The organism is Psychrobacter glacincola (assembly GCF_904846075.1).
GTDB classification, from domain to species: Bacteria; Pseudomonadota; Gammaproteobacteria; order Pseudomonadales; family Moraxellaceae; genus Psychrobacter; species Psychrobacter glacincola_C.
This window is the reverse complement of the sequence record NZ_CAJGZH010000001.1, coordinates 519,044-634,386: the sequence shown is the minus strand read 5'-3', so window position 1 is coordinate 634,386 and position 115,343 is coordinate 519,044. Positions and strand designations below refer to the sequence as shown.

Sequence of the window (115,343 nt, the reverse complement as noted above, 5' to 3'; positions counted from 1 at the left end):
ACGGGTTAATTGCTCAGCTTGTGCTCGAGTTTCCTCTAAGCTAACTGTTAATGCATCATAGTTACGCTGGTCTTTTGTAATCGCTTTTTTCTGCGCTTCTATTTTGTTCTCAAACTCATCGAGCAAGTCTTCTAACGCTTGCAAACGGCTGCGCTGCTGCAAACGCTGGGTTAAAAATTGACTGTTGCTGTTATTGCTACCATTTTGTCCATCTTGCGCACCAGCAAATTTACTTAGATTCATCGTACCCTGACGACTGATAAGCCAGCCGTCAGTCGTTAGTAAAATAGCTGACGATGGCAATACTTTTAAAATCTCAGCAAGCGCTTCTAACGTTTGCCTATTATCTGTCTCAGGCTGTGCAATATATAAATAGCATTGCCGCCAAAGCGCTAAGTTTGGTGCGCTAATCAGCTGTGATAAAGGCAGTATTTTATCAATCAAACTCTCAGGCAATTCGCTAACCAGTGGCTTTGTATTTACCTCATTTTTCTTAGCGGATAGCCACAAGCTATGACCCGTTTCTATTTTGATTGATGACTTGTCCACTGTATTGGTTTGCGCATTTTGATAAATAAATAAATCTTTTAACTCATGCTCAAGCACCTGCCATAAGCTATGCGGTTTCTCAGAGTCAGCGCTCACGTTATTAACATTTGGTTGATAAGTTTGGTTAGAAACCAGCACATGGCTATCTAGCCACAATGCCAATACGCTATCAAGTAGCTCTGCATGCTGCTGCCCTTTCGCGCTTAACTCAATCTGGTCACGCAAGATGGTAATGGTCAATTGGCTATAGTCGCTAGCTATTTCATTTTCTAAATCACTTTTAACATCAGCAGTTTTTGCATGAACAAGCGGTTGAGATTTTGGTGTCGGCTTAGGATGCAATATCTGATGCAAAGTATCGTACTCGCCTGCCAAAACCGCGTGACGTTTTTCATCCTCGCTTAACTCGCGCTGCTGCGTGTGCAATTGCTGTTGTAAATCCTGCGCTTGCGGTTGTAGCTCAGACAAGCGCTCATTCACACTGTCTTGCTGACGCTCAATTTGCTGCAATTGTTTGTTTAGCTCGGCAACTTGCGCCGCTAACGTCTGCTGCAAATTATTCGTATCAGAATTATCTTGCAAACCAGCACTTGTAACTGGTGATAGCGACTGCTGTAATTGCTGCCATAGGTTTTGCCAGTTTTGCTGACGGCGCTGCCATTTGTCATGGTTCTGCTGATGGCGTTTTTGTGCTTGGCTATTAATGGCTTGCTGTTGTTCAAGCATGCGTGCATTATCTTGCAAGCGTAATAGCTGGTTTTGCGCGTCATGCCATGCGCGTTGTAACGGTTGCTCATTGCGTTTATGCGTGTCACGTCTACCCGTCAACTCAGTGAGCTGTGGGCGTAACACCTCTAATATATTCTGCTGCTCGGTTTGCTCGGCTTTTAATCGATCAATCTCACCCACTGCTTGCGCACGCTGCTGATCTAAATTGGCAAGTTGCTGCTCAATTGCGGTCAATTGTGATTTGGCATCGCTCAGCGCGTGCTCCGCTTGTTGATAGCCTAGCTGCTGCTGATAATGAGCGCTTTGAGCATCGTCTTTGAGCCATTGCTCTTGATTGATATGCGCGGCAAGTTTATCTTGCTTGGCTTTTAGGGTGTCATAGTTGGCTTGTAAAGTTGATACTTCAGTGGCGCTGCGCTCATGCGCTATTTTTTGCTGCTGCTGAGTATGCTTGGCTTGATAGAGCTGCTGAATGGCAAGCTGCTGTTTGATATCCGCAAGCGTTAGCGCCAACTCTTCATAACGCTCAGCACTGGCGGCTTGTTTAAACAGACGCTTTTGTTGGCTGACCAGCTCACTTTGCATATCATGCAGACGTGCCAAATTATCTCTAGTTTTCTCTAACTTCTTTTGCGTTTCTTCACGGCGTGCTTGATAGCGCGACACCCCTGCTGCCTCTTCGATAAACTCACGCAGCTGCATCGGGCTAGACTCAACGATACGCCCAATCATACCTTGCTCAATCACCGCATAACTACGCGCGCCAAGTCCCGTACCCAAGAATACATCGACCACATCACGGCGACGACAGCGCGTACCATTGATAAAGTAGTCTGAGCGACCTTCCTTATTTACCTGACGACGAACGGACAGTTCTTGATACAGATTAAACTCATGGCGAATACCGTTTTGTTCATCTTGCGTATGCTCAAAGGTTAGCTCGACACTGGCAACACTTTTGGCAGATTTATCTTGCGTACCAGCAAAGATAACATCACTCATCGCGCCGCCACGCAGCTGCTTGGCAGAGGTTTCACCTAGCACCCAACGTATGGCATCAATCACATTGGATTTGCCACAGCCGTTCGGCCCGACAATGGCGGTGATGCCATGACGAAAGGTAAAAGTCGTTGGATTGGCAAAGGATTTGAAGCCTGCCAGCTTTAGGGATTTTAGGCGCATGAATAATCAGTAAACTTAGCAAAAACAGGCGGCTATTCTACCTTAAATTGTGGTGAGTTTTTAGGGTTTGTGAAGGGTGCTATAATAGGGCTGAAAATAATAATCATTCGTCTAAGTATCAAAAAATAAGAGTATAAAAATGCCTAACTATAATCCGCAAGAACTACAGCAAAAATATGAGCAATGGTGCAAACTACATCGCCAGCAACTCGAAGCGCAGCAGCAGTTTTTGCAAGCTGAAGCCTTGCAAAATGAGTTGAAAGATTACTATCTTAACCCGCAATGGATGGCAGATCGTGAAGCGGATCTGCCAATTGAACATTCAGGTGATGAATACTCTATCTTTAGTGAAGATGCGCTGTGGAGTATGCTCAGCGACCATGATGAGCTAGCAAGAAAATGGATGCGTTTGGGGCTGGATGCGATTGATAAGAAATAGGATTTCTTTAAAATTAATAAAAGATAGTAAATAAATAAAGATACTTCTAAGGAGTGGCTATTTGTGTATATTCATTAGCATATTGTTTGATAACCTTTAATAGTTTGTCAGCCTCTCTATCAAGTGCCTGTTTAATGATCTCACATTGCTCAAAACTACCAGCATATAGTTCAGTGTATAAGTCGATAAGTTGCTTAGAGAACTTTTCATAGTCCTCCTCTAATAATGGGAAGTGCAACATAATCAATGTTTCTACTTCTGTCATCAACATCATAAACGTCTCTATGGGAACGATTAAACTTTCACCTCTAGAGCGAAAGTAGATACCCTCGTGAACCATATAGGTTAATTTATATAATTTGATAATCAACTGCTCATATTTCTCTCGTTTAAATACTTGTATTTCTTTTTTATATTCTAGTCCTAACTTTAGAAGATCACGCTTGTGGTTTTGCCAATTTAATATAGAACTCGTTGCAAATGAAATTGCTCCCCCTAAAGCAACACTTAGAAGACTCACTAATACTACATCCATTCATCACCTTCCTAAAAACACTGCCTAAGTTAGAGTATAAATTTCTAGAGAATCCCAATCCCACTTAACAACAGCTGCCCACCAGCAAATAATAACAACACCCCAAAGGCACGCTTAAGCGTTAGCGCAGGCAACTGGTGCGCAAGCTTCGCACCGACTTTTGCCATCGCAAAGCTAGCGACAGAAATACATAGAAAACCCGTGATATGCACAAAGCCTATCGTGCCCTCAGGCAGATTGACCACATCTTGCCCGAACCATGCAAACCCTGCCGCACCAGCCAATGCAATCGGCAAGCCACAAGCGGCAGACGTGCCGACCGACTGCTTCATCGGTAACCCTGCCCAGTTTAAAAAGGGTACGGTTAAACTGCCACCGCCAATACCAAAAATAGACGACGCCATGCCAATCCCTGTACCTGCGCCGAACTGTAGACCAGCTGACGGTAGCGGTTTGCCCAGCTGCTCTTTATTGGACAAAAACAGCATTTTTAAAGCGACCAATAACGCGCCGACACCGATGATGGCTTGCAATACTTTACCGTCAATCATATCGGCAATACCAGCACCGACCAGACTACCGATGACCAAGCCGAGTGCCATTTTGCGCCATACTTCCCAGCGCACGCCGCCGCGCTTATTGTGCGCAGTCATTGAGCTGATCGAGGTCACAACGATGGTCGCCAGTGACGTACCAATCGCCAAATGGGTCACCACTTCTGGTGAAAAATCATAAGCGGTAAAAATCCATACCAATGCTGGTACGATAATCATGCCGCCGCCAACGCCAAATAAACCAGCACTGACACCCGCAAATGCGCCTGCAATCACAAACCATACATATAACATCATCGAATCAGCCTTTTATCACACTTATTTTTATAAAAATTCTTTAGTTTTATAATCACTTGCCTATCGCATTTGCTAAATCATAATCCGACCTTTATGCTGTTTATTTGATACTGTCTAATCGTGACAATCTCATGACAATCGCCCAGTATAACAAAGATTATCCACGCTATATTAACCACATCGACGAAACTTATGCCGCTATTTTCCAATTTTTCTGACGACTCATTAGAGCTTCATCATTTACCACAGCTGAACCATCGCCACCTTGTCAGCAGTGCCTCTACCAATAGCGAGCTGATAACAGATGTACAACATGGCACGTTAAATGCTGCGCAGATGCATCTACTGACCGCTGAAACCCAAAGTGCAGGTCGTGGGCAGCACGGGCGCTCGTGGCAATCACCGCGCGGCAATGTCTATCTGTCGTTATATCATCCTATTCATCTGCCGATTAGCGGTTTACTGTCGCTGATTATCGGCGTTGAACTGGCAAAAATGCCCGTTATTCAAATATTAAATGAGCAATTGCGCGCGCAAGAATTGACGCCCATCGGCGTGAAGTGGGCAAACGATTTGGGCTTTTATCAACCGCCATCTGACTCAGTGTCAAATGAGCCTAAACTGACAGCACAGACCCTACCTTTTAATAAACTTGCGGGAATTTTAATAGAACCCGTGTCGCAAACGGGCAAATTGGTCGGCGTGGTGATGGGCGTAGGACTTAATGTACAGGCAACGCCCAATCTCACTGCAAAGACCTGCGAAGGCATGAGTTATGAGGCGATTAGCCTACAGGATATTTGTAAAATGCTAGAACCAGATACAGATATGGTGAGTCTGCCAAGCCTAAAAATACTTTACCAACAAATGAGTAAAGCCCTGCTAGCCGCGATGACACGCTTTGAGCACTTAGGATTAGAGAAGCCCACTGGTCAAAGCTATAATTTGGACAGCTTTTTAAAACAGTTTGAGTCGATGGATGCACTGGCAGGATTACGCTTGCACGTTACTCAAGAGCATAACGGTAAAACAGATAGTATCACAGGTTATGCTTGTGGTCTTGATACACATGGATGTTTGCAATTGCGTCAAGATAGCGGTAAGATTTCTGCGCTTTTTACCGGACGCATCGACGTTATTGATAAAGCTTAAATCAAAGACCCAATGGGCACGATATAAAGGGATTTTTATGCTCTGGTTAGATCTTGGCAACACCCGCCTAAAATACTGGCTCACCGATGATATCGGACAAATAGTCGCGCATGATGCCAAGCAACATTTGCAAGCGCCTGCCGAACTACTGATGGGTTTGACCGATCGCTTCGAGCGTTATGCGCCTGATTTCATTGGTATCTCATCGGTGCTGGGCGACGATTTAAATGTTAAAGTGTCAGAGACGTTAGGTCGTCTGAATATTCCGTTTGAGTTTGTCCATGTCGATGCAGCGCATGCTTTGATGAAGAGTGCTTATAATGACGAACAGCTCGGCTGTGATCGTTGGCTACAGATGCTGGGCGCCGTAGATAAGAAAAAACGTCAATGCGTGATTGGCTGTGGCACAGCAGTGACCATTGACTTGATTGATCATGCTGAGCATTTGGGCGGTTATATTTTCCCCAGTATTTATCTGCAACGTGAATCACTATTTTCAGGCACTAAGCAAATCACCATATCCAATGGCACCTTTGATAGTGTGGGTCAAGGCATGACCACACAAGATGCGGTACATCGCGGCATACTATTATCAATCGTCGGTGCCATCAATGAGATTAGCCATCGCCATCCCAACTTTGAAGTTATCATGACGGGTGGTGATGCATCTATTATCTCGCAGCACGTCAACCGTCCAGTACGCTTGCGTGATGATTTATTGTTGAACGGTCTGGCACGATATTTTGATCATACCAAACAGTCGTAATACTCAATAGATACTTTTACATTGAAAATAAAAAAAGCAGTACGTGTAAGGCGTACTGCTTTTTAGTATTGTTTAAGCTTTAGTAATACTCAAATATTATTGGAACGGTTACTTTGCCTACTACTGTCTTACTATCTTTTCTAAATGGTTTCAAAAGACTGCGGCGTAACTCTCTCATAAACTCACTATCAATTTTATCGGAGCCACTACTCTTCAATACGGTAATATTTGCAACTTTACCTTCCTGATTTACAATTAATAAAAATTTCATTTCCGCACGTTTGAGTTTGCAAGGTTCTTCCGGATCACAATTACCCTCTAAGTTGCGAATGTGACGACTATCGAACCTTGGTTGATGTACCCACTTCGCATCAGAAGTTGAAAACTGAATGACGGGTTGCGATGGTGACATTTCTGCTAACTCAGCATTTGCTGAGTGTACCGCAAATACACTCAGTAGAAATAGCGCTTTTGTCAGCACAGAAATAATAGTTAATCGCAGATTTATCTTGAAGCGTGTTTTAGGTGTGGTAATAGTCAGCAGCATAGACGGTATCTTATAAATATGGCGAATAAAAAAGGCTAAGAAGCAACTCTATTAATCGATTATTGTCAATCAAAAAATAAAATATACCTTAGCACAATTGTTCGTTATTAACCAGCCGTTGTCCTAAGCTAGTCTGGTTATGCCAAATTTAGAAAGTCGCTGATGATAGTATTATATTTTTATACTATTTAGTCTCATTAAATAGCTCACGACCAACCAGCATACGGCGGATTTCACTGGTACCTGCGCCAATCTCATACAACTTGGCATCGCGCCAGTAGCGACCAAGTGGATACTCATTGGTGTAGCCATTACCACCAAATATTTGAATGCCCTCGCCTGCCATCCAGGTGGCTTTTTCGGCACACCATAAAATCACACTAGCGCAGTCTTTACGTACTTCTCGGCTATGACCGGCACCGCGCTGATCTAGCATGTCCAAATTCTTGCCGACGGTATATAAGAAACTACGACCTGCTTGCAGTATCGTATACATATCCGCCACTTTACCTTGGATAAGCTGAAACTCGCCAATCGCTTGACCAAACTGCTTACGGTCATGGATATAAGGCACGACATTGTCCATCACTGCTTGCATGATACCGATAGGACCTGCGGCCAATACGGCACGCTCGTAATCTAGGCCACTCATAAGTACCTTAACGCCTTCATTGAGACCGCCCAAGATATTTTCGCTCGGTACGGTCACATTGTTAAAGGTCATCTCACCAGTATGGCTACCACGCATGCCGAGCTTATCCAGCTTTTGCGCTGTGCCGAAACCTTCCATACCTTTTTCAACGATAAAAGCGGTCATGCCTTTGCCGCCGAGCTCAGGATTGGTCTTGGCGTAGACTACCATCACATCTGCATCAGGACCATTGGTGATCCACATTTTGCTACCATTCAACACATAGCTACCGTCTTTCTCTTCAGCTTTTAGCTTCATACTAACGACGTCTGAGCCAGCGCCTGTCTCACTCATAGCCAATGCACCGATGAACTCACCGCTGACCAGTTTTGGTAAATATTTTTGTTTTTGTGCCTCAGAGCCATTACGTTTGATTTGGTTGATACATAGGTTCGAATGCGCACCATAGCTTAGCGCGACCGATGCCGAAGCACGGCTGATTTCTTCCATCGCGACCATGTGTGCGACGTAGCCCATGTTAGAGCCGCCGTATTCTTCAGGAACGGTAATGCCATGCAGACCGATATCACCCATCTTTTGCCATAGATCCATTGGGAATTCATCGCTGCTATCAATCTCGGCAGCACGTGGGGCGATTTCATTGGTTGCAAACTGCTGTACCATATCGCGTAATGCATCAATATCTTCGCCAAGCTGAAAATTCAATCCAGGTAAACTCATAACTATTCCTTGTGTTTTGATTTTTTTAAATTTCGGATTTTAATCTGTTTTTGAAAGCCGCTATATTTCTAATGCCATTTTTGAGGTCATAGTCAATTCACTATACTAATTAAGACTGACGTTTATTAATGGCGTTTATTGATTAAGGCACGTGCCACGTTTGAGCCATTTGGACGCTTTAAAAACGCACTGATACGCTCGCCTGCCACGACCAATTTATCCAAATCGATACCTGTGCTGATACCCATACCGTGTAGCATATACACCACATCTTCGGTTGCCACGTTACCTGTTGCGCCTTTGGCATAAGGACAGCCGCCCAGTCCAGCCACCGAGGTATCAAATTCGCTGACACCTATTTGTAATGCGGCTAGCGTATTGCTCAATGCTTGACCATAAGTATCGTGAAAATGACCCGATAGCATAGAGATATCAGCATATTCTAAAGCGGCTTGTAAGGCGCGCTGTACCTTGAGCGGTGTACCAACACCAATGGTATCGGCAATGCCAATCTGCTCAGCACCAATCTCAACCAATCGTTTGGTGACGTACGCTACTTGGCTTGGGTCAATGTCGCCTTCATAAGGACAGCCAACCGTACAAGAGATAACGCCTCGTACTTTGATGCCTTGCGCTTTTGCAGCCGCAGCTACTGGCGCAAAACGCTCGATACTCTCATCAATACTACAATTGATATTTTTTTGACTAAAGGTTTCACTTGCTGAACCAAAAATAACGATTTCATCAGGACGATGAATGATGGCGTTTTCAAAGCCGCGCATATTAGGTACCAGTACCGAGTAGCAAATATCTGTCTGCCGTGTCGGCGCTAGCGCATCAAGTAGCGCGCTATTATCGCCCATTTGTGGCACCCACTTTGGCGAGACAAAACTGGTTGCTTCTAGCTTTTTGACACCGGCTGCAATCAAATCATTGATAAGCGCTTGCTTAACCTCAGTCGGTACCGTCGTTGACTCATTTTGTAGTCCATCACGCGGACTGACATCAACGATTCTGACGTGACTTGGATATGAATGGTTTAGATACGAATGGCTCATGCTTGTCGTCCTTTTTATTACTTACCTATTATTAAGCTATGTCAGCTATTCGCTCTCAGTATTTTCGCCAGCATCTATGCGTAATAACTCGTCACCATCAGCGACCAAATCACCTGCTGCAAATAGCAATTCTGCCACCACGCCATCCGTCGGCGCAGTAATAGTGTGCTCAATTTTCATAGCTTCGATGACCGCTAACGGCTCGCCTTTTTTCACAGTATCACCAACCGCCACTTTAAAGGCAACCACCTGCCCTGGCATCGGTGATTTTAAACTGCCAACCGCTGCGGACTCTTCGCCCACGTGCGCCATAATATCAACAAGCGTAATCTCGTCACGACCACTGTCTGTGAACACATAAACGGTCTCATTATGCATCCAGCTTTGCGCGCTAGTACGTGCACCATCTAACCATAGCGTATGATTGTGCTCGTCGCTACTGGCATAGCTCACTTGACCTTCATAAACCGTTTCGGTCTGAGCAGCGACATTGATATTGCTAATATCCTGCGTATTAGCGACTTCTTTTTCAATAACGAGCGTAAAGCTACTGAGGTTATCGCTGCCTTTTTTACTATCAGAACAATTTGAATTGTGCCAGTTATTCATGCGGGCAGTATAAGCATTCTCATCATAAACCAAGCTAAATGAGCGAGTGTAATCGTTATAAGCACGGAAGCCAGTAGGTTTGCTAAATGGATCAATATCTGACTCTTGCGTCGCCATCTCGCTCGCAAGCTGACGAGTAATGGCAGTCACAACCAGCGTCGATAATGCCAAAGGCTGCTGATTAAAAATTGCATCACGCTCGTGCTCAATCAATGCCGTATCAAGATTGGCTTTGCTAAAAGATTCTGTATTTAAGATATAACGTAAAAATGCCGCGTTATTCGGCAAACCCACGATACGGGTTTGTGCCAGAGCCCGATCAAGCTTGGCTAATGCCTGCTCTCGCGTTGGTGCATGGACGATGAGCTTGGCAATCATAGAGTCATAGAACGGACTAATCACATCGCCTTCGCGCACGCCATCATCGATACGCACACCAGTACCATCTTTATCAATCATAAAGGTGCTGTGTTCAGGTTTTTGATACGTAAACAACGTACCGGTCGCGGGCAAGAAGCTATTGTCAGGATTTTCAGCACAGATGCGCGCTTCAATTGCATGACCGTTGATAGTCAGATCAGCTTGGGTTTTTGGCAATGGCTGACCTGCCGCGACTAAGAGCTGCCACTCGACCAAATCGACACCCGTGATCGCTTCACTGACTGGATGCTCAACTTGCAGGCGTGTATTCATCTCCATGAAATAAAAATTCATAGAATCTTCGCGCTGCTCAATGATGAATTCAACCGTGCCTGCGCCGACATAATCGACTGCACGAGCCGCTTCGATGGCAGCGGTGCCCATCGCCTCACGCATCGCAATATCAACACCCGGTGCAGGCGCTTCTTCTAATACTTTTTGGTGGCGGCGCTGTACGGAACAATCACGCTCAAACAAATGCACATAGTTGCCATGCGTATCGCCAAATACTTGGATTTCGATATGGCGCGGTTTTAAGGCGTATTTTTCAACCAACACTTTATCATCACCAAAGCTGGTAATGGCTTCACGGCGACATGAGTCTAATAAATCTACAAAATCGCTGCTTTTTTCAACGATACGCATGCCTTTACCGCCGCCACCTGCACTGGCTTTGATCAAGACAGGATAGCCAATACTATCGGCTTGCTGCTGCAAAAATTCTGCGTCTTGATTGTCACCATGATATCCCGGTATCAGTGGTACGCCCGCTATTTCCATCAAGCGCTTGGATTCAGATTTGCCGCCCATGGCGCGGATAGCATCAGCCGATGGACCGATAAATACCAGTCCTGCATCCTGACAAGCTTGCGCAAAGTCAGCATTTTCACTTAAAAATCCATAACCCGGATGAATCGCTTGGGCGCCAGTCTCAAGCGCTATCGCGATAATCGCATCACCTTTTAGATAGCTGTCTTTTGGTGCCGAACCGCCCAGATAGATGGCTTCATCACAGACAGCCACATGCTTGGCCTCACGATCCGCATCAGAGTAAACAGCGACGGTGCTGACACCCAGACGCTTGGCAGTCGCGGCTACTCGGCAGGCAATTTCACCACGGTTGGCAATTAGAATTTTAGAAAACATAACTATCCCTGTGTGTTATCGTTTTTATTTGAGATCTTGTCTATTGACTCATTTGTCTCTCGTGCATTATCAATCTGCCGTCAACCAATCCGGCTTACGTTTTTGCAGAAAGGCTTGCACGCCCTCTTTACCTTGCTCTGATGAGCGAATATCAGCGATGCCTTTTACCGTATCGGCAATCAGCTTATCAGTGATGGGAGCATCAGCGACATCGTGTAATAGCTGCTTGCAGGTTTTGACTGCATCAGGGCTGTTTTTGACGACTTTGCTACAAAATATAGCGACCTCATCAGCTAGCCATTCTTCGCTAACACGTTCATGGATAAAGCCAAGCTGCCGTGCCTTTTTAGCATCAAATACTTCAGCACTTAAGAAGTAACGCTGTGACGCTCTAGCACCCAGTGCTCTGATGACATAAGGGCTAATCGTTGCAGGCGCTAAGCCTAAACGCACTTCGCTGAGGCAGAAGTTTGCAATTTTAACAGCGATGGCCACATCACAGACAGCCACTAATCCCATGCCGCCTGCATAAACATCACCTTGAATAGCCGCAACTGTTGGCTTAGGACATTCATAAATAGTTTTGAGCATCTGTGCTAATTTGTCCGCGTCTGCTAGGTTTTCCTCGTAGCTATAATCCGCCATGGCACGCATCCAGTTCAAATCGGCACCTGCACAGAATGCCTTGCCAGCAGCTGCTAATACAATGACACGTACGTCATCATCAGCGCCAAGCGTATTAAATGCATCGGTTAGCTCAGCAATCATTTCATCGTTAAAGGCATTACGTATCTCAGGACGATTTATCGTCACCGTCGCCACGTGCTGTTCCACTTTAACCAATAAGCTTTTATAATTTTTATCACTGTCTTTTTGCATAACTTTCTCTATATTTTTATGTAAATATTTAAACAAACGCTCGGTCAATCCATAATAATGTTAATACAAGGAAACCGAATGTAGATGTACAAATCGTACTTCAAATGAGGTTGACGCAGTAGTAGCTTATTATGGGAAGGTCTGAAAATGCTTACATCCTAAAAACACCAAAAGTCGTCTCTTCGATCGGAGCGTTATACGCGGCGCTCAACCCTAATGCCAATACATGACGTGTATCAGCAGGGTCAATTACGCCATCGTCCCATAGACGTGCGGTGGCATAATATGGGTGACCTTGCTTTTCATACATATCGAGAATCGGCGCTTTAAATGCCGCTTCATCCTCATCACTCCATGCCTCGCCTTTACGATCAAAATTGTCACGCTTGACCGTTGCCAATACTGATGCTGCTTGCTCGCCACCCATCACAGAGATACGCGCATTTGGCCACATCCATAAAAAGCGCGGGCTATAAGCGCGGCCACACATGCCATAGTTACCAGCGCCAAATGAGCCGCCAACGATGACTGTGAATTTTGGCACTTTTGCATTGGCGACTGCCATCACCATCTTGGCACCATGACGCGCAATGCCTTCATTTTCATATTTGCGACCGACCATAAAGCCAGTGATATTCTGGAGGAATACTAGTGGGATTTTGCGTTTACAACATAGCTCAATAAAGTGCGTGCCTTTCTGTGCTGACTCACTAAACAAGATACCATTGTTGGCGATAATACCGACTGGCATCCCTTCGATATGAGCGAATCCACAAACTAGCGTCGTGCCAAAGCGTGATTTAAATTCATCAAAAGCACTGTCATCGACGATACGAGCAATGATTTCTTTGATATCAAATGGCTTACGCTTATCCGTTGGAATGACGCCATATAGCTCTTTGGCATCATAGCGCGGCGGAAGCGGCTTGATTTGATTTGGGATTTGCTTAGCAGGACGATTTAGATGGCTAACGATGTTGCGCGCAATTGACAACGCATGCGTATCGCTTTGTGCTAAGTGGTCGACGACCCCCGACAGACGAGTATGCACATCGCCGCCGCCCAAATCTTCGGCTGTGACCTCTTCACCTGTCGCCGCTTTTACCAGTGGTGGACCACCCAAAAAGATGGTGCCTTGGTCTTTTACGATAATAGACTCATCACTCATCGCTGGCACATAAGCCCCTCCAGCCGTACAGCTGCCCATGACCACGGCAATCTGTGGAATACCTGCGGCACTCATATTTGCTTGATTAAAGAATATGCGACCAAAGTGCTCTTTATCGGGGAACACGTCATCTTGATTGGGTAAATTAGCACCGCCTGAATCCACCAAATAGACACAAGGCAAATTGTTTTCTTGCGCGATTTCTTGCGCACGCAGATGTTTTTTGACCGTCATTGGATAATAAGTGCCGCCCTTTACCGTGGCATCATTACAGACGATCATACACTCAATACCATTGATACGACCGATACCCGCAATCACGCCAGCTGCTGGAATCTCTTCGCCATACATATCGTACGCTGCCATCGGTGCCACTTCTAAAAATGGCGTACCCACATCCAGCAAACGCTCGACACGCTCGCGAGGCAAGAGTTTGCCACGGGCTAAATGCTTGGCACGCGCACGCTCTGAACCGCCTTGTACGACTTTACGCAAGTGACCATATAAGTCATCGACCACCGCTTGCATGGCGGCACTGTTCTGCTGGAATTCAGCGGCGTTTGGACTCAGTTTACTGGTTATGATAGCGCTCATGATATCCCTTTTTCTTTAATACGTAGATGCAAGTGGCTTTTTTTATTCTCTGCTTTATTTTAGCGTTTACTCATATATCTTATTCATACAATAACAGATAAGAGTGGTCAAATTTCTATAGACTCAGCTCTTCTATCATCTGCTCAATAATTTTATATTTCTGAATTTTTCCAGTGATGGTCATTGGATATTCAGTCACGAAACGATAATAAGTCGGTACTTTATAATGGGCAATATGCTCGCTACAGAACTCGCGAACGTCTTCTTCCGTCAAGCTGTCTGCTTCTTTAGGAATAATCCACGCCGCGAGTACTTCACCATACTTTTTATCAGGAATACCGACGATTTGCACATCTCGAATCTTCGGATGACGATAGAGATAGTTTTCGATTTCGACCGGATAAATATTCTCACCGCCACGAATCACCATGTCTTTACTACGACCAACGATTTTGACATAACCGTCTTCATCCATCGTAGCCAAATCACCCGTATGCATCCAACCGTCTTGGATGGCTGCGCGGGTTTTGAAGCGACTGCCCCAATAGCCTTTCATCACTGAATAACCACGTGTGAGTAGTTCGCCTGTCTCGCCCAAGGCTACAGTCTCACCCGTTTCAGTATTGATGACTTTGACTTCAAGCGCAGGCTGTACTAAACCAACGGTCGATACTTGCTTATCAAGCGGCGTATGTTCATTGGTCTGACAAGATACGGGACTGGTCTCTGTCATGCCATATGCAATGGTGACTTCACTCATATGCATCTCGTCGATGACGCGGCGCATGACTTCGATCGGACAACTAGAGCCTGCCATGATGCCCGTACGCAAAGTCGATAAATCAAAGTTTTTAAACTCCGGATGGTCAAGCTCAGCGATAAACATCGTTGGCACACCATGTAGACCCGTACACTTCTCTTCTTCAACGGCTTGTAATACGGTCAAAGGCTCAAAACCATCGTTCGGATAAACGATACAACCGCCATGCGTCAGAATCGCCAAGTTACCAAGCACCATACCAAAGCAATGGTAGAGTGGCACCGGAATACACAGTTTATCCTCTTCTGTGAGATTCATAGCCTCACCGATGAAGTAACCGTTGTTAAGAATATTACGATGGCTTAATGTTGCACCTTTTGGCGTACCAGTCGTGCCACTGGTGAACTGAACATTGATGGCATCGGCGTTCTTGAGCTGGGCTTGGCGCTCTGCCACCCGTGGATCGTTGGCATCGCCTTCCGCCATCCATGCAGAGAATTTCTGCATAAAGCCAAATGTTTCTTTACTGTCAGGCTCATCAATCCAAATAATGCGCTCAATCGTTGGAATCTCGACCAAATCAAGCTGGGTATAGTCTTTATGATAAATCTCAGGACACAGTTCGCGGATTAAACTGGCGTAATCGCTGGTTTTGAAATGACGCATAAGCACAAGCGCTGAGCAGCCCAATTTATTCAAGGCATATTGCAGCTCAAAGGTACGATAGGCAGGATTGATATTGACAAGGATAATACCGGCTTTTGCCGTTGCTAATTGCATGAGCAGCCATTCAGCATTATTGTGTGACCAGATACCGATGCGATCGCCGATTTCCAGCCCCATCTCAATCATGGCACTCGCTAACTGATTGACTTGCTGTTGTAGCTCGCGATATGTCCAGCGGATATTTTGATGGCAAGAAACCAAAGCTTCGCGCTCTGGATACTTGGATACGATAGCATCAAAAAAGTCACCAATGGTCGCTTCAATGAGCGGCACATCAGGGCCTTTATCATAGCTTTGGGTAAGCGGTGCATTTGCTGAGCGTGCGCCCATATTAATACTAGGAATGCTATTTAGAATAGTATCAAAATTAATGTGAGTCGCATCAAAATCAGAAGTTTGCGTCATAACGAGTCCTTTCGTTTTACTTTTTATGGTGCTTATTAGTCGCCTATCACCGATTCATTCTTCCTTGAACAGGTCTTAACTAGCGTTAGCTACTATACCGTCTTAAATCGAAGGCTGTCAATAATAGTAATACAATATGTATCATTTAAAATGATAGTATAAGATAAGATAAATTCATCAGTCATGATTAAGTGACGAATTTTCTGAATGACTTAAATCAAAAAAGCCAGCCTTATCATATATAGAAAAAAGCTAGCTTTTCCAGTGATTAATAGTCTCAAATCACTCCAGACCCAATTCTTTTATCATTTGCTCAACGATTTTGAATTTCTGAATTTTACCAGTGATGGTCATTGGATATTCATCAACGAAACGAAAGTAGGTCGGCACTTTATAATGAGCAATATGGTCACAACAAAACTGCCTTACCTCTTCTTCGCTTAAGCTATTTGGCTCTTTTGTAATAATCCACGCCGCGAGTACCTCACCATACTTTTTATCAGGAACACCAACAATTTGTACATCGCGAATCTTCGGATGACGATAGAGATAGTTTTCGACTTCTACTGGATAGATGTTTTCGCCGCCGCGAATGACCATGTCCTTGCTACGTCCCACCACAGTGATGTAGCCATCTTCGTCCATTACCGCCAAATCACCCGTATGCATCCAGCCATCAGTAATCGCCGCGCGTGTTTTAAAGCGGCTGCCCCAATAGCCTTTCATCACCGCGTAGCCATAAGTGAGTAATTCGCCCGTCTCTCCAATCGGGACGACATCACCCGTTTCAGTGTCGACGATTTTGACCTCAAGCGCGGGCAGCACCATCCCTACGGTGGAGACTCTTTTTTCGAGTGGCGTTTGCGAGCTGGTTTGACAAGAAGCTGGACTGGTCTCGGTCATGCCATAAGCAATCGTCACCTCGCTCATGTGCATTTTATCCATGACGCGGCGCATAACCTCAATTGGACAGCTAGAGCCGCCCATGATACCAGTACGCAAGCTAGACAAATCAAAGCTGTCGAATTCTGGATGATCGAGCTCTGCGATGAACATCGTCGGTACCCCAAGCAGAGCGGTACATTTTTCTGCTTCGACCGTTTGCAATACGGTAAGCGGATCAAAGCCGTCATTAGGATAAACGGCGCAACCGCCATGGGTCAAAATGGCTAGATTACCACCCACCATGCCAAAGCAATGATACAGCGGTAAGGGAATACACAGTCTATCCTCGCAGGTCAGCTTCATGCCTTCGCCAAGAAAATAGCCATTATTGAGGATGTTACGATGGCTTAATGTGGCACCTTTTGGGGTGCCTGTCGTCCCACTGGTAAACTGCACACTGATAGAGTCTGTATTTTGCAGCTGGGCTTGGCGCTCTGCTACACGTGAATCGTTGGCATCACCTTCTGCCATCCATGTAGAGAACTTTTGCATAAAATCAAAGTCTTCATCAGAGTTTGGCTCATCAATCCAAATAATGCGCTCAATCGTCGGAATCTCAACCAAATCAAGCTGCGTATAGTTTTTATGATAAATCTCAGGACATAGCTCGCGAATCATTTGCGTATAGTCGCTGCTTTTGAAATGACGCATCAATACCAATGCCGAACAGCCCAGTTTATTCAGTGCATATTGCAGCTCAAAGGTACGGTAAGCAGGATTAATATTGACGAGGATAACGCCGACTTTCGCGGTTGCCAATTGCATCAACAGCCATTCAGCATTATTTTGTGACCAGATACCGATGCGATCACCGATTTCTAGCCCCATTTCAATCATGGCACTCGCTAACTGATTAACTTTCTCTTGTAGTTCGCGATACGTCCAGCGAATATTTTGATGGCGAGAAACCAAAGCTTCACGATCAGGATATTTATTGACAATGGCATCAAAAAAATCACCGATTGTCGCTTCAATGAGCGGCACATCAATACCTTTATCATGGCTTTTGGTGAGTGGCGCATTTGCTGAACGCACGCCTACATTAACTTTAGGGATATTGTTGAGAATACTGTTATTAGGCGTGCTTTCATTAATAATGCTGTCAAAATCGGTAATCTGAGTCATCACGAGTCCTTTCGTTTTGCTGTTTAATGTTTGTTATCAGAGCGGTAATAGACTACAAAGGTAAATGTCATATTCTTCCTTGAATATTCTCTGTCACCATAGACTATAATTAAATCAAGCCCTAACCTATATAGCCTCTTAAATGAAAGCCTGTCAATAATATTGATACAGGACGTATCGATTATTATTGCTGCGCCATCTTATTAAGTTGATTATTTATATAAAAGATGCGATAGACATAAAAAAGCCAGTGCTGCATAAAGATGGCAGCACTGGCTATGGTTTGTAATGCTTTTATAATTATGCTTTAGGTGCTACAGGCGATTTAATCGTTACTGTTGCGCTGACTTCATCACTATCATTTAGCAAGTCCATGACCAGCTCTTCATCACTTTCTGTCTTGACCTGCCAATTACCAGTCGCTTTTGGCACGCCTGTCACCATGACGGAGATTGCTTTGTTTTTTAGGCGAATCATGGGTGGCTTATGATCGTAGCCATTATGATCTAGACCCAACACATCATCGGCAATGGTAGCAGCCTGAGCGCGTAATGGGGCGACATAGCGACACGGCACGCCATCGATAGACATACAGTCACCAATCGCATAAATATTGGCTGTACTGGTACGCAAGGTTGGTGCATCTACCACGATACCAGTGCGACGGTCAAACTCGACACCAGCTGCAGTTGGTAGCTTATCATCGACGGTCAGACCTGTACTGGCAATCACATGATCGACCATAAGTGGTTCGATTGGCTCAGCAGTACTGCTTTCTGTCGCTGATGCTAGCGCCTCATAACTGACCTGCAGTTTTCCATCACTGATACGAGTAATAGCAGATACCTGGTACCCTCCTAAAAAGTTAATCCCTTGCGACTTAACTGCTTGGGCAATACGAGCCGTTGCTTTTGGCGGTAGCATTTGTGATAGTGGCGCATCGTTTAAATCAATGAGTGTCACTTGATGACCTGCTTTTAATAAGTCCTCTGCAATCTCCGTCCCAACCATACCAGCACCGACGATAGCAACGTGCTGACTGCCAGTTGCTAGCTTTTCTTGCAACTGTCCAAAGCGCTCAATATGATTGACATGCCAGACTAGTTCCTCTGGCAAGCTTTTTGGGAAGATAGGATGCGCACCCATCGCTAGTACCAGCTTATCATAGCCGATCGTAGCGTAATTGGTATAGACGGGATCTGAGCGCAGCGCAGAGATAAGCTGCAACTGCTGAGTACTAGCGTCAACATCCGTCACTTGCGTATTGGCAAGTAGCTTAATATTTGCAGCTTCTGCGGCATCAACGCCAGTGGCTCTGACCAAATCTGCTGCACTTTTCTTTTGGCTAATAGCCATGGTCAGCATTGGCTTGTGATAACGATCGCCACTGTCGGCAGTAATTAAGGTAATTGGAATGTCTTTGTCTTTCGCACGAATGGCATCAATGACATGCCAGCCTGCCAAACCTGCACCAATAATGACGATACCGTTGTTTGATACTTCTGAGTTTTCAGCGCTCATATTAGCTCCCATATAGATAAGCAATTATTTTAGTTGTTAGCATATTGACCGCTATTGTATCAGTAAACAGCCATGCACTCATCTACTCACTTATAGACCAATCATATCAACATCACTGTTAAATACATCAAGCTATCACGCACAAAAAAGCGCCTATTGATAAATAGACGCTTGATATCACCCTAGAGCTACATGAGAAAAAATATATAAATGGTTAGTGATTCAAAATCTTCGATAAGAAAAGTTGCGCGCGGTCACTTTTTGCCCCTTCAAAAAACTCATCTTTACTACAATTCTCGACAATATGACCTTCGTCCATAAAGATAATACGGTTGGCTACTTGACTAGCAAAGCCCATTTCATGGGTCACACACATCATGGTCATGCCATCACGAGTCAACTCAACCATAACATCAAGTACTTCTTGAATCATCTCAGGGTCAAGCGCAGAGGTCGGCTCATCAAAGAGCATCGCTACAGGATCCATTGCTAGCGCTCGTGCAATCGCAACACGCTGCTGCTGACCACCCGATAGCTCCGCGGGATATTTCGCGGCCTGCACCGTTAGTCCGACGCGATCTAAATATGCCATGGCTTTTTGTTTGGCCTCGCTCTCTTTACGACCCAATACTTTAATTTGAGCGACCGTCAAATTATCAATGATAGTCAAATGCGGAAATAGCTCAAAATGCTGAAAGACCATGCCGACACGGCTGCGTAATTTCGGCAGATTGGTTTTTGCCGCACCAACTGAGATACCATTTACCATGATCCCACCTTCTTGAAAAGGCTCCAGTCCATTGACCGTTTTAATCAAGGTTGACTTACCACTACCTGATGGCCCGCACACGACGACGACATCACCTTTATGTACATGCGCCGTACAATCACTCAATACTTGAAAATCCCCATACCATTTGCTGACATCGGACATTTGAATGACCATCTCGTCACTAGCATGACCATTATTGGTGACCAGTCCGCCAAAGGCATTTAAGTATGTATCAGCTTTGCTCATCACTGGCTCCTAACCACATTGTTTTTAATAATCGTCATTTAAGAAAAGTTAAATCAACTACTCAACCAAAGCCTCAACACTCAAAAAGCACAAGCCAAGATAAATATCTATCAAAATCGCAAACGCTTTTGCAATTGTTGGACGCCCACGGAGGCACTGACACTGATGATGAAATATACCGCACCAGCACCCAAAATGTAAGGCGTCAGCAAACCCATCAGCTCACCGCGTACATAGGCGGCGCGGAAAAAATCTGTCAAACCAATAGCGAAAACCAACGTTGTATCTTGGAATAAAATAATACACTGCTGCAAGATTAGCGGCAGCATTTTGCGAAAGGCTTGTGGCAAAATAACCAGACGCATGGTCTGCCCATAAGTCATGCCTAACGCTTTAGCCGCATTAACCTGACCACTACCGATAGATTGAATACCAGCACGCACCACCTCTGAAAAGTAAGCGGCTTCAAACATCATAAAGGCAACCACACAAGAGGCAAAAGCAGCATCAAGTTGTAAGTACTTACCCGCTATCCAAAAATAAATCATCGGTACGGCAAAGTAAAACCACAGTAGCACTAGTAGTAGCGGTACAGAACGAAAATAATTGACGTATAGCTTTGCTGGAATCTCCAGCGCTTTGATACCAGACAAGCGCATCAACGCCAATACCGTTCCTAAGCTAATACCACCAATAATCGCCAAAAACAGCACTTTTAAGGTGGTAATCATGCCGCCCATCAAACCAGGATAGGCTGTTGCCAATTCGGTCATCATGTTCATTTCTGACCTCCTGCAATGAGCCCAGGTACACGCAGTTTGCGCTCAATTAACCCCATAATAGCAATCAACGATAAGTTAAATACTAAATAAATAATCGTCGCGTAGGTATAAATCTCGATGCTGTTTTGGGTGTATTCGCTGATGGTTTTGGTTTGACTGATCAGCTCCATTACCCCGACGAGCGAGGCGACGGAGGCGTTTTTGAAGCAGTTGGTCAGCTCAGAGCTGAGCGGGGGCAAAATAATACGAAAGGCCTGCGGTAGCAGTACTTCTTTGTAAACTTGTGGAATACTAAAGCCTAGTGCATAAGCAGCATTGATCTGACCTTCGGGCAACGACTCAATACCTGTACGTACCTGTTCAACGATACGAGCGGCGGTAAATAAGCCAAGACCAATACTCGCTGAGAGCATGGCTGACGTGTTAGGAGATAAATCCTTATACCACCACTCTTGTATCGTGGGCGTGAGCCAGCCAGGTGCAATATAAAACCAAAAGAACAACTGGACAAGCAGTGGAATATTACGAAAAAATGTCACATAAGCGGTGCCAATGGCACGAGCGGTCTTATTAGGCAAAGTACGCATGATGCCAAAGATAGTACCTACGACCATAGCAATGGCCCATGCGATACTACCAATCAATAGTAGCCAGCCAAGACCAGTAATCATCCAATGGATATAAAGCTCATTACCGATGCCAGTCTGCTCAAAGAGCACACCCCAGTTCCAGCTATAATTCATGGTTGTCTCTCCGAGCAGCGACTGAAAATCCTACGTGTTCAGATTGACATCAACATCAGTCTGAACACGTAAGCAAGCTATGTTGCAGGACAATAATTACTGTGCCGTCGCAACTTTCGGCTGAGCGCTGTCATGCGGACTGGCAATCAAGGCTTTTAAGTTGTCAGACATCTCAAAGTTTAGATTGACGTTCTTTGGTGGGATTGGGTTTAAGAACCACTTGTCATAAATGCTGTTGATTTCCCCTGATTTAAAGACATTCGCTAACGCTTCATCGACCACTGCTTTGAACTCAGGATCATCCTTACGCATCATGCAACCATAAATCTCAAACGATTGCGGCGTGCCGACGATGACCCATTCATCAGGATTTTTTGCTTTGGCTTTTTCGCCAGCAAGTAGTACATCATCCATCATAAAGGCATCCGCGCGACCATTTTCTAGCATAAGGAAGCCTTCGCCGTGGTCTTTTGCTGAGATGATATTCATGTCCATTTTGTTGTCATCATTATACTGACGAATATAACGCTCTGAAGTTGTGCCTGCGGTGGTGACTAAGGTCTTACCTTTTAGGTCTTCAAAATCTTGAATACCTGAGTCTTTTTTGGTCAATAGACGCGTACCGATTTCAAAGAAACCGTTAGAGAATGCCACTTGTTTTTGACGCTCTTCGTTGTTGGTGGTCGAACCACATTCAAAGTCGACCGTGCCGTTTTGTACCAAGGGAATACGGGTTTGTGAGGTGATAAGGTTATAACGGACGTTAAGGTCTGGCATGTTTAGCTTTTGCTTAACCGCTTCGACGACTTTCATCTCTAAATCGTGCGCATAACCAATCGGCTGATTTGGGTCGTCAGCGATATAAGAAAATGGAATAGAAGAATCACGGTGACCGACCACGATAGTACCCGAGTCTTTGATTTTTTGTAGCGTACCGTTGGTAGTGGTTTCTGTCGCTGTTGCATCATCTGCTGGCGCATCAGTGCTGGTTTGGCTACTGTTATTACACCCTGCAAGACCTAGTGCCATAAAAGCAGCGAGAGTTAAAGGTTTAGAGAAAGACCTAGAAGATAGATAGCTCATGAGATACATCCTTTTATCACATTATCACAAGATTGAATGAGTGCTTGGACGACATAGGTCTTATTCATTGACCTTATTGCCACGCATCCATGCGGTTGTTGTTGCTGTTGTTTATCACAATGCAACTTAATGTTACTGTACAACAAATTAGCGGGTGTGGGTAAAAAATTTTTAATGAGGCTTATTTTTTAAGGATATCGGGTTTAGTATCACCATAACTATCCAATAAACGCCTTTAATCTGTTAAACAATATCTAACGGCCAATTGATAAATCACGATGAATCCCCATAAAGCTAACAACTTCTTAATACTATAAATGACCTATGACACAAGATACTCAAGTCCCTAATACGGACAGCCAGAATGCTGGCAACCATAGTGACAATGACGTACGTCAACGTTTCTTTATTGAAGATTCGCCAGTGCGCGGTGATGTGGTGCGCCTATCACGCAGCTATGCCAGTACGATAGCCCAAAAGCCTTATCCTGAAGCGATCAAGCGCTTATTGGGTGAGATGCTGACAGCAGCGAGTTTGCTTATCGGCACGGTCAAAATCAATGGTCATCTGTCCATTCAGTTGCAATCATCAGACAGCGATAGCTTGCTAAACTGGGCAATGGCAGAATGCAATCAAGACGGTATCATCCGTGCCCTTGCTAGCTGGAAGGGTGAGACTGATGAGCAAGTACAGGCTTGGGAAAATATGACTCATGCCAAAGAGGCATTTGCTGAATTGGGTGCGATGGGTCAAGGCGTGTTGTTTATTAACATTCAGCCTGAAGGCGGCGAAGCCTATCAAGGCATCGTCGAGCGCAGCCATGACAATTTGGCAGACTGCTTAGCGCACTACCAAAAGCAATCGGCGCAGATTCCAACCTTGATTAATTTGGCGTCTGATGGTCTGCAAGCGGGTGGAATGTTGGTACAGATGCTTCCTCGTACTGCTGAAGAAACCTATGAAGTCGAGCAAAACCAAGATGCGGGTATCGACGATGACTTGTGGACACGTCTGAGCGTTTTGACACGGACAGTGAAAGCTGAAGAGTTGACCACGCTTGATGCCAACGAAATCCTTTATCGCTTGTATCATGAAGAAAATGTCGTCGCGCCCGACCCTGTTGCCTTATCATTTGGTTGTACCTGCTCACGTGAGAAATGTGAGATGGCCATTGAGCAAATCGGTGAAGCAGAAGCCTTAGACATCATTGATGAGCAAGGCGGTAATTTTGAGATGGATTGCGGCTTTTGTGGCGAGATGTATAAATTTAATAAAGACGATGTGACCACGATATTTTCTGAGTAATTAGGATTTAGTGCAGCTCGCTTAGTAATAAAAAAACCCTCAAGTGTGATGCTTGGGGGTTTTTAATGTCAGGGCTTGAAATTTATGACTGACGATATAACTGGTTTCGAGCACGCTTAATTGGCCACTTCATCCACTTCTGGATAAGAATAGATACGACTATCAAGCCCATACTTTGCATCATGGGCATCGCCTAGCCTATTATCCAACAACCAAGCAATAACTTGCTCATGTACTCTATCGCTGTAGATTAAATTCATGTGATTGACGCCATAAAAAATCGCCTTATGTCCCTCTGGTACTGCTAGCGTATGCTCTTCGGTATATTCGCCGAGCGCTGACTCTACTGAGACCAATCCGTCCCCAAGCAAACTTGTGGTCTTAGATTCATAATGAGTTTCAATCAAAGCTGCCGCCACTAAATAGGTATTCACATGCAGGGGCAAACGCGTGGGATGACGAAACTCTGCTGGCAGCACACTGCGCCCTTCGGTAGACTTCCAATCAGCATCGCGAATACTGCCGTAACGTAAATCTATAATACCAGCGCTACGCAAGTCGCCCAATTTAGCCAATGATCCTGCAAAAGGCAGCTTAGCGATTTTATCTTGAACAAAATGTCCAATCTGCTCCAAGCTTGCGCCATGATGCGGTGAGCCTAAGGTGACAAGATTGCCCACGCGTTTGACCCAGCTAAAGCCTTGCTCTTTACCGTAAAACAACGCACTACGGCTTAATAATCCCCCCATACTATGACCGATTAAATCTATCTGAGTGACGTCAGGATTATTCTCAACCAAATCTTGCAAGACTTTTGCAAAGCTACGTCCGTTGCTAGAAATACGCCGACCCGTATTATAGTTTAAATACAGCACCGTCGCTTTTGGCAAGTGATTGACCAACACTTCACCCAAATTGCCTTCTCCAGATACCTGCCAGCTCAAATGACTCATACAAAGCCCATGGCATAAGATAATAACGCGCCCTGACAGCGCACCACTTTGTACACGATTGTATTCATCGTATAGCACCATCGATACTGCCAATGGATTGTGATGAGTGATAAGGTGATCGCCCATGACGCCATTTAGAATATTGACCAAGCGCCGTAAGTTTTTGGGTAAAGGTTGAATGTTTTTGGGTTTAGAAACAGTGTTATAAAGACGCAGCCCTGAGGCAAGATTATTGCCCACCAATTGCATCGTATAACGCACCGTGCCATAAATCCGCCCCGTGATACCGTGCTGCCAGTGCTCAATATTGCCTTTATTAAACCGCCCTAAAGGACGTAGCAGGATCTCACGATGGATAGCCTCTACAATATCAGTGACTTCCACCACGCCCATCGTTGCCAACTGAGCCAAGCCTTCAAAAAAATCAACCAACGTAATAGGCTGATGCGGTTTGCTATAGCTGTTGTCCACCGTCTCGGCGCTCAGCTCATCGACATAAATATATTCGAGTTTCGCCAACTCTTCATAGACATCGCCCTGAAAACCTTCACCAGTATCCGACTCAATAGCAGTTGGACGCCGAGTGGTGGCAAATAAATCATGAATGGTTTCTAAAGGTTTTGGACTGGGCATAGTGTTAACATATCAAGCAGTTGAAAGGATTTTCCATACTATCCTGTAATTGTCATAAACAGAAGAAAATGATTTAATTATCAAGTATCTTTATTGTCAAAGAAAGGCGCTATCCTTTAATATCAATACTTGCATATTAATAACTATCCTCCAAAACACAAAATCCCAAGCCATGACTTGGGTTTTTTTTGTTGAGAAAAACACATCATTACTCATGCAAATGTCTAACTAGACAAACGACTCTGCCAGTATGACATCGCCATCTTCACGCGTAATCATCACGGTCGCTGAGCGCGGCGTACTGCCTCCAGCAACAGCGCCCCAAGTATTACCCGGATGCTGAATATTGATAAATAAGGTTTTAAAGTCAGGAGCCATGGTAATACCTGTGACTTCACAGCCTTCAGGACCGACAAAAAAACGTTTGATATTGTCATTACTAGCAGGCATCCCAACTCGTGTTTGTTGTCCCGCTGAGGTCGTTATGGCTGTCCCATCACTGACTTTACCCGGCAGCGCCGCCAGTAACATACAGCTGCTGGTATCGGTATAAGCGCCGTCATCGGTCTGAATCCATAATACGCCACGCGGATCGAAGTACAAACCATCGGGAGAAGACAAATCATTGCTATCATTTAACTGTGACAAATTTTCTGCGGTCAGATCATAAGGCGTGGCAAACAGATAAATATCCCACTCAAAACTCATGGCCGCATGATCGCCACCTGCTTCTGCCCAGCGAATGATATGACCGTTGTCATTACCTGCCGCTTTTTCACCTGCTTGATAGCTACGCGGATTAGAGGCTGACACAGGTTGATCTTCGCGTACGCCGCGATATTTATTATTGGTCAATGTGACGTATACCTCACCCGTCATAGGGCTAACCGATACCCACTCTGGTCGATCCATTTTGGTTGCACCGACCACATCTGCTGCGGCACGAGCAAAAACCAACACCTCATCTTGTCCATTAAAAGGCAATACCGTATTGGAAGCATCCAGTCCGTTTTGACTATGGACGAGTGCTTTCCATTCACCGCTGCCATCTTCATTAAAGATAGCAACATAGAGCGTACCGTCATTCAAATACTTATCGCCCGCTTTTAAGCCACCGCCGATATCACTATTTGACCATGTGGCTTTGGAGACAAACTTATAAATATATTCGCCGCGAGCATCATCGCCCATATAAAAGACCACCGGTTTGCCTTGTTCAACCGGAGCATAAGCACAGTTTTCATGGGCAAAACGTCCCAGTGCCGTACGTTTTTGCGGCATAGAGTTTTGGTCAAAAGGGTCAATTTCGGTGATATAGCCAAAGGTATTAAAGCCATTACGATAATCGTCAGCCGCACTGGTACCGACGGCGGTCATATCCCAGCGCGAAAACTCATCGGCTATCTTGGCATCTTTGGCTTCAGGTGTGTGCCACAGATACTCCCAGCCTGGGAAATCCTCTGTTGCACCGTAGCGTTCGCGACCATAGTTTTGCCCATCACTTAATTGGCTAGCATCTTGCCCACGGGCGAATACCCCTAAAAAGTTCTCTTCGGTGGTCAGGTAGGTACCCCAAGGTGACAAGCCTGCACCGCAATTATTATTGATGCCGCGCGTCTGAAAGCCTGTCGGATCAAACTTAGTCTTGACCAAATCAGAACCAGCAACTGGCCCTGTCAACTGCGCCGTACTACTACTCGTGAGACGGCGATTATATTTCGAATCAGTCACCATCTCATAGCCCATGCCATCAGCGCGGCGTTTCATCTCGACCACTGCTACCCCATGGCAATTGACTTCTCGGCGCACGTCACTCGCGAGTCGACTATTTTTAAAGATGGGCGCGGCTTTGTTATCTTGGATCACATGATAGCCAAACGGACTCAGCTCATTACTGTTTACATATTCATGATTCATCACCAGTAGACCATTCTCTGCCGCTTTGGCATCATAAGCGCCGCCCTTTTTACCAAAGAACCACATGCCATCATGGTTATCACCCATGCGCCACTCGAATGACTCTGCCGACTGCTCTCGGTTGTCTTTCCAATCGTCGATACCAGATATCAGCGGCGTACCCAGTGGTAATATCATCTCGGCTTTATAGCCTGCTGCCACGCTCATCGTTTCGGCAGTTGAATGCGCCACTGCCGTAAACTTCAAAGTCTCAGGACGTTTGAGATCCCCCTGTGCAGGGATAGCCGCGTTATTATCAGTATTTTTGATAGGACTGCTGTCATCATCATCGCTACAGCCAACCAAAGGTAGCGCCCCAAAAAAAGCCGCCGCCGTCAATCCTGTGCCACCTTTTAGGATACTACGACGATTTAAACGACGACTAATAACGGTTTGAAAATCGATATTGTCAGTCGGATTAGAGTCTTCAACGACTTCATGGGCAAGTGGTTGTTTATTATTCAATAATGTCATTATCAGTCACCTTGCTATTAGGCTGGATTGGCGGAGAGTTGGGCGCGGCTTTAAAATTATCACCACAAAAATACGAATTACGCCTAAGTCTACCGAGAGTTTATGACAGAACGTTGAAACATAGATGACAGTCTCATGACAGCACTTTGTAAGCACCTTATAAAACGAAAAAATCCCAAGCGTTAACTTGGGATTTTATGATGGCGTCGCTGCATTTGACGACTGATAAAATAGTGCTGCTATAAAAATTTATTGAACCTGCGCCTGCCATTCATGGGCACCGAGCTTCAATTTTAACGCATCGCCTGCTTGTAATATGCCAACGCCGCTTGGCGTTCCAGTCATAATTACATCACCTGCTTGTAAGCTAAAGGCATGGCTAATCTCTGCCAGTAATTCATAAACTGGAAATAGCATCAATGCACTGTCACCATCTTGCTTCAACTCGTCATTGATATAAAGCTGATATTCGACATGACTAAAATCACCAAACGCTTGCGGATCAATCCAATCAGCAAGTACACAGGCACCATCGAAACACTTAGCACGCTCCCATGGATGACCTTTTTCTTTGAGCTTACTTTGCAAGTCACGTAAGGTCAAATCCAGCCCCAAGGTCACGCCACCTATCGCTTGCTGTGCTTGTTCAAGCGTGGCTGCCGATAAGTCTGCTGCTAATTGCACACACAGCTCAGCTTCATAATGGGTCTCACCATATATCGCTGGATTGGGACGGACGATATCATGACGCACACTGACCACTGACGATGCTGGTTTCATAAATAAGATGGGTGATTTTGGTATCTCATTGCCAAGCTCGCGGGCGTGTTCCGCATAGTTACGGCCGACACAGACCACCTTGCCGATGGATGCACGTACGCTATCGTTAACCGTTGCAATGCTCGCGTCATCATTGACACTGGCAGCAATCGCATTGATTAAAGACATATGGGGTGATTGGCTCATACTAGGCACTCACAGCAGATTATTGATAGTTTGGTCATACATACTGCACTATCTGTCGCTATTTTTCTAGGGCTTATCTTCATTTTAAAAATAGTCATAAAAATGAGATAAATGGCAGTTAAACAAAAGAATAGCGGGTTAATATTAAGATATTAACCCGCTATTTCATTGATTTTTTAGCATTATTTTGAGCCAAACCATTAAGGTATGGTGTTGGTCATTACATCAGGCGGTACATAGCTTGTGTGGCGGTTCATTCTTTTTTCAAACAACCTAAAGCTAAACAGAATCACCCATGATAATAGAAGGTAAATAATACCAGCAGCAAAGAACAGCTCCATCAAGGTATAAGTTCGCGCACTAATGGTTCGAGCGACACCCGTGATATCCATCAAAGCGATGGTTGACGCAAGCGCACTGCCTTTTAGCATAAAGATCACTTCATTGCTATAAGCTGGAATGACAATACCAAAGGCACGGGGTAAGGTAATACGCGTAAGCTTCTGCCATTTCGACATACCGATAGCGTCAGCTGCTTCGAGCTCACCAACAGGAATGGTCTGAATCGCACCGCGAATGATTTCTGCCAAATAAGCACTGGTATTCATGGTAAAGGCAATGATGGCACACCAATACGCTTGACTGAGCACAGGTTCCCATAAGAACGAATTGCGTATAGCCTCAAACTGTCCTAGACCATAATAAATCAAAAATATCTGTACCAGTAGCGGCGTGCCACGGAAGAAAAAGATATAAGAAAAGGGTAGTATCTGTACCAGCCAGCTTTTTGACAAGCGCAACTGGGCTAAAACCAAACCAAAAAACAGACCGATAATACCTGAGATAACCACCAGCTGTATGGTCAATACTGCCCCGTTTAATAAATCAGGAATACTATCAAAAATAACCTGCCAATTCCAATCCATAGTATCTCTCCTCTATCCTATGGTCGATTGACGGTGGGTTGACTGACGGCTCAGCTTTTTAGCGTAGCGTGCCGCTGGATTGGCGCGCCATTCGAGCCACATCATAAAACCAGTAATCAACATGGTTAAACCCAGATAAATAATCGCCGCTGCCATATAAAAAGTAAATGGCTGCTGCGTTGATTGGGCGGCACGTGATGCCTGATACATAATGTCTTTGAGACCCACGACCGATACCAATGCGGTATCTTTGAGCAACACCAAAAACAAATTGCCCAATCCTGGCAACGCAATCTGCCAAACTTGTGGCAAGGTAATGCGATAAAACGTCTGAAAAGGACGCATACCAATCGCTTGTGCCGCCTCCTTCTGCCCTATCGGAATCTCTTGGATCGACATGCGAAAAATTTCAGTCGCATAAGCGCCAAACGCGATAGACAACGCCATCACGCCACCCCAAAAGGCACTAATCTCAACATATTCGTTATAGCCGAATTTCTTGAGAATCGTCATCAGCAGCATAGAGCCACCGTAATAGATAAACAGTACCAATAGCAACTCTGGAATACCGCGCATTGTCGCTGTATATACAGTCGCAATTTTACGCAGCAGCCAGACGTTGGACAGCTTAGCTGTGGCACCGAGCAGCCCTAAAGCCATGCCGATGACTAAACTGGTCATGGCAAGCTTGATGGTGACGGTAGCGCCGCTCAGTAGTAGCGCGCCAAATCCTTGTAAATCAAACACAATTATCCACTCAGTCTCTTTATATTAGCAATTTGCAAAATATGAGTTAAAAGAATCAGCATCAATCGCTGAGCGCTGCTGATAAGCGTATTTTATACCAAATAGACCTTGGTGCTTTGCGTCATAGATCGACGTCAAATCAATACGATTATTGCGGCGGAAATTGACACAGTAGAAATGAGCGCTGATTTTATCATATTCGCTGCCAGCTATGTTAATACTCACACGTAAAAGCAGTGCTTAAATAGACGCTTATCTTCTTAAAAACACATTAGATTAGTCATATTTTTACAAACCGAACAGTCAATATCACAATACCGAACTATTTTTTATAAAAAACAAAAAAAGGATATCGCTATTGAAGCAATACCCTTCCTATGAAATGGAATTCAAATTAACCTATTAAAAATCAGCATTCTCACGGTTACGATGCAACAGTGCTAAATGTATTTTAAGACTTATTCAGCAGGTTTTTCTGTCGGCTCAGTAGTGACCGTCGAGCTTGACGCTGGAATCGCAAAATATTTTTGATTGATTTTATCGTAAGTGCCATCCGCTTTAATATTAACCAATGACTTATTAATTTTTGCTTGCAATGCATCGCCTGGACGCACCGCGATGGCAAAATTATCATTTATGTCAATCTCTTGACCTTTGAGCGCATACTGACTGCCGGAGGTGGAGCCAAGCCATTCTAGCGCTGGCAGCTTATCAGACACCATCGCATCAACACGATTCGAACCCAAATCCAAAAACGCATTACTTAGCGTGTCATAAAGCTTCATGTCAGCATTTGGATAAACCTTTTCTAACCACTGCGAAGAAATGGTCGAGCGCTGAGCGGCAATAGAATGCGCATTGATATCATCGCTATTGCTAGGATCGAAGCTGCTGTCTTTTTTGGCCAAAAACACTAAGGTATTGCTAAAGTACGGCTCTGTAAAGCTGACTTGTTGCTCACGCTCAGGCGTCACCGACATAGCGGCCACAATCGCATCATACTTACCCGCTTTTAGACCCGGGATAATACCGTCCCAATCTTGCGCCGTGATTTCACACGTTACCTTCATATCGGCACAGATAGCGTTGGCAATATCAACATCAAAACCACCAAGGGTGCCATCCGCATTGGTATAGTTAAAGGGGGCATAAGCGCCTTCGGTACCAATACGCAACACATCACCCGTCGCTGCGGTCTCAGCGGCGTCTGGGCTGACATCATCATTCGCATCATTTTGACCATTGCTACATCCTGCTAAGGTTAAAAGCGCCGCCATCGCAAGCAAGGGCGCTGAAAAACGTCGCGCCTTGATGCCATTGATAACAGACGCGTTCGCGATTGCACAGTGTTGGTCAAAATGGTTGTTCATGATCATCCTTGGGGTTTGTGAGTAAAATAACACTCATCTCTATGAGCGAATATCGCCATACGTGACAGCCATATCAGCCGAGCACAGAGATGAGCTATGATATTAGTTAGTCGCCGCTTCAGCTGATTCTTCTTTCACTTCAACAGCATCATCACCTTCAACCACCATCACTTCTTTTACGTCGGTGGTTGCCACGGCTTTTTGCGCAGCAGCAGTAGAGCTGGTGCCAAAATAGCTGCCTGTGATTTGGTCATAAGTACCGTTTTCTTTTAATTCAGCCAACGCTTTATTGAACTTAGCGACCAATGGATCGCCTTTACGCAGCGCGATACCCATGGCATCTTCGTCGGTGCTGATTTCTTGTCCTTTCACTTCATAGTCTTTACCAGCATCCGTTTTTAGCCAATCGATGCCAGTGACTTTATCGGACATCATTGCCCGTACGCGACCTGAAGTCAGATCCAGATACGCATTGTCTTGGGTATCATAAAGCTTGATATCAGCATCTGCATGTTCATCCTGCAAGTACTGTGAAGCGACGGTTGAGCGCTGTGAGGCAATAGGCTGACCTTTTAATGCATCAACGCGAATGTCATCACCTTTTTTACCGATCAAGATAATGCCGGTGTGAAAGTACGGGTCAGTGAATTCAACCACTTCTTTACGCTCAGGCGTGATCGACATACCTGCGATAATTGCATCGAATTTTTGGGCATTTAGACCAGGAATGAGACCATCCCAATCTTGTGAGATGACTTCACATTTTGCTTTCATTTGTGCACACAGAGCGTCGACCAGCTCAATCTCATAACCAATTAACTTGCCATCAGCATCGGTATAACTGAACGGCTTATAGCTTGATTCGGTGGCAATTTTTATGTTCATAGGTGCATCGGCTGTGGTGTCAGCTGCCGCCCCATCTTCTGGCGTGGCGCTATTATTACAACCAGCCAGCATAAGCATCGCGGCACTTAATGGCGCAAGCCAAAGCGCCTTAGTTTTTAATGATGATGTCATTGATATTGTCATGTTTGCTATTCCTTCATTTTTCAATCAGAAGATTATTGACCAAAGTTCGCTTGCTCAAGACGTGCCAGCTCACCGTTACTACGGATTTCGCTGAGTGCTTTATTAAAGTCGTCTCTGAGTGCGTCACCTTTACGAACAGCAATGGCAATATTATCGTCATTGTCAATTTCGTCACCAACGATACCAAAGCCTTCAGGGTTGTCTGCCAACCATGATTTGGCAGAGACTTTTTCCGCCAATACCGCATCGCTACGACCAGACTTTAGATCCAGATAAGCATTGTCATAATTGTCATACAACTGCACAGTATTGCCGTCTTTGCCTTCATAGTTATCTTGTAAATAAGCGCCAGGCGTGGTTGAACGTTGACCACCAAGTGTCAAGTTTTTGATCGCCATAGGATCAAAACTGCCTTTGGTATCGGTCAGCCAAACCATCGTATTGGCAAAGTAAGGCTCGGTAAAGTCGACTTTTTCTTGACGCTCAGGTGTAATAGACATACCCGCAATCACTGCATCATATTTTTGTGCTAAAAGACCCGGAATAATACCATCCCAATCTTGAGCGACGATTTCACATTTGGCTTGCATCTGTTTACACAAGGCATTGGCAACGTCAATATCGTAGCCTGCCAAGCTGCCATCAGCATTGGTGTAGTTAAAAGGAGGGTAAGCACCTTCGGTCGCGATACGAATGGTCTTGCCAGCCGTTTCTGCTGCAGTGGCGTCAGTGTTGCTATCAGTAGTTTCATTAGCCGGTTGACTACAGGCGCTCAGCATCAATGCGGCGGTAACGGTCATCGATGACCACAATAGGCGAGAATTCGACATCATACATTCCTTAAATTCTGATGGGTTTTTAATGTAGGGTTCTGATATTTTGTTCTCTGACGTCCCTGCCAGACAAGCAATATAGATAGCAGAATACACAAGCAGCCGTCATTATCGACCACCTGTAAACCTTCTGATAATACCTGAGTAAAATATCAAAAACAAACGTTTTACATACCGACTGTTATTAACGAGTAATAAACGGTCAACGCTGCTTACTAAGCAGTAATTTTATGCTTAAAATAAAATGACGATAGGGTGGTAAGAATATTACCACCCCATTTTTGCATATAAAACGGATACTAAATACGAGGCTAGTTCTGACGATGCGATGCCATAAAGTCTTTGACACGCTCAGAGGTAGGATTATCAAAAACTTGCTCAGGCGTGCCAATCTCTTCAATCACACCTTGATGCAAGAACACCACTTTGCTTGATACTTCTCTCGCAAAACGCATCTCATGGGTGACGATAAGCATAGTACGTCCCTCTTCTGCCAACTCACGCATGACAGCGAGCACTTCATTGACCAGCTCAGGATCTAAGGCTGAGGTTGGCTCATCGAATAGCAGCACTTGTGGCTGCATGGCAAGCGCACGGGCAATTGCCACACGCTGACGCTGACCACCAGATAAATTCGCTGGATAAGCGTCTTTTTTATCAAGCAAACCGACTTTATCGAGCAGTTTTTCAGCATCGCTAATGGCTTGATCTTTTTTAATCTTTAAAACCTGCGTTGGTCCTTCGATGATGTTTTGCAAAATCGTTTTGTGCGGCCACAAGTTAAAGTTTTGGAAGACAAAACCCACGCGCGCGCGCAAGTTTTCCAATTGCTTGATATCGACCGCTTGCAGCTCACCTGACTTGGCAGGCTTGAGCATCAGCTCATCATTACCGATAATAATACGACCTTGATTGGGCTTTTCGAGCAAATTAATGCAGCGCAGTAAGGTAGATTTACCTGAGCCTGATGAGCCCAAAATAGAGATGACATCACCGTCATATGCGGTAAGGGACACTCCTTTTAGCACTGCCAATGAGCCATAGCTTTTATGGACGTCTTGTAAATCTAAGGCGATAGGCCGAGTCGGATCTTTTGCAATATCAAGCATGGTTCAGCAGACTTCCAATAAATATGAGTGAAAACACGAATAAAAATAAATAAAAAATAGCGGCATAGGCAGCATAAATAGTATCAGCATCGATCATAGCATTATTGTGATAAGGCAATGATTCGTGACACAAATAGAAAAAATGCCTCATTGTCTCTTATTACACAGCAAAAAGGCAAATCCTGTATTGAACCAGATGCTCAATCAACGCTGAATCAATGCTCAATCAGTGGCAAATAAATACTAATAAGCCACTAAATAGCTAACACAAAAAAGCCCAGACTGTATTTACAGCGCTGAGCCTTATTTTATCACTTTCGTGTACTGGGCGTAGTTTTATCTGATTATCTAGTTTTATTCGCTTATATCATCCACTAATGATAATCAGTTAATCAAAGTAGCGATTTAATACGTCGAGACATGTTCTTCGCTCTCAGTGCCGTCCAGCACTTCGGCGTCATCTGCTGTTGCCACCGCCACATCATCATTACTACCCACTGCCATGCCATCATCAGCACTAGCAACTGCAATATCATCACCTTCGCCTGCTGTCGCAACACCAGTAGCTTCATCCTCTACCGCTGTTTGTGCATCAACGGCTGGAGCAGTTTCCATAGGTGCTTCCTCTTTCTTACCGCAAGCGCCCAATGTCAATGCCGCGGCAACCAAACCAACTGCCAGCAAGCTTTTACGCATGGTGTTGTCGATAGTGTCATTTCTAATAGCCATTTTTATTCTCCATCATTATTTCATTTGTTAAGTTGTATTTGACGAGCAACCATTCGTACATGAATGTCTGCCCTTTAATTGCTTTATGATGCACCGTTAAGCTCTACTATACGTATGATTAATGCTAGCTACCTTAGTAGTTACAACGCAGTTCTGTTAAAACCACGTAACCGAAAGCTTGCGTTTCTGCTTTCTCTAAAACGGTGCTTGTATCATGAAATGGCAAGGATTCAGTAATGGTAAAGTCAGTAAAATGACGCGACAACAATGCTCATAAACGCTATGTAAAGCAGGCACTGTTCACAAAATCATCTTTACTATCGCCTCAATCTCCTCTATGTTAAATAGCATAATACCTGACAGGTATCAAAATCATCTTTTTGCCACATTTTCGCCTTTTTGGGCGCTTTCATTTGCTTAAAACATTTATAACATAAGGAAAATAATTTATGAGTCAATCGAATACCACAGACGTTACTGCCTATATGCAAGCTGTCGGCAAACAAGCACGAGCGGCTTCTCGTGTGCTGGCTGCGGCAAACACTGGTGATAAAAACTCAGCATTAATGGCGATTCATGATGTGTTAAAAGAGGCCAAATCAGATATTTTGGCTGCCAATAAAATCGATATGGATAATGGACAAAGCAACGATTTAGAGGCAGCCTTACTGGATCGCTTAGCGCTAAATGATGCCCGCTTTGACGGTATGCTCCAAGGGTTAAAAGACGTCGCCTCATTACCAGACCCTATCGGCGAAGTCACTGACATGACCTATCAGCCATCAGGGATTCATTTGGGTAAAATGCGGGTGCCACTCGGCGTGGTCGGTATGATTTATGAGTCGCGCCCTAACGTGACCTTAGAAGCGGCTTCATTGGCGCTAAAATCAGGCAACGCTATTATCTTGCGCGGCGGCTCTGAAGCGTTTGAATCCAACCAAGCGATTGCCAAGTGTATCTTGGAAGGACTACAAAAAGTCGGGCTGTCTGAGCACAGTGTGCAAGTATTACAAACGACAGATCGTGCTGCTGTCGGCGAGCTGATCACCATGACAGATTATGTCGATGTCATTGTCCCACGCGGTGGCAAAGGATTGATTGAACGTATCAGCCGTGATGCTCGTGTTCCTGTCATCAAGCATTTAGATGGCAACTGCCATACCTTTATCGATAGCGATGCAGATGCCGAAATCGCCATCAAGGTCAGCGTCAATGCAAAAACCCATCGCTACGGTACGTGTAATACCATGGAGACGCTATTGATCGACGAATCAGTTGCGGGTGAGCTATTACCTAAGATTGCCGAAGCCATCATCGCCGCTGATGATGCGATGCAACTGCGCCTTGATGATAAGTCGCAAGCCATCTTAAATGACAATGCTAAGCTTGCTGGACATCTGTCTGCGGCCACTGCTGAGGATTGGGATACCGAATATTTAGCGCCTATCTTAGCGGTAAAAGTTTTGTCAGGTATTGACGAAGCCATTGAACATATCAACACTCATGGCAGCCATCATACCGACGTCATCATTACCGACAACTATACCAAGTCGCAACGTTTCATCCGTGAAGTTGACTCATCGAGCGTCATGATTAACGCCTCTAGTCGTTTTGCCGATGGTTTTGAGTATGGATTGGGTGCCGAGATTGGCATCTCGACCGATAAAATCCACGCTCGTGGTCCAGTAGGACTTGAAGGTCTCACCTCACAAAAATGGATCGTTTATGGTCATGGTGAGACTCGCGCCTAACGTCTTGTCGCTTAGCCTATCATCCACTCTCTCATTTAACGTATAATCCACAAAAAAACGCCAGCTCAATTGCTGGCGTTTTTTAGTAGTGTCAAATATGTTATATATGCGGCATCAAAACCATGTGTATGGTAGAAATCATGCGGCACGATAACAAAACAGGCGATAGGAAAGTGGGCTTATGCAGAGTGGTAAAATCAAGCACTGGAATTCAGATAAAGGCTATGGCTTTATCGATGTAGACAACCAAAGTGAAGACGTGTTTTTTCATGTGAGTAAAGTGCGATTATCACAGCCGATAACCGTTGGTCAAAGCGTCTATTTCAATAGTGAGCGTAATGATAAAAACCAACTACGAGCCACTGAAGTCACTTCCAACGAATTGAGTATTTTAGCCACTCCAGACTCAAATATAACCAATCACTATTCAAATACTGGCAGCCGAAACAACCCTACTGATAATAACAAAAACCCGCGACACACTACCCGTGACAATCGTCATAGTCAGCGTGGCAACCAAAACAAGAGAAGCTTAGGCTCTACCCTATTTAGTTTGATTGCTCTTATTGCCGTCGCTGTTTACTTTTTTGGTGATTTGTCGTCTGGGTTTTTGACCGATAGTATTGACCCAACGACGGTATCACAAACCTCATCAGAGGCACAGCCAGCAAAGACAAGCGGCGTCACGGGCGATGCTCAGATAGACAATACCATTGTCCTTATTCAACGAGGCGGGCCTTTTCCTTATCCTCATAAAGATGGCACGACATTTTATAATCGTGAGGGCAGATTGCCCACGCAGTCGCAAGGCTACTACCGCGAATATACCGTGCCGACCCCTGGCGTGTCACATCGCGGTGCACGGCGTATCGTCACAGGTGGTCATCCGCCGACCGTATATTACTTAACCGTTGATCACTATGATAGCTTTCGCAGACTGGACGTAAAATAATATGAGTAAAGCCATCCACTATATTAATCTGGGTTTTGACCAAGATATTAACCAAAAAACTACAGCACTAAATGCTAGCATGCCCGCTCAGACTGTTAACATACCTATAAACGAGATACTCAATAAAACCACATTATTAACAAACTTAGCCAATGCCTGTAATTTTCCCAGCTATTTTTCACATAACTGGGATAGCGCATGGGACTGTTTAACGGACAGCGAAGTGACTCACCTGATGCTGGATCTAACAGCGGTGGAAAAAATAAACACCGAAGATTTTAATGTTTTCAAAAGCATCATTGAAGATGCCTACAGAGATTTTGGCAAGCCGCAATTATGGGTTATTATGCCGTCCGTGGATGATGCCTAGTCGCCAATCACCACACAAACCTGAATTCGAGATAAAACCATATTTATCCCGAATTCAGGTTAATTTATTTTTATAGAAAGGATTAATATATGGAAATTACCCTAAACGGCTATTACACGCTGATACTAGCCACTCTAGTGCTGCTGCTTGGGCGCTTTTTGGTCAAGAAAATTAAATTCTTAGAAGATTTTAACATTCCAGAGCCTGTTGCTGGTGGTTTGGTCGCAGCAATAGTGGTCTATATTCTAAATATCATTTGGGGATATAGTTTTAACTTTCATCAAGGATTACAGACGGCGACCATGCTGATGTTTTTTGCCTCTATTGGTTTGAGCGCTGATTTTAGTAGACTCAAAGCTGGTGGTACGCCATTGTTGATTTTTACCATCGTTGTGTCCGTTTTTATCGTCTTGCAAGATGTCGTTGGTGTGGCCATGGCAAGCGCGTTGGGACTTGATCCACTACTTGGATTAGTGACAGGTTCTATCGCCCTGACTGGTGGTCACGGTACGGCAGGCGCTTGGGGTATCACCTTGGAGCAAGATTACGGTGTGGTCGGTGCAACGACACTTGGTATCGCCGTTGCCACCTATGGCTTAGTCGCTGGTGGTATCATTGGTGGTCCTGTTGCCCGTCGCCTGATTCAAAAGCTGGGGTTGAAACCAACGCCCGCCAATCCCAATCCTAGTGACATCGAAAAAGTCGCTGGTGCGCAGTCGCTTTATAGCACCAAACATGATGAAGATTCAGCGAGTAGCAATAAAGAAATTTTCGAAAGACCTGATAGCATGCGCTTTATCACCGCCTCTTCTACTATTGAGACATTGGCATTGTTTGCCGCAGCGTTGGCCTTCGCGGATGTCATGACGCTTGTTGCCCAAGGCACGTGGTTTGAGCTACCTACCTTCGTTTGGGCGTTGGCAGGTGGTGTGATTATTCGTAATGTCTTAACCACTATCTTTAATTTTGATATGTTTGATCGCTCTATCGACGTATTTGGTAACGCTTCTTTGAGTCTGTTCTTAGCCATGGCGCTGCTGTCATTGAAGCTATGGCAGCTGACTGATTTGGCAGGTCCTGTGTTGATTATCTTATTGGTACAGACGGTCATTATGGTCGTTTATGTCTATTTCATAACCTTTAAGGTGATGGGTAAAGACTATGATGCAGCGGTCTTGTCAGCTGGACATTGTGGTTTCGGTATGGGTGCGACGCCAACGGCGATTGCCAATATGCAGGCGGTCACGGATCGCTATCTGCCTTCGCCTAAGGCGTTTTTGATTGTGCCAATGGTTGGTGCATTCTTTGTCGATATCGTCAACGCGACGATCTTGCAGATATTTACTAAACTGCCGTTTATGTAATTTGATAAGCAATAAAGTCGAATTAACCTGAATAAGGCTGGGCTACGCTATCGTAACCCAGCCTTTTTTATTGGTTATTCAACCTTCCTATAAAGATATGATTGAACTAAGCTAGATCATTACCTAGTATTGAGAGAATGATATGAGTAAAGACAAACTTATCAAGTTATCGAAGGAAGAGGAAGAAGCGCTGTTAGATAATTTGAGAGATTATATGAGCGAAGAGTTTGATTTGGATATCGGTAATTTGCCTGCCAAGTTCTTATTCGATTTTATGGTGGACTTGATCGGCTCTAAAATATATAACCAAGCCATCGATGATGCTGAACCTTGGTTATATGAGAGATTTATGGGCATATTAGAAGACAGTCATGCGCTGAAGAAGGATTAGTTTGTGTTGCGTCAAAACATTGTCATTTTACAAAAAATGAAAGCTAGATTAAAACATAAGCTCAACCCAAATCTCAAAAACTACTACCAATTTTAATCACAAAAAAACCGCCTAGCCATTCAGCTGAGCGGTTTTTCACATCAAACTAAGACGCTCAAGTTTTAAAGTACTTCAAGTAACAAATACTTAACGCAAATTTTTATATATTAAAGCGTAAACCTAACCACATTGAGCTTGTTCTCTTCTGCAAACTCAAATAACTTATGAACATGATTTAAATTCTCAAGAAACGTATTCAAACCTTCTTGGCTCTCTGCTTCGTGGTAACCGATGTCGTGTACCAATTTTTTTAAGTCTGTCGCGGCAAACGCTTTGACAATCTTAGGCACGACGGCCACATCATATAATAGCCCGTCATGCTGCTCATGCAGAGGCGTGTTGTCTGCCAAAAATAACAGATCGCACAAGGCGTAATGTCCCTCTCCCAACAGCTCAATCAATTCTTCCGTATAGTGTTCAAAAGATGCTTGTTTCACATCCAAGTATTGGTTGTCACGATTTTCTCTTAGCTCATCAAGTGTAATACTACCATTTAGCATACTTGCTAAATTTTCCTCACGAACACTACAAAAACAAAATGACATAGATGTAGAAATAGGCATCGTACTCCCCTTATTTCTTATTAAAAATAAAAACCACCTAGCAGAAGCTAAATGGTTCTTTCTTCAGTTCAATGAGATTGTATAAAAGATAGGTCGCAGGTTAAGTAATCAATAGCGAGTATTATTATGTAAGTAAGATAAGTAAAACCCACAGTCTTGACTGGTTTGCTCATCTGTCATTTTAGCGCTTTTCTTTATACTGAATTTTCACCTGCTACAGATTATTAATCGCGTTTCACTGAATTATCTAGCTAGTTTATCTAGCATGGTCGAGAGCCATGCATTGTTATCTGCAATAGACGTGTCCCCTAGTGCTAGGATCTCATCAGCCGCTTGCACAGAGTCAGGATGATCAATCATCGCTTCTTGTATATACGTCTGTCCATGCGACACCATATCTACCATACTCTTGTTAGTCACTTCAAAATGACATTGCCAACCAAGCACCCACGTACCTAATTCTTTATGCTTTGATGTTTGATAAACAAAACCTTGATTGGCCCAAGTATGTGACGTTGCAATTGGCATCGCGCCTTTGGGACACTCAAAACCATCGCCATGCAAATGAAATACAGTGAATTCATTCTTTGGCAAATCTGCTAGCAGCGGATGCGCAAGCCCCTGTTCGGTCAATTGAATGGGCAGCCAGCCAACCTCTTTTATGCCTGATGGCGCAACTTTCGCCCCCAAGCTATCTGCAATCAGTTGTGCACCCAAGCAAACACCAATCACGGTTTTTCCGTCATTAATACTTTGCTGAATGAAAGATTTTTCATCAGCTAGCCACTGAAAGTCACTTTCATCATGAATGCTCATTGGTCCACCCATAACGACTAACCAATCAAAACTGTCTTGCGCGGGTAATGGTTCATTTTTATAAAAACGTGTGACCATAATACTATGGTCTCGATTATCTGCCCACTGCTTGATATGGCTGAGCTCTTCAAAATCAACATGGTAAAGAGCATGAATTCGTAGCATCATCAAATTATCCTTTTATTAAAAAAATAAAAAACCGCCTAGCAAAAGCTAAGCGGTTTTTGTTATACAGCTCTCAAAAAGAGTCAGTTAAGACTTACTGATTTTTTTCGTAAACTGGTAACTCTTTGCAGATCGCTTTTACTTTACCGCGTACTTCAGTAGCGACGGCTTCATCACCGCGGCTATCTAGTACATCACAAATCCAACCTGCCAAATCACCCGCTTGCGCTTCGTTGAAGCCGCGAGTAGTGATTGCTGGCGTACCGATACGGATACCAGACGTAACGAACGGAGATTTTGGATCATTTGGTACGGCGTTTTTATTCACAGTAATATGCGCATCGCCAAGCCATTTGTCCGCTTCTTTACCCGTCATTTCTTGCTTAACGAGGCTGATCAGCATGAGATGGTTTTCAGTACCGCCAGAGATGATTTCATAGCCGCGGTCTTGAACCACTTTTGCCATCGCTTTAGCGTTTTTGACCACTTGCTGCTGATAAGTAGAAAAGTTATCTTCTAACGCTTCTTTAAAGCAAACCGCTTTTGCCGCGATGACATGCATCAACGGACCGCCTTGGTTACCTGGGAATACGGCAGAATTCAGCTTTTTAGCAAGTACTTCATCACGTGCCAAAATCATACCTGAACGTGGGCCACGTAAGGTTTTGTGCGTAGTCGTTGTAACCACATCAGCGAACGGTACTGGGTTTGGATAAACACCACCAGCAACTAGACCAGCAACGTGCGCCATATCTACTAGCAAATAAGCACCAACTTCATCAGCGATTTCACGGAAACGTGCCCAATCGACTACCTGTGAATACGCTGAAAAACCAGCAATAATCATTTTAGGCTTATGCTCTTTTGCCAAACTTTCAACTTGGTCATAATCGATAAGACCAGTGCCTTCGACCAAGCCGTACTGTACGGCATTGTAGTTCAGACCTGAAAAGTTAATGTGTGCGCCGTGAGTCAAGTGACCACCTGCGTCTAAGCTCATGCCTAGTACGGTGTCATTTGCTTCAAGTAACGCTAAAAATACGGCAGAGTTTGCTTGGCTACCAGAATGTGGCTGGACGTTGACGTACTCAGCACCGAACAACTCTTTTGCACGATCAATCGCCAATTGCTCTACAACGTCTACATGCTCACAACCACCATAGTAACGCTTGCCAGGATAGCCTTCAGCGTATTTGTTGGTTAGATCTGTGCCTTGCGCTTCCATCACTGCTTGCGAGCAGTAGTTTTCAGACGCAATCAATTCGATATGGTTTTCTTGACGAACGCTTTCTGCAGCCATCGCTTCAGCAAGTACTGGATCAAAATCTTTGATAGAAATATCTTTAAACATAGTGATGTCCTAGGTAGTGACTGTCATTGAAAAATGTCGTTGAAAAGAAGCTTATAGGCTGCCCACAATAAAACGATTACTGTGTCAACGTCGCTCAAAGTACCAGCGGTACTTTTACGCTCAGTTTTATGGTATGACCATTATTGTGAATTGAGTCTATTAGCAAAGATAAGTAGGAGTAAGCAGAGGCAATAGGCCTGTCATTAACTTGTCCAATTCGGCAATAAACTCGATACGCGCTGGCATCAAAATCATCGCTAAACATTAAGTGTAACATGAAAATTTGTGCGGTGAGCGCAAAAAAACCTCACTGTAAGCTGAGTGAATTAAATGGTGATATAACGCAGATAAATAGCCAATAAAATAAATGGTTTACCGCTATCATCCTGCTCCTAGCCTGTTGTTGGTCAACAGATTAGTAGCGACATTTATCTATTGACTGGCTACTTAATGGATATTTAACTGTCAGTAGCGACAAATGCTGGCAAGAAAGTTTCGCTGATCAGCAGCTGGCGACCATACCAATCATAACGTGTTTGCCGTTGCCAACCTTCAGCAGTCTGCTGGATAAAACGCTGATTGGGTAAGGTTCGACTGCGTTTAAATAACACATAACCGATGGGTGTACCTTTGAGTTGCTGTAGACGGCGGGCGTGACCTTTGAGACTGGGTAACGGAAAGATACTTTGCGCGGCCACCCACGGGCGTGCGTCATTGCCATATAGTTGCGCTTCACGCACCCATGCTAGCATGGGACGATTCAGCATGGCACCTGTGACATTCAATTGTTTTTTTTGTGCCAATGACAGCAATCGGTAACCCTCAAAGCTACGCTCCACGCGCAAGGGCTGCCCTGCTTTCACTTCCAACACCGCCGTGAGAGAGCCTGCGACATTGAGCCACGAGAGTAGCTCACTAGGAGGAGAAAAATGGGTAAGACAAATAAAAGGAGTACTGGACATAGTTAACGGCTAATAGTGACATAATAATAAAAAAGAAAGCGAGCGTCAGGCGTATTAAGCAAAGCCTATTGATTGGTATCAAAGGCTGGCATATTATCCGCATTAAAGGGCAATGCCTCAAACGCTTGCTGACGATACTGCGCCATATGCTCACGGTCTTGGACGCAAAAATTGGCGATAGCTGGCACAAAACGTGGGTCATAAATACGGTGGATAGAGTGTGTCGTCGTTGGAATAAAACCACGAACCAGCTTATGCTCCCCTTGCGTACCCGGATCAAAATACTTAAGCCCTTGCTCGACGGCAAACTCAATACCTTGATAATAACACAGCTCAAAGTGTAAGCTGTCGTACTCACCCAGTGCTCCCCAATAGCGACCATAAAGAGTGGCATTTTCGCTATGGCGATCATCGTATAAAAACAAGCTACTGGCGATAATTTCTCCAGAGGCATCTAACGCTTGTGCGAGCATTAAGTGCTCAGACATAGTCGCTGCCAGTGCCATAAAAAAATCTATCGTCAAATAAGGCTGTTGTCCACGTACTGCATAGGTCATCACATAACAATGATAAAAGGCTTTCCAGTCCTCATCGGTAATCGCATCACCGCATTTACGCTGGCAGCTGATGCCTTGCTCGGCAACCTTACGACGCTCAGCACGGATGGTTTTGCGTTTTTTGGCTTTTAGCGTCGCTAAGAATGCTTCAAAATCAGCAAACGGTTGGCCGTCTTGTAGCAAGTCTTTATTTTGCCATAAGAATTGACAGCCTTGACGTTCCAGTATAGGCATGTCAATTGCGGTTGATTCTAAACCATTATCCTGAGCGGTGAGCAAATGCGCTATATCAATATCAGTAGGCATGGATGCCGTCGCAATTGTAGCCAATTCAGGCGTGATGAATAATCCATGCCAACTCGAAGCACCTACTTGCTGAGCAATATCATCGACGCCTGCGATAGCTGTCTTTATGATATCGGTGGTTAACGTCTCACCTTTTGCCAACCAAAGCCGCTGACCCGTAATCGGTGTATAGGGCACGCTGGTAACCAGCCTTGGATAATAATCCACACCATAACGCGCATAGGCTTCTGCCCATGAATGGTCAAACACAAACTCGCCGCGATGATGACCTTTGAAGAATACTGGCAACACCGCCACAGGATGCGCAGCTTCATTAATCGCAGAATGGTTTTCACTATGGTTTTCGCTATGATCAGCGTGGTCTATCGAGCTGTCGCTTTGACTATCTGCGACACGATGTACTAACACAAATAGCGGCAACCAGCCTGCCTGCTCACCAATCGCACCAGTGTCAGCTAACGCTTGCCAAAAAGCAAATGACATAAAAGGGGTATCGGGGGTTTGCCAGTCTGCTTGACTCTGCCAGCTGGTGTCATTGAGTAATGCATATTGTAAACTCATAATACTCACTATTTATTTTTATATGGGCGTAGTTTTTTATACCTTGTTTCGTATATGACTGGCCTAGCAAAATTCTACTCAAACTCTGTCACAATTATGCTCTCATAATTTTCAGATATTACGAATAAAATAGATAACAATGCGCTCTCGATAATAAAAGCTATCCCAGTAAAGTCATCTCTAAAAACATAGATGATTTGGTTTGTCAGCTCATTGCTGCAATGAGAGTAAGAATCACTTAGTCACGACTCATATCTATGATATGACTGGCAGTTTTTTGAATAATGATTGTATTATTCATCGTTTTATGACGAATATTAGCAGGCAGTGTTTGTATAGAAAGGATGAAATTTTTATCGATGACTGGTAGAATAAGGCTCTTAACAGCTTAATGTAATTAAGACATATTAGAAACAACCGAAAACACTACACTTAGTTCATTATGCGATATTGACATCGTATCAGATTTATAATCAGTTAACTATGATGTAGCGTCCGCACTCTATTTTTAAGTCATTCATATGAGCAGGTCGTTCAGACAAGACAGTCAAACTGCCGCTTAACGAAGAAAAATTCTAAGCAGACTCGATGGTTTTCAAGAAACTGGCTACAAAAAACTCGCGACACATTATTTAGTATCGTTGCATGATTCATTATTACGTCAGAACTGCATGGAATTATTAACTTATATTTGAGCCTTATTATTAATTACAACTAAAAGGAATGCCCAACTAATGTCTAAAATTATTTATACAAAAACTGACGAAGCACCAGCGCTAGCAACCTTATCATTTTTGCCAATTGTAAAAGCCTTTACTCAAACAGCAGGCATCGAAGTTGAAACCAGCGATATCTCTGTTGCTGCCCGTGTGTTGGCTGAGTTCCCAGAGTACTTAACGGAAGAGCAGCGCGTCCCTGATAATCTAGCTGAGCTGGGTCGTCTGACTCAAGATCCAGATACCAATATTATTAAACTGCCTAATATCAGTGCTTCTGTTGGACAGCTAAAAGCTTGTATCAAAGAATTACAAAGCAAAGGCTACGCTATCCCTGATTTTCCAGATGATCCTAAGACAGAAGAAGAAGAAGAGATCCGTAAGCGTTACGGCAAAAGCTTGGGCAGTTCTGTCAACCCAGTATTGCGTGAAGGCAACTCAGATCGCCGTGCGCCAAAAGCGGTTAAAAACTATGCACGCAAGCATCCACACTCTATGGGTGAATGGAAGCAATGGTCACAGACCCACGTATCGCACATGCACAGTGGCGATTTCTATGCTGGTGAGCAATCTATCACTTTGGATAAAGCACGTACTGTACGTATGGAACGCGTGGCTGAAGATGGCACTATTCATGTCTTCAAAACAGGCATTGCCTTGCTGGACAAAGAAGTCATCGACTTAATGTTTATGAGCAAAAAATCATTGCTTGAGTTTTATGAGCGTGAAATGGAAGATTGCCGCGAAGCTGGTATCTTGTTTTCACTGCACGTAAAAGCCACGATGATGAAAGTATCGCATCCTATCGTGTTTGGTCATGCGGTCAAAACTTACTATAAAGATGCCTTTAATAAGCATGGCGCTTTCTTTGACGAGTTAGGTATCAACGTCAATAACGGCATGGCAAGTTTGTACGAAAAAATCGCTGAGCTACCTGCCAGTAAGCGTGAAGAAATCGAACGCGATTTACATGCTTGCCAAGTGCATCGTCCACGCCTAGCGATGGTTGACTCATCAAAAGGTATCACCAACTTCCATTCACCAAGTGATGTGATTGTTGATGCGTCTATGCCAGCGATGATTCGCTCAGGCGGTAAAATGTGGGGTGCTGATGGCAAAATGTATGACTGTAAAGCCGTCATGCCTGAGTCTACTTTTGCGCGTATCTATCAAGAAATGATTAACTTCTGTAAATGGCATGGCAATTTTGATCCAACGACGATGGGTACGGTTCCTAACGTTGGTTTGATGGCACAAAAAGCCGAAGAGTATGGCTCGCATGACAAGACTTTTGAGGCGAGTGGTTCAGGATTGGCTCGTATTGTCGATGAAGATACTGATGAGGTATTGCTTGAGCAGCAGGTTGAAAACGGTGACATCTGGCGCATGTGTCAGGTTAAAGATGAGCCTATCCAAGATTGGGTGAAACTTGCGGTACGCCGTGCCCGTGAATCAGATACACCAGTTATCTTTTGGCTAGACCCTTACCGTCCACACGAAAACGAGCTGATCAAAAAAGTTCAAACTTACTTAAAAGATCATGATACTACAGGCCTGCATATTGAAATCATGTCACAGGTTCGTGCGATGCGTTATACGCTAGAGCGCGTTGCCCGTGGTCTGGATACTATCTCTGCGACCGGTAATATTTTACGTGATTACTTGACTGACTTGTTCCCAATTTTAGAATTAGGAACCAGTGCGAAAATGCTGTCAGTCGTACCATTAATGAAAGGCGGCGGTTTGTTTGAAACGGGCGCTGGTGGTTCTGCACCTAAGCACGTTCAACAGCTACTAGAAGAGAACCATTTACGTTGGGATTCATTGGGTGAGTTCTTAGCCTTGACCGTCTCTCTAGAGCATTTGGCCAGTCACGATAACAATGCTAAAGCGCAAATCTTGGCGGATACGCTAGATACGGCGACAGAAAAACTGCTGCTGAACAACAAAGGCCCATCACGTAAAACGGGTGAGATTGATAACCGCGGCAGTCATTTTTATCTAGCGATGTACTGGGCGCAAGAGCTGGCAGCACAGGACAAAGATGCTGATCTAAAAGCACAGTTCGCACCGCTGGCGCAAAAGCTTGAGAGCAGTGAAGACGCTATCATCAAACAGTTCAATGAAGCGCAAGGCAAGCCTGTAGACCTGAAAGGCTACTACTTGGCCGACGAAGCATTGGCTGAACAAGCGATGCGTCCAAGCACGCTATTCAATGCAGCAATCGCCTCATTGTAATTGAGTCATGTGCTAATACAGCAAACAATTGAGCTTAATTTTCTTTACTTATAAAGACTTTTGAACCCAGTTAGGTAAAATAAAAACGCCGCTTAGGTCTCAGACTTAAGCGGTGTTTTTTATGCTTGAACATAAGATAGTACGTTTAAAACGTTACTTTTAAAATATCACTTATAAACAGCAAAAAACTGCCAATAAAAAAGCCACCTACATAACTGTAGGTGGCTTTTTGACATTGATAAGTTCAGCGATACTTTTGTGAATATCGATATTTTTATTGATACTATAAAATTCTGATAACTGCTGACTCAGCTCTATATACTTTTTAAACATCCATGTGCTTGATAACCGCTTTACCAAACTCAGAAGTACTGAGCAAGATAGCATCTGGCATGAGGCGCTCAAAGTCATAAGTGACTGTTTTATTAGCAATAGCACCTTGGATACCACTGATAATGAGATCAGCGGCTTCTGTCCAACCCATGTCTCGTAACATCATCTCAGCTGATAAAATTAATGAGCCAGGATTTACTTTATTCTGACCCGCATATTTAGGTGCTGTGCCATGAGTTGCCTCATAAACCGCAATTGCGCCGCCTTTGTTAGCGCCCGGTGCGATACCAATACCGCCCACTTCGGCTGCTAAGGCATCAGAGATATAATCACCGTTTAAGTTTAGCGTCGCAACGACTGAATAATCCGCAGGACGCATCAAGATTTGCTGCAAAAAGGCATCAGCAATAACATCCTTGATAATAATATCATTGCCTGTTTTTGGATTTTTCATTGTCATCCAAGGACCACCATCTAATAATTCTGCATCAAAGCGTTCTGCGGCCAGCTCATAGCCCCATTCCTTAAATGCGCCTTCGGTATACTTCATAATATTGCCTTTGTGCACTAAAGTCACACTGGGCAAATCATTATCGATAGCATGTTGAATGGCTTTACGCACCAGACGCTGCGAGCCTTCTTTGGATACTGTCTTGATACCGATACCGCAATCATCATCGAAGCGGATCTTCGTAACGCCCATTTCTTCTTTTAAGAATTTGATGATTTTCTTAGCATCCTCACTGCCCGCTTTCCACTCGATACCTGCATAGATATCTTCTGAGTTTTCACGGAAAATGACCATATCTGTCAGCTCAGGATGCTGAACAGGACTTGGTACACCTTCAAACCAACGAACTGGGCGCTGACACACATAGAGGTCAAGCTCTTGACGTACCGCTACGTTCAATGAGCGAAAGCCACCGCCAACTGGCGTGGTCAATGGACCTTTGATACTGATAACATAGTCTTTTAAAATCTCTAGCGTCTCGCTTGGCAGATAGTCACCATCGTATATTTTAGCGGCTTTTTCGCCAAGATAAGCCTCCATCCAAATGATGGACTGTTTGCCATGATAAGCTTTCTCCACGGCCGCATTGACCACTTTTATCATGACCGGCGTGATATCGATCCCGATACCATCGCCTTCAACGAACGGGATAATAGGATGATTGGGTACATTTAGCGACAGATCAGCATTTACGGTAATTTTTTCGCCGTCTCTTGGGACGATAACCTTCTCATAAGACATAGATAAAACTCCTTGGTTGTATGTTAGATATCGCAAGCATCCTTAGCATTCTGTTATGCTAGCCACTCTATTATGATTATTTATACCGCTTTAAACGCGGGTTAGCCAAACTAAAAACTTTGAGCAATAGGTAAGTTGCGATATGCTGACAAACGATTTAAAAAATGAATAAGTAAAATAGTGATGCACTGAATAATCATTTATTGACTTAACGATACTGTAAAAATCCCTTTAGTAAAATAGCATCCACACAGACTGTTATAATAACGCGCAAAATAACAAAGATACTTTATATAAAATCAACAAATTTGCAGCTTATAGCGTTGATTTAAAAAAATAACGTTTTATTAGGGCGTTTCCTCGTTTTAAAAATGGTGAATTGAGGACACGCTCTAACCTCAAAATACGCACAAAATAATGATTCAAATTTAGGAAATCCCAAACCATGTCGACCTCTAGTCTGATTTTATTCAACAAACCTTATGGGGTGCAAAGTCAGTTTCGTGATGACAGCAACAATGATCACACCACCCTATCACAGTATTTTACCGATAAGTCTTTACGGATTGCTGGTAGGCTTGATGCCACCTCAGAGGGCTTGCTGATTTTAACGAGTGATGGTCGAGTCAATAAAGCCATCACCCAGCCACCTTCTGCTGCTAATTTTGCAAAAAACCGTCATAAGCAGGGCAAAACTTACTTGGTGCAAGTTGAAGGCACAGCAACGCCAGCGCAGTTGAATGAGCTTGCCTCTGGCGTACAATTAAAAGATGGCAAGACACTACCGGCGACGGCTCTCATGGTAGAAGAGGCAAACTTACCCATTGATTTATGGCAACGTGAGCCGCCTATTCGTGAGCGTAAGAATGTACCGACTTCATGGCTCATGCTGACGATTTATGAAGGTAAGAATCGCCAAGTCAGACGTATGACAGCGCAGGTTGGACTGCCTTGTCTGCGTTTGATACGTTGGTCGGTGGCAGGGTTTGAATTGGGTGATTTAGCCGTTGGTGAGTTTGTGCGCATTCATCTCACTAGCGAACGCTGTCAGCAATTAGGCATTCTTAATTAATTGTTACTATCAATCTACTGGTATCTCATTGCTGATTGCTCGTGACTGGCATCTGCTTATTAGGGCGTGTCCTTATTTCTATCAGTTTTTAGATAAGAATACGTCTTAGTCATTGGCTTTGGTAGCAATTAAAACCAATTACGACTTGCTAAACATCGCGTCTCGAACGAGCAAGGTTTATCTGCTAAGCTTCAGAACACCATTATTTAGGTATCATAAGTCTCATCCACTTATCATTTGATTTTTTATTATAGGGATATGTTATGTTTGCTTCTCGTCGTTGGATCTTGTTGGCCACTAGCGTCTCTACGGCGCTTATACTAAGCGCCTGTCAGCCGACAAAAGACAACGATGACACAGATCCTACTGCAGCGACCCCACCTGTGACTGATATCGCCGATGCTCCAAATGACGTTGACGCTGATAACGACCTAGTAGGTGGCGAAAACAGCGCGGATGAGAGCCAAATGACCGACATACTCAGAGACTATACAAGGTCGATGACTAGAATGCATGATGAGATGATGATCGGTATGGGTTATAACGATCCTGATACAGCCTTTGCTAAAGCGATGCTTGGACACCACCGCGGTGCCGTAGAAATGGCAAAAATTCAGCTGAAATATGGCACTGACGAAGAGATGCGTCAATTGGCACAAGAGATTATCGCCGCTCAGCAAGTTGAAATCGATATTTTGAATAAATGGCTTGCTAGCCACCCTGATACAGCCAAACCTAAACCCAATACTGAAGCGATGCAGCAAGCGTATGCCAGAAGCATGGATGTCTTAAATGGCGAGATGGTATTGGGTATCGCCGATCCTGTGCCTGACATGGCATTTGCACGTGGTATGCTACCGCATCACATTGGCGCGTTAGAGATGGCAAACATTCAGCTAAAATATGGCACTGACGAAGAGATGCGTCAATTGGCACAAGATATCATCGATGGTCAGCAGACTGAGATTGAGCATATGCAACAATGGATTGCAGATGCTAATACCGATAACAAGGCTAAAGAGACACAGGGCACAAGTGAAGCGGATAATCATCAGCAATCTGAGCAATCTGCTTCTTAGGTGCTGAATTACTAAACGCTGACTTAGCTGTTAATTTTTAATAAACCTTAAAAGACTGCCAGTCATTACACAAAGCCCCTGCCAAATAATATTATTTGGCAGGGGCTTTCATTTAATAAATTATTGAACAGAATAGTGAGAACAAATACATTCACATTAATATATTTAACAATGTATTTAACTTTGATAACGCTCTATAGCGTTAAGCCATGTTTGCCAGCCTGCATCGACTGGAGAAGAATTATCACTGACTCCTGACGATTGATTTGCTTTTGCCAAGTGCAAGCTCACTTTATGCGGAGATGCTTTGTCGATGGCTTCATCAGCCGCTTTAGGCAGCACATTGACACGCATTAATTCATCGCGGCGAAAAAGATGACACTCAATATCGCGCTCTACATTACTTAGCAACGCCAATTGTTTACTGTCAGCTTTGATACCGTCAAGCGCCACAATGACATCGTTCGCTGAAATACCTGCACTAGCAGCGACACTAGCACGTGTCACGCGATTAACTTTGAGTCCAGCAGGTGTTTCAGTACAGCGCATGCCCCAAGGCACATGCTTGTCAGCCGTCTCTTTGCTATTACTATGCATGCTAATACCGTTTGCTGCTAGCAGCGCTTCAATTGGCAACTCTTCGACACCATTGACATAACTATACTCAAAGTCTTCCCAATCCTCTATCGGCATGAATTGCCCAATGACTGAACCCATATCAGCACTATTGATGCCAATGCGTTTATTGTCGTTTTGCTTTGCTTGAGTATAAAAAACCTTGACCACATCAAACAGACGATAGCGACCATTGCTCTTTTGGAGCAGTGTCAAATCCAAGCATAACGCCACCAGTGCGCCTTTGTTGTAATAACTGATACCAGCATTGCCTGTATTTTCATCGTTACGGTATAGCTTAATCCACGCATCAAAGCTCGACTCTGCAATGCTTTGATACGCGCGACCCGCGGTTTGATAGTAACGATTAATTTGCTCAGCCAGTAGCTTGAGATAGCTTGGCTTATCAATCACGCCCGACGCTTGTAACATAAAGTCATCGATATACGAAGTAAAGCCCTCAAATACCCATAGCAGTGGTGTAAATGCCTCGCGGCGCAAATCGACATCCAACATAACATCTGGGCGTACCGTTTTGACCCACCACGAATGAAAATACTCATGGCTGCATAAGCCCAAAAATCGCTGATAATCGGTGCTTGGTATTTTTGGCTCATCAAGAGTTGGTAAGTCTCGGCGCGGCGTAATGAGACTGGTCGAATTGATATGCTCAAGTCCACCATAATCCTGACCACTGGCAAAGGTCATAAACGTATAATCATTAAATGGCGCATCACCCAACCAATCTAAATAGCACTGACAGATCTGAGTAATATCCTGCTGTAGCCTGCCCATATTGGCGCTATGCTTACCTGAGAGATAAAAACGATGATGTAGCGTCTGATGCGTACTGTCTTGAATAATAAAGTCAAACTTATCTTGCTCTGCAATCTCAAACGGGTAATCAATAAGGTCGTGATAACTGCCTGCCTGTAGTCCATAGCTATGCTGCCCATCAAGACGTAGATGAGTAGACTCTAACCCACATGCCAATAGCAGCCGACTCTCGTCTTTACCTGCTAAAAATGCTGCTGGCACTGCTAAGCTAGCTTGTACAGCTCGATGCTCCTGCCCTTCTACAGCCAATGCCAATGAGGTGAAATTCCCATACAAACGTTGCTGATCGACATAGGCAGTACGTACCGATAAATCATAGCAATAAACTTCATAGTGGACACTGATGGCTTGCCCTGCTTTAGCTTTTGGTAATTGCCACGTGTTTTTATCTATTTTGTGCGCGCGATAAGTCTCGTGAGTATCGTCATCCATGATTTGGCTGTCTAATGCTTTACTATCTAGCATCTGGCTGTCTAACATCTGATAATGCACCGCGGTAATGTTGCGCGCAAACTCACGCATCAGATAACTGCCTGGTATCCACGCTGGCATCCAAAGTTGAGGCGCATCATTTACTGCCGTAAAATTGAGCGACACATCAACCAAGTGCTCAGAAAAACGCTCGAAATTGAGTCGATAATTGATATCAGCTTTAGCTTTATGGTGATCGCTGATTGTATTAGCATCTGATAGCTGACTGCCTGAATTATTGGCAAATGAAGTCATTGTCTTTTTATCCTTATTTATATCATTATGGTAAAAGCCATTGTCCAAAAACGCAACTGGCAAACCCCGAATATCCATTTACAGTCTTCAAACCACAAAAAACTGTGTTTATTTTCATAAAAAATGCCATTTATCAGTATAAAATAGCATTTTTTATTGTTTTTACCTTGAAAGTTATATGAGCCATCTCAATTAAAGATGCTAACTGCTAAAGTTACTTAATAAACTGATGATAATTGACTAATGATGTGGCTATTTGGCTTGCTGATTGGATTTTTTAGGTTTATTGCAACCGTATTTAATTTTTTACATAGATATATTTAGGATAACTTATGACTATTATTGCAAAAGACACTGCCGTCAAATTCAATTACACACTAAAAGACGACGAAGGCAACATTCTTGACCAATCACCAGAAGGTCAACCACTTGCCTACTTGCATGGCCACAGCAACATCATTCCAGGCCTTGAGCAACAGCTAGAAGGTAAATCTGCTGGCGAGCAAGTCAATGCTGTTGTTGAACCTGCTGATGGCTACGGCGAATATCAAGAGCAAGCGGTACAGCATGTACCACGTGATAACTTCCAAGGCGTTGAAGATATCCAGCCGGGTATGCAGTTTCAGTCAGAAGCTGGCGGCCAAGTAATGCTAGTTACCGTTACTGAAGTAAATGACAAAGAAGTGACCGTTGATGCAAACCATCCATTGGCTGGTAAGCGTTTGACGTTTGATGTTGAAATCCAAGAAGTACGTGCAGCAACTGAAGACGAACTAAACCATGGTCATGTCCATGGTGCTGGTGGCGTTGAGCACTAATCTCTTCTAGAGTATAGTGAGATGTTAAATGGTAGTCTTTATTAAGACTGCCATTTGGTCAAAAAAGGTCAGTGGCTTTGTCTACTGATCTTTTTTTATGGCTATTATTTATCACAATCACCTTTTTAAAATATGAGCCTCTTAGGCGTACATTAAGCAACCTGACAGGCTTACAAACTATTCACTGCTACTGAGTTACCTATTAGCATCTATTAGCTAGTTAGTCGTGTTTCTCAATTAATATATAGCAGACGTAACAAAGCCGCATAACGACAAGCGTTATGCGGCTTTTATCACTAACCATCCATGTTATCGTTATATGATACCTAATCCCGGAGTATCCTATAACTGACAGGCATCTAGCCTTATCATCCTTAATCAGCAAACCACCTATCCCTGATGCGACCTTTGAGATACCAATCCCTAGTATCAATGAACCTTTTCGTTCAATCGTGCCGTACAGTTATAATCGCAGATTGCCTCATGGTTAGTAAGAGGTATAAACGTCAATCCATGTAAGCATATGCTTACGTGGATTTTAATCACAGCCTTTTTGGCTGACAATACTGACCGTTTATAGCTTCTCTTCAGGGCTTAACAATGCTTTAGGTTCAGCGCTTAGCATAATATAGGCCGCTTCATTGATGAAGGCTTCGTCTTCAGGTAGCTCTGGGCGCTCCTTGGCTTTCATGCGACTGCGCTCTTCAAATTTTGCATCCATTGCCGCTTGATAGGTGTTCCAATTGGCATAAGGGCGCTCACCCGTTGCAATAAGACGTTTGTTTTCAGCCTCTAATGAACGCTTTTCAATCAACTGCATCTTAGCTCGGCGGCTATTGATATCCAGAGGAACTGGTTTTTTCTCATCTTCCATATCGCGAATGTTGTTTAGCGCTGATAGATAAACAAACTGTGGGTTTTGCTCTTGACGAATTTTAGACTGCTGGTTAAGTGTCGCCAGCGTCGTATCAGTGAACTTACCTTCAGGCTTGTAAGGCGCCGTTTTGATGGTATCCCAAGGCAACGCTTTTTTCTGCGCACGTTCGCCAAAAGTGGCATCATCGTAGATATTGACCAACTCTACATCAGGTACCACACCTTTATTCTGCGTACTACCACCAGTGATGCGATAGAATTTGCGCTGCGTTAAAGTGGCTGAACCCAATGCCAAATTATCGAGTTGAATCTGCGCTGAACCTTTACCCGTTGTCGTACTGCCAACCACTAGCCCACGACCGTAATCTTGGATAGCCGCGGCAAATATCTCACTGGCTGAGGCAGACGCTAGGTTGGTAATAACGACCACTTTGCCATCATAAAGTTGCTCACCACCATCATCGTCACGGTAGACTTGGATGTTGCCGCGATTGTCACGGATTTGCACCATCGGTCCGCTCTTGATAAAGAAGCCAAGCATTTTTGCTACTTCATCCAATGAACCACCTGGATTATTGCGCAAATCAACCACGAGGCCATCAATATTTTCTTTATTCAACGCTTTCAACGCTTTTTCGGTATCGATACTGACGCTGCGATAATCCTCACCGTTACGGCGTGCCTGATAATTCAGATAAAAGCTTGGTATCTCAAGGACACCGATGCGTTTTGGCGTTTTATCAATATTAGGGCGCTGTACTTCTACCACGCGCTGGGTAACCCCTGACTCTTCTTGTTGAATAATGTCACGAACCACCGTCACGTTACGGGCACTGGCATCAGGGGTATTTGGCTGACGCACTTTGATGGTCACTGACGTGCCACGTTTACCGCGAATCAAGCTCACAATCTCACGCGTTGACCAGCCAACCACGTCTGTCATGTTCTCGCCATCTTTGGCAATACCGATAATCAAATCATTGGGTTTAATCTGACCAGATTTGGCTGCTGGACCACCATCGACCAAGGTCACGATGCGAGTATAATCTGGGTTTTTACGGTCAGGACGAATAGAGACGCCAATGCCTTCTAATTGCAGGCTAGATTGGATTTGCAATTCGTTGGCCTGAATCGGTGCATAATAATTACTGTGCGGATCGTAAGTCAGCATCGCCGTATTTAAGATGGTTTCCATGATTTCATCGTTTGTGAGACGCTTAAACTGCTCTTGCTGTCGCGATAAACGGTTTTGTAAAATCTCGCTTGGTGTACGTTGGTCGTTGCGCACCAAATCTTGTCCACGAGTAATATCTGGATTGCTCAGGAATACTTTTTCTTTGGCTTTTTCATCTTCTTGGCCCAAGGTAATACTCATCAGCTGAAATTTCAGCTGACGCGTCCAATAATCACGCTGCTCTTTTTTGGTTTTAAAATGATTGAGTTTTTCACGGTCAAGCACGATCGTATCATCACTCGTCAAATCAATATCGGTTTTTAGCATCTTGCTCGCCATCGCAAAATACTCATTTGAGCGCTTGCGATAGCGTTCAAAGACCTCTACTCCTGCAGACAAGTCGCCACGCTTGAGGCGAGCACCGAATTCATCGGCGTATTTTTTCTTAAACTCATCCACATCAGATTGCAAAAACAACGTATGGTTTGGGTCAAGGCTATCAATATACATAGACAAGATTTCGCTGCCCGTTTTGCTATCTAGCGGCTGATTTAAATAGTGGCTACGATCCAGCAATGCGGCTACTTGGCGAGTGGTGACTTTTTGTTCAGGGGTTTGTACAAAGCCTTCAGTATTGGTGTCGGCCATTGCCGTCCCGTAGCTCTGGGTGAGAATAATACCGGCGATGCCCACTGACGCTGCACTGAGTAACCACTGTGCTGGTTGTTTTTTCATCATATATACCTAGTTATTTTACGTTAATAATATTATTTGTTTTATAAAAATCAAAAGTGATTAAATCAGTCGCCGCCTATAAATGCTTTATCTTTAAGTCACGAAATATTTATCTACCACTATCAATCGAATATGTATTCAATGATACTTTCTAAAATGCTATTTTCTGAATAGTTATGGTCACTAAATGCCATTGCTGTTTGCTAATATATTGTTAAAAATCACTCAATATTATCATGCACATAGATATCCAACTGTCTCAAACTGTATAAGCAATCTTACACGCTACGCCTGCACATACCAAACTTTCTATTACATTTATTGTTCATCATTATTTGGGTCATTTATTGACGATTCAATGCCCACTCGCGAATTGATTTGAGTCTATTCATCTGCCACATTATGCTCATCTAATAATAACTGTCATAATAAAGCAGTTTTGATAATAGTGGCGCATTGCCAATTATCATCATTTATTTATTTGAAGCTGAACCGATCATATAACAATATATAACACCATAAGGATTACGCAATGTACGGCGTTTTAATGATTGATATCGATAGTACCGCACTGACAGCAGAAGATGTCAGCTTAATCAAACAGGCACAAGTGGGCGGGGTGATTTTATTTGCCCGAAACGTTGCAGATGCGGCACAAGTACGGGCGTTGTGTGACGACATACGTTATCACAACCCAGATATATTAATCGGCGTCGACCAAGAAGGTGGACGAGTCGCACGCCTGCGCAATGGCTTTACCCCACTACCCGCCATGGGCAAGCTTGGGGAATTATTTAATCAAGAGCCTAGCCATGCGCTAAGCTGTGCTTACGATTGTGGCTATCTAATGGCAACAGAAGTGTTGGCCGTGGGCATTGATCTCAGTTTTGCCCCAGTACTTGACAGAGATGGCATTAGCCAAGTCATTGGGGATCGTAGCTTTCATCAAGAGCCGCAAGCGATCATTGCGCTGGCGACTCAGTTTATGCGCGGTATGAAAGCCGCTGGCATGGCAACCACAGGTAAGCATTTCCCCGGTCATGGTGCCATTGCGCCTGATTCGCATGTGGCTGAAGCCATCGACACGCGTAGCTTAGATGAGATTATGCATAGCGATATGCAGCCTTTTGCCCAAACCTTACCGTGGCTTGATGCCTTAATGCCTGCCCATGTTATTTTTTCGCAAGTCGATGATAAGCCAGCAGGTTTTTCTAAAATTTGGCTCAAGGACATCATACGGGATCAGCTAAAGTTTGATGGGGTCTTATTCTCTGATGATCTATGTATGGCAGGTGCTCAAGCCGCGGGCGATGTCAGCGCACGTGTGAAAGCCGCGATTGAAGCGGGTTGTGATATTGCGCTGGTTTGTAATGATCGCGTCGCCGCCCATGAAGCCGCAGAGACCGCACAAGAGCTGCCTTATCCCAATCAAAACCGTATTAAAACAATGTGCGGACAGATACCAACATGGCAAGGTGATCTGGAATCAACTTGTCAACAATTTGATTATTGGCAACAGGCAAAGAAAAACGTGACTCAAACCTTTTTTAATCCTCAATCTGAGGCACAAGCGACTCGCAGCGCTACTGAATTAAAAGATCCGACCGCTTATAAGTAATCGCTTATCATTAGATACTTATCATTAGATACTTATCATTAGCCACCTATAAACAACAGCCTTAACAAAATAAAAAACCGCACCTTTATAAGATGCGGTTTTTTGAATTAGTAATGACTCACACAATCCTCTGTGCATTAATTGGTTGGATCTACTGCCGTACCTTGAGTGGCATCATCACCATCAGGCAATAAGTCATCGTTATTGCTATCTAGAGGGTTTAAGTCTGGGTCAAGCGCGTTATTACTAATAATCATACCATCGTTCGCACTGGCCATCTCGTCATTGACTATAAATTCAATACGGCGATTACGGAAGCGACCCTGCTCAGTTGAGTTATCAGCGATCGGCTCTGATTCACCCATGCCTTTCGTCATCAGTTTACTAGCATCGACACCTTGAGATACCAAATACTCTTTCACTGCCTCAGCGCGATCACGAGACAATTCTACATTGTAAGAATCTGATGCCTGACTGTCAGTATGACCGATAATCGTCAGCTTCATATTCGGTACTTCGTTGATAATCTTAGCAGCGCGGTCAAGCAGCTCTTTATTGACATCAGGAATGACCGCTTCATCCACTTCAAAGTTGATAACCTGAATACTCAATGCACGAGCCACATCACGTGGATCTGGGTTTTTGCCAAGATTGGTCATAGCAACATCCGCAGCTGCCAAACTATTATCAATCTCACCCTGCAAATCTAACGGTCCTTCGGCTTGTATGGTCATCGCAGGAACAGCCGCTTGTAAGTCAGCCACTAGCTTATCTAATGCCGCTGCATCAGGCGCATTGACAGTGATAACATCGCCTTTGATGATCATGCTCGCATTTGGTACATTTTTGACGATAGGCAAGATAGTAGCTAGCTGAGCCGCTGCTGGCATATCTACTGCAAAATTGTCATCGACATCAGCACGGCATTTATTGGCTTCTTCACCAAATGCACTGGTTAACGCATTCATTACATTGGTCTGCAAGGTCTCGTCGCCCACATTCATACGGCAAGCATACAGCTCACTATTTTCACCAGTCGCAATGCGCAATGATGCAGGCTCAATATCACCTGCCACTGCCAACTGACCCTCTCCCTGCGCTGCTTGTTGGGCAGTGGCCACCGGTGTAGCGACAGGCTCAGGGTTCTCTTGACAACCACGAAGTAAAGCCCAAGCCAATGCGCCTAAAATAATCAAGCCAATAATGGGGAGCAATGCTTTCATAAAGCTGCCTTGCTGCTCTTCTTCGCGTTGCAATGGAGCGGTGCTCACCGTATCAGCGATACGCGCGCCAGCAGCAGGCGTCGCTGCCAACACACCGACTGGCAGAACGGCGCTTGCCCAAGCAGGGATATAACGCTGGTAACTGTCGAGATTATCATTTAAGAACTGCGGCACTGGTGTAGTACCTGCCAAGCTTTTGATTTCGTGAAAAGCCAGTGGCGCTGCCATCGCTATCAGTCCACGCGAAGACGTTGCATCAACATTATGCTTGCCTGCCAGCTCACGAGCGATTTGATCACGTTGCGAATCATCGCTCCATACACGGTCATAAAACCCTTGGTCATCACGAGTGATATTCTCATTTGCAAAACGATTATAAGTATCGTTATCCGCTAAGCGAGCCGCAAAAATAGCATAGAACTGTTCAAGCAGCCCTTTTTTAGCGGGACTATGATCATCTTCCAGCACGGCTGGGCTGACTGTACGCGTCAAATGACTGATAATATCCATAATACAATTCTCCTATTAATGCCTATATTAGTATCGATTTATATAATTAAAATATTCAAAAAATACCAGATAAAATAATGATTTAAAATAAGAACCATGACAGCTAAAACCATCTTGACCCTGTTCAATTTTCATCATTATAAAAGTATTAAGTCAGTGTTAACAATCAACAGGTTGTTGTACAAATGATACGTTAGGTAATATTTCAAGTGTCACACGTAACCAAAAACATGGCAAATAACCAATCATTAACCCAGTGAGAAGCCATAAAAGAATCAGTAAAACTTATGTATAAATGGAGAAAATACATCCTTTTTTCAGATACTTTGTGGTTTTTTATATAATTCTGACTGGGTATCAACAGAAAAAATGGCGATATAAGCAACTTATACCACCATCCTTACTTGATAACTTGTTTCAATGGATAGATGATTAAACAATCGTTAAACACCTCTATTATCCAATCATTTATTCCTTACTTGCGCAGGTTCAGCAATGATGAGTGTGCTTGCCATATCATCTACCTCCGATTCTGAAATAGAACCTGACGGTCTGTTATTCATCGGTGTATTGTTAAGGATATTGTTAGGAATGTTGCTGGGAATATTGTTGGCATTGTTACTATAATTGTTGGGTACAGGATTAGGTACGATACGATCGCCTGTATCATCATCTGCTGTTTGGAACTCTCCAGACCCACTGTTGTTATAGTCATTAGCATACTGATTATTGGCAGCTCCCTCATTCTCAAACTGGTTATTCGTATTATTCATTACATTGGCATCGTTATTTTCAGGCAATGGTAATGGTGCAGTACTATCGATGACCATGGCAGGTATCAAAGTACGTATATCCGTAACCAGTCGTTGCAAGAGCATACTGTCTGGCGCTTCTAACATAAGACGATCATTCTGCAAGTGTAGGCGTGCAAATGGCGTAGACCTAATCATCGTCAAGACATTGGGCAGTACTTCCTCTGGTAAGTTGGCAATACTACTAGCAACTCCAGCCTGTACTGTTAATTCGCAAATACTCGCTTGCTCACCAAAGCTGGTATTGAGCGCTTGTTGCAAGGTGCTTTGTAGCGCTGCATCGCCAATGGTAGCACTACAGGTATAAAGACTACCGCTGTTATCTACGCCAACGATGAGCTCAATGGGAGTCATTACCTGCGCTACTGGTGCGGGCGCTGGTGCTACCACAACAGGCACTGTCGCAGCGGCTTCTACAGGCGGCGCGTTGTTCGGTCTAATTAATATTGCCCAAGCAGCAAGCCCTATCGCGGCAATGGCTACTATTAATAAACCCACCCGTACCAGTAAATCATTACGTTGATTGCGAGTACGCACTTTTTCTTGCTTCATACTGCTATTTTCTGCCAAATGATGCGCGGATGGATTGGCATGAATGGCACCATTATGAGCACTAAAATGGCCATCGGTATCGCCTATCTTCATACTTTCTACATCAGTATTTCCAATATCTATTTTATCTGCTGTATCAGCATTTTGTCTATAAGCGGCTGTCGCTGCGGCGATCGTACTGGTGTCTATATGAGAATTTTGCCGACCATCCAAAGAGATGTCACGCACTGGTACGCTATCAATATCTGCGACGATGTGTGGGTGTGATTCTGATGCGCTATTGACGTTTTGAGGAGCAGTAATAATAGGTGCTGACCACATCGGTAAATACTGACGCAGTGCCGCCTGCTCTCCCTGCAAAAACGCTGGCAAAAACTGGCCGTTTGCCAATACTGTCAGCTCACGATAGGCCAGTGGCGCGGCATTGATGAGCAGCTGTAACGTAGCAGACTCATCAATATGATGCATGGTAGACAGCTCTCGGATCATAATCTGTTGTACACTTTTATCTTGCCACAGTTGTTCGAACAGTGAACTTTCTGTGACTCTATCAACCATCCCTTGCTCGGCGCGGATAAATTGTGAGTACACTTGCGGCAAGGCGAGACGTGATGCCAAGATGGCATAAAACTGCTCTAGTAAGCTGATGTAAGCCACACTATCCTGACTATTGCGCTCACCTATGACAGCTGGCGTTACGGTCTTTTCTAATTGGTCGATAATACTCATAGATTACTGCCTCTTTCGGCCTTTATTTTAAATTCACCAACGCATGAAACGTTTATTTTACTTGTCGTTAGCGTCTGCATTCTTAGATACCGCTCTTATTTAACCCACCATTACCGTCAAGATACGAAGCATTACTCAATTTGCCTGACAGCCTGCTATATTATTCACTATAAAAGCATATAAATGCACTATTTTGTCACATAATAAGTTTTTGCATTGTCATAACTACTGTTAGTATTACTTTATTATAAATAGCTCATGCTTAATAATTGCTTGTCAGTCCTATTTAGTTTGCACTCAGCCATAATGCGTAGGCTTTGAACATTGTTATTCATCACCTTGTCACATATCAGGCGCAGCCTAAGGATTTTCCTTTGTTCAATCATACGACCCTTATTATTATTATCACGGTTATTGTCAGCTTAGTGGCATGGCAAAACAAAACAGTATTTAATCGGCTTATTTTTTATCCGCCAGCGGTAAATAATGGGCAGTGGGACCGTTTTGTCACGCATGGCTTTATTCATGCCGATAGCATGCACCTGCTCTTTAATATGTTTACTTTATATTTTTTTGGTCGTGCTATTGAAGGGCTGTATCAGCCGTTCTTATTTGGTTATGGTTTTGTGGTCTTTTACGTATTGGCTATTATCATTGCGATGATTCCAAGCTACCTCAAGAATAAAAACAATGCGAGCTATTTGAGCCTTGGCGCGTCAGGCGGTGTATCAGCCGTATTGTTTGCTTTTATTTTGCTGGCACCGTGGGAGAAAATCTACCTATTCGCGATTGTTCCTATACCTGCGATATTATTCGCCGTCGCTTATATCGCTTATAGTATCTATGCAGACAAACGGGGCGGCTCTAATATAAATCATATGGCGCATATGTGGGGCGGCGCGTTTGGGGTTATTGCCACGATTATTTTAGAACCGCAAGTCCTACCACATTTTATCAATGCACTCTTATCACCTGGGTTATAAGCTTCATGATAAAACTCAGTAATAAAAACTAAAATCAGAACTTGGTTTATGGTGGTAGTTCACGTGATTGAGCGATAATTAACGTCGCGTTGTGTTTTATAAAAAATTATATTTAACAAACTATGTAAGAATTTGATCATTATGATGATAGATATTATTGGTGATATTCACGGCTACGCAAACAAGTTAGTTGGTTTATTAAAGCAGCTAGGTTATGTTCATAATGGTACATATTTTGTACCACCAGCAGGGCATCGAGCGTTATTTATCGGTGATTTAATTGACCGAGGACCACAGCAATTGGCTACCCTGGAGATTGTTTTTGCCATGCTAGATGCTAACGTGGCGGATGCAGTGATGGGTAATCATGAATATAATGCCCTAACTTTTGCCACACTTGATCCTGATAACTCCAGCCAATATCTGCGCTCGCACAATGATATCCATACCCGCCAACATGCCGCATTTTTAGCCGAAGTATCCTTTGGCTCAGAGCGTCATCAATATTGGCTTAATCGGTTATATGAGCTGCCCCTATGGATTGAAACCACGTATGCTTGTTTTGTTCATGCCTGCTGGGATGTCGATAGTATGGCGGTACTTCAACCGTTATTGACTGACGATAACCGCTTAACACCGCACGGGCTAGTCGCCACTGCTAAAGAAAATACGGCGCCATTTGATGCGCTAGAGCGAGTATTAAAAGGCGTGGAAACAGCACTACCCGATGGCATTGTAATGGTCGATAAAGAAGGCACTGAGCGCAAGCGCGTGCGAGTGCGCTGGTGGCTTGACGGGCTTAATAAACGCCGTCTTTATGAGGTGGCGCGTGCGCCTGCATCAGCATTGGCGCAGATTCCAAAAGAGGTGTTGGCTGAAAATATTGATTTCGCTCTGAAAACGGATAAAGCGGTATTTGTCGGTCATTATTGGCTAACTGGCACGCCTGAGCCACTGAGTTCACAAGTTGCCTGTACTGATTATTCAGCAGCGGTAGACAGCGGATATCTGACTTGTTATCAGCTCGATACTGAGCAACCACTGCCACTAAAAGCCAGTAACTTTGTCCAATATCACCATGATAAAACGGCAAACCCCAATCCATAAAATTGGTGCTATTGCCCCCGCTTTTTTATTAAAAATCAAACTTGGCTTTACGAAGGCAACAAAACTTTTGTATGATAGTCTTTTTGAGGATATCAAAGCATGAGCACCACAACAGCTACTGTTAACACGATGGATCAAAACAGCCCTATCGCCTCCCCTGCTGGTCAACCGAAAGTTGGCATTATTATGGGATCACAATCTGATTGGGCAACCATGAGTGCGGCAGCGCAATTGCTCGCAGACTTTGATATCGCTTTTGATTGTGAAGTGGTTTCAGCACACCGCACCCCTGATAGATTGTTTGACTATGCAAAAAGTGCAAAGGATAACGGTCTACAAGTTATCATCGCTGGCGCTGGCGGTGCTGCTCATCTGCCTGGCATGTGTGCCAGTCAAACGCCGTTACCTGTGTTTGGTGTTCCTGTAAAGTCTTCCATGCTCAGCGGTTGGGATAGCCTCTTGTCTATCGTACAGATGCCTAAAGGCGTCGCAGTTGGCACATTAGCGATTGGCTCAGCAGGCGCTTACAATGCTGCTCTGCTTGCGATTCAAGTGTTAGCATTGAATGATGAGACCATTGCGGCTAAGCTGGACGATCTGCGCCAAATGCAAACTGATACCATCCTTGCTAGCCCAACGCCCGGCATTAACAATACCTAATTACCTGTCTTTTATAACGGTTCTTGAATCCCATTATTGAGATATAGCCGCTATTTACTTGATATTTATTTTTAGATGGGTTTTACTTAATACAAGGTGCATGTAATGCACCTTTTCCTATTTTAATAGATGACTTTTTGCCTTTTAATAAACCCAAAATATTATTCATTTTTAACTCAAAGAGCCTGCCATGACTACAGCGAACGCTTACCCTGTTACCCAAACCATTCGTACCATCGGTATTTTAGGCGGTGGTCAGCTTGGTATGATGCTTGCCGAAGCAGCGATGCCACTGGGCTACCAATGTGTGTTTTTAGAAGACAGCGCTGACTGCCCTGCTAGCCTATACGGTCGCGTCTTTCATAGTGATCAGTTAGCAGACTTCATCGCAGCAGCAGACGTTTTTACCTTAGAGTTTGAAAACACACCGACGGCGACAGTTGAACAGCTGACTGATCTGTCAAAATCAGGTAGCAAACAAGGTATGTTTCCGCCATTGATTGCGCTTGATATCGCTCAAGACCGCTTGAAAGAAAAGCAGATGTTCAATGCACTTGAGATCGCCACTGTACCCTTTTTGGCTGTCAACTCTGAAGCGGATTTGCAGCAAGCCTGTCATGAATTAGGACTGCCTATCGTCCTAAAAACCAGCCGTGGTGGTTATGATGGCAAAGGTCAGTTCGTGATTAGACAAGACAGTGATATCAAGGCGGCATGGCAAGATCTTAAAGATGCAGTTACGGGTAAGGGCTCACTAACGCCAACGCCAGCACCTTTGATTGCAGAAGGTTTTATTAACTTTAGCCGCGAGCTTTCTATTATCGCCGCACGCGCACAAAATGGTCAGGTTCGTTGCTACGATTTGGTCGAAAACCATCATCATAATGGTATTTTAGCCAAGACCCAAGCGCCTGCCGTTGGCACCAGTCATTTATTCAAACAAGCAACCGATGCCATCACCAAGATCATGAACCACTTAGACTATGTTGGTGTGATGGCACTTGAGCTCTTTGTGACCAAAGATGCGCGTGGTCATGACACGCTACTCGCTAATGAAATTGCGCCACGTGTGCACAATTCAGGACATTGGAGTATTGAAGGCGCTGTCACTAGCCAATTTGAAAACCACATTCGCGCCGTCGTCAATCTGCCATTAGGTGATACCGACAACGTGCATCCAGCGATTATGCTCAATATCTTGGGGCAATATCCAGATATCAGCGACGTACTAAATATCGATGGTGCGCACTATCATAGCTACCACAAAGCAGAACGCGATGACCGCAAAATTGCGCATATTACCTTGATGCCCAATGATGTTGCCGACTTAGAGCCTGCTTTAGCCAAGCTCGTCGCTACGCTACCCAATAAAATGGGACTTGAGAAAAAACCATCTGCGATTGATAGCCAGCCAAAAGCGGCAGATAGTCTAATCACTACTGACAATAACAATGACAATATTTTAGAGAGTATAGAAGTCCATATCGATGACAGCCAAACAACTCAGGCTATCGACGCTAAGGCAAAAACAGAAAAGGTTAAGAAATAATGCAGATTTGGGTAGATGCCGATTCGGTGCCATTGATTGCCAAAGATTTGATTATCAAAACCGCTGAACGCACACAAACCATGGCAATATTCGTCGCCAATCAGCCGATCAAACTGCGTAAGTCACCACTGCTTGTCATGACGGTGGTGCCATCAGGGTTTGATAAAGCCGACGATTATATCGTTGAGCAAATACAGCCAGGCGATCTGGCTATTACTAGCGACATTCCTTTGGCTAATGACATTTTGGACAAAGGTGGTATGGTCTTGACGACACGCGGTATGGTTTATGATAAAAATAACATCAAGCAAAAACTCAATATGCGTGATTTTATGGATACCATGCGCGGTACTGGCGTGCTCGAGCTACAAGAAATGAGTGGTCAAAAACCTTATGGCGATCGTGATAAAAAAGCTTTTGCTGATGGATTAAACAAGTTGGTACGCTAGTTTTCACCCGCTTTGTCTTTGATTTTTTGATCTTATCCACTTTGCAAACTGTATACACGCCATAACCAAACACTATGCAATCGGCACGCTTCATAACGAAGTGTGCCTTTTTTTCTTGATACGCTATAGTCAGTTTTTACAACAACGATAACGTATATAAGAATAGGAATGACAATGAAAATTTTAGTAATTGGGGCAAGTGGTCGAGTGGGAAAGGATTTGGTCAAGCAGCTATTAGCGGATAACCATCAAGTTATTGGCACGACACGCCAAGAAGAAAAACTGTTTACCGATGATAATTATAGCCAACTCGATTTAGATATCACTGCCGAAAAAGAGGCTATACAAAAGCAAATTGATCGAGATATTGACGCTATCTATTTCGTTGCAGGGTCTGGCGGCAAAGACGTCTTAGAAGTGGATTTACATGGGGCGGTCAAGACCATGCAAGCCGCAGAGGACAAAAGCATTAAGCGCTATATTATGCTTAGCACCGTCTTTTCGTTAGACACCAGTAAATGGGACAATGCTGGTATTGCTGACCTAAAAGAATACTATATCTGCAAACACTATGCGGATCAGTGGTTGATTAATAACAGTAGCCTTAACTACACTATCGTTCAAGCAGGGGCACTAAAAGAGCGCGAAGCGACTGGTACAATCACTGTCAACGATAATAATGCTGGAGAAAATTCAATTGCCGATGTGGCGACTACTCTGGCAGCCGTCTTAAATGCCAATAATACCATCAAGAAAGTCTTTAGTTTGCATAACGGTGAGACTGCGATTGATGAAGCGATTGCAAAATTATAAGAATCAACTTTATAGCGATTAAAACGAAAAAATCGAGTAAGCCTAATGGGTTACTCGCTTTTTTCTAATAGGCTTGTCAAATAAATAAGTGGCAACTATATTAAGTCTCTCAATAATCGACTAGGCCAAACCGCTTGGAAAAGAAATCACATCTTCTAAGCTATTCGCGCCTGTGATTACCATAAGTAATCTATCGATACCAACGGCGATACCGCTACAGGGTATTAAAGCATCAGACGCTGCTAATAAATGCTCATCGATTGGCATTTGTGGTAGGTTATGACGCTTACGCAGTTGATTGTCTCGCTCAAACCGTTCTCTTAACGCTTGTCCATCTGCTAGCTCATCATAAGCGTTGGCAATCTCAATGCCATTGATATACAGCTCGAAACGTTTAGCGACTGTATTGCCCTCTTTATCAACCGCTGTTTTTGCCAGTGCCGCCGTGGCAAGCGGATATTCTATAATCAAGGTCGGTAAGTAGTGACCCAAGTTTGGCTCGACCGCATGACTAAACAGCAAATCCAGCCAGCTTTGACGAATATCTGCTTCGCCATCTTCTGTGTTAGCCAAGTCGCTATTAAAATCAAAACCTGTCAAACCCTTATCTTCTGCTACTGCTTGCAGGGCATCAAGGCTAGCTGCTAGCGGATGTATGCCGACAAAATCCATAAACGCATCAACATAGCGGTAATGACTCATTACCACTGAATGTCCATAAAGCGCCGCTAATAATTCACCTAATTCAGCCGCCATATCATCCAGACTATAATTCGGCTGATACCACTCAAGCATGGTAAATTCGATATTATGGCGTACGCCTATTTCGTTATCTCGAAATACGGAGCAAATTTGATATATAGGCACTTGCCAGCTGGCAAGTAAACGCTTCATAGCAAACTCAGGTGAAGTATGCAGATAATAAGTACAAGGTTTATCTTGGTAAGTCACTTGTGCGGCGACTGATTGTAAGAAAGTATCGGTATTACCAGCCTGCGATAGTAGCGGTGTTTGCACTTCAAGCACTTGATGCGTGGCAAAAAACTGACGAACGGTGCTCATCAATTGCGCACGCTGCTGAGCCATTGCCAATGTCATGGTCGGCGCATAGCTGGGTTTTGAAGAAGAGTTACTTGCTTGGGTCATTATTATTTACTGCAATTAAAGGATAAGAATAAGTTCTCAGATGCTACTTTAAGGTTGAAGGCTGCCTAACTTTTACCACTGCCATTCACGGCGTAAGTGATAATCTCGGCGCAACTGATCAAAGTCAGCACCCTTTACTTGACCGTCAGCCAGCTTGCTTCTTAGTGCAGCATCATCGTGCATGATGTCGTAAAATTTCTGTAATCTGTCTGGATGTGCTTTTAGCTCAGACCAGAGATAAGTATTGAGGGGTAGCAAACTATGCATCGACAATACAGGCAAGACTGCTAACTTTTCACATAAAGCGTCATAGATGATTTGCGTACCACGCAACTTACCTTCGACCGTATAGCCTGCGATATGAGGAGTGGCGATAGCCAGTTTGGACAATAAACTCTCAGAAATCTCTGGTTCAAATTCAAACACATCGAGCACTACTTGGCGATCTGTGCGCTCAATATCTGCTTCTAAATCACGCGCATTAATGACTGATCCGCGCGCGCTGTTAATCAGCAAAGTATGCGCAGGCGTCACTGCCAGCGTAGTTGCGTCAATCAAATGCTTTGTTGGATAATCACTGCCACTAGGGTTTGTAGTATCTTTTTTATCGGTTAAAGGCACATGTAAGCTCACTACATCGCTTTGGCTAAGCACTTGCTCAAGGCTGGCATTATTCGTATTTGATGCAGGCAGTAATGGATCATAGCCTAGTACTTGCCAGCCTAAATCATTGGCATACTGAGCGAGCGTACTACCAATATTACCAAGTCCGATGATGCCCAATGTTAATGGCTTCGTGGATTGCTGCCAATAGTGCGGACGCAACGTCAAAATCGCCGTCAAGACATACTGCGCAACAGAATGCTTGCTACATCCAGCCGCATTGGCGAAAGTGATATTTCGCGCCGCTAAATAGTCTTGATCGACATGATCGGTACCGATAGTCGCCGAACCGACAAATTTTACGCTGTTATTATTGGCTAGCAATGCCTCGCCTACTGGCGTCACCGAGCGTATCAACAGCACATCAGGTTGTAATTCTGCGAGCAACTGCGCATTGATATCGCGTCCAGCGACGGTGATTATATTGACCGTCTGCTCAGATACCTGTCCAAGCATCGAAGCATTAAAAAACGCATCCAAGCTCGCGATATTGCTATCAGCCACGATAGTAATGCTGTTAATAGAGTTCGCTCTATTTTGCATAGCGCTTGCAGTATTCTTATTTAACATGACTATGTGCCTCTACTCTGATTCATTGACTGGTGGCAACGTTTGGTTGTCAGACAATACCAAATCCTGCGGGGCAAATATCTCATTTTTATGCTGCGATATCCATTCTCGCCATACCGCCAATCCGATGGCTAGCACCACAGGACCGATAAACAAACCAACAAAGCCAAAAGCCGTTAGACCACCTAATACACCAATAAAAATAATAATAAAAGGGATTTTGGTCGCGCCACTAATCACAATAGGACGGATGAGATTGTCAACCCAGCTGATAACCAAAGTGCCCCATAGTGCCAAGCCAATCCCTTCTACAGTATGACCTTGGCTTAACAACCAAATGGATACACCACCCCAGACAAATGGCGTGCCAAACGGAATCAGGGCGATAATAAAGGTTACGATAGTGAGTAAGATAGGACTTGGTGCACCAGCGAAGTAGTAACCCACACCTGCGAGCAGTGCTTGTGCCAATGCCGTCAAACCAATACCATAAACCACCGCACGCGTGGTCGTACCCACAGAATCAATATAACCATCAATGCGATTGCCAATGATATTACGCAGTGCTTGGCGAATTTGACGCACCAAACTGGTACCATCACGATAAAAGAAAAACAACGTCATCAGCGCCATACCTAACTTGGCAAGACCGCTAAACACCACATCAAATGCTACTTTGCCATAATATAAATGTGACTGCACCCAAATACGAAACGCCTCTAACGTCCCTTCTGGGTTTTTATTGATTCTCCACAGCACATCTTTCACTTGCTGACCGATGATAGGCATATCTTTAATAGAATCAGGCACATCTAAATAACCCACTTTTATACGATAAATCAAGTTACTGATTAGGCTCAAGGCTTCTTGCTGTAGAATAAAAACACCGATAACCAGTGGCACACCTATCATTAAGGAGATACTCACCGTCATAATAGCAGCGCTAAAATTAGGACTCAGCTTTACTTTTTCATAAAAAAAGTTATAAATAGGAAAGGTAACATACGCTAAAATCGCCGCCCATAATGCGGGTACAATAAAAAACTGTACCACTTGAAAACATAGTACGAACAGCACCACCAACAGAGTAATAGCCAATAAGCGCTGAATAATAAATTCTTTTGTCCAATTTTCAATCATAGCGTATAAACCAAGAGCAGACAGCAAAGATCTATCGTGACCTTGCTGGCAAGTTTATAAATGTGTGATGAATATCAACTCACAGACGGTGCCCATAAAAAGACCCTGTCCATTAGCGGTATTCATTAGCGAGGGGTGTAAACAATCCGTACCAGTAAACCTGCTTTGAGAGCATCAAATCGTAGCATACCGTAACATACTTACAGACGATAGTTTTGACTAACGCAAGATAAATATCAAGCGATTATCACGGCTTATTATGCCGCAAAATACGATAATGATATAACGATATGTTGTAATCTTTACTTACAACTTTCTCTGTATAAGCTTACTAGATGATGACATTAATAGATAGAAGTTGACACATAGATTTAACATGTAAAAACAATGCACTAAAAGGATATTTTACATTCATACTGTAAACTGACCTATTGAAAGGTAATTCACTGGCGCGTTCTATTTGCAACGATAATTGATGCTATACTAAAGCAATTATTTTAAGCTTTTTAATAGCATTAAATTCGTTTGTTCTTATTTATTTGGATCATTCTACATATATAACATTTTTCAGACGATGCGCTACAGCCCTCTTTTAGCGTCCTTCTATAGACTATCATAAGATCAAACCTGTAGAGGGGCGTTACAACGTTGGATACTGTGCGTAAGCAAGCTCATCATCTCGGTTCACTATTAGAATTCGATATGGCAGAGTGCTATTTTGAGTGAATTTCGGACTTACTTTGATTTTATTTTAAATCAACAATGACCCAACAAATTTTAAACCATATATCGATAGGAACAATAACAATGTCAAAAGACAATGATAATCCCAATATAACTCCCTCAACTGAGGCCAGTAAGACCAATAAAACCCAAGAAACCGTTACTTTTGCATTGGCTCAGTCGCATTTTTTGGTTGGTGATATCACTGCCAATGCTGAAAAAATGCGTGCACTCGCATTGCAAGCTCGTGAGCAAGGTGCGGATGTCATTATTTTCCCAGAACTTGCTTTATTAGGTTACCCACCGCAAGATTTATTACTACGCCCAAGTTTATCTGGTCGCATCAAAAGCGCCTTGTCTACTTTAAGTGATATCGATGACATCGTGATGATTGTCGGTTATCCACATGTCGACCATCATGGTACTTTCAACTCTGCTGCTATCTTGCATAATGGTCATCAAAAAGGCTTTTATCATAAGCAAATCTTGCCAAATTATGGCGTATTTGATGAGCGTCGTTATTTTGATAAAGGTCGCAACCAAGTTTTATTTGACTATAAAGGCATCACTATCGGTCTGCTCATCTGTGAAGACCTGTGGGAAAAAGGCCCTATTGCCGAGCTTAAAAAGCAAGGTGCTGATCTGATTGTTAGCTTGAATGCCTCACCTTTTGAGATCGAAAAACAAGACAATCGTAAAACGATGCTGGCCAAGCGTAGCCGTGAAAATAATTTGCCTATTGTGTATGTCAACGCTGTTGGCGGTCAAGACGACTTGGTGTTTGATGGTGGCTCTATGGCCATACAAGCTGACGGTAGCGTTGCACACGAAGCACCGCGTTTCATGAATCAGCTATTGCTAGCCACGTTAGATGTCAAAACGGCCAAGTTCGATAGTCAATCTAAAGCGCCATTAACGCTGAGCCGTGAGTCAGAGATGTATCAAGCATTGGTCGTTGGCCTGCGCGACTACGTCAATCATTCAGGATTCACTGGTATCATCGTTGGGTTATCAGGTGGTATTGATTCAGCATTGACGCTATGTATCGCGGTTGATGCCTTGGGCGCTGACAAGGTATATGCAGTGATGATGCCTTATGAATATACTTCTCAAATCAGTCTAGAAGATGCCCAAGCACAGGCACGCCGCTTAAACGTTTCTTATACGGTTTGTCCTATTTTTGATGCGGTCGAAGGCATCCGTCATACTCTAGCCCCACTATTTAACAAATCCCCAGCAGACACTACTGAGGAAAATATTCAGGCGCGTGCGCGCGGTGTGGTATTGATGGCATTGTCCAACAAGTTTGGGCATTTGGTCATTACCACTGGTAATAAGTCTGAGTTGGCCGTTGGCTATTCGACATTATATGGTGATATGGCAGGCGGCTTTGATGTGCTAAAAGACGTTTATAAGTCGCAGGTTTATAAATTAGCCAGCTATCGCAACCGCTTGGAAGACACCCCTGTCATCCCTGAGCGCGTCATCACTCGCCCGCCATCTGCTGAGTTACGCCCAGACCAAAAAGACCAAGACAGCTTGCCTGACTATGATGTGTTAGATGGCATCTTAATGTCATACATCGATGAAGATATGGGCTATCAAGACATTGTTAATAAGGGCTTTGAGGCCGAAATGGTCGCAAAAGTCATCAAGATGGTAGACAATAGTGAATATAAGCGTTTACAAGCGCCAATTGGCACCAAAATTAGCCACAAAGCCTTTGGACGTGAACGCCGTTATCCATTAGTGAATAAATGGTCAATAAAAGGCTAAATTATATTAACCATTGTTGCTTGCCCTACTTTTATTATGTAGAACGCGAGCAACACGGCTAGCTTAATACTTTTATAAAAACTCAAATTTATTGACGATTAGCTGGGTGCTTACCCAGCTTTTTTAGTTTTTATAAACCAATTTTTAACGCCAATATTTTATACACAACACTTTCTTTTTTGTATTTCCAACCCATTCATTCTTTAACTCCAATTATTTTAATCCTTATATTTTTTTACCGAGTATGTCATGAGTTTGCTAACTGCTAGTATCTTTCTTCTGTTATTGCTTGCCCTAAGCGCCTTTGTATCCGCTGCCGAGATTGCCATCGCTGCTGGTCGCAAAATCAAGCTACAAATCATGGCAAAAGAAGGGGATGTCCGTGCATTTGACGTCCTTAAAATGCAAGAGCACCCTGGCAGTTTTATTACTGTCGTGCAGGTGGTTTTAAACGCCGTTGCTATCTCGGCTGGTGCGGTAGGTGAATCAGCTATCAGCCCTTATCTAGAGCTTTTGGTGAAGAATGAAGCAGTGTCATCCGTCATATCATTTGTCCTGATCACCAGTTTGTTTTCTCTGCTCGCTGATTTGATGCCCAGACGATTGGCGATGTCAAACACTGAAGTGATCGCGGTACGCCTCGTACGACCAATGATGCTATTGATCTTTATATTCAAACCAGTGATTTGGATATTTGATGGTGCAGCAAATCTCATTTTTGAATTACTGGGTATTTCAACCATACGGCAAGACGATATGACGCCAGAAGATATTTATGCCGTCATGGATGCAGGTGCTGAAGCTGGTGTGCTCAAAAAACAAGAACATCATCTGATAGAAAATATCTTTGACATGCAAGAGCGCACAGTAACGTCAGTGATGAATCCACGTGAAAATATCGTTTATTTTGATACCAAAACGAGCACTGAAAAAGTCGTTGAAGTGATGATTGAACAGCCACATAACAAGTTTTTGGTCTGTCAGGATGATGACTTAGAGCATATTATTGGTTATGTAGAATCACGTAGCTTTTTGGCATTGGTTCTTAATCAGCAAGAGGTCAGCTTAACAGACAAAGCGCTATTAAAACCTGCACTCTTCGTTCCTGATACCTTGTCTTTGTTTGAAGTGTTAGAGATGTTTAAGTCTACAGGCGCTGACTTTGCCGTCATCGTGAATGAGTATGGCTTGGTAGTGGGTGTTATCACGCTTAAGGATGTGATGAGTATCGTCATGGGGGAGCTTGTAACCTTGGAGGAGCAGCCCATTGTTCAACGTACTGATAACTCGTGGCTAATCGATGGAATGACTCCTATCGAAGACGTCGTACGCGCTTTAGATATCGTTGATCTGCCACGCAGTCAGAACTATGAAACCATTAGTGGCTTTATGATGTACATGCTACGCAAGATTCCAAAGAAAACCGATACTATCGAATATGCCAATTATCGATTTGAGATTATCGCAACGGACAATCTCAAAATCACTCAGATGCTGGTTACCAGAATGGATGAGACTGTCTGATAAATAAAAATTTAAGCTCGTGCGCCAAATATGGCGCTACCAACGCGCACCATTGTCGAACCACTGGCTATCGCCTCTTTCATATCACCGCTCATGCCCATGCTCAGTGTATCCCAAGCATTTAGCTCTGCATGAGTCTCTTTAATCTCATCAAATAACTGCTTGGTACGGGTAAAAGCGTCCGTACCTTCCTTAGCAGGAATAATCATCAAACCACGCAGCTGTAACCTGTCATACCCCTTGATAGCAGTTATCAAATCAGGCAGCTGTGCTGGCAGGCAGCCTGATTTGCTTTCTTCGTTATCGATATTCAACTGAATCAATACATTCAGTGGGGGCAGCTCAGCTGGGCGCTGATCGTTTAGACGCTGAGCAATAATGTCACGCTCAACCGTTTGTACCCAATCGAAATGCTCAGCAATATCACGGGTCTTATTGCGCTGGATACTACCAATATAATGCCAAACAATGTCTTTAGTTTCTGGCTGTCGTTTTAGCGTATCGATTTTTTCGATGGCTTCTTGCAGATAATTTTCACCAAAGTGCTGCTGTCCTTGCTGAGCCAAAGTAGCAATCATATCAGCTGGTTTGGTCTTGGAAACTGCCAGCAACGTCACACTATCTGCTTGTCGTGCCGCATGCTCACACGCTTGAGTCATTTGCTTACTCACTTGCTGCCAGCTCGCAATAAGATTTTGGCTATCAATGTTATTTTCTATTTCTTTCATATATTACTCACGAGAATAATTTAATCTATTTTTTAATCAGTCACTTTTAATGACTTATATTTTTAATGACTTATATAATGAACTTTTATTAGCTATGGTTAAACTTTTTATAAATGTCTTTTAATATAAGAAACTCAATAAGCATCAGTCTATAAATCGACACTCATAATGACTAATTTTACATTTTATTGGTGTAGTAGATGGTTAATTGTCGGTAGTCTTGTTATTATATTGTTACATGGTTTAACATATGCTACTGAATATAATAGTAATGGTAAAGACCTTCGCTACTCCTTTATTAACGTGACCGACTTTAATCAGATCGTTGATCGATTGATAATCACTCCCCTTTTTTGCTCTTTTGTCCTACCCTTGTTGATTGATAGGAATATCCGATTATGGCTGAAAAAAACAATTTAAGCATCGAAGACTTGCTGCGCTTTACGGTTAAGCATAAAGCATCAGATTTACATATTTCAGCCGGTATGCCGGCAATGATACGTGTTGATGGTGAAATGACCCGTATTAATATGCCAGAGATGACTCATCAGGTTGTGCATCAGCTTATTTATGACATCATGAATGATAAGCAGCGCGCTGACTTTGAAGAATTTTATGAGACGGATTTCTCTTTTGAGATTCCCAATCTAGCACGTTTTCGGGTAAACGCATTCAATCAAAACCGTGGGGCGGGCGCTGTCTTTCGTACCATTCCGTCCAAAGTCTTAACGATGGAAGACTTAGGGATGGGCGATGTATTTAAGCGCGTGTCAGACTTTAAGCGTGGCGTGGTATTGGTCACGGGTCCGACAGGTTCTGGTAAGTCCACAACGCTGGCTGCCATGATTGACTATATCAACGAGAGCCGTAAAGAGCATATCTTGACCATTGAAGATCCGATCGAATTTGTTCACGATTCCAAAAAGAGCTTGATTAATCAGCGTGAGGTGCACCGCGATACCTTAGGTTTCGAGCCTGCATTGCGCTCGGCCCTACGTGAGGATCCCGATGTAATTCTGGTTGGTGAGCTACGTGACCTTGAGACCATTCGCTTGGCATTGACAGCAGCAGAGACTGGTCACTTAGTCTTTGGCACTTTGCATACCAGCTCTGCCGCTAAGACCATTGACCGTGTCATTGATGTATTCCCCGCCGCAGAAAAAGACATGATTCGGGCGATGCTATCAGAGTCACTACAAGCCGTTATCTCACAAACGCTTTTGCGTCGTCAAGCAGGCGGACGTGTAGCAGCACATGAAATCATGCTCGGCACCCCTGCTATCCGTAACTTAATACGTGAGAATAAAATCGCTCAAATGTACTCTGCTATCCAAACAGGTGCAGGTGAAGGTATGATTACGCTGGATCAAACGCTCAAAAATCTAGTAGCAAAAGGCACCATTAGTAAAGACGTAGCCCGTCCTTATGCCAAACAGCCTGAGGCATTTTTGTAATATTATTAATCGTGTGTTACTGGCCTATAATGATTGATGATTGATGTGTAAGTCAATAATACAAGCACTCATGAGCCATGATATGCCTTACTTTTATTGCTACTGGCGATTTTTAAAACATGATTTTAAATACTTTTTTAATCGATTTACATCGAATGCAGGTACGATATGGACATTGATAAACTATTGCAGTTAATGATCAATAAAAATGGCTCGGACCTTTTTATTACCGCTGATGTAGCGCCTTCCATGAAAGTGAATGGCAAAATTTTGCCTGTCGGTAAAACGCCTTTAACCGCTGAGCAAACCATGCGATTGGTCAAAGGCGTCATGACACCAAACCAGCAAAAAGAGTTTGAAGAGACCAACGAGTGCCAATTTGCCATTGCTGATGAAGCACAGCAAGCACGTTTTCGGGTCAGTGCCTTTATACAGCGTGATATGGCAGGGATGATTTTACGGAAAATTGAGAATAAAATTCCGACTGTCGAAGAGCTGCGTTTGCCACCATCGTTAAAAGAGCTGGCAATGAAAAAACGCGGTATCATTTTACTTGTGGGTGCAACGGGTACAGGTAAATCAACGACCCTTGCTTCTATGATCGGACACCGTAATCAAAACTCGCATGGTCACATCATTACCATCGAAGATCCTATCGAGTTTGTCCACAAACATCGTGGTTGTATTATTACCCAGCGTGAAGTTGGTATCGATACCCACTCATTTGAAGCAGGACTAAAAAACACGTTGCGCCAAGCACCTGATGTTATTTTGATTGGTGAGATTCGTAACCGTGAAGTCATGAGCTACGCGATCCAATACGCTGAAACTGGGCATTTGGTGTTTGCCACCTTACACGCCAACAACGCCAACCAAGCGATTGACCGTATCATTCACTTTTTTGAAACCAGTCGCCACAATCAGTTATTTATGGATTTGTCGCTCAACTTGCAAGCCATTATTGCGCAGCAGCTCATCCCAACTCCTGATGGTAAAGGACGCCGTGCGGCTATTGAGATTTTATTGAACTCACAGCTGATTAGTGACTATATCCGTAAAGGCGAGGTTCATGAAATCAAAGATGTCATGACACGATCGCGGGATAGCGGCATGCAAACCTTTGATCAGGCTCTTTTTGACTTATATGAGCAAGGAGAAATCACCTAGAAAGAAGCGATTCTTCATGCTGACTCTCCTAATGATTTGCGCCTAAAAATCAAACTCAGCAGTAAGAACGGCACCGCCAATCTGGATGAAGGTGCGGATAACTTATCATTAGATATCAGTTAAGCGTCGCTTTTGAGCGTTGTTATTCGTTTTTGCCATAAAAACTTATAAGAAAGCCCTCATATTATTATGAGGGCTTTTCCTATTTTATACGTGGCGATAACGCACTAAAAATAATATCAAATATAGAGCATGCTCACCAATTAAAAAATTACTTGATGCTATCCCGACACTCTTGGTCATTACAAATACCGTATAGCACCAATGAATGACCTGATAACTTAAATCCGTGCTTTTCTGCGACTTTAAGCTGCTCTTCTTCGATGACTTCATTATGAAATTCTATAATCTTGCCACAAACGTCACAAACCAAATGGTCATGATGGCCTTCTTGGGTAATCTCAAACACCGATAAATTATTTTCGAAGTTATGACGCTCGACGATACCAGCTTGCTCAAACTGCGTCAGTACTCGGTAGACAGTCGCTAAACCCACATCCTCACCTTGCTCTATCAGTGCCTTATAAACCTCCTCAGCACTCATATGATGCAACTCTGCACTCTCTAGTAGCTCTAAAATCTTGATGCGAGGTAACGTGACTTTTAATCCCGCTTTACGTAAATCTTGATTGGTAAAAGAAGCCATAATATCCCTTCTGACTGTGACAGTCTTAGCAAATAAAGAACCAAAAATATGAGATAAATAATCGTTAACGATTATTTTTTATAGTATATGAAACATTTTAATAACAGCAGACTGGCTGATTTGACCTCATGTCCAAGCCTGTTATTTTCTATAATAATCCTAACGCAAGTCTATGAATTTAAAATATAAATAATAAAATGACTCAGGTAGCATTTGGTAAATAATGTCGTAAGTGGTAGGAAATTGCAAGTAAATGACGTATCATTTGTCCAAGATTGTCGGCCAGACTCGCATTAACAACCTCTGGCTGCGCCTAATTCATTTCTTATGAGTCATCTTACCATGATAAAGACATTAACTTTTCGTCCGTTAAGCCCTGCAAGCGTATTACGCAAGATTGTCATAACCAGTATGCTTAGCGCTACTGTCGCTATGTCTGGCTGCTCATTATTGAGTGTTTATAAGATTGATTTGCCACAAGGCACTGCCATCACTCAAGCGCAAGCGCAAAAACTGCAAGTGGGTATGAATCAAAACCAAGTCCTTTATATCCTTGGCAGCCCAGCTATTAGAGACACCTTAGAACCTAAGCGTTGGGATTATATTTACGATTACAAAGCAGGGACAGAAGGTAGCCGCAAGGGTATTGCTGATGTCAAAAATGCCAGTCAGCACTTAATTATCTACTTTGATAATAATGGTTTGGTCAATCGTATTGAAGGTATCGAAAGCCTGCCTGCCTCATAATCAAGAACGGCAACTGGCTTTAATGATAGATGGCGCAACATCGCTTAAACTCGAGATTTATTTTTGCGCTGAGACATGGGATCAGCGCTTAAGCTGCGATATACTTCGATACGATCAAAAGGCTGCAAGCGATAGCTGAGCGGCTGTTTTTGTGCATAGATACCCACATGCCAACGCTTCGCCGTTGGCGTGGTAATATCTGCCACTTGCTCACACCAACGTGCTAACGCTGGAAATTTCACCAACCACCCTGCCTGCCTCAATGCCTCATACAAACTTGTTTCATCATTAACTTGTAGGGTTAAATAATGCTGACATTTTGCATCTTCAGCGTATGCCAAATAAACAGTCATTAGCATGGTCTGCTCAGATGACGGCGCACAATTATTATCAGATTGAACGCCATTAGCAGTTAACTCAACCACTGCATCACCCAACCTATCAATGCCAATAACAGTGCTAGTGGCACAATCAAACGAATCGCTATTCGCCATAAGTTATAAAACGCTTCATTGCCAAAATTTAATGACTTACGCAGATGACTAATTTTCATCTGCCAACCCGCAAAGATAGACAGCAATAATACCGCTATGCTGCTAATAATCACTAAAAGTCCGACCAGCCAAACAGTTGGTATGATAACGACTAATAAAAGCGCCAAGACAAAGGTTAATACCAAACTAACCAGTAGTCCAAACTTGTGCGCTAATTGCTGGGTACTATAATGCAGCAAATAGCTGGCGACAAATAACACCCCTATCCAATACGATAGCTGTCCAATCGGTGGCAATGCCATGCCACTAATAGATAACGCCACAACCCCAACGATCAATTGCAATATCCAAATCGGGAGTACCAATTTGGTTGCCCGATACTCACTCGGCGCACGGCTGCGAGCAGGTTTTTGCGCATTGATATTGTCCGTGTCTACCGCTGTTGCCACTTGGTTGGTTACCAAGTTTTGACCAAACCAGTATAAGCCTGTGCCTGCACCCACACTAACCAACGCTAACGCGACTGCACGCGCCCATTCATTTAAGCTGATATCAGTCATCGCAAAGTCAATATTGGGTAGGCCATTTGCCACGCCCAGCAACAAGCCTATCACCATTAATCCCAGGCCAATCGGTAACGGCGCAACGCCCAATAAACTGAGTAAAACAGCAATGACCATCAGGCCAGCAGCGATCGCAAAATCTGGTATAGCAGGAGCGCTATTAAGCTCCGTCAATGCCGCCAAAATACCTGTGCTCGCGCCTGAGATCACTAACGCCGCAATCAGAATAGAGACCAGCGCGGCAAGCCACCCAAAACTACGCCATATTGGGCTGGCATCTGCTTCGCGAGTAAGCTTTTGCATCCCTGCTAATGGCGCATCGACACTACGATAAGCTAAGGCAATTTCCGCGTAAACAACGGGCAAGGATACCAATACCATAGCCAATAGCCAGAGTAACCAGAAGTCAATCTCACCAATGGATGCTGGTGCAAACCAACGAAACAGCAGTAGCGGTAGCAGTGCCGCGACAAAATAAGAAGCATAACGGATCATCATAATCTAAATCCAAACGATCTAATACCTTTCACAAAAATGAGAATAGCTGGGAAAACGAGTGTCCGTACTACGCATTGTAGACGAAACAAGTTTGACACCGCAAATCATACTCTGTGGGTTTGGTATAAAGTGAATAACGATAATTTATCATGATACAGAGCAACGATAGGCCTCTGTAAGCAGTTTTATTTTATATAGTCGATTCAATTTAAAAGAAGCACAAGGTAACCAGAAGCAAATATATATTCAATATTTCAAGCGAGGTTAATGCAGCGACTCTTTATAATGGAATGACTATAAGGTCTCTATAATATAAGGGATGAACAGTTATAAAAAAACCCCGAAATCGGGGTTTAATAATGAAACAGTGGCGGATATATGGTCAAGTGCTTATTAATTTCAGTGAGGTAACGTGCATTAGCCACTCGTAGCTGATATCAATGAATTAGTGAACAGCACTGATATAATCTGACAAGATACGAATATCACGATCCGACAGTTTCGATGCGACTGTCTGCATCATGCCCATATCGCCTTCTTTCGCAGCATCATTGACACGTTTTTGCTCATCACTGTCAACATCATCAACACGGCCAGCCGCACGGAATAGTTTTAGCTGAGTGGAGATGTACTGTGCATGCTGACCACCTAAGCGTGGAAATGCCGCCCAAGTGTTACCAGCAGCATCTGGACCATGACAGCCTGCACAACCGATGACACCGCGTGACTTATCACCACCTAAGAATAACTTAGTGGCTTCTTGGTTGGTCGCAGGATTACCAAATCCAACACCCCAAGGCGCTTGGCTAGCATAATAACCAGCCACGTTGGCTAAATCTTGCTGCGATAAATTTGCAATTTGTGATTGCATAATACCGTTCTTGCGATAACCTGCTTTAAAGTTGACCAACTGTTTGTAAAGGTATTTTACGTTTTGGCCACCCAAATTAGGCTGCGCAGGGACAACACTCACACCATCAACACCATGACAAGCAGCACAAACCGTTTCTGCAATTTGCTTACCGGCATTGACGTCGTACTCAGGAACAATAATAGCAGCTTGTACGCTGAAACTTGCAACGCATAAGCTGGCAGCAGCGATTAACTTTTTCATTGATACAAATCCTACTAGCTCGGCGTAAGCATTATTTAGAGTGATTGCACTGATAAGATACCTTATATAAACCACCATACTATTAGTTAGTAGGTATATGTTTTAAGGTCTTGGCCACAAGCAGTCTGAAAGTACTTACTAACATCAGGGTTTATTTTCGATTATTATAGCAAGACTTTGTAGCATTTGCCTACTTAATCGTCACATCCATCAGTTTTTCTAACACATAGACAAGTATGTCAACAAAAAACAAAAAGCGCTTACAGGCTAAAAAACCCAGCGCTTTTTTAAGTTGTTTTATAGTGTGTCGTATTGTGTTGCTTTATCGGTCAGCGTCTCACTTACTCATGTACTCAATCAGCTTACGATAATCATCGTCGCTACAACTGTTACAAAGACCACCAGCAGGCATCTGCGTCATACCACTTTTAACAGAATTAATAAGTGTCGGCATGCTTTTTTGTTTGATAAGCTGTTGCCATTTGGCACTATCACCTTTTTTGATGGCGTTCAGCGCCCCACTATCGTGACAGGCAGCACATGAGTTATCATAGGTGGCTGCAATATCAGCAGCATTAGCGCTAGTCATGATGGCACTACTGAGCAGTAATACCGCTCCGCTACCTACTAAAACTCGGTAGGTCTGGCTAAAAAGTGCATTGATTGAAACCATAGAATACCTCCTTTTGATGCTTCTCTCGTTTAATCAATCTTGCTATTAAACGTCGTTCGTTCAGTATATCTTATTAAACATTGTAACAATGTATGTCGTATAAATATAGATAAATATAGTTTGGCTTTGGTAACGCATGAATAAAAGCGGCAACTTGCTCTAATGAGCGCTTATTTTAATGGTATTCTGTCATTTATGTGATGCTAATCATAGTTATTTCAATAAGTAAGATAAGTAATAGTATAGAATAGTCGATAACTTGAAATGACTGTGTTTATGACCAATAAACATTGAAAGTTATGATGAATGACTTCGTAACGATTTTTTGTCTAATGCACTGTCTTCTCGACAACCAGTTGATTAAAATTTTATAACCGTATCCAATTTCTTAAAGATTAATGAGCCATTTATGAGTACCCCGTTTACTGATGTCGCCGCCGAACATGCATTGTTCAACACTAAATCTCGTCAAAAAATTCAGCAAACTGAGTTTATGATGTCAGCACCTACTTTTCGTCTCTGCCCACCCGATATGGGCTTAGAAGTTGCCTTTGCAGGACGCTCAAACGCAGGTAAATCCTCTGCTATTAATGCCTTAACCAACCAGCGCCAACTGGCACGCTCATCTAAAACGCCTGGTCGTACACAGATGATTAACTTTTTTAGTATTGGTGATGCTGATAGACGTTTGGTGGATTTGCCAGGTTATGGCTACGCAGCGGTACCGCTTGAGATGAAAAAAGAATGGCAGGTTGAGCTAGAAGAATACTTGGTGGCGCGCTCAAGCCTTGCAGGTTTGGTACTCATGACTGATATTCGTCATCCATTGAAATTCTTTGATGAGCAAATGCTACGTTGGGCAAATGATGGCGAATTGCCAGTACATATCTTGCTAACCAAAGCGGATAAGCTAAAGTATGGCGCCTCTAAAAATGCGTTACTTAATACTCGTAAAAGACTAAAAGAACTGGGATTGAACTGTAGCATTCAGCTATTTTCAGCACTAAGAAAAGAAGGTCTTGATGAGCTGGCTGGTGTCATGGGCAACTGGTATGAGTATCAGCTCGATGCAGACAAAATCATTGAATCCTCTTTTGCGTTACTAGAAGGCGCTGAGTTGGAAGAAGCGATTGAAAAAGACAACATCGAAAAAGGCGCGATTGAAAAGGACAGTGCTCAAAAGGATAGCACTCAATAAGGATAGCGCTCAAAAATAAAGCAGATAAACATTATCGTCTCCAAGTAAAAAGGGTTTATCGTTATTAGCGATAAACCCTTTTTTTATTATCATTTTTAGCATTTAAGAAGATTTTTATTTAAGCACTTTTATTTAAGTGCTTTTAGTTAAGCACATAGTAGCTCAGCCAACGCTTGTGGCGTGTCAACCTGATACGTGGGTTGCTGTGCGGCAAGTTCGCTACTGCTAGCTGTACCATAATTCACCGCAATACTGGTCATGCCCAGTCTCGTTGCCATTTGGATATCGTAGATACTGTCACCGATGAAAACAGCATCAGCAATTCGCTGCTGCGTATAATCCAAAATATCGGTCAACATCTGCGGGTCAGGTTTTGAGCCTGCCTCATCGGCACAGCGGGTCATCACAAAATAATGGTGGCTCTCTGAAGCATCTAATACGCGGTCTAAGCCCTTTCGCTTTTTACCGGTTGCAACCGCGAGGCTTTTACCTTGGGCTTGTAGGGTCTGCAACATCCCTTCTATCGGCGCAAAAAGCGGCGTACTGTGGCTGTTGGCAATATAGTGGTCTGCATAGCTTTGCTGAATCGCAAGCTTTTGCGTGTCATTGGCTTGCGGATACAAAATCTCAATGCCATTCATTAAGCTCAGCCCAATGATGTCTTGTACTGCTTTATCAGTCGTCTGAAAACCATGCGCCTCTCCTGCCACATGCATTGACTCAACGATTAATCCAATGGAATCCATCAGCGTCCCATCCCAATCAAAAATAATCAACGTCTTATCCGCTAAACGATGACTGGCTGATAACTGAGTTCCTTTGAAAGCGCTAGAGATACTAGCGACAGATTGATTGCTCATAAATAGACCTTAACGAATATCAATAATAAATGGTAGATACGAAAACGTCACGGCGACTTATTAAGAAAAATAAGCGTTCGTGACGTTTAAAGTTAATGCTTAAAAATTTTATTTGGCGACTTATTCAGGCAATTTAACTTGCTCTGGCAACCAATCTGCCATGTCATCTGGTAGCGGTGCAGTAATAGTTTCATAGCCTGGAATGTCTAAACGCCACGCATGCAGACACAGGCGATGGACGCCTGATTTATCGTGCACATTATATTTATCATCACCCAAGATAGCATGACCAATATGAGCCAAATGCACACGGATTTGATGAGTGCGACCGGTTAGCGGTTTGGCTTCAATTAAACTCACTGGCTGATCAGCAATTATAAAACGACCATGAACGACGATATCCGTCTGGCTTTCTTTAGATTGCGGATCTTGCGCATCGACTTTGACGCGGCGTTCACCACTAGCAACTGTATAGCGTAGCAATGACGCATCAATACGTTGCTCATTTAATGCTGGCTGACCTTTGGCGATACATAAGTAATGCTTTTGGATGGTTTTATCGACGAGATGCTGTTGCAACGCTTTTAGCGCTGAGCGTTTTTTAGAAATCATCAATAGACCTGAGGTGTCTTTATCAATGCGATGTATCAGCTCTAGGTATTTTTTACCTGTCACTTCACGCATGGCTTCGATAACACCAAAGTCCAAACCACTACCACCGTGAACGGCGATGCCAGAAGGCTTATTCAGCACTAGCATTCCTTCGTCTTCATACACTATGCGCGCTAACAAGCTTTTAGCAAACTCGGCACTGATAATTGGTTTTTCGCGGGTAGCAAGTACCACTGGCGCGATACGTACCACGTCTTCACGCTGTACTCTATCGTGCGCTTTGCAGCGTTTATTATTGACCCGAATCTCATCTGAGCGAATCATTTTATAGATATGCGGTTTTGGCAAACCTTTTAAACGGTTCAACAAAAAGTTATCCAAGCGCTGATCGTGTTGATGGCGGGTTACTTCAAGATAATTTACCTTACCAAAGTTGCTGATTTCATCATCAGCGCTTTGCGGGCGTGTTTTACTATTAAAAATAGCAGGGGCTTCATGGGTAGGTGCGTCGTCAGTCATTTTTGGCTTCGTCATTTTTAGTTAGGTATTTACAGAAAGATTTGCTATAGTTTAGCATGTTGAGCGACAATTAAGCAGAGACTGCAGCAATAATCATTGTTGTTGTTCTAAATAGTGCATTACCATTTTTACGAACTTTTAGTGAAAAGGTATTAGCGGTATACCCTGCCAACATTGTATGTTTAATCGGATTTTAGGGCGCAGTATCTGTTTAGAAATATCACTTGTAGATATTTATAGATATGTCCCCATAAATTGTAAAATGAAAGTATCGTACTGACTTTACTCAGTACCATAGAATAAATAGTGACACTAAATACCTTTGTGTTCATAAATTCAGCGTTGATAAGTTTGGCTAAATGCCTGTTTATTGACCGATAATGACACTACATTGACTCACAACCTGCATGACAACGACTTTATTTGATAATTATTCATGATTTAATGACTGGTTATCTGGCGGTCCTTTAGGCAAGTGTAGTTGAGCAAGTATGGGTTGTTTAGCATTAGGATCGAGAAGTATATCGATAGCTGCCTACGTATTGGTGGTCAAACAGATAACGATAAAAAAGATATGAATACAGCACCACACCGATAGTTTGGTCATTTATTCTGTTTGCCAAGTACGCCCCGCTGATCACCGGAGCCGCGACACCTAACCGTAAAACACCCAAGATATTATTGACGTTATACCAGAAAGAACGATAAATAAAGAGTGACCAATTGCTTTACCTAAACAAATAATTGCTGAATATCACCATTTCATATAATGGTATTTATAACAGCGATATTATTGCTAGACTTTGATGGATGGATTGCAGCAGCACAACGCCTTTTGAATATCAGTATATTGAATCTCGTCACTGCCCGTCGCCTGCTCTTACAAAGTAAGCTGGCATGACTACCAATAAAGCTTGCTGATAGTAAAACTGAATCGCATGCTGACGCATTAATATTTGTACCAAACCTATCAATAATAGGATATAAATAGATAGCCTTACACCCTATAAATTTTATATTTACGTTAGTTCTGCTAACACACTTTAGGTAAAAAACAAGCCATTGACAAAGCCCAAGTGCTTTATTAACCCATGATTTACGTTCTATCGTTGATTAACATCTGCCCATGCTAATTTAAATGTTAGCCATACTTGCCATTGCGCTCTAAAGCCCGTCTCGTCGTTGTTATGCGTACTCATAGGATACAAATATGAAACGCATTTTGATCAACGCTACTCAAAACGAAGAAATTCGTGTCGCCTTATGTAAAGGCAATCATCTTTACGATTTCGATCTTGAAAACCGTACTCGTGAACAAAAAAAATCCAATATATATAAAGGTCATGTGACCCGTGTCGAGCCATCGCTTGAAGCGGTGTTTGTCGAATATGGCTCACAGCGCCAAGGTTTTTTACCGATTCGTGAAATCTCTGCTGAATATTTAAGCGGTAATCCACGTGACGAAAATATCAAAAAGCTGATCAAAGAAGGCGATGAATTAATTGTCCAAGTCGAAAAAGAGGAGCGCGGTAACAAAGGCGCTGCCCTATCGACGTATGTCTCATTAGCTGGTCGTTATCTGGTATTGATGCCAAATAACCCTCGTGGCGGTGGCATCTCACGTCAAATCTCAGGCAAACTTCGTGAAGACATGAAGCGTATGCTAAGCAATCTTGATTTGCCAAAAGGTATGAGTGTCATCATTCGTACTGCGGGTATTGGTAAAACTCAAGAGGACTTACAGCACGATTTAAACCACTTGCTGAATATCTGGCAAGCCATTCAAGAACAAAATCAAAAATACCCGTCGCCGCGCTTGGTACATCAAGAAGCAGGCGTCGTAACCCGTGCTGTCCGTGACTATCTACGTGATGATATCGCTGAGATTTGGATTGATAATGAAAACGCTTATATTGAAGCGGCAGGATTTATCGATGCAGTGATGCCAAAACAAGCAGAAAAGCTACGTAAATATACCGACTATGAGCCCATGTTTTCGCGCTTTAATATCGAAAAGCAAATCGAAACCGCGTATCAACGTGAAGTGCGTCTGCCATCAGGTGGCTCAATCGTTATTGATCAAACTGAAGCACTAGTCTCTATCGATATCAACTCAGCCAAGTCGACCAAAGGTTCAGATGTTGCCGAAACTGCGTATCATACCAACCTTGAAGCAGCCGATGAGATTGCCCGTCAGCTACGTTTGCGTGATATGGGTGGTTTGATTGTCATTGATTTTATTGATATGAATGACAATAAGCATCAAAAAGAAGTCGAAAAACGTCTGATTGATGCCACCAAATATGACCGTGCACGTGTGCAATTTGGTGATATTTCTAAGTTTGGTTTGATGGAGATGAGCCGTCAGCGTCTACGTCCTTCACTAGAAGAATCAACCGGCTATATCTGCCCACGCTGCCATGGTAACGGCATGATTCGCGATTTGCGCTCATTGTCACTATCAATTATGCGTCAGATTGAACAAATCGCGCTAAAAGAACGTCAAGGCGAAGTACAAGCAGAAGTTCCAACAGATATCGCCGCCTTCTTATTAAACGAAAAACGTGATGCTTTAGTTTATCTTGAGCAAGACAGTGGCACGCGTATCACGATTTTGCCACACGCGCATTTAGAGTCGCCTAACTTTAAACTACACTTTAACCGTGATGGCTTTGCGCCTTCAAGTTATGAGCGTATTACGGATACAGCGCAAGAACATAGCGATTTGGGTTATGAAGTTGACTGGCAAACGGCTGAAAAAGAGCGTCCAGAGCAACAGCCAACGCGCCAGCCACGTCAGGTAGCGAGTAATGATACTAATACTGCTAACCAATCAAACAAATCGACCAGTACAGCTGAGCATAGCAAACACAGCAACGACCATCGTAACAATAAAAATACGACCAACGTTTCATCGGCGCGCGCGCCACAAGCAAACAACAACCAGAGTGTGGCAGCCCCTGCCCCTGTTGCTCCAGTAGCAGCAACTACAGCTCCTGCACATGTTGAGACAGCAGCTCAGCCACAAGCAGTGGCGTGGTTATCAAACCTATTTACGCAAGCACCACAAGCCTCAACGACGCCTAGCGTCAGTAGTCGTGATGCAGCAGAAGCCATTGAAGCACTAGTAAATAATGGCGCACAAAGCTTAGGCTCATTTGGACAAGTTGATAGCAGTGCCCTGAGTAATATATCAACGGGTGCATCGAACAACGTACCAGCAAATCAGCAGAACAGTCAGAAAAATAACGAACAACCGTCCGACAACAATGCCAATCGTCAACAAGCGCGTCGTAGCTCAGACAGCGACACCGATGATGATAGCAGTAATGAAGATAAAAGAAGACGTAAGCCACGTAAATCTAGATCTTCTAAACCTCGTCAAAGAAAAGATCAGGCAGAAGAGTCGAGCAATGAAGCAAGCGTTGATACCGAGAACAATGCCGTAAATAGTGCGGCAAATAACGCTGATGACAAGCAGGCTGACAATCAAAACAAACGTCAGCAGGATACCAGACGCACGAATGAGCGCAACCGCAACAATCGTCAAGACAATAACCAGCAAAACAGCAGTCGTCAAGACAGTAGCCACCATACAAACGAGCGCAATGATGATGCTGATAAAGACAGTAATACGGCAGATGAGCAAACTCGTGCGAAGCGTAAATCGCATAGTCAACGCGGCTCACGTGGCAAGTTAGAGCGCGTCGAGACACTAACAGCTGAAAATATTAAGCAACCCAATCAGCAAGCGACGACAGGTGCAAACGGCCGAAAAAATCACTCGAATACGCGTCGAAATCAAGATCCTAATGAAGTCGTGCTACAGGTCAATGAAGCAGCCGTTGATCTGAAATCGCCAGAAGTCGTGCACTTGTCTCTAGATGACAGTAAGTCTACACAGACAAAACCTCAGTCTACTGAAAAGCAAAAGTCAGTAAATGATGTTAATAAAGAAAGCAGTAAAAAAGAAGCTAGTACACAGCAAAGTGACAATCAGCAGAGCAATGACAAAAAAGTTGCTCCTGAAACAGCTGCTGTTAAGGGTAACAACGAAGGCACTGTAGCAATTCATGATGTTAATGTTGATGATGTTAACGTTAACACCACTGAGGACAAGGGACAAAATAATGCCCCGAAAACAGACAGTAACGCTACTGTCAAAAAACCTGCTATAGATGAGCAACCAACATCTAACAGCGCTACCAAAGACCAAGCTGACCATTCAAAATCTGTGGATACCGACGTGGACAGCGTAGCAATAGCACCAAAGCAGCCCGAATCAGAATCCACAGAAAAAGCGAATAGTGACACTGTTGACGCTACTACCGACAGTGACGCCGATGTTAGCAATGCCAATGACAGTCATAGCGCAAATGATAAGAACAACTCAGCACTGGCACTAACGCACGAAGCATTATTTGCCAAACGCTACGTGACTGCTGAGAAGTTTGGTCAGGCTAGTAATGATCCACGTGTGGTTCGTAGTCAGCAAGTGCAAGCAACTCAACAACCACCAGTAGCTGAGCCTGCAGTGGTAAGCCCATCGACTATTCGTGGCACCGTTGGTGATTTTGTTCGTAAAGCATTAACAGATGCAGAAAGTCGTTTGAAAAATGACGGTGTCATTAGTTGCTTTATTGCTGCTATCGATGCACATACGCAGCAAGCAAAATCAGCTAACAAATCAGCCAACATTGAAACGAGCGTCACACCGACTGCTGATACTAACGTTGAGGCCAGCAATTTCGACTTTAGCAACTATGGCTATCAGCCATTGGCGGCAGATTACCTGACGCGCTTTGAAACGATGACACAAGCGGTCAGTCAATTTGCGGCAACGCAAGGTAAAACAGACGTCGAACCACGCGCCATTGGTAAGCGTGCTGGCAACGATCCACGTGGTCAACATCCTAGTTATCAGGAGCCCGCAGTGTTGAGTCTACCGACCGAACAGACGACTGATACTGAGCAAGCGGTTATTGAACATGATGATAACAATGTGGATGCTCATGATGTTGAGGCAAATGCTCTAGCCAACCAAGCTCAGGCTGATAATATCAGTGCTGACAGCGAACAATTACTAGAAGCAGATCAAGCCCTAGTAGAAGCAACTAACGAGCCGTCGAATGAAGGCACTGTTATAGCTGAGCATGTAGCAGCTGAAAAGATTGACGGGGCACATGACGATAGCGAAGCTGCTGACATTCAAGAGGCTAATACTCAAGAGGCTGACGTTGAAAAAACTAAGCCAGCAGATGAGCCTAAGGTAGAGCAACTTATCAATACCAAAGAAGCGGGCAAAGACGACAGTCAGGCTGCTAAGTCAAAAACCACGATTGCCAGTTATAAAAACATGATTGAGAATGTGGCTGAACAACTGCTGCCGCAAACTGGTATGTTTAATTTGACCACACCAAAAGTACCAAAGGCACGTAGCCGTAAGCCTAAAACGGAGCATAAAAAGCCCACGCAAGCTGAAAAGCTAGAAGCTGATGACTCAGATAGCGAAAGCTAATCGTATAACGCCCAACGCAAAAGCCCCAAAGTTGTCAGCAACTTTGGGGCTTTTTTACGAAATAAAATGACAAAAAATATAAAGCTAGAGCACATGTAACCGACTTAGTGTGCAGATGACGCTGTGTCGTCCTTTCCACGAATTTTACTAATAACTGTGAAGATAGCCACAACCGCAGCGCCAATGATAAAACCAATGACGCCGTTTAATACCGTTGTCGTTAAGCTTTCAAAGATACCCGTTAAATCAGCGATATCCTCTACTCCATGATGTAAAAAGCCGATACCGTGTACTAAGATACCACCGCCCACTAAAAACATTGCCAACGTGCCAGCGATAGATAGAAACTTCATCAGTTTGGGTGCCGTTGCAAACATTAACTTGCCCAATTTTTGCTTGAACGCCCCTTCTTGTTCCATTAAATGCAGACCTGCATCGTCTATCTTCACGATACCAGCAACCAAGCCATAAATACCAATCGTAATACCGATGGCTAAAATAGACAGCACCAAGCTTCGTTCTAATAAAGTGGCGCTTGCCGTTGATCCCAAGGCAATCACGATAATCTCAGCTGATAAAATAAAATCCGTACGTACTGCACCTTTGATCTTTTCCTTTTCAAAAGCGACCAAATCTACCGTTTCATCAGCGTTGGCTTTTCGACGCGCTTCTTGTTCTTCATCATGTGGCAAGGCATGCGGCCAAAAACGGTGAATGACTTTTTCAGCACCTTCATAAACCAAAAACAAACCACCACACATTAGTAAAAAAGTGACTAGTGGTGGATAAACAGCACTAATCAAGAGTGCCGCTGGTACTAGAATAAGTTTATTAATAAATGAGCCTTTGGCGACCGCCCAGACCACTGGTAGCTCACGATTGGCTTTGACACCCGTGACCTGTTCTGCGTTGAGCGCCAAATCATCGCCCAATACACCAGCGGTTTTTTTAGCAGCGACTTTGGTCATGACGGAAACATCATCCAATATCACACTGATATCATCAAGTAGGGTTAATAAACTGGCACCTGCCATGTGTGCTCCTTAGCAAAAATTTATTGAAATAAAGGGTTAAAAATAACTGATACCAATAGTTTTATATGAATTTTTATAAAAACACTGTTATTAGCCGTAGACTACAAGGGCAAGCGTCGATATTAAATAGTACAAATGTATCTTATTTTTTTGAATTGACGTTTATGCCTACTACTATTATTGCTACCCTCACCTCCCTATATCACCTCATAGCCTGTGGCTGTTATTTGCTATAAATATGTTAATATAGGCGACATGATTACTTACCTTTTATAATTATTAAATTGTAAAAAAACCTTTTAATTTTAAACCTTTAAGACAATATCGATACGTATTGCTTTATATAGAAACTTAGTATCATTTTTCTTAAAACGACTTCACGATTAGGCACGATGCCTACAGGACACCTATATATGTCATCCCCGATTGCAAAAAACACCTTTGCTCAAAACCGCTTTTCTCGAAATAATTTATCTCGTTTTATGATGAGTGCACTGCTTGTTGTGATTGCTGCGGGCTGCTCAAACAATGCAGCAGATGCGACCAGCAACACCAGTATCGTCAATAATACCGATGCTAAAACCAGTACAAGTAACGTATCTGCTGATAGCGATGCTGCCGTGGTAAAGGCGTTGCAGGCGAATTTGAATACGTCCGGTATTGAAGAAAATATCATTTCAGCCGTACCAACAGATATGGATGGTATTTATTGGGTCACAGCGGAAGGACTGCCTTCTTTCTTTACTGATAAGTCTGGCAAACACATTATCCAAGGTCAGATTATTTCTGTTGGCGAGGCTCTGCCTGTCGATATCAGTGCGGCATTGGTTGCTAGTACCGCACAAGAAGCCCTAAAAGCCGTCGATAAAAAAGACATGGTGATTTATCCAGCAATAGGCGAAACGAAGTCAGTGGTCTATGCCTTTACCGATGCAGACTGTGGCTATTGTCGTAAATTGCATGAAGAGATGGATGATATCAATGCACGTGGTATCGAGGTACGTTATTTGGCATGGCCGCGCAGTCAGGAATCAGTGCCAAAAATGGAAGCCATTTGGTGTAGTCAAGATCGTAAGGCTGCCATGAATCAAGGAAAAATGGGCGCTGATGTACAAGGGCCTAGCTGTGCCAGCCCTGTACAAGAACACATGGCACTGGGTGCAAAACTTGGTGTGCGTGGTACTCCCGCTATCTTTACAGAATCTGGTCAGCAAGTAGGCGGTTATCTACCTGCGGCGGAGTTGGCTCAAGCTGTCGGTGCTAGCTAAAATCTGTTATTGTTTCAGGTATTTGTGATACCTATGACGATGGCGACATTGTGTAGACGTCACAACTGCTTGTCGGTATGATACGATAAAGCGCTATGAAAAATCAGCAGCATACTTTTTATTTGAGTATTTTTTATTCAACTGTAATGAAAAATCGATAAAGCTGCGACTGTCAAAATGCACGCAAATACTACAGCTAGTAGCGCATGTGCATTTGACTCTATGACAGCGTTATCATTGGTTCATTATATTTAACCTCTTGAGGATACTGTGAGTAATTCCATCAAACTAGCGATACTTGGTCTGGGCACCGTCGGAACGGGCGTGATCAATCTAATCAATGACAACTTAAATGAGCTAAAACGCCGTAGCGGACGCGACATTATCATTACCGAAGTTGGTACGCGCCGTCCGTCGTGATGATATTGATCCCAATATTATGCAAAACAATGACTTGATGGCAACTGCTGCAAGCGACAATGTCGATATCGTCGTCGAGGTGATTGGCGGTACTACCCTTGCCAAAGATGTCATCATGCACGCCATTAAAAACGGCAAGCATGTGGTGACTGCAAATAAGGCGCTATTGGCAGAACATGGCAACGAAATCTTTGCCTTTGCTGAAGAGCATAACGTCCATGTCGCTTATGAAGCAGCAGTCGCAGGCGGTATCCCCATTATCAAAGTCATGCGCGAAGCGCTCGCTGCCAATAAAATCGATTGGCTAGCAGGTATCATCAACGGTACTGGCAACTTTATCATGACCGAAATGCGTGACAAAGGTCGCCCGTTTGCAGACGTACTGAGCGAAGCACAAGAATTGGGTTATGCAGAAGCAGATCCGACTTTTGATGTCGAAGGTATTGATGCGGCTCATAAACTGGCATTACTCGCCTCTATCGCCTTTGGTATTCCGCTGCAATTTGACAAGGTCTACTGTGAAGGCATCACTGGTATCACCTTACAAGACGTCAACTATGCGGAAGAACTTGGCTACCGTATCAAGCATTTGGGCTTTGCCGTACGCCGTGATGGTCAAGGTAATGATGAGGCTTCTGGTATCGAACTACGCGTGCACCCAACGCTCATTCCGCAGGATGCGTTACTCGCCAACGTCAATGGCGTAAAAAACGCCGTACTGGTCAACTCTCATCCGCTTGGACAGACGCTATATTGTGGCGATGGTGCTGGTGCTGGCGCAACCGCTTCTGCGGTAATGGCCGATGTGATGGACTTGGTGCGTGTTCTAGGTAGCAAAGACAGTAGCGATGAAAGCAACAGTAATCAAAACAACCACGGTCACCATGTGCCGCATTTAGCATTTATCCCTGAGCAGCTATCAGACACGCCCATATTGCGCGCTGAGCAGATGATTACCGGTTATTATTTACGTGTGCATGCTTATGACAGCCCTGGTGTGTTGGCAGATATTACTCGCATTCTAAGCGATGCTGGTATCAATATCGATGCGATTTTACAAAAACCTGCGCACAAAGTTGGTCAAGTTCCGGTTATTATTTTGACGCTGCCTGTGGTCGAAAGTCAGATGAATCTAGCCATCGAAAAAATTGAAAAATTAGAGACCATTACTGATAAAGTAGTACGCATTCGCTTAGATGAGCTAGCATAAAGCCTGCAGTTATTGAGCCTAAAAGATGCTATCTAGTCCGCGTTTGGTTTTAATTAAAACAAACTCATTTAAAATACGTAAAAAGGAATAATAACGATGTCAAATGATGCAATTGTAATTTTAAACGGCGCACGTACCCCAATGGGCGGCTTCCAAGGCGCACTAAAAGATATGAGCGCAACGGAACTTGGTGGTGCTGCTATTAAAGCCGCTGTCGAACGCTCAGGTGTGGCGGTCGATAGTATTGATGAAGTCATTATGGGCTGTATCTTGACCGCAGGCTTGGGTCAAGGTCCTGCCCGTCAAGCGATGCGTAATGCGGGTTTATCTGATGCAACTGGCGCTGTCACTATTAACAAGCTTTGTGGTTCAGGGCTAAAAGCAGTCATGCAAGCACATGATGGCATCAAAGCTGGTAGTTTCAATGTGGCAGTCGCTGGTGGCATGGAATCAATGACCAATGCGCCATACATCATGCCAGGGTCACGTGGCGGCTACCGTATGGGACATAAAGAAGTCAAAGACCATATGTTCCTAGACGGTTTAGAAGATGCTGAAACTGGCAAACTGATGGGTATGTTCGCACAGGAAATGGCCGATGAAAAAGGCTATACCCGTGAGAAAATGGATGCGTTTGCTATCGAATCGCTAAATCGTGCGCTCACTGCTATCAAAGACGACCACTTCAAAGATGAAATCACGCCAGTGACTTTTAAAACCCGTAAAGGCGAGCAAACCGTCGATACCGATGAGCAACCCGCGCTTGCTAATGCCGAGCGTATCCCTACTCTACGTCCAGCCTTCGCTAAAGATGGTACCATCACGGCAGCAAACGCCAGCTCAATCTCAGACGGTGCGGCAGCGGTTGTGGTCATGAAAGAATCGCAAGCAAAAGCTGAAGGCCTTGATTATCAAGCGCGTATCGTTGCAACCGCATCAAACTCTCGTCACCCAAGCGAATTTACCATTGCTCCGATTGGTGCAATTGAAAAAGTATTGGCTAGTGCTGGTTGGTCAGTCGCTGATGTTGACCTATGGGAAATCAACGAAGCGTTTGCAATGGTAACTATGGCGGCGATGGACGAGCTAAAAATCGACCATGCCAAAGTAAACGTTGAAGGCGGCGCTTGTGCACTCGGTCATCCAGTAGGATGTTCAGGTGCTCGTATCTTGATCACGCTTATCAACTCTCTCAAGCGTACTGGCGGCAAAAAAGGCGTTGCGACACTTTGTATTGGTGGCGGTGAAGCCGTGGCTGTTGCTATTGAACTTGCTTAACACTCAAGCAGATTAATTAATCGATTGATATGTTAAATTAGCCTCTATCATTATTGCTTATTATAAAATTTTCAACATATCAGGAACCGCATCGCTATTTGCTTTGCGGTTTTTCTGTGTCTATGACTCTTAAATAAGCTAGAAATATTGCTCTGTGTAAAGACACGTTAGTCTTTGACCCCAGCTATGTTATGCCATTTACAGCCTATTACACGCAATTACTTCAAGCGCACACTTTGCTACCTTGCTCATATATCTCATCAAAAATCATGATGTTAAGATTCTTACAAGTCGATGTAGAGGCTACTCACATGGCTTGCTACACCTTTTATTATAAAAATATTTTTACTAGAAATTTAACTTTTCCAAAACAACGATTGTTTTTAACATAATTAATAATGATTAACTCATAAAAAAGGAAGACAACAATGAGCCAACTAATTCGTTTAAAAGATATTCAAGCTACTCATAAAGATTTAATCGGTGATGATTATTATGACCCAACAGGTAAAACTGCTTATGGCGTCAATGAAGAAAAAATCGGTAAAATTGAAGGTGCATTAGTAGAAGATACCACTGGTCGCATTCGTTATTTGATCGTTGATGCAGGCGGTTGGTTCAGTTCAAAAGAAGTGTTAGTACCAGCAGGTTTGGCACGTATCGTTGGTGATGACGTATTCTTTGACAGCTTGACCAAGTCTCAAGTTGATGCCATGGAAGTATATGACCATGATTATCAGTATAGCTATAAAGACCAGTATCAAAAGGATCGTCAAGCATTTGTCGCTGATACTGTTCCAGTTGCAGAGCGTATGGAGATTGCAGACCATGCATATGAAGCACCAAACACACTAGAGCTACTAGAAGAGCGCTTGACCGTCAATAAAGATCGTATCGTGGCAGGTTTGGTTAAAGTTGGTAAGCATATAGTGACCGAAGAGCGCAATGTCGATGTTGAGCTAGAAGAAGAGCATGCTAATATCCAGCGTACTAACGTAGATCGTCCAACAGATCGCCGTATCGGTGACATTGATGGCAATCAAACCATTGAAGTTGAACTAGAGGCTGAACGTGCCCGCGTTGGTAAAGACACTTACGTATCTGAAGAAGTGAACGTCGGTAAAACCACTGAACGTCATACTGAAACTATCGTTGAGACTATCCAACGTGAAGAACTAGATATCGATCGCGATGGCAACGTAGTAGACCGCGAAGGCAACATAATCGACCGTGATGGTATTACTGCAGAAGACGTACGCCGCGCTCGTGGTATGTAATACGCTAAACCGTCATACTGTTTGGCTGTTATTAAAAAATAAGATCGCTGAGCAATATATGACCGTAATAAGCAGCTAAGTATTTTTACTTAGTGAATTAAGACCAGAGCATGCCTCTGGTCTTTTTTTGCTTACTATACTCAAAAATACTTAGGAATTAAAAATACTTAATGACACCTGATAAGGCTAACCTTGCAAAATCTGCAAAAATGGCTCTAAAATATTGTATAACGACTATTTGATAAAGATAAGGACATTATGATGACTACCAATCACGACGACAGCATCCAGAACGATAGCTTTCTAAAAGAGGGTTTACATAACAAGCAATTGACACCAAACGCTATAACTGCCCCAATTGATACTCATAATGGCACAGTAGCTAATGACATAGAAAGTAATGATATAAGAAGTAATGATATAAGAAGTAATGATATAAGAAGTAATGACATAAGAAGTAATGACATAGATAAGAGCAATCATAATGTTGGACACTTGGAGCTATTAGAAGAGCGTCCTGTCATCAACAAAGAGCGTTTAGATGTTGGTAAAGTAACGGTGACCAAGCACGCTCGTACTAAGACCATTGACGTGCCTATTGAGTTGGTAGAAGAATATATTACTATTCGCACTGAATACCACGATGCGAAAAGTCAGGACTTATTGTCAGGCAATTATGATGAAAAGGATATATTGCGCCATGTCGAGCCATCGTTAGATAGCAAGGCGGTCGTTACCGTAAATGGCAAACAGATCGAAATTGGTGATGAACCGATTGAAATTGTCCTATCACGTCAAGTGGCTACTATTACTAAAGACACTTATGCTATCCAAGAAATCGATATCAATAAAACCACTCATACCCATACAGATAATATCCAAGTAGTGCTTAAGCATGAAGAATTAGATGTGAAGGAAGAAGGGTTTTTGGCACATGAGTCTAGCGCTAATCCTCATAAATAATTTTGCTGACTCATTAAAACCAGACATAAAAAAAGGGGAGTTTCCCAAACTTTGTGTAACTGCTTATAATCCACTAACCGGAGAATAAGCAATGACTACTCAATCTGACATTAAAAAACTGGCCGAGCAAATGGCCAGCAGCATGAACAGCTTTGATGATATCAAAGACTTCCAGAAGCAGCTCATGCAGTCGTTTATCGACACTGCCCTTGAAGCTGAGATGGAAGACCATCTTGGCTACCCCAAGCATGAAAAGGCGGATAAGCCAAACAAGCGCAACGGACATACTAGAAAGACCGTCCGCAGTGATAGCGGCGCGCTTGAGATCTCCACCCCAAGAGACCGTGATGGTGACTTTGAACCTGCGTTAGTGCGTAAGCATCAAACCCGTATCAGTGGCCTTGATGATAAAATAATCATGTTTTATGCCAAGGGTCAAACCACCACTGAAATTGTCGAAACCATCAAAGACATCTACGACGTTGATATATCAAGCTCTCTTGTCTCAAGAGTCACGGATAACCTCTTAGATGACATCACCGCATGGCAGAACAGGCCACTGAGCAGCATCTATCCTATCGTCTATTTGGACTGCATCGTCGTGAAGATACGTCAAGACAAGCAGATCATCAACAAGGCTATCTATCTAGCGCTAGGTGTTGCTCTTAACGGTAAAAAGAGCTGCTTGGTATGTGGTTATCAGAGAATGAGGGCGCTAAGTTCTGGCTGGGCGTTCTCACTGAGCTACAAGACCGCGGAGTACAAGACATCTTAATCGCTTGTGTCGACGGCTTAAAGGGCTTCCCCGATGCTATCAACACCGTTTATCCCAACGCTCAGGTTCAGCTGTGTATCGTGCATATGGTGCGTTACTCCATGAAGTTTGTACCATGGACGGATAAGAAGGCCGTAGCGGCTGATTTAAAGGCCATCTATGGCGCTGATACGCTTGAGATGGCAGAGGCCAATCTTGAGCACTTTGATGAGGTGTGGGGCGAGAAATACCCGCACGTGGTTAAGTCTTGGCGCAATAACTGGGAGGGCTTAACGGTGTTCTTTGGCTACCCTAAAGACATCAGAAAAGCGGTTTATACCACCAATGCGATAGAGTCGCTAAACAGTGTGATTCGGACGGCGGTGAATAAGCGTAAGGTGTTCCCCTCTGATCAGGCTGCATTTAAAGTGGTCTATTTAGCAACTCAGCAGGCATCCAAAAAGTGGTCTATGCCCATTCGTAACTGGACGTCTGCTTTAAATCGCTTTATGATTATGTTTGATGATCGTATTAGTAAGCATTTAATCTAAATGGCAGTTACACAGAATTTGGGATGGTCTCAAAAAAAGCAACGTTATCGTTGCTTTTTTCTTGATTGCTTACTTATTATGAGGTTTTTTTACATTCATAAGTGCTGACATTCGCCGCATCTGCACCTGCTGTACGCATCACACCCGTCTCACGCGCTTCATGTGCTACACGCCACTGGGTAAAGCCCTGACTGCCATCAATAGCGGTTGCTACTTCGAACACTTCTGGATTACTGGCATCATTGGTCTTATTTAATGTCACCGTACCCGTATCAGTCGCAATGACTACTTGTTTGGCATCTTCTTTATAAGTTGCGTTAACTTTCAGCTCAGGTGAGCACAGATAGGCTATTTGACTGACGCCACTATTGACGGAAGCTACGGTATCATCCTGTACTTCACTGAGCGATGCATCCGCTGTATCGACAACCACCTCATTAGGCTCAGCAGGTTCAGCGGACATCGGCACCGTTTCTTCGCTATGAGCACCATCATCTATACCCGCTTCTGTCTCTGACTGTTGCTGACAAGCACCAAGCGTCAGGACGCCAGCAAGTAGGCCAGTCAGCGCCACAGAAGTGCGCAATTTTTTTAATAATTCTATAGTCATAACACTTTCCCCAATGAATATATTAAACACTATAACGTGTCCATAAATTCACGCCTATGTTGAATTTGTAAGTAATCAATACGAAATATAGCCAACGCATTTGTGAAGAGTCAACTTTACTGTCTACAAATAATACGGTCGATTCAAGATGATTTAGAGACAAAGAATATGAGCAGATACAGAAAAGCCCTTATCTAAAGTAGATAAGGGCTTTTGAGACTAACGAATATTAAAGATATATAAGCAGCAATGCTTAGCTGTTTATTATCAATATTCGCTTATGAATGCTATATTTTACCATGACATTGCTTGTACTTAAGACCTGAACCACAAGGGCATGGGGCGTTACGACTGATATTCATACCAGCGTATGGATCTGCCTCATTGGTATTACTACCACTACCCACAATAGCACCTGCGACCGCACTACCAGCAAGATTGCGATTTTGCGTGGCGGCTTTTTCAGCACCGCTATCCATATTATCAATATCACTATGCTCGAACTGCATTTGCATATGAGCAGCATTCTCACGCTGCTGTATTTCCAGCGCTTCTAGCTCTTCTTTGGTCGGAATATGGACACGTGATAAATCTTGAACGGTCTCAGATTTAATTGCGCCAAGCATCATTTGGAACAGCTCAAATGATTCACGCTTATACTCTTGCTCAGGGTTTTTCTGTGCATAACCACGCAGATGAATGCCTTTACGCAGCTGATCCATTTGGGTCAAATGCTCTTTCCAATGCTTGTCTAAGCTCTGTAGCATAAAGTGACGCTCAAGCTGGGCAGCATCTTTTTCGCCCATCTGCTCACGGCGGCTATGATAGCGATCGATAGCTGTTTGGATGATTTTGGCACGTAAGCCTTCTTCATCTAAGCGGCGATCTTCATCGAGCCAATCATTGATCGGCATCGCAATCTTAAATTCATTTTCAAGCTCGTCTTCTAAGCCATCAACATTCCATTGATCATCGATGGAACCTGGTGGAATAAACTGGTTAATCATGGCGTTATAAACTTCTTCGTGCATAATCTCAATGGCTTCAAGCAAGTCCATCTCTGCTAGCAAGTCATCACGCTGACCATAGATCACTTTACGCTGCTCATTAGCGACGTCATCATATTTCAACAGATTTTTACGCGCATCAAAATCGCGGCTTTCTACTTTACCTTGTGCATTTTCAATTGATTTTGAGACCATCTTATGCTCAATGGCTTCATCTTCTTTAAGTCCCATAGCACGCATCATATTTACGACGCGGTCGCCAGCAAAGATACGCATCAAGTCATCTTCGAGCGATAAAAAGAAACGCGACATCCCAGGATCGCCCTGACGACCAGCACGACCACGTAACTGGTTATCGATACGGCGTGATTCGTGACGCTCAGAACCAATGATATGCAAACCGCCAGCCGCAACCACTTGGTCATGTTTGACTTGCCACTCTGCTTTTAGGCGTGCCATTTCTTCAGGACTTACCGAATCGATATCTTCAATAAACGATTGCCAGTTACCACCAAGGATAATATCGGTACCACGACCTGCCATGTTGGTCGCGATCGTCACAGCCTTTGGACTACCTGCCTGCGCGATGATTTCGGCTTCACGCTCGTGTTGTTTGGCGTTGAGGACGTTATGCTTGACGCCCTCTTGATCGAGCAAATAAGACAACTCTTCACTGGCTTCAATCGTCGCCGTACCAACCAATACTGGGGCACCTTTTGCTTGAATTTCTTTAATTTCGCGAATAATACCTTTGTATTTACCTAGCTTGGTTAAGAAAATCTGATCATCCATATCGATACGAGCAATCGGCTCGTGCGTTGGAATCACGATGACATCTAAGTCATAAGTTGATTTGAATTCTGCTGCTTCGGTATCAGCGGTACCTGTCATGCCTGATAACTTTTCATACAAACGGAAGTAGTTCTGGAACGTCGTGGTCGCAAGCGTTTGGTTTTCTGCTTGAATTTCGACGTTTTCTTTGGCTTCTACCGCTTGATGCAGACCTTCTGACCAACGGCGACCCGGCATGGTACGACCCGTGTTTTCATCAACGATAACCACTTCACCATCATCGACGATATAGTGGACGTTTTTAACAAATACATGATGGGCGCGAATGGCAGCTTGTACGTGAGCCAATAATGGCAAACGGCTTGGACTGTATAAACTTTCATTTTCACCCAACTCACCGACTTCGATTAAGAAGCGCTCAATTTTTTCATAGCCTTTTTCACTGATTTCGATTTGACGATTTTTTTCATCAATCCAGAAATCTTCTTCTTCATTATTCTTATTGGCCTCTTCGTCTTTTGAGCGAATCAGCACAGGGATAATGGTATTAATCAGCGCGTACATACGTGAAGAATCTTCGGCTTGACCTGAGATAATTAGCGGCGTACGAGCCTCATCGATTAAAATAGAGTCAATTTCATCGATAATACAGAAGTTTAATGGACGCTGCTTTTTCTCTTTTAAACTAAAGACCATGTTATCGCGCAGATAATCAAAGCCATATTCGTTATTGGTACCGTAAGTAATATCCGCTTGATAAGCGTCGATTTTTTCTTGCGGCGGTTGTTGTGAATAAATGACACCGACGGTCATGCCTAAAAAGCCAAATAATGGACGGTTCAATTCAGCATCACGTGCCGCCAAATAATCGTTGACCGTAACCAAATGCACGCCCTTGCCGCTGATCGCATTGAGGTACATCGCCAAAGTACCCATCAGGGTTTTACCTTCGCCCGTTTTCATCTCAGCGATTTTGCCTTCGTGCAAGGTGATACCACCGATCAGCTGCACATCATAATGACGCATGCCATTGACGCGTAATGACGCTTCACGGCAGACGGCAAACGCTTCTGGTAGTAGTGCATCTAAGCTTTCACCTTGTTGGTGCCTTGCTTTAAACTCTTCGGTTTTTTGTTGTAATTGCTCATCAGACAGGGCTTGTACCGCAGCCTCTTGTGCGTTGATTTTGCTGACCACTTTGCGCATGCGCTTTAATTCGCGGTCATTTTTAGTGCCAACCACACTGCCTATAATCTTTGATAACATAATTTTTTGACCTATGGAAATATTCGATAATTAGTGCGCATTAGCCAAAGCTTCGCCCGCTGCCGCCTTGTCATTACAGTCATCACCTGACTAAGTACCTTTTGTTAACAAAGCACCTCTTAACAAAGTACTGATTAATAAGGTACTGCCCAATGAAGTGTCGCCTAATGAAGTATCGCCCAATTAAGTGTGACGTCATTATATATGGTTATGACGCCGATGGATACAAGGGCAGCGAGTAGATATTTGCCGACGTAAAAGCGCGGCAGGACGTGCTAAAATAGTAATTACACTTTCACACTTCTTAGTTTTTCGACTGCTAAATTTGCGCGCTATGATGACCCTTTAATAAAGCTATTTTGGTAAAAATCAACCAGAATCTTGCAAATTAACCACTCATAAGCGAGTGTTTTTCTCATCTGTTTTTTTACGCTGATCTGTATATACCGTCGTCCATTTAACGCCAGCTGACTAAAAGCCCATTTAAGCATTATAAGAGACTCTGCATGACCGCTAAGCCATCCACTCAAAACCTTAACGCCGAAAAAACTACTCCGTCGAAGTACGCAATATCAAAACAACAGACCGCGACACCTTTGACCTCCGATCAGTTGATGGTAGGCGATGCCGTTTATCACTTGGCAGATCATACGCCGATGATGGTGCAATATCTAACCATGAAAGCCAACTATCCACAAGCGTTACTGCTGTACCGCATGGGTGATTTTTATGAGTTATTTTTTGATGATGCCAAGCGCGCGGCACAAATATTAGACATCACCTTGACTCGCCGTGGTACGGATAAAGCGGGCAATACCATTGCCATGGCAGGTGTGCCTTTTCATGCGGCCGATAGCTACATGGCAAGGTTGATAGCTGCTGGGCAAACCGTCGTTGTGTGTGAGCAAATTGACGAATCAGCCACTGGCACTGACAACACGAATAACCCGTCCAATGCTCTGACGATGGGCGATAAGCAGAAAAAAGATAAAAGCAAATCTGCTGCTGGCAGTATTATGCGCCGTGAAGTGGTTAAAACCCTGACCGCAGGGACAATTACTGATGATGCTTTAATTGCGCCCAATCATACGCCAACTGTGGTCGCCATTGATATCGAGATACCTAAATCGAACAGCAAACAACCTGTGCAAGCTGCCATTAGCCAAATGGATTTAGCTGCTGGAACACTAACGACGCAAACACTAAGCGTCAGCTATAATAACAGCCCTGATGATATCAAAAATTTGCAAACGCAAATGTTGACGGTACTGGCACGCTTTTTGCCTAGTGAATGTATCATTAGCGAAGCACTTAACGACCGTATCGGCGAAGATTGGATGCTGTGGCTACGTCAACATCTCGACTGTCCGATTATCGAAGTGGCGGCAAATGACTTCCACCGTGAGCATGCCAGCGCAACCCTTTGCCAGCAGTTTGACGTGCAGCGCCTTGATGGACTAGGAATCAATGACGCACTTCTTGCCCAATCTAGCTGTGCAGCATTGATACATTATGCGCGGCAAACTCAGCAGCGCCATGTACCACAGCTCAATCAGCTGATCGTTGAGTACAGTGACGATTATTTAATTATTGATGCCAACAGTCAGCAAAATCTTGAGCTATTTACCCCCGTTAGTAGCAACGGCACGTCATTGATATCAGTGCTCAATCATTGTCAAACGCCGATGGGTCGCCGCCTACTGGTACAGCAAATGAAACGCCCACTACGTCAGCATGCGCGTATCAATTTGCGCTTAGATTCGATAACCCGTTTGTTAAATACTGATAAACAGTCTGAGCAAAGCTCGGAAAATATCTCATTAGTTACCAGCTTGCGCGAAACCTTAAACGCTATCGGGGATATGGAACGTATTAGTAGCCGTATCGGACTGATGAGCGCCAAACCACGTGATTTGCGTAAACTTGCTGAGGGTATTGCTAGTAGCGCCCAGCTTACGACGCTACTGACGAATGCAGGGATTCGCCATGAGCAAGCAGGACTGTTGCCGATGCTAATGCAGCAATTGCCTGCGCAGTTACCTGCCATACAGTCCGTCGCTGAGCTGATTGAGCGCGCTATTATTGCAGAACCACCTGCCCATATTCGTGATGGCGGCATGCTAGCAGCGGGCTATGATGCTGAGTTTGATCGCCTGACTCATTTACATGACAATATCCAAGTAACCTTGGATGAAATGGTGGAACGCGCGCGTTTAGAGAGCCAATTACCCAGTCTAAAAGTAGGTTTTAATAAAGTGAGCGGCTTTTATTTTGAACTGCCTAAAATGCAGGCAAAAAATGCACCGACGCATTTTATTCGTCGGCAAACGCTGAAAAGCAGTGAGCGATTTATCACTGATAAGCTAAAAGAAGTTGAGACAGAATATCTGAGCGCGCAAAGCTTAGCATAGACTCGTGAAAAGCAGCTATATCACGAACTCTTAACTGAACTCAGCAACCATTTAGCCGAACTGCAACAACTAAGCGCTGCGGTTGCGCAAATAGATGTGCTCAGTAATTGGGCACAGCTTGCAACTATTTATAACTGGCAGCGCCCAGTCATGAATAATAATTCAGAGAATACAGATAGCTCCAATACTGGCAGTCAAACCAGTATCGATATCAAAGCAGGTCGTCATGTCGTCGTCGAAGCCGCACTAAACCCTATTCATACCCACAGCAATACTCCTGCCAAGCATAGCAGCCATTTTGTCGCTAATGATTGTGCACTAGGCAGTGATGAAAACCCTGAGCGCCTACTAATGATTACTGGTCCTAATATGGGTGGTAAATCAACCTATATGCGCCAAACCGCATTGATTGTCCTGCTCGCTCATTGCGGCAGCTTTGTGCCTGCAGCGCGTGCACATATTGGTGATATCGACCGTATCTTTACCCGTATTGGCTCAGCCGATGACTTAGCAGGCGGTAAATCAACCTTTATGGTTGAGATGATTGAGACGGCTAATATTCTCAATCAAGCAACCAATAAATCGCTGGTACTGATGGATGAAGTCGGACGCGGCACAGCGACCACTGACGGTTTAGCCATTGCTCATGCTTGCGTTAATCGATTGGTCGAGATTGGCTGCCTGACATTATTTGCCACCCACTACTTTGAACTGACAAAATTGGCGGAAGACTATAAAGAAAGCAGTGGCAGCAATGACAAACTTATCCGCAACGTCCATGTCGCCGCCAGTGAAATCGATGGTCAGCTGCTCCTACTGCATCAAATCAAAGATGGTGCCGCAAGTTCTAGCTTTGGTCTGCATGTAGCAAAAATGGCAGGGATTCCTACCCAAGTACTGGATGATGCCAAGCGCTACTTAGCAGATAACTTAAAATTAGACCCTATTAAGGCAGAAAGCGTAAGAACCGTTGATGACAAAAATGAATTAGCTAAGTCGTTAAACGATAAACAGCTGCAAAATCATGAGAGTAAAGTAGAAGGTGTAAGTATCAGTAATACTACTCAAACTCAAAAATCAGGTAATATTCCACAACAAAATCATTTGTTTAGCTTACAAGATGAACTAAATGCAATTAATCCTGATACCTTAACGCCAAAGCAAGCCCATGATTTGCTCTATCATTTGAAGAAAATCATTAGTCATTAAAGGGAATTGTCAATTAGTCGTAAAGGCGTTAAAATGTGCCTTATTTTCCAACTATTCTATGTAGCCCTTATCGTTGATTCACTTTAAAAGAAAATCATGGCAACCAAGTGCAGATGTATCAATAATACTTCACGCGCGGTGAGCACAGTAACTCTTTTAAAAGGGATGAACTATATCAGCCAATCCAATAACAGGTAGACCTCACTATGACCTTTGTCGTTACAGATAACTGCATTCTTTGCAAATACACCGACTGTGTGGAAGTCTGTCCTGTGGACTGCTTTTATGAAGGCCCGAATTTCCTCGTCATCGACCCTGATGAGTGCATCGACTGCGCGCTATGCGAGCCTGAATGCCCTGCCAATGCCATCTTCTCAGAAGATGAAGTACCAAAAGGACAAGAGATGTTCACGCAGCTAAACGAAGAGCTGGCGCAAAAATGGCCAAACATCACTGAAATGAAAGGTCAATTGCCAGAAGCTGAAAAGTGGGATGGTGTGGAAGGTAAGATTCAATATTTAGAGAAGTAAGGCTTTTATTAAAGCACTTAATTTTTTGAGATAATAAAAATCGACCTAATAGCGATATGCTACTATGTCGATTTCTTATTGCTGGTAATTTTATATATTATCTTGATAAAATTTACTGGCATGCCCAAGGTAAATATTTATTTGAAATACCTGCTGAAGCTCTACATTGCCAAACTCCATCAGCGTTACGATCAAGGCTAAGAGTCTCACCTTGCACATAATTTAAATTTTGTATTTGACAAATGACTGCATTTTCAGTTTTAGCACCAGTATTGGGTGCTGTAACGCTGAATTGACAATAATTCGTCTTCGCTCGTATATTCATCTCTGTATGTGAATAACCTATCACTCCTGCTCCCTGATCTGCCAATATCTGATACGGTAATCGAAATTGATTTAGTTCATGATGTATAGAGGCTAATTGAGATTGTCTAACTTGCGTCTGATAGCTTATAGTAGCTATCGCAGCAAGAATACCAATTATCGCAATCACTATCATTAGCTCTATTGACGTGAAACCAGACTGCGAATCAGAATGAGAATTCAAAGTTAAGTTCATAGTGGCAATAGCTCCAAGGTCATATATCTATTAGTGCATGCATGATGTCATTATGGTTTAATATATTTAATAGACAATAAAAAAGCCAAACATATATGTTTGGCTTTAATTATTTATAAATAATATATCTATAACAAAATCACTATATTTTAGATACAAGCTTTAGGTGATAACTTATCATCAACGGTTGTAGTACAAGTCCATACTCCACTAGCTCCAGGAGCATCTGCAGTACGAGTCCATGTGATAGATTCACCACTGATCTGGGAAGTTCCTTGTAATGTACATTCTAGCTCTGCAGAACCATCTGCTGCAGTAACTGCTGCAGTAATTGCAGAACATGCTGTTGAATCTGCTGGTAAGCCAACTGCCTCTGCAGTACTAATATCTGCATCTATACCTTCCGCAAGCTGCGATTCGGTATTTATTTTGCCCGCAGTTATGTCAGCTAATCCGACAGATACTTGCGACTTAGCAATATAGTTCTGATACTGAGGAATAGCGATCGCAGCTAGAATACCGATAATGGCGATGACGATCATTAATTCGATTAAGGTAAAACCTTTTTGAGCAGTGTTCATATGAACTCCTTTAGGGTATATAAAGATAAATGGCTGTTGTTGATACAGCCGCATTTTATCTTTAGTAATATAATATGTTTGTCTCTCTTGTAATAGATATTGCATATAACGTGCCAAAATTAATGGCTATAATATACATGCGTGCTAAGTACTCGATTATTATTACTATTTTTGCATAATAAATGATGACTTTAATAGTAACTGACAGATAATGTTACGCTTACCCTACTGAAAATTGTCAGTTCACCTATTATAGGTAGTAAAAGTAAGTCTTACTGACAATTTTTGTCAGCCTTATTTACATTAAAGATATTTTTCTAATCATTCCAGTTATTGCCAGTGCCGCAAACGCTGCCGCGACACTTAGTGTTCTGATAATTAAGACTGAGCGTTCCATCATTTGCCATTTGGCTGCCAGCTTTTGGTGTGGCTATGATGCGCCACTCTGAGGTGAGCGGATTCGGCGTAAAGGTAATGGTATATAGCGCATTACCTTGTTTGGGAAAGTCCCCACCCAGCCCAGTAGTTAAAGCATTGCTATAACTACCTTGGATCAGTTTACGGCTTTGAATCTCGGCCGCGACATTATGTAGCTCACTCATCATATCCGTGCGTTTAGACTTTATGACATAGCGCTGATAGTTTGGATAGGCGATGGCAGCGAGTATGCCTAAGATAGCGACGACAATCATGACCTCAACCAGAGTAAAGCCTTGCTGATACACCTGTTTATTTTTCCACAATGAATGACATTTATTAAAATTTGCTAGCATTACCACGTCTCCTGTCCAGCACCACAGTCAGTCGCTGCAATATCAATACTGCTGATATTTTGACAATGCAGGCCTGTACTGGTCAATACGATATAATTGGCACCTTTCGTAATCCCCGAACTGTTCGGTGTGGCTAACATTTTCCATCGACGACCAGTAATGCTATCCACACTACCAGCTGAGGCAGTTGTCACAAGGGATTTACTCGTGTCACCACCGTCAACCAGTGCAATTTTATAGCGATAATTGCTTGCATCACTACCGTCTGGTACATAGATAGTCTTATTATCATTTTCATCATAACGATAAGCCGCTATATTATTACTAATGACTTGTGGTCTAAAACCTTGATAGCTCAACGCTCTCGAACGCCAGCGCTCAAGCTCTATCTGTGTCTGCAACATTTTTGCTTGCACATCACGCTCAGCATTCAAGATGGCATATTGACGATAGCTTGGAACAGCGATGGCAGCCAGTATACTGACAATAAAAATGACAATCATCAGCTCTATAAGCGTAAAGCCTCGCACACCGCTATGCGCTACCGTACTTAATGTCTTATTGATGGGCGACTTGGTCATACGCGGTGTCCTGTTGTGAGTGCGAGTAGAATCATTTACTTTTAATGACTCTAAGAGTATTACTTAGCAAGCTTATATATACATTTATCACTACACTACTAACGCTGTTACTTTCTTTCATACCATGCTCGCGGTTGTAGAGTATAGCGCTCATTGAATAAAAACTCAGCAGCCGTACCATCACCTGTTGCCTGTGTAGGACGACTCGGCTCCCCTGGGTACAAGTCTTTGATATTACTATCGTTCTTTATACCATCCAAACCGTACCCTGCACGATTAGCTTCTTCTATACGATCAGTAATGGTCGTTGTACCTATCAATATTTTGACGTCTGTATTGTCCTTGTCGTATGCGCCAAGGGTCAATTCCTGAATACCCTGACCAGCAGGTATATAGCCACCCGTTCCTGATACTGAAGTGCTATCCATACAAACACCATAAGGTAGGCAGTATAATTGACGCTCTGAGCCACCCGATATCTTAGCTGCACAGCTAGCCACTGTACCGTATTGCTTATCTGGATTATAAACCGTGGTGTATAGCAAGTTGTTGATGACTGCACTATCACCAACGCCTTTATTATGCCTAACATTGTTGTATCCATCGAATCTCGTCAACGGATAATACCAACCCTGTTTACTTCCTTTGATCATATTTACCTTGGCAGCATTTTTCTGCGCTTCAGAAGGAGAAGCGCCAAGGGTAGTCGCTAAGTTAACCAGTTCACCTTCTGTTAGATTTTGCGTCACAGGCGTAAATCCACTTTTGTATAAATCAGCGTTGGTAATATCAGTGTCAATGATGCCGTAGACACGATTGGCGTAGTCATTATTGTTACGCAAAGTAGATAAAGGTGCACTACGATTACCTGAGATAACGTTGACTAACGCAAAGAGCTTGCCGTTATTAGCAATGGTTTGCCCACTAATCCCTTCATTACGATAAAAACTAACGATGGGGCGATCATAGAAACGATACGCATATTTTTTAAATGCTTCAGTGCTAGGTGCGGCATTAAGCACTCGTGTAACGCGCTTATTTGAGAAACTGGCCACTTCAGTAAAACCATATTTTTCAGGACGGGCATTCTCAAAATCAGCACGGAATACTTGTCCGCCCAAATCAGCTGCATATAAATGATCCATAAGACCATCATTGTCTCTATCAAGTACAGTAATACCACCAACCATACTATTGATCATCTTGTCGGTTTTGATATTCTTTGTACCGCCTGACTCACCACTGGTCGACCATATCAGTTCACCTGATTGGGCGTTAATCACATAGATAGCATTACCTTTCGCAGGCGCACTAGCTGTTGGTACATAGCTATCATCTTCGTATTTCATATCATAACCACCACCAAACACTAGTACATTGATAGGGTCAGCATCCTTACTCATACGAATTTTGGCTGATGTTGGTTTGTTCCAAATTTGACCTAGACGCTCAAAACCGACAGTGTTAGATTTAGCAGTCGTGGTTGAACTCAGTCCTGCTTTAGTAATGGTAAACAGCATTTTTGGTTCAGCTTTTTACTAATATTCATCCCGTAAAAAGCCTCACCGCCCATTCTTAGACCACCATAGGCAAACATACCTTTCTCACCTGCTACCTCTTCTACTCTGACCTGCTTTCCAGGCAAATCAAAGTTGTAATCCGTTGTCACCAACCACGGTGCATCAACGCCAAAGTAAGGTTCGCCCACTCTATCTCTAATCGAACCATCTACTAACGCTTCTGGCTGGGCAATCAACATAGACCTCGGGATGATAGCCACTTCTTCTTTGCCATCATCAGCATCAACTAAATGCAATGCACCGTCCATAGAACCAAATAAAACATAATCATCACGGGTATCAGTAATACGCCCGTTATCATCTAAAGTAGCGCTATAGGAGATCGCTTCAGGCTTAGAATGTACCACCCCGCCCAAAACTTTAGTTTCATTCGTTGGACGAGTCAGGACTAAATTTTTCACCTCTGTCGTGGAGGTGGGCTGTCCATCATTGGTTAATACACTGGTAAAACCTAGAAAGCTCAGTAAGCGGCGTTGAT

General features: G+C 43.6%; 87 protein-coding genes and 4 pseudogenes (2 of these 91 running past the window's edge). 35 read left to right on the top strand and 56 right to left on the bottom strand.

The window, feature by feature from the left end:
* Window positions 1–2,460, bottom strand: the 5' portion of a protein-coding gene (locus JMW85_RS02750; RefSeq protein WP_201580885.1) for an AAA family ATPase. Its footprint begins 1,503 nt before the window's first position; only the first 2,460 of its 3,963 coding nucleotides appear in the window; the start codon lies at window positions 2,458–2,460; its stop codon lies off the left edge, out of view.
* A 139-nt stretch (window positions 2,461–2,599) separates the two neighbouring features.
* Between JMW85_RS02750 and JMW85_RS02745 the strand changes: the two genes are divergently transcribed.
* Window positions 2,600–2,899, top strand: a complete 300-nt coding sequence (locus JMW85_RS02745) for a DUF4298 domain-containing protein (RefSeq protein ID WP_201580884.1) — start codon at window positions 2,600–2,602, stop codon at window positions 2,897–2,899.
* Between the two features lie 46 nt (window positions 2,900–2,945).
* Here the strand turns inward: JMW85_RS02745 and JMW85_RS02740 are convergent, their stop codons facing one another.
* Together JMW85_RS02740 and JMW85_RS02735 are read right to left on the bottom strand one after the other, a co-directional pair.
* The gene (locus JMW85_RS02740) at window positions 2,946–3,434 is read right to left on the bottom strand and encodes a hypothetical protein (RefSeq protein ID WP_201580883.1); all 489 of its coding nucleotides are present in this window, start codon (window positions 3,432–3,434) and stop codon (window positions 2,946–2,948) included.
* A 44-nt stretch (window positions 3,435–3,478) separates the two neighbouring features.
* Window positions 3,479–4,282, bottom strand: coding sequence for a sulfite exporter TauE/SafE family protein (locus JMW85_RS02735; RefSeq protein ID WP_201581229.1), 804 nt, complete (start codon window positions 4,280–4,282; stop codon window positions 3,479–3,481).
* Between the two features lie 195 nt (window positions 4,283–4,477).
* Between JMW85_RS02735 and JMW85_RS02730 the strand changes: the two genes are divergently transcribed.
* Together JMW85_RS02730 and JMW85_RS02725 are read left to right on the top strand one after the other, a co-directional pair.
* Entirely contained in the window at window positions 4,478–5,437 is a 960-nt protein-coding gene (locus JMW85_RS02730; protein ID WP_201580882.1) for a biotin--[acetyl-CoA-carboxylase] ligase, read from the top strand.
* A gap of 37 nt (window positions 5,438–5,474) precedes the next feature.
* Window positions 5,475–6,203, top strand: a complete 729-nt coding sequence (locus JMW85_RS02725) for a pantothenate kinase (protein ID WP_055123442.1) — start codon at window positions 5,475–5,477, stop codon at window positions 6,201–6,203.
* Window positions 6,204–6,282: 79 nt separating this feature from the next.
* Here the strand turns inward: JMW85_RS02725 and JMW85_RS02720 are convergent, their stop codons facing one another.
* The 13 genes from JMW85_RS02720 to JMW85_RS02660 form a co-directional block, all read right to left on the bottom strand.
* Window positions 6,283–6,750 (bottom strand): energy transducer TonB, encoded by a 468-nt coding sequence (locus JMW85_RS02720; protein ID WP_201580881.1) that lies wholly within the window; start codon window positions 6,748–6,750, stop codon window positions 6,283–6,285.
* A gap of 184 nt (window positions 6,751–6,934) precedes the next feature.
* On the bottom strand, window positions 6,935–8,122 hold the full coding sequence (locus JMW85_RS02715; RefSeq protein WP_201580880.1) for an isovaleryl-CoA dehydrogenase: 1,188 nt from the start codon (window positions 8,120–8,122) through the stop codon (window positions 6,935–6,937).
* Between the two features lie 125 nt (window positions 8,123–8,247).
* Complete coding sequence (locus JMW85_RS02710) at window positions 8,248–9,180, bottom strand: hydroxymethylglutaryl-CoA lyase (protein ID WP_198329629.1); 933 nt, start codon at window positions 9,178–9,180, stop codon at window positions 8,248–8,250.
* A gap of 45 nt (window positions 9,181–9,225) precedes the next feature.
* Window positions 9,226–11,355, bottom strand: a complete 2,130-nt coding sequence (locus tag JMW85_RS02705) for an acetyl-CoA carboxylase biotin carboxylase subunit (protein WP_201580879.1) — start codon at window positions 11,353–11,355, stop codon at window positions 9,226–9,228.
* Window positions 11,356–11,424: 69 nt separating this feature from the next.
* Window positions 11,425–12,234, bottom strand: a complete 810-nt coding sequence (locus JMW85_RS02700; RefSeq protein WP_201580878.1) for an enoyl-CoA hydratase/isomerase family protein — start codon at window positions 12,232–12,234, stop codon at window positions 11,425–11,427.
* A 151-nt stretch (window positions 12,235–12,385) separates the two neighbouring features.
* Window positions 12,386–13,996 carry a carboxyl transferase domain-containing protein gene (locus tag JMW85_RS02695; RefSeq protein ID WP_201580877.1) on the bottom strand — a complete coding sequence of 537 codons (1,611 nt, stop codon included), beginning with the start codon at window positions 13,994–13,996 and terminating at the stop codon, window positions 12,386–12,388.
* Between the two features lie 115 nt (window positions 13,997–14,111).
* Window positions 14,112–15,887, bottom strand: a complete 1,776-nt coding sequence (locus JMW85_RS02690; RefSeq protein ID WP_201580876.1) for an AMP-binding protein — start codon at window positions 15,885–15,887, stop codon at window positions 14,112–14,114.
* Between the two features lie 282 nt (window positions 15,888–16,169).
* Window positions 16,170–17,957: an AMP-binding protein gene (locus JMW85_RS02685; protein ID WP_201580875.1), complete on the bottom strand. Its 1,788-nt coding sequence runs from the start codon at window positions 17,955–17,957 to the stop codon at window positions 16,170–16,172.
* Between the two features lie 300 nt (window positions 17,958–18,257).
* Window positions 18,258–19,478: an FAD-dependent oxidoreductase gene (locus JMW85_RS02680; protein WP_227681645.1), complete on the bottom strand. Its 1,221-nt coding sequence runs from the start codon at window positions 19,476–19,478 to the stop codon at window positions 18,258–18,260.
* Between the two features lie 214 nt (window positions 19,479–19,692).
* Window positions 19,693–20,424, bottom strand: coding sequence for an amino acid ABC transporter ATP-binding protein (locus JMW85_RS02675; protein WP_045443837.1), 732 nt, complete (start codon window positions 20,422–20,424; stop codon window positions 19,693–19,695).
* A gap of 182 nt (window positions 20,425–20,606) precedes the next feature.
* On the bottom strand, window positions 20,607–21,278 hold the full coding sequence (locus JMW85_RS02670; RefSeq protein WP_060490392.1) for an ABC transporter permease subunit: 672 nt from the start codon (window positions 21,276–21,278) through the stop codon (window positions 20,607–20,609).
* Window positions 21,275–22,021: an amino acid ABC transporter permease gene (locus JMW85_RS02665; protein WP_055123453.1), complete on the bottom strand. Its 747-nt coding sequence runs from the start codon at window positions 22,019–22,021 to the stop codon at window positions 21,275–21,277. The genes JMW85_RS02670 and JMW85_RS02665 overlap by 4 nt, the downstream gene beginning before the upstream one ends.
* Before the next feature lie 96 nt (window positions 22,022–22,117).
* On the bottom strand, window positions 22,118–23,104 hold the full coding sequence (locus JMW85_RS02660; RefSeq protein WP_045453598.1) for a glutamate/aspartate ABC transporter substrate-binding protein: 987 nt from the start codon (window positions 23,102–23,104) through the stop codon (window positions 22,118–22,120).
* 324 nt (window positions 23,105–23,428) lie between these two features.
* On the opposite strand from JMW85_RS02660, the gene hslO reads away from it, so the two are divergent.
* Complete coding sequence (hslO, locus tag JMW85_RS02655) at window positions 23,429–24,409, top strand: Hsp33 family molecular chaperone HslO (RefSeq protein ID WP_055123454.1); 981 nt, start codon at window positions 23,429–23,431, stop codon at window positions 24,407–24,409.
* 116 nt (window positions 24,410–24,525) lie between these two features.
* Here hslO and JMW85_RS02650 read toward each other — a convergent pair whose 3' ends face one another.
* The 10 genes from JMW85_RS02650 to JMW85_RS02605 all read right to left on the bottom strand — a co-directional run bounded on the left by JMW85_RS02650 (window position 24,526) and on the right by JMW85_RS02605 (window position 36,134).
* On the bottom strand, window positions 24,526–25,995 hold the full coding sequence (locus JMW85_RS02650; RefSeq protein WP_201580873.1) for an esterase/lipase family protein: 1,470 nt from the start codon (window positions 25,993–25,995) through the stop codon (window positions 24,526–24,528).
* Window positions 25,996–26,223: 228 nt separating this feature from the next.
* Window positions 26,224–28,425 (bottom strand): PhoX family protein, encoded by a 2,202-nt coding sequence (locus JMW85_RS02645; protein WP_201580872.1) that lies wholly within the window; start codon window positions 28,423–28,425, stop codon window positions 26,224–26,226.
* A 249-nt stretch (window positions 28,426–28,674) separates the two neighbouring features.
* Window positions 28,675–29,391, bottom strand: a complete 717-nt coding sequence (locus JMW85_RS02640; RefSeq protein ID WP_087945530.1) for a fumarylacetoacetate hydrolase family protein — start codon at window positions 29,389–29,391, stop codon at window positions 28,675–28,677.
* A 200-nt stretch (window positions 29,392–29,591) separates the two neighbouring features.
* Window positions 29,592–30,317, bottom strand: a complete 726-nt coding sequence (locus tag JMW85_RS02635) for an ABC transporter permease (RefSeq protein ID WP_201580871.1) — start codon at window positions 30,315–30,317, stop codon at window positions 29,592–29,594.
* Window positions 30,318–30,329: 12 nt separating this feature from the next.
* Window positions 30,330–31,064, bottom strand: a complete 735-nt coding sequence (locus JMW85_RS02630; protein ID WP_045453595.1) for an ABC transporter permease — start codon at window positions 31,062–31,064, stop codon at window positions 30,330–30,332.
* A gap of 458 nt (window positions 31,065–31,522) precedes the next feature.
* Window positions 31,523–32,434, bottom strand: a complete 912-nt coding sequence (locus JMW85_RS02625; protein WP_201539819.1) for an ABC transporter substrate-binding protein — start codon at window positions 32,432–32,434, stop codon at window positions 31,523–31,525.
* A 102-nt stretch (window positions 32,435–32,536) separates the two neighbouring features.
* The gene (locus JMW85_RS02620; protein WP_109590919.1) at window positions 32,537–33,463 is read right to left on the bottom strand and encodes a transporter substrate-binding domain-containing protein; all 927 of its coding nucleotides are present in this window, start codon (window positions 33,461–33,463) and stop codon (window positions 32,537–32,539) included.
* Window positions 33,464–33,495: 32 nt separating this feature from the next.
* A complete protein-coding gene (locus JMW85_RS02615) occupies window positions 33,496–34,296 on the bottom strand; it encodes a transporter substrate-binding domain-containing protein (protein WP_173936682.1) in 801 nt (266 codons plus the stop codon).
* Window positions 34,297–34,607: 311 nt separating this feature from the next.
* Entirely contained in the window at window positions 34,608–35,405 is a 798-nt protein-coding gene (locus tag JMW85_RS02610; RefSeq protein WP_045443533.1) for an ABC transporter ATP-binding protein, read from the bottom strand.
* Window positions 35,406–35,810: 405 nt separating this feature from the next.
* Window positions 35,811–36,134 carry a hypothetical protein gene (locus JMW85_RS02605; RefSeq protein ID WP_201552738.1) on the bottom strand — a complete coding sequence of 108 codons (324 nt, stop codon included), beginning with the start codon at window positions 36,132–36,134 and terminating at the stop codon, window positions 35,811–35,813.
* 449 nt (window positions 36,135–36,583) lie between these two features.
* Between JMW85_RS02605 and JMW85_RS02600 the strand changes: the two genes are divergently transcribed.
* The 5 genes from JMW85_RS02600 (at window position 36,584) to JMW85_RS02580 (ending at window position 40,962) form a co-directional block, all read left to right on the top strand.
* Window positions 36,584–37,885, top strand: a complete 1,302-nt coding sequence (locus JMW85_RS02600) for a glutamate-5-semialdehyde dehydrogenase (RefSeq protein WP_201552736.1) — start codon at window positions 36,584–36,586, stop codon at window positions 37,883–37,885.
* Window positions 37,886–38,066: 181 nt separating this feature from the next.
* Entirely contained in the window at window positions 38,067–38,837 is a 771-nt protein-coding gene (locus JMW85_RS14375) for a ribonuclease domain-containing protein (protein ID WP_201560003.1), read from the top strand.
* Between the two features lies 1 nt (window position 38,838).
* On the top strand, window positions 38,839–39,207 hold the full coding sequence (locus tag JMW85_RS02590) for a barstar family protein (protein ID WP_201580870.1): 369 nt from the start codon (window positions 38,839–38,841) through the stop codon (window positions 39,205–39,207).
* 89 nt (window positions 39,208–39,296) lie between these two features.
* Window positions 39,297–40,571, top strand: coding sequence for a sodium/glutamate symporter (gltS, locus tag JMW85_RS02585; RefSeq protein ID WP_045453577.1), 1,275 nt, complete (start codon window positions 39,297–39,299; stop codon window positions 40,569–40,571).
* 142 nt (window positions 40,572–40,713) lie between these two features.
* Entirely contained in the window at window positions 40,714–40,962 is a 249-nt protein-coding gene (locus JMW85_RS02580; RefSeq protein WP_055123463.1) for a DUF2164 domain-containing protein, read from the top strand.
* 206 nt (window positions 40,963–41,168) lie between these two features.
* Here the strand turns inward: JMW85_RS02580 and JMW85_RS02575 are convergent, their stop codons facing one another.
* The 5 genes from JMW85_RS02575 to JMW85_RS02555 form a co-directional block, all read right to left on the bottom strand.
* The gene (locus JMW85_RS02575) at window positions 41,169–41,624 is read right to left on the bottom strand and encodes a hypothetical protein (RefSeq protein ID WP_193007756.1); all 456 of its coding nucleotides are present in this window, start codon (window positions 41,622–41,624) and stop codon (window positions 41,169–41,171) included.
* Between the two features lie 243 nt (window positions 41,625–41,867).
* On the bottom strand, window positions 41,868–42,608 hold the full coding sequence (locus JMW85_RS02570) for a type 1 glutamine amidotransferase (RefSeq protein WP_201580869.1): 741 nt from the start codon (window positions 42,606–42,608) through the stop codon (window positions 41,868–41,870).
* A 91-nt stretch (window positions 42,609–42,699) separates the two neighbouring features.
* The gene (glyA, locus tag JMW85_RS02565; RefSeq protein ID WP_045455368.1) at window positions 42,700–43,956 is read right to left on the bottom strand and encodes a serine hydroxymethyltransferase; all 1,257 of its coding nucleotides are present in this window, start codon (window positions 43,954–43,956) and stop codon (window positions 42,700–42,702) included.
* A 458-nt stretch (window positions 43,957–44,414) separates the two neighbouring features.
* The gene (locus tag JMW85_RS02560) at window positions 44,415–44,918 is read right to left on the bottom strand and encodes a chorismate--pyruvate lyase family protein (protein ID WP_201580868.1); all 504 of its coding nucleotides are present in this window, start codon (window positions 44,916–44,918) and stop codon (window positions 44,415–44,417) included.
* 65 nt (window positions 44,919–44,983) lie between these two features.
* A complete protein-coding gene (locus JMW85_RS02555) occupies window positions 44,984–46,342 on the bottom strand; it encodes a GNAT family N-acetyltransferase (protein ID WP_201580867.1) in 1,359 nt (452 codons plus the stop codon).
* 734 nt (window positions 46,343–47,076) lie between these two features.
* On the opposite strand from JMW85_RS02555, the gene JMW85_RS02550 reads away from it, so the two are divergent.
* A complete protein-coding gene (locus JMW85_RS02550; RefSeq protein ID WP_201580866.1) occupies window positions 47,077–49,296 on the top strand; it encodes an NADP-dependent isocitrate dehydrogenase in 2,220 nt (739 codons plus the stop codon).
* A 325-nt stretch (window positions 49,297–49,621) separates the two neighbouring features.
* Here the strand turns inward: JMW85_RS02550 and icd are convergent, their stop codons facing one another.
* A complete protein-coding gene (gene icd, locus JMW85_RS02545; RefSeq protein WP_201580865.1) occupies window positions 49,622–50,881 on the bottom strand; it encodes an NADP-dependent isocitrate dehydrogenase in 1,260 nt (419 codons plus the stop codon).
* A gap of 445 nt (window positions 50,882–51,326) precedes the next feature.
* Between icd and JMW85_RS02540 the strand changes: the two genes are divergently transcribed.
* A complete protein-coding gene (locus tag JMW85_RS02540) occupies window positions 51,327–51,953 on the top strand; it encodes a pseudouridine synthase (RefSeq protein ID WP_201580864.1) in 627 nt (208 codons plus the stop codon).
* Window positions 51,954–52,216: 263 nt separating this feature from the next.
* Window positions 52,217–53,032 carry a CopM family metallochaperone gene (gene copM, locus JMW85_RS02535; RefSeq protein WP_201580863.1) on the top strand — a complete coding sequence of 272 codons (816 nt, stop codon included), beginning with the start codon at window positions 52,217–52,219 and terminating at the stop codon, window positions 53,030–53,032.
* Between the two features lie 177 nt (window positions 53,033–53,209).
* Here the strand turns inward: copM and JMW85_RS02530 are convergent, their stop codons facing one another.
* On the bottom strand, window positions 53,210–55,210 hold the full coding sequence (locus JMW85_RS02530) for a M61 family metallopeptidase (RefSeq protein WP_201580862.1): 2,001 nt from the start codon (window positions 55,208–55,210) through the stop codon (window positions 53,210–53,212).
* 332 nt (window positions 55,211–55,542) lie between these two features.
* On the opposite strand from JMW85_RS02530, the gene JMW85_RS02525 reads away from it, so the two are divergent.
* Window positions 55,543–56,028, top strand: a complete 486-nt coding sequence (locus JMW85_RS02525; protein WP_045443514.1) for an FKBP-type peptidyl-prolyl cis-trans isomerase — start codon at window positions 55,543–55,545, stop codon at window positions 56,026–56,028.
* A gap of 574 nt (window positions 56,029–56,602) precedes the next feature.
* On the opposite strand, the gene JMW85_RS02520 is transcribed toward JMW85_RS02525, so the two are convergent.
* On the bottom strand, window positions 56,603–58,813 hold the full coding sequence (locus tag JMW85_RS02520) for a carboxy terminal-processing peptidase (protein WP_201580861.1): 2,211 nt from the start codon (window positions 58,811–58,813) through the stop codon (window positions 56,603–56,605).
* Window positions 58,814–59,345: 532 nt separating this feature from the next.
* Between JMW85_RS02520 and nagZ the strand changes: the two genes are divergently transcribed.
* Window positions 59,346–60,431 (top strand): beta-N-acetylhexosaminidase, encoded by a 1,086-nt coding sequence (gene nagZ / locus JMW85_RS02515; protein WP_201580860.1) that lies wholly within the window; start codon window positions 59,346–59,348, stop codon window positions 60,429–60,431.
* Between the two features lie 137 nt (window positions 60,432–60,568).
* Here nagZ and JMW85_RS02510 read toward each other — a convergent pair whose 3' ends face one another.
* Window positions 60,569–62,164: an OmpA family protein gene (locus JMW85_RS02510; RefSeq protein ID WP_201580859.1), complete on the bottom strand. Its 1,596-nt coding sequence runs from the start codon at window positions 62,162–62,164 to the stop codon at window positions 60,569–60,571.
* Window positions 62,165–62,628: 464 nt separating this feature from the next.
* On the bottom strand, window positions 62,629–64,257 hold the full coding sequence (locus JMW85_RS02505; RefSeq protein ID WP_201580858.1) for a hypothetical protein: 1,629 nt from the start codon (window positions 64,255–64,257) through the stop codon (window positions 62,629–62,631).
* Between the two features lie 374 nt (window positions 64,258–64,631).
* On the opposite strand from JMW85_RS02505, the gene JMW85_RS02500 reads away from it, so the two are divergent.
* The 6 genes from JMW85_RS02500 to JMW85_RS02475 all read left to right on the top strand — a co-directional run bounded on the left by JMW85_RS02500 (window position 64,632) and on the right by JMW85_RS02475 (window position 69,818).
* Complete coding sequence (locus JMW85_RS02500; protein ID WP_045443506.1) at window positions 64,632–65,240, top strand: rhomboid family intramembrane serine protease; 609 nt, start codon at window positions 64,632–64,634, stop codon at window positions 65,238–65,240.
* Window positions 65,241–65,381: 141 nt separating this feature from the next.
* The gene (locus JMW85_RS02495; RefSeq protein ID WP_201580857.1) at window positions 65,382–66,347 is read left to right on the top strand and encodes a metallophosphoesterase; all 966 of its coding nucleotides are present in this window, start codon (window positions 65,382–65,384) and stop codon (window positions 66,345–66,347) included.
* Window positions 66,348–66,446: 99 nt separating this feature from the next.
* Window positions 66,447–67,007 (top strand): 5-(carboxyamino)imidazole ribonucleotide mutase, encoded by a 561-nt coding sequence (gene purE / locus JMW85_RS02490; RefSeq protein ID WP_201580856.1) that lies wholly within the window; start codon window positions 66,447–66,449, stop codon window positions 67,005–67,007.
* A 190-nt stretch (window positions 67,008–67,197) separates the two neighbouring features.
* On the top strand, window positions 67,198–68,556 hold the full coding sequence (locus JMW85_RS02485; RefSeq protein ID WP_201580855.1) for a 5-(carboxyamino)imidazole ribonucleotide synthase: 1,359 nt from the start codon (window positions 67,198–67,200) through the stop codon (window positions 68,554–68,556).
* The gene (locus JMW85_RS02480; protein ID WP_109592368.1) at window positions 68,556–69,005 is read left to right on the top strand and encodes a YaiI/YqxD family protein; all 450 of its coding nucleotides are present in this window, start codon (window positions 68,556–68,558) and stop codon (window positions 69,003–69,005) included. The genes JMW85_RS02485 and JMW85_RS02480 overlap by 1 nt, the downstream gene beginning before the upstream one ends.
* 174 nt (window positions 69,006–69,179) lie before the next feature.
* Window positions 69,180–69,818: an NAD(P)H-binding protein gene (locus JMW85_RS02475; protein ID WP_201580854.1), complete on the top strand. Its 639-nt coding sequence runs from the start codon at window positions 69,180–69,182 to the stop codon at window positions 69,816–69,818.
* Window positions 69,819–69,938: 120 nt separating this feature from the next.
* Here the strand turns inward: JMW85_RS02475 and epmA are convergent, their stop codons facing one another.
* From epmA to JMW85_RS02460, 3 genes are all read right to left on the bottom strand, one after another.
* Complete coding sequence (epmA, locus tag JMW85_RS02470) at window positions 69,939–70,964, bottom strand: EF-P lysine aminoacylase EpmA (RefSeq protein WP_201580853.1); 1,026 nt, start codon at window positions 70,962–70,964, stop codon at window positions 69,939–69,941.
* Between the two features lie 72 nt (window positions 70,965–71,036).
* Window positions 71,037–72,149 carry a 4-phosphoerythronate dehydrogenase gene (locus tag JMW85_RS02465; protein WP_201581228.1) on the bottom strand — a complete coding sequence of 371 codons (1,113 nt, stop codon included), beginning with the start codon at window positions 72,147–72,149 and terminating at the stop codon, window positions 71,037–71,039.
* Between the two features lie 60 nt (window positions 72,150–72,209).
* A complete protein-coding gene (locus JMW85_RS02460; RefSeq protein ID WP_045455346.1) occupies window positions 72,210–73,337 on the bottom strand; it encodes an AI-2E family transporter in 1,128 nt (375 codons plus the stop codon).
* 807 nt (window positions 73,338–74,144) lie between these two features.
* On the opposite strand from JMW85_RS02460, the gene JMW85_RS02455 reads away from it, so the two are divergent.
* Both JMW85_RS02455 and JMW85_RS02450 read left to right on the top strand, forming a co-directional pair.
* Window positions 74,145–75,836, top strand: a complete 1,692-nt coding sequence (locus JMW85_RS02455) for an NAD+ synthase (RefSeq protein WP_201580852.1) — start codon at window positions 74,145–74,147, stop codon at window positions 75,834–75,836.
* Between the two features lie 249 nt (window positions 75,837–76,085).
* Entirely contained in the window at window positions 76,086–77,360 is a 1,275-nt protein-coding gene (locus JMW85_RS02450; protein WP_201580851.1) for a hemolysin family protein, read from the top strand.
* 11 nt (window positions 77,361–77,371) lie between these two features.
* Here the strand turns inward: JMW85_RS02450 and JMW85_RS02445 are convergent, their stop codons facing one another.
* Window positions 77,372–78,088, bottom strand: a complete 717-nt coding sequence (locus tag JMW85_RS02445) for a YggS family pyridoxal phosphate-dependent enzyme (protein WP_201580850.1) — start codon at window positions 78,086–78,088, stop codon at window positions 77,372–77,374.
* 398 nt (window positions 78,089–78,486) lie between these two features.
* On the opposite strand from JMW85_RS02445, the gene JMW85_RS02440 reads away from it, so the two are divergent.
* Complete coding sequence (locus JMW85_RS02440; RefSeq protein WP_045443495.1) at window positions 78,487–79,542, top strand: type IV pilus twitching motility protein PilT; 1,056 nt, start codon at window positions 78,487–78,489, stop codon at window positions 79,540–79,542.
* Window positions 79,543–79,710: 168 nt separating this feature from the next.
* A pseudogene (locus tag JMW85_RS02435) lies at window positions 79,711–80,832 on the top strand (PilT/PilU family type 4a pilus ATPase).
* 148 nt (window positions 80,833–80,980) lie between these two features.
* Here the strand turns inward: JMW85_RS02435 and fur are convergent.
* Window positions 80,981–81,415: a ferric iron uptake transcriptional regulator gene (gene fur / locus JMW85_RS02430; RefSeq protein ID WP_045443492.1), complete on the bottom strand. Its 435-nt coding sequence runs from the start codon at window positions 81,413–81,415 to the stop codon at window positions 80,981–80,983.
* A gap of 327 nt (window positions 81,416–81,742) precedes the next feature.
* Here fur and JMW85_RS02425 point away from each other — a divergent pair, with 327 nt between their 5' ends.
* On the top strand, window positions 81,743–82,162 hold the full coding sequence (locus JMW85_RS02425; RefSeq protein ID WP_045455336.1) for an outer membrane protein assembly factor BamE: 420 nt from the start codon (window positions 81,743–81,745) through the stop codon (window positions 82,160–82,162).
* Between the two features lie 44 nt (window positions 82,163–82,206).
* On the opposite strand, the gene JMW85_RS02420 is transcribed toward JMW85_RS02425, so the two are convergent.
* The 4 genes from JMW85_RS02420 to JMW85_RS02405 all read right to left on the bottom strand — a co-directional run bounded on the left by JMW85_RS02420 (window position 82,207) and on the right by JMW85_RS02405 (window position 85,504).
* On the bottom strand, window positions 82,207–82,587 hold the full coding sequence (locus tag JMW85_RS02420; RefSeq protein WP_227675949.1) for an RnfH family protein: 381 nt from the start codon (window positions 82,585–82,587) through the stop codon (window positions 82,207–82,209).
* Complete coding sequence (locus JMW85_RS02415; protein ID WP_201580849.1) at window positions 82,575–83,717, bottom strand: hypothetical protein; 1,143 nt, start codon at window positions 83,715–83,717, stop codon at window positions 82,575–82,577. The genes JMW85_RS02420 and JMW85_RS02415 overlap by 13 nt, the downstream gene beginning before the upstream one ends.
* Window positions 83,718–84,162: 445 nt before the next feature.
* Complete coding sequence (locus JMW85_RS02410; RefSeq protein ID WP_201560007.1) at window positions 84,163–84,831, bottom strand: c-type cytochrome; 669 nt, start codon at window positions 84,829–84,831, stop codon at window positions 84,163–84,165.
* A gap of 337 nt (window positions 84,832–85,168) precedes the next feature.
* Window positions 85,169–85,504, bottom strand: coding sequence for a c-type cytochrome (locus JMW85_RS02405; protein ID WP_109592356.1), 336 nt, complete (start codon window positions 85,502–85,504; stop codon window positions 85,169–85,171).
* 409 nt (window positions 85,505–85,913) lie between these two features.
* On the opposite strand from JMW85_RS02405, the gene yihA reads away from it, so the two are divergent.
* Window positions 85,914–86,702, top strand: a complete 789-nt coding sequence (yihA, locus tag JMW85_RS02400; RefSeq protein WP_201580848.1) for a ribosome biogenesis GTP-binding protein YihA/YsxC — start codon at window positions 85,914–85,916, stop codon at window positions 86,700–86,702.
* A gap of 146 nt (window positions 86,703–86,848) precedes the next feature.
* On the opposite strand, the gene JMW85_RS02395 is transcribed toward yihA, so the two are convergent.
* Together JMW85_RS02395 and JMW85_RS02390 are read right to left on the bottom strand one after the other, a co-directional pair.
* Window positions 86,849–87,562 carry an HAD family hydrolase gene (locus tag JMW85_RS02395; protein WP_201580847.1) on the bottom strand — a complete coding sequence of 238 codons (714 nt, stop codon included), beginning with the start codon at window positions 87,560–87,562 and terminating at the stop codon, window positions 86,849–86,851.
* A gap of 120 nt (window positions 87,563–87,682) precedes the next feature.
* Window positions 87,683–88,693 (bottom strand): RluA family pseudouridine synthase, encoded by a 1,011-nt coding sequence (locus JMW85_RS02390; RefSeq protein ID WP_201580846.1) that lies wholly within the window; start codon window positions 88,691–88,693, stop codon window positions 87,683–87,685.
* Between the two features lie 1,210 nt (window positions 88,694–89,903).
* On the opposite strand from JMW85_RS02390, the gene JMW85_RS02385 reads away from it, so the two are divergent.
* On the top strand, window positions 89,904–94,211 hold the full coding sequence (locus tag JMW85_RS02385) for an Rne/Rng family ribonuclease (protein WP_201580845.1): 4,308 nt from the start codon (window positions 89,904–89,906) through the stop codon (window positions 94,209–94,211).
* Window positions 94,212–94,315: 104 nt separating this feature from the next.
* On the opposite strand, the gene JMW85_RS02380 is transcribed toward JMW85_RS02385, so the two are convergent.
* Entirely contained in the window at window positions 94,316–95,245 is a 930-nt protein-coding gene (locus JMW85_RS02380) for a DUF808 domain-containing protein (RefSeq protein ID WP_201580844.1), read from the bottom strand.
* Window positions 95,246–95,658: 413 nt separating this feature from the next.
* Between JMW85_RS02380 and JMW85_RS02375 the strand changes: the two genes are divergently transcribed.
* The 6 genes and pseudogenes from JMW85_RS02375 to JMW85_RS02350 all read left to right on the top strand — a co-directional run bounded on the left by JMW85_RS02375 (window position 95,659) and on the right by JMW85_RS02350 (window position 102,966).
* The gene (locus JMW85_RS02375) at window positions 95,659–96,513 is read left to right on the top strand and encodes a DsbC family protein (RefSeq protein WP_201580843.1); all 855 of its coding nucleotides are present in this window, start codon (window positions 95,659–95,661) and stop codon (window positions 96,511–96,513) included.
* Window positions 96,514–96,783: 270 nt separating this feature from the next.
* Window positions 96,784–98,143 (top strand): annotated as a pseudogene (locus tag JMW85_RS02370) (homoserine dehydrogenase).
* Between the two features lie 96 nt (window positions 98,144–98,239).
* Window positions 98,240–99,421, top strand: a complete 1,182-nt coding sequence (locus JMW85_RS02365; RefSeq protein WP_060490355.1) for a thiolase family protein — start codon at window positions 98,240–98,242, stop codon at window positions 99,419–99,421.
* Window positions 99,422–99,849: 428 nt separating this feature from the next.
* Window positions 99,850–100,698 (top strand): DUF2382 domain-containing protein, encoded by an 849-nt coding sequence (locus tag JMW85_RS02360; protein WP_201580842.1) that lies wholly within the window; start codon window positions 99,850–99,852, stop codon window positions 100,696–100,698.
* Window positions 100,699–100,959: 261 nt separating this feature from the next.
* On the top strand, window positions 100,960–101,661 hold the full coding sequence (locus JMW85_RS02355) for a YsnF/AvaK domain-containing protein (RefSeq protein WP_201580841.1): 702 nt from the start codon (window positions 100,960–100,962) through the stop codon (window positions 101,659–101,661).
* 91 nt (window positions 101,662–101,752) lie between these two features.
* Window positions 101,753–102,966: pseudogene (locus tag JMW85_RS02350) on the top strand (IS256 family transposase).
* Between the two features lie 76 nt (window positions 102,967–103,042).
* On the opposite strand, the gene JMW85_RS02345 reads toward JMW85_RS02350, so the two are convergent.
* Together JMW85_RS02345 and secA are read right to left on the bottom strand one after the other, a co-directional pair.
* On the bottom strand, window positions 103,043–103,576 hold the full coding sequence (locus tag JMW85_RS02345) for a hypothetical protein (RefSeq protein WP_201580840.1): 534 nt from the start codon (window positions 103,574–103,576) through the stop codon (window positions 103,043–103,045).
* A 287-nt stretch (window positions 103,577–103,863) separates the two neighbouring features.
* A complete protein-coding gene (gene secA, locus JMW85_RS02340; protein WP_201580839.1) occupies window positions 103,864–106,641 on the bottom strand; it encodes a preprotein translocase subunit SecA in 2,778 nt (925 codons plus the stop codon).
* 506 nt (window positions 106,642–107,147) lie between these two features.
* Here secA and mutS point away from each other — a divergent pair.
* A pseudogene (gene mutS, locus JMW85_RS02335) lies at window positions 107,148–110,261 on the top strand (DNA mismatch repair protein MutS).
* Between the two features lie 206 nt (window positions 110,262–110,467).
* Window positions 110,468–110,791 (top strand): ferredoxin FdxA, encoded by a 324-nt coding sequence (gene fdxA, locus JMW85_RS02330; RefSeq protein ID WP_055123496.1) that lies wholly within the window; start codon window positions 110,468–110,470, stop codon window positions 110,789–110,791.
* A 112-nt stretch (window positions 110,792–110,903) separates the two neighbouring features.
* On the opposite strand, the gene JMW85_RS02325 is transcribed toward fdxA, so the two are convergent.
* The 6 genes from JMW85_RS02325 to JMW85_RS02300 all read right to left on the bottom strand — a co-directional run.
* A complete protein-coding gene (locus JMW85_RS02325; RefSeq protein WP_201580838.1) occupies window positions 110,904–111,350 on the bottom strand; it encodes a pilin in 447 nt (148 codons plus the stop codon).
* Window positions 111,351–111,499: 149 nt separating this feature from the next.
* Window positions 111,500–111,931, bottom strand: coding sequence for a pilin (locus JMW85_RS02320; RefSeq protein WP_201580837.1), 432 nt, complete (start codon window positions 111,929–111,931; stop codon window positions 111,500–111,502).
* A 317-nt stretch (window positions 111,932–112,248) separates the two neighbouring features.
* On the bottom strand, window positions 112,249–112,704 hold the full coding sequence (locus tag JMW85_RS02315; protein WP_201580836.1) for a type IV pilin protein: 456 nt from the start codon (window positions 112,702–112,704) through the stop codon (window positions 112,249–112,251).
* Window positions 112,704–113,285, bottom strand: coding sequence for a type IV pilin protein (locus JMW85_RS14495; RefSeq protein ID WP_201580835.1), 582 nt, complete (start codon window positions 113,283–113,285; stop codon window positions 112,704–112,706). The genes JMW85_RS02315 and JMW85_RS14495 overlap by 1 nt, the downstream gene beginning before the upstream one ends.
* A gap of 107 nt (window positions 113,286–113,392) precedes the next feature.
* Entirely contained in the window at window positions 113,393–114,805 is a 1,413-nt protein-coding gene (locus JMW85_RS02305; RefSeq protein ID WP_201580834.1) for a hypothetical protein, read from the bottom strand.
* Window positions 114,775–115,343 carry the end of a hypothetical protein gene (locus JMW85_RS02300; protein WP_201580833.1) on the bottom strand. It continues 2,014 nt past the right edge of the window, so 569 of the gene's 2,583 nt are visible here — the last part of the coding sequence; its start codon lies off the right edge, out of view; the stop codon is at window positions 114,775–114,777. The genes JMW85_RS02305 and JMW85_RS02300 overlap by 31 nt, the downstream gene beginning before the upstream one ends.

Excerpts from the sequence above, each read along its gene's own strand:
- JMW85_RS02745 (WP_201580884.1), top strand. The coding sequence starts at position 2,600 with ATGCCTAACTATAATCCGCAAGAACTACAGCAAAAATATGAGCAATGG.
- JMW85_RS02440 (WP_045443495.1), top strand. The coding sequence starts at position 78,487 with ATGGCTGAAAAAAACAATTTAAGCATCGAAGACTTGCTGCGCTTTACG.
- nagZ (WP_201580860.1), top strand. The coding sequence starts at position 59,346 with ATGTACGGCGTTTTAATGATTGATATCGATAGTACCGCACTGACAGCA.
- JMW85_RS02740 (WP_201580883.1), bottom strand. The coding sequence starts at position 3,434 with ATGGATGTAGTATTAGTGAGTCTTCTAAGTGTTGCTTTAGGGGGAGCA.
- JMW85_RS02720 (WP_201580881.1), bottom strand. The coding sequence starts at position 6,750 with ATGCTGCTGACTATTACCACACCTAAAACACGCTTCAAGATAAATCTG.
- JMW85_RS02445 (WP_201580850.1), bottom strand. The coding sequence starts at position 78,088 with ATGAAAGAAATAGAAAATAACATTGATAGCCAAAATCTTATTGCGAGC.
- JMW85_RS02425 (WP_045455336.1), top strand. The coding sequence starts at position 81,743 with ATGAGTCATCTTACCATGATAAAGACATTAACTTTTCGTCCGTTAAGC.
- JMW85_RS02550 (WP_201580866.1), top strand. The coding sequence starts at position 47,077 with ATGTCTAAAATTATTTATACAAAAACTGACGAAGCACCAGCGCTAGCA.
- JMW85_RS02555 (WP_201580867.1), bottom strand. The coding sequence starts at position 46,342 with ATGAGTTTACAATATGCATTACTCAATGACACCAGCTGGCAGAGTCAA.
- JMW85_RS02660 (WP_045453598.1), bottom strand. The coding sequence starts at position 23,104 with ATGAGCTATCTATCTTCTAGGTCTTTCTCTAAACCTTTAACTCTCGCT.
- JMW85_RS02725 (WP_055123442.1), top strand. The coding sequence starts at position 5,475 with ATGCTCTGGTTAGATCTTGGCAACACCCGCCTAAAATACTGGCTCACC.
- JMW85_RS02640 (WP_087945530.1), bottom strand. The coding sequence starts at position 29,391 with ATGAGCCAATCACCCCATATGTCTTTAATCAATGCGATTGCTGCCAGT.
- JMW85_RS02360 (WP_201580842.1), top strand. The coding sequence starts at position 99,850 with ATGAGCCAACTAATTCGTTTAAAAGATATTCAAGCTACTCATAAAGAT.
- JMW85_RS02625 (WP_201539819.1), bottom strand. The coding sequence starts at position 32,434 with ATGAACAACCATTTTGACCAACACTGTGCAATCGCGAACGCGTCTGTT.
- JMW85_RS02325 (WP_201580838.1), bottom strand. The coding sequence starts at position 111,350 with ATGAACTTAACTTTGAATTCTCATTCTGATTCGCAGTCTGGTTTCACG.
- JMW85_RS02475 (WP_201580854.1), top strand. The coding sequence starts at position 69,180 with ATGAAAATTTTAGTAATTGGGGCAAGTGGTCGAGTGGGAAAGGATTTG.
- yihA (WP_201580848.1), top strand. The coding sequence starts at position 85,914 with ATGAGTACCCCGTTTACTGATGTCGCCGCCGAACATGCATTGTTCAAC.
- icd (WP_201580865.1), bottom strand. The coding sequence starts at position 50,881 with ATGTCTTATGAGAAGGTTATCGTCCCAAGAGACGGCGAAAAAATTACC.
- glyA (WP_045455368.1), bottom strand. The coding sequence starts at position 43,956 with ATGTTTAAAGATATTTCTATCAAAGATTTTGATCCAGTACTTGCTGAA.
- JMW85_RS02460 (WP_045455346.1), bottom strand. The coding sequence starts at position 73,337 with ATGATTGAAAATTGGACAAAAGAATTTATTATTCAGCGCTTATTGGCT.
- JMW85_RS02700 (WP_201580878.1), bottom strand. The coding sequence starts at position 12,234 with ATGCAAAAAGACAGTGATAAAAATTATAAAAGCTTATTGGTTAAAGTG.
- JMW85_RS02415 (WP_201580849.1), bottom strand. The coding sequence starts at position 83,717 with ATGATGATCCGTTATGCTTCTTATTTTGTCGCGGCACTGCTACCGCTA.
- JMW85_RS02560 (WP_201580868.1), bottom strand. The coding sequence starts at position 44,918 with ATGTCCAGTACTCCTTTTATTTGTCTTACCCATTTTTCTCCTCCTAGT.
- JMW85_RS02695 (WP_201580877.1), bottom strand. The coding sequence starts at position 13,996 with ATGAGCGCTATCATAACCAGTAAACTGAGTCCAAACGCCGCTGAATTC.
- epmA (WP_201580853.1), bottom strand. The coding sequence starts at position 70,964 with ATGACCCAAGCAAGTAACTCTTCTTCAAAACCCAGCTATGCGCCGACC.
- JMW85_RS02505 (WP_201580858.1), bottom strand. The coding sequence starts at position 64,257 with ATGAGTATTATCGACCAATTAGAAAAGACCGTAACGCCAGCTGTCATA.
- JMW85_RS02345 (WP_201580840.1), bottom strand. The coding sequence starts at position 103,576 with ATGACTATAGAATTATTAAAAAAATTGCGCACTTCTGTGGCGCTGACT.
- JMW85_RS02305 (WP_201580834.1), bottom strand. The coding sequence starts at position 114,805 with ATGCTGTTTACCATTACTAAAGCAGGACTGAGTTCAACCACGACTGCT.
- JMW85_RS02530 (WP_201580862.1), bottom strand. The coding sequence starts at position 55,210 with ATGACTTCATTTGCCAATAATTCAGGCAGTCAGCTATCAGATGCTAAT.
- JMW85_RS02670 (WP_060490392.1), bottom strand. The coding sequence starts at position 21,278 with ATGAACATGATGACCGAATTGGCAACAGCCTATCCTGGTTTGATGGGC.
- fdxA (WP_055123496.1), top strand. The coding sequence starts at position 110,468 with ATGACCTTTGTCGTTACAGATAACTGCATTCTTTGCAAATACACCGAC.
- JMW85_RS02495 (WP_201580857.1), top strand. The coding sequence starts at position 65,382 with ATGATGATAGATATTATTGGTGATATTCACGGCTACGCAAACAAGTTA.
- JMW85_RS02385 (WP_201580845.1), top strand. The coding sequence starts at position 89,904 with ATGAAACGCATTTTGATCAACGCTACTCAAAACGAAGAAATTCGTGTC.
- JMW85_RS02320 (WP_201580837.1), bottom strand. The coding sequence starts at position 111,931 with ATGAACACTGCTCAAAAAGGTTTTACCTTAATCGAATTAATGATCGTC.
- fur (WP_045443492.1), bottom strand. The coding sequence starts at position 81,415 with ATGGCTTCTTTTACCAATCAAGATTTACGTAAAGCGGGATTAAAAGTC.
- JMW85_RS02675 (WP_045443837.1), bottom strand. The coding sequence starts at position 20,424 with ATGGTCATTCAAATGTCCGATGTCAGCAAATGGTATGGGGATTTTCAA.
- JMW85_RS02405 (WP_109592356.1), bottom strand. The coding sequence starts at position 85,504 with ATGGTTTCAATCAATGCACTTTTTAGCCAGACCTACCGAGTTTTAGTA.
- hslO (WP_055123454.1), top strand. The coding sequence starts at position 23,429 with ATGACACAAGATACTCAAGTCCCTAATACGGACAGCCAGAATGCTGGC.
- JMW85_RS02600 (WP_201552736.1), top strand. The coding sequence starts at position 36,584 with ATGAGTCAATCGAATACCACAGACGTTACTGCCTATATGCAAGCTGTC.
- JMW85_RS02620 (WP_109590919.1), bottom strand. The coding sequence starts at position 33,463 with ATGACAATATCAATGACATCATCATTAAAAACTAAGGCGCTTTGGCTT.
- JMW85_RS02355 (WP_201580841.1), top strand. The coding sequence starts at position 100,960 with ATGACTACCAATCACGACGACAGCATCCAGAACGATAGCTTTCTAAAA.
- JMW85_RS02665 (WP_055123453.1), bottom strand. The coding sequence starts at position 22,021 with ATGAATTATAGCTGGAACTGGGGTGTGCTCTTTGAGCAGACTGGCATC.
- JMW85_RS02730 (WP_201580882.1), top strand. The coding sequence starts at position 4,478 with ATGCCGCTATTTTCCAATTTTTCTGACGACTCATTAGAGCTTCATCAT.
- JMW85_RS14375 (WP_201560003.1), top strand. The coding sequence starts at position 38,067 with ATGCAGAGTGGTAAAATCAAGCACTGGAATTCAGATAAAGGCTATGGC.
- JMW85_RS02580 (WP_055123463.1), top strand. The coding sequence starts at position 40,714 with ATGAGTAAAGACAAACTTATCAAGTTATCGAAGGAAGAGGAAGAAGCG.
- JMW85_RS02455 (WP_201580852.1), top strand. The coding sequence starts at position 74,145 with ATGTCAAAAGACAATGATAATCCCAATATAACTCCCTCAACTGAGGCC.
- JMW85_RS02645 (WP_201580872.1), bottom strand. The coding sequence starts at position 28,425 with ATGACATTATTGAATAATAAACAACCACTTGCCCATGAAGTCGTTGAA.
- JMW85_RS14495 (WP_201580835.1), bottom strand. The coding sequence starts at position 113,285 with ATGACCAAGTCGCCCATCAATAAGACATTAAGTACGGTAGCGCATAGC.
- JMW85_RS02735 (WP_201581229.1), bottom strand. The coding sequence starts at position 4,282 with ATGTTATATGTATGGTTTGTGATTGCAGGCGCATTTGCGGGTGTCAGT.
- JMW85_RS02705 (WP_201580879.1), bottom strand. The coding sequence starts at position 11,355 with ATGTTTTCTAAAATTCTAATTGCCAACCGTGGTGAAATTGCCTGCCGA.
- purE (WP_201580856.1), top strand. The coding sequence starts at position 66,447 with ATGAGCACCACAACAGCTACTGTTAACACGATGGATCAAAACAGCCCT.
- JMW85_RS02685 (WP_201580875.1), bottom strand. The coding sequence starts at position 17,957 with ATGACTCAGATTACCGATTTTGACAGCATTATTAATGAAAGCACGCCT.
- JMW85_RS02390 (WP_201580846.1), bottom strand. The coding sequence starts at position 88,693 with ATGACTGACGACGCACCTACCCATGAAGCCCCTGCTATTTTTAATAGT.
- JMW85_RS02605 (WP_201552738.1), bottom strand. The coding sequence starts at position 36,134 with ATGGCTATTAGAAATGACACTATCGACAACACCATGCGTAAAAGCTTG.
- JMW85_RS02575 (WP_193007756.1), bottom strand. The coding sequence starts at position 41,624 with ATGCCTATTTCTACATCTATGTCATTTTGTTTTTGTAGTGTTCGTGAG.
- JMW85_RS02690 (WP_201580876.1), bottom strand. The coding sequence starts at position 15,887 with ATGACGCAAACTTCTGATTTTGATGCGACTCACATTAATTTTGATACT.
- JMW85_RS02375 (WP_201580843.1), top strand. The coding sequence starts at position 95,659 with ATGTCATCCCCGATTGCAAAAAACACCTTTGCTCAAAACCGCTTTTCT.
- JMW85_RS02365 (WP_060490355.1), top strand. The coding sequence starts at position 98,240 with ATGTCAAATGATGCAATTGTAATTTTAAACGGCGCACGTACCCCAATG.
- JMW85_RS02480 (WP_109592368.1), top strand. The coding sequence starts at position 68,556 with ATGCAGATTTGGGTAGATGCCGATTCGGTGCCATTGATTGCCAAAGAT.
- JMW85_RS02395 (WP_201580847.1), bottom strand. The coding sequence starts at position 87,562 with ATGAGCAATCAATCTGTCGCTAGTATCTCTAGCGCTTTCAAAGGAACT.
- JMW85_RS02715 (WP_201580880.1), bottom strand. The coding sequence starts at position 8,122 with ATGAGTTTACCTGGATTGAATTTTCAGCTTGGCGAAGATATTGATGCA.
- JMW85_RS02485 (WP_201580855.1), top strand. The coding sequence starts at position 67,198 with ATGACTACAGCGAACGCTTACCCTGTTACCCAAACCATTCGTACCATC.
- JMW85_RS02635 (WP_201580871.1), bottom strand. The coding sequence starts at position 30,317 with ATGGATTGGAATTGGCAGGTTATTTTTGATAGTATTCCTGATTTATTA.
- JMW85_RS02410 (WP_201560007.1), bottom strand. The coding sequence starts at position 84,831 with ATGAAAAAGTTAATCGCTGCTGCCAGCTTATGCGTTGCAAGTTTCAGC.
- JMW85_RS02525 (WP_045443514.1), top strand. The coding sequence starts at position 55,543 with ATGACTATTATTGCAAAAGACACTGCCGTCAAATTCAATTACACACTA.
- JMW85_RS02710 (WP_198329629.1), bottom strand. The coding sequence starts at position 9,180 with ATGAGCCATTCGTATCTAAACCATTCATATCCAAGTCACGTCAGAATC.
- JMW85_RS02570 (WP_201580869.1), bottom strand. The coding sequence starts at position 42,608 with ATGATGCTACGAATTCATGCTCTTTACCATGTTGATTTTGAAGAGCTC.
- secA (WP_201580839.1), bottom strand. The coding sequence starts at position 106,641 with ATGTTATCAAAGATTATAGGCAGTGTGGTTGGCACTAAAAATGACCGC.
- JMW85_RS02615 (WP_173936682.1), bottom strand. The coding sequence starts at position 34,296 with ATGATGTCGAATTCTCGCCTATTGTGGTCATCGATGACCGTTACCGCC.
- JMW85_RS02315 (WP_201580836.1), bottom strand. The coding sequence starts at position 112,704 with ATGCTAGCAAATTTTAATAAATGTCATTCATTGTGGAAAAATAAACAG.
- JMW85_RS02450 (WP_201580851.1), top strand. The coding sequence starts at position 76,086 with ATGAGTTTGCTAACTGCTAGTATCTTTCTTCTGTTATTGCTTGCCCTA.
- gltS (WP_045453577.1), top strand. The coding sequence starts at position 39,297 with ATGGAAATTACCCTAAACGGCTATTACACGCTGATACTAGCCACTCTA.
- copM (WP_201580863.1), top strand. The coding sequence starts at position 52,217 with ATGTTTGCTTCTCGTCGTTGGATCTTGTTGGCCACTAGCGTCTCTACG.
- JMW85_RS02590 (WP_201580870.1), top strand. The coding sequence starts at position 38,839 with ATGAGTAAAGCCATCCACTATATTAATCTGGGTTTTGACCAAGATATT.
- JMW85_RS02540 (WP_201580864.1), top strand. The coding sequence starts at position 51,327 with ATGTCGACCTCTAGTCTGATTTTATTCAACAAACCTTATGGGGTGCAA.
- JMW85_RS02510 (WP_201580859.1), bottom strand. The coding sequence starts at position 62,164 with ATGGATATTATCAGTCATTTGACGCGTACAGTCAGCCCAGCCGTGCTG.
- JMW85_RS02520 (WP_201580861.1), bottom strand. The coding sequence starts at position 58,813 with ATGAAAAAACAACCAGCACAGTGGTTACTCAGTGCAGCGTCAGTGGGC.
- JMW85_RS02380 (WP_201580844.1), bottom strand. The coding sequence starts at position 95,245 with ATGGCAGGTGCCAGTTTATTAACCCTACTTGATGATATCAGTGTGATA.
- JMW85_RS02610 (WP_045443533.1), bottom strand. The coding sequence starts at position 35,405 with ATGCTTGATATTGCAAAAGATCCGACTCGGCCTATCGCCTTAGATTTA.
- JMW85_RS02680 (WP_227681645.1), bottom strand. The coding sequence starts at position 19,478 with ATGAGCGCTGAAAACTCAGAAGTATCAAACAACGGTATCGTCATTATT.
- JMW85_RS02650 (WP_201580873.1), bottom strand. The coding sequence starts at position 25,995 with ATGCCCAGTCCAAAACCTTTAGAAACCATTCATGATTTATTTGCCACC.